Origin of the sequence: Microbulbifer harenosus, from assembly GCF_005771435.1 — a bacterium.
GTDB classification, from domain to species: Bacteria; Pseudomonadota; Gammaproteobacteria; order Pseudomonadales; family Cellvibrionaceae; genus Microbulbifer; species Microbulbifer harenosus.
Map to the genome: position 1 here is coordinate 1 of NZ_VANI01000021.1, position 110,468 is coordinate 110,468.

Here is a 110,468-nt window from a genome sequence, read left to right on the forward strand (position 1 = left end):
GCCGCCGGTTACTGCCGCCAGGAGTATGGTGAACAGGACTTCAAACGCCGCGGCACCGGAGAATTCAGTGATTTCAATGGCGTGTTGGGCTTTGACGTAGTCTTTGACGAAGCGCCGGAGGTCGGCCTGCAGGGCTGGGTCTTCCCAGATGAGATCGGCGAGTTCCGTGGCGCGCTGGAACTGTTCCCTGGTAATCGTCGTGGGGTCGAAGCCGAGTACCTGTACGATTTCACGCTTTTCCGCGGTTAGAATTTCATCCTGATAGGCAGCCATCAGGTTTTCGCCGTTATCGCTGCGCTGCGATGCCCGGTAGGCGGCTTGTACGCCCCGCAGGCTGCGTTGCAGTGGGCTCACTACATCGTTGACGTCTTTCAGCCACTGCGCAAGGCCCGAACCCGCCTGCCACAGGCCGGTGAGGAAGGCGCCAGTATAAATCAGCCCGCGATTTACCGACGTTTCCTGCCGCAGTTGTCTGGCGTGTTGCGAGGCTTCGGCTCTTTCGGCCGCAACAATCGCTAGCAGTGCCTGGCGAATCTTCACTCGCAGCAAATTGCGGGTATCGTGCGGCTGTTCTTCCTTGGTTTTTTTCGCGCTGCCGGTATGGATAAACCGGAGGTTTCCCTGATGTATGGCATCGAGAATCCTCGGCCAGCGGCCGGGTAAAAACCCGATGCCAATGTGCGGATGGTGCGCTTGGGTACTGAAAATCCCGACGGAATTCATATCCTGCCAGCCGGACCCCGGTTGGCAGAAGAGGCTTCGCTCGAGGTCTCCGCCATAGAAGCGGAACAACTGATCTTCCGCGGCCGCCAACTGATGAACATCAATGCGCCCGAGCGCCTCCAGTGCCGTGAAATAATCGGCAATGGCCAGGGATTCTATTCGATCACCGGAGGTGAGTTGGTACGTATTTCCCAAATTATCCGTAAGGGTGCAGAACGACATATCCGTGTCATATTCCGTGAAACGATAAATTTTGAGCGCGGAAAATTAACACACTTGGATTTAGAGAGCTAGGGTTTAACCATTGTGCATACTTTTAGCGACGTCCAATGAAAAAGGGTTCCCAAGATCAGGAGTAAAAATAACCCCCTTGAGACCTTCCTGTTCGACTTTTCTCATTAAGCTGGCCTGACAGTAGATGCTGCGGAAATTATCGAATCGCGCCCGAAATACAGTAAACGCGGCAACCAAGTCCTCATGAAAAGCAGTATTTTCTATATCACCCCATTCATTCTTAATACTTAGCTTCTCGTTCAGTCCGTTGACGTCCTCTGCTACCTGCAGCGGATTGAAGATAAATGCGCTTTGACCATCAGCAACGACTGGAAGAAACTCGCCATCGTTGCTTAACAATTCTTTCAAAGCTCGATAAGCACGGTCATTCAGTACCAGACGACCGTTGTGTTCAGAAATATCAGGATAGAGGTCACCTGCGGCATGGTCGGAGCTTTTCACATACGCCACATTCAGCGGCGACCATGAGTGACGGTAACTTTTTGCCTCGAAATTCACATCAAACTGATCTGCAATGTTATCGCCAAAGACTGACCGGCTTTGCTCCCTATCGAAACTAGGAATGCGATATTGTTGAGTGTTGGCATACACTGATAGAAGAGGCATATTCACAGCCCCATTTCCGTGACAATGTGCTTTGGGATACACCCACTTTGCAGTCTCAAACGCACCATCTTTAGCGTTCTCACTAAGTCATCCGTACCTTTAATTAGCATCGGATTAATTACATCACCCAGCCAGCGGTAATAACTTTTTCGATGTATGCGACTGTGCGGCACGGCATTTTTTAGCCACTCCGGCATGTGCATTCTCGCTTTCAAGTTACGTGGTAGCCAACATCCATTGCGTGGGTCATCGATACGCATGAAGCACCATGCCAACACCGCACGCACCGTCGCTGATTCTGCATGTGCACCTGAAACCATTGCGTGGCAATGGCAATACTCACCAGACGCAGGGCGAGGATCGTTTGCCGCAGCCATATTTTGCGCTAACCGCACAGAGCAATGGGCCTCAACTTCCAACTCTTTAGCACTCATTTTGAGCGCTTTGAGCCTAAACGTATCAAGCTGACACTGAATATCGGCCTGCACTCGTACTGCATTCAAATCCGCAATTGTTGGGCTTTTTTTCGCGGCAAAAGTATCAATAACGTGATCGATTCTAGTCTTTTCGTATGCTTTGAGCGTGTACTCAGGTATTGGCATCTTCAGAGTTCCCTTCTAAGTAAGAATTTCAGCTGAGTTTACCACCCTTCCACCACCTGAAAAGATGCGGACTTTCAGCGTACTAATTTAAACGTCAACAATCTGCAGAAGTAAATAATTGAGAACCAGTAGGCGACGCTGCTGTGGCTATACCTGAATGGCCTTTCAGCGGGTGAGATGGAAGAGGCTTGTCGATACTGATTGGTCCGGAAGCGAAAGGTCTCTCAGCCGCTCAGTGGCTCGCCTAAACGTGCAGTGGAAGGACGGAGATGATATCTAGCGACAAGCGACCGGATAAAGACCGCTGGGTATACATCTGGGCAGGCGGCATATACAACGGCCTGCGTTAGGAAGAAAGCAAGCTTTGCGCGCTGGTCTTAATCGGCGTGAACGAGCGCGGGGGAAAGCACTTTCTGGCGATTGAAGATGGAGATCGGGAATCTACGCTGAGCTGGGAAGGCGTACTAGGGTGCAATGATCTACTAATCCCGGGTTTTACGCGAGTCCAGATACAAGCCCCGCTCTTGGGCACGGATTCCGGTCCACCAATCTGTGCGCAGGGTTCTCCCTAACGTGACATTTTGTTATTTTTGTCGCGCTAGAAGCTGACTTTGAAGCGATTCCTAATTAAATGTCAATAATGTGATGGAATTCCGTTATTGCCTTGCTTTACCCTAGCTGCGCGGTTTTCGGACGAAGGTCGCGCATATAAATCTTGAAGACCTAACAGTGCCCCCGGGTGGTTTGCAGGGAAGGCATCGGAAAATTACAGGAGTGGAAAATGGATAGCACTGAGCAAAAGTGTGCGGACATGAAAGTCCTAGAGTGGAACTTTCCGGAAGATGGGCGGGAGATCAATCTGATACTCAAACCGAAGCCGGCGAATGAGCAGGGTATTCCCAGCTATTGGCAACTAAATGAGGCCGGTAATCCCGGAGAGGCGGAAGCTTACGGGAACATGAATTTTAAATTCAAATGCGGCAAGGGGTTTCTGACATTGAATGTCACTCTGGACCCTTCCGAGTTTGGTATTGACGATCTGCAGTTCTTTGATTTCCCGGGCCTGTTGCAGGCGGATGGCGTTATACCTCTGACCAGGGGCTTCAGGCACCAGTTCCATTCGCGGGTAGTTTCTGCGGACAAGCGCACACTGAAAATCCGTATCCGGGATGAGGATATGGTGCCCGATGAATTTGCGTTTCTCTGGTTCTGCTACAGCCCTTCGGCGGATGCGCATTTTGTTTCTGGTGACCCGAAGGCGCGGCTTGATCCAGAGTAATCAGTTACAGATCGTCGATTTTACTTCATCGGAGACCTGGGGTTGAGCGCAGAGTTGGTGGAATACCGGCAAATTAAACCACTCTACGCTCATACCCTGGCGAATTAACTGTTCTATCTGGTAGCCTGCGGAATAGAATTCACCGGTGAGAGCAAACACTTGGGCAGCAACATGAATTACATAAGTATCGTCGGGGGCTTGTCTTAGCATCGTGTTTACTAGATTGATGGCTTCGGTTTCCCTATCCAAATTTGCTAAGCCTAGCGCCCTAAACTGGCGAGCCTCAAGATCGTCACTCCCTTCAGTTAATGCTATAAGACGTTGGTAATATTGCCTCGCAGATTTTTGATCACCTGCCATCAGATATGTTTCTGCGATTTGGCCTATTGTGCCTGGATCGTCAGGGATTAATTGCAATACGCCAAGAAATTCCTGTAACGCTGGTTTATGCTTTAACTGTAAAAAATAAACTACTCCGAGATTTGATCTGGTACGCCAGCTGCGCAAGTTTTCTGGAATAGTAGTGATAGCCTTCTCTGCCTCGAAAAAATTGCCGCTCTCCAGCTCAATAACGCCAAGTGCAGAATAGGATGACCAGTGCTCTGGAAAAATGCTGATAATTTTCCCCAGTGTTAGACGTGCATCGGAATAGTTCCCGCTTGAAATTTGATTTAACGCAATCAGATAAAGGTTGTCAGCTGATGGGTTTAGTGCGGTGGCTGCTTGTGCATACTTTAGCCCGGCCTTGTAGTCGCCTCGCGTAAACAGGTATCTTGAAAATTTTGCTATCAAGGCTGCGGAAGGAAACTTTTGTTGGTCTGCTTTATTAAGCAGTTCGTCGAATTTTTCGCTATCGACATTGTAAGTGTGAAGCCGAATTTCCTGTTCCAGTAATTGTTGACTATCAATTTTATGGGTGCGCGCTTTTTCAAGCATTGCAAGGCCACGCTCAATAAATGCGTCCCGGTCAGTTTGTACAAACAGCTTTGCCGAAACGCTCGTATAAGCCTGGTAAAGGCTGGAGTTTAGAGGGTATTGATTAATTAGTGCTTCCAAAGTGCTTAGGTCTTCTGAGTTAAGATCTTTTCGATCCAGTCTGCTGAGGATATCCAGATATTGATTGTAAGCTTGGTCAGACATCGAAATTTGTTTTGTAGCCTGGGTGAAATAGTCGGCTGGAAATAATGCTGAAGCACTGTTGGTTACGCGATATTCCGCTTCTTGTTCTTTATTTGTCAAAAAAGCAAAATTTGATTGCTGGCCGATCTGACTGTCTTTAGTGCTTATTCGTTGGAGCTCAATCTCACACCGCACCTCCGCACACTCCAACCTCGCAAACAGCGCATCCGTAACCCCCTTATCCCGCAACGCCTGCAATTGCTCTTCAAAATCCATCCCCTCTTTAGGCTCAAAACTCACCAGCGCACTCGCCTTCAACTGAGAAACCGAATTCATCAACGCCTGCCGCACCATGGTGCGGGTCAGCGCTTTGGCGTTCTCCTCGCCGCGAATCTCGCCGTTAATCTCCACCGGCATCACCGCGATATACTGAGGCTCCAGCCGGGTGATTTCCTTCCAGCCCCAGTAACCGCCGGCGCTTACAACAAGTGCAGCGACAATGCCGGCGGCAACCCGCTGCCAGCGGCGGCGGCTTTTTACCTGCTGGCGGGTGAACAGGTCGGTGAGGGTTGCGGTGTAATCTTCGGCCTCGGTGTCGAGTCCCTGTTTGTGCAATAGCGCGAATCCCTGGTGCACGATTAGTGCGCTTTCGGGGCGTTGAGCGGGATCTTTGGCGAGCAGTTTGTCCAGCAGTATGGCCAGTGGTTCGGGGATGCTCGGCCACGCCTGCTGTGGTGGCTGATGCGGTTCGTTGGTGATGCGGTTGGCCATGGCCAGTGCGCCGGCTTCGTGTTTTTCGAAGGGCCGACTGCCGCACAGCAGTTCATAGGCGATGGTGCCGAGGCTGAACAGGTCGCTGCGGGCATCTAATGCTTTGCCGAGAATTTGTTCCGGCGACATGGCGGTGACGGTGCCGGCCAGCTGGTTTTCCGCTGTTAAGGTTTTCTCATCCAGTTGCTGGGATTTGGCGATGCCGAAATCGGTGATCTTGGCGGTGGGCTGGCCCTTGGCGTTTTCGGTGATGAGGATGTTGTCGGGCTTCAGGTCCCGGTGAATGATGCCGAGGTCATGGGCCTGCTGCAGTCCGAGGCTGATCTGCATCAGCAGGCTGAGTTTCTGCTGCAGGCTGGGTGTGCGCTCGCGCATCCAGGCGCGTAGGGAGGCGCCTTCGATGTATTCCATCACCAGCGCGACGCTGCCGTTTTCTTCGAGCACGTCGTACAGGGCGACGATATTGGGGTGGTTGAGCTGGGCGAGGAGGCGGGCTTCCTGCTGGATGCGGTCGCGGGCGTTCTGGCTGGCGACGTCGTCTTTCAGTTTTTTGATGGCTACCTGGCGGTGCAGTTTCAGGTCTTCTGCCAGGTAGACGATGCCCATGCCGCCGGCACCAAGGGTGCTGTGGATAACGTAGCGGTCGCTGTCGACGACCAATTTATTGGGCGCGCTGGCGTGCCGTCCAACCTCGGAATCTGCAATGTCCATCTGCTTATATTCTTGTTCTGGTTGAGCCCGGACCCGCCACCCCTGGGTCCCGTTGCAACGAATCGCGCTTGAAGCTGCTTATTTACAGCTTCTCACTGGATTCGCTGTTGCGGGCAATCTGGGAATTGCCCGTATTGTTTGTATCGCCGCTGCCGCAGAGACCGGGATATTGCTGTCGCAGGTCGTCAAAGGCGGGGATGCCGCAGATTTTGACAAAGCGCGCGGTGCAATACCAGATCGGGGAGATCCCCTGTTCCAATGTTTTGCGTATATGCACCTTGGCGGAGAGCAGGTCGCCGGTGCTGATGTACACCTGGGCGCGGGCGTAGTTGGTGTAGAGGTCGTCCGGGGCGTCGCGGCGGATCCTGAGCAGGTTTTCCACGGCTTTTTCCGCCTCGCCCAGTTCTGCGTAGGCGCGGGCCTGCATCAACAGGCCTTCCCAGTCGGTGCGCTCGGAGGTGAGCTCCAGGGCGCGGCGCGCCATGTCCAGTGCGACATCGGGCTGCTCCAGCTCGCGGGCGATTTCCGCGCGGTACAGCAGCGGGTCGGCGTCTTTGGGTGCGAGGCTGGATACGCGCTCAAAGCAGGAGCGGGACTCCACGTACTTTTTCTCGATGTAATAAGCGAGGCACAGATTGTAGGTATCCATGGGGCCGATGCGGTCGAGGCCTGCGTCACTGAGGATGCGGATGGTCTCCCCGACATTGCCGCTGTCGAGCATATTGGCGGCGAGCAGGGAGATGGCGTCGATGGACTCGGCATTGAGTGCAATGGCCTGCCGCAGCACGTCGTTGGCGGCGTCCATGTCGCCTCTCAATGTCAGGGTGAGGGCCTTCTGCGACAGATAGGCATAGCTGGTACGCAGGGCCAGTGCGCTGTCGATATGCTCCAGCGCCAGCGCGTAGTCGCCGCGCAGATGGTGGTAGAAGGCGCGCAGCTGGTGGTAGCTGGCCTGGTCCGGCAGGGTCAGCTCCAGTCGCGCCAGCAGTGCTTCTGCCTGGCCCGGTTCGTTGCGTAGCACGGCGAGGCGCAGTTCATTGATCAGGATTTCCGGCGTGTCCGCCAGGCTGGCCGGCGCCCGCTCCAGCAGTTTGGCCAGGCGCGCGTCTGCCTCGGCGGCGCGGGTGTTGAACTCCTGGTCCATCACCATTTCACCGTAGAGATCGTACAGTGGCGCGAAGTGGCTGGCGCGCTCTTGCAGGGCGTCCAGCCGATCCAGCAGCTCGCCGAGATGCAGGTAGTCATGCCGGCGCTCGTAAATCTCCAGGTAGGTGAGGTAATCCTCGGCGCTGATTTGTGCGCTGTGTTCTGTGTTCCGGGCCGGGAAATCCGCGAGCAGGCCATCCAGCTGGTGCAGTGTGCGGGCGCGGCTTTCAAGTCCTTCCTCCATCGCCAGGCGGGTGCTGCGGCTGTTAATGACGGCGAGGGTGCTGCTGTCGAGCAGCTCCAGTGACAGTTCGCAGCTGCGAGTGTCGCAGTCGATGGAGGGGATCAGCAGCAAGTCGGCGTTCAACGATGCGGCCTGGGCGCGCAGCGGCTGTCCCTGCAACCGGCGGGATTCAGAAAATGACACCAGATGCAGTCCCCGCCGCCCCGAGAGGCCCTGCTTCAGGGCACTTTGCACATTGTTGCCGAGCAGGCGCTGGGCGCGAGCGGTCGAGGCATCTTGCGAGTAGCCCACTTCCTGCGGTTCCAGCACGGCGATGTATTTGCTCTCAGCCGGTGATGGTGGCGCGGTAACTTCGCGGATTGCTATAAATGCCGCCGCACCCGCGGTACACAGGGCGAGGGCGGCAACCGCGGTGCGCCGCAACCACTTGCGGCTGCCGGAACTCTGGTGATAGTAGCTCTCGGCCGTGACGGTTTCGGTCGCGCTATGGGTGCGGGTAAAGCTGGAGCCGCTACCCTGAATCTGCAGCAGCAGGGTTTCCAGCTCGTCGGCGACGGCGGCGGCGGTCAGGGGGCGCTGTTGCGGATTTTTTGCCAACAGGCGGTCGAGCAGCGCGCACAGTGCTTGAGGCAGTTCTGGTGCCAGCCGCGCCGCTGGCGGGTGCGGGCTTTTCACGATGCGGTCGACGATTACGTAAGGACTGCTGTTGTCGCCGAAGGGGTTCTGTCCGCACAGTAGGCGATAGGCGAGTACCCCGAGAGCGAACAGGTCGCTGCGGTTGTCGAGTGGCTTGCCCTGGGCCTGTTCCGGTGACATGGCGCCCCAGCTGCCGGCAATATGCTGCTCGCGGGTGAGGTCGCTGTCTTCCTGCCAGTTCTTGGCGATACCGAAATCGGTAATCTTGATATTGCCACCGCTGTCCACCAGGATGTTTTCGGCCTTGAGGTCGCGGTGAATGATGCCGGCGCTGTGGGCGCGGGTGAGGCCGGCACAGATCTGCTTCAGCAGATGCAATTTCTGCGGCAGGCCGGGGCTGCGCTCTTTCTGCCAGCGGTCCAGGCTGCAGCCGTCTACGTATTCCATCACCAGCGCGATGCCGTCGTTACCCTCCACAACGTCGTACAGCTGCACGATATTGTTGTGGTTGAGTTGCGCGAGCAACAGGGCTTCGCGGCGGATACGCTCGCCGGCGTTACTGCTGTTGGGATTGCGCAGCAGCTTCTTGATGGCAACCAGGCGGTTTAGGCGTTCATCGGTGGCCAGGTACACCACGCCCATACCGCCGGAGCCCAGACGGGCGGTGGCGCGATAGCGGCCGATGTAAAAAGGTAACTGCTCTGGTTGCATGCTGGTGACTGCGGTAACTGATTTTTACGGATAAACCGCCGTCCGTGGATGAAGTTCCGTTCCCTGCAGAGTCGGCTTTTTGGTCGAAACGGTTTCTGGTTAAACCGTCTCGACGTCTGCTATCTGGTATTCCCCGGTGCTGGCTTCCAGCTCTTCTTTCTGTGAACCCTTGAAAATGTCCAGCAGGTAACAGCCCAGGCGCATCTCGTAAGAGCGGCGTTCCACCAGACGCGAGGTGTCGATAGCGTCCGGCAGGCTGTCGGCAATCTGTTTGCGCGCTCGGAAAATCTGCGTGTTCAGATGATTGACGGTAATACCCAGCTCGCGGGTGGCGAGGTCGGCAGGTATCCAGCCCTGATCCGCGTGGTCGATGCCGCGCTGGATATCGCGAATGCGCGCACGCGCGAGGTATAGCAGCAGGTAATTGTGGGTGCGCGCCGGCAAGTCGAGGCGCATGTCGTCCCGGGTGAGCTGCAGCAGGATGTGCTCTTCGTGGTGACTGACGGAAAAGCGCAGGCGGAAATCCGATACACAAAGGTTCTTGAATGAGAGCTCGGTGGTGGTGCTCTGGCTGTTGCCGAGAAAAAGCTCCCAGCTGTGGCGCGCGCAGTCGATGCGATCGCCGTGTCTCACAACCCTGGCGGTGCTGCTGTTTTCGGAGCCGTCGAGCAACTCGTAAATCCACACCCCATTCACCGGATTGAAGTGCAGGCTGGCAATCGGGTCGTGTTCGTCCGGCAACAGATGGTAGGACTCGAGTGAAGTGGCCTCACCGCTGTGTATGTCGATGAGCAGGTTTTCCGGCGCGTCGAGATTCTCCACCTTCCACACCGGATTAGTGGCGCGGCCGAAGGTGATTCTGTCGCCGATCTGTAATTGCTGGTTCTTGGCAGGGATCAGTTGCTGGCCATTTACCCAGGTGCCATTGCGGCTGATATCGCGAATGATCCAGTGGCTTCCGGTCCATTGGATAGCAGCGTGAATGCCGGAAATCTCCGGCAGAGTGATACGTGTGTCGGCCACCCCCTGGCGACGCCCAACGGTGTGGTGCGCCATCAGATAGACGGGTTGATCCCGGTCGGGATGTTGCAAGCAGGCCATGTTCAGTCCCTTCCCCAAAATGCTCCATCCGGAAAGGCCGCTGATGCTACAGGATCGGCGTGCGACATCGGATGCAGAAGTTATCAAGACAGGGCGGCCGGATTGGCGCTCGCCAGGCACAGCCGTGTGCGCGGCAAGCTGTCAGGGATCGTGCCTTATTGCATGACGGGAACCCGTTCTGATGCGGGCTCTCACTGACGCATTCAATTTTCGCCGGGGCGCGGTCGCGGTGTGGAATAGCTACATCATTTACCGCGAACGATAATGTGCGCCACTTCTCATTTTTGTTGCCGCGACAGAGCTTTGCGCCGCTGTCTTGAGTCAGTAGGCGCTAACCAATAGGCGAGCGTCCACTATAGTGTTGCCGCTCCATTTATACCGGACTCAGGGCCGAATGCAATGATCAGATGCGAATAGTTGGCAAATGTCTGAGTGTGCTTTCTTGGCCGTCCGGTGGCGCGTAAGTCTACCTCATGTGTGGTAAACGGCGTCAGTGGTCGCTGCCGCTTCCGTGGTCGTCCGCGGCGTTGTCATCGGGCAGGTTGCGTTCGTCCTTGCGGTCCAGGTCGCCCACATCCAGCACCGGTGAGGCGTCGATATGCTCGGCGTCCATCATCAGCGCCACCCGCTGCAGGGAGGAGATGATCATGGATTGCTCCCACTCGCGCAGGTCGCGGAATTGTTTGACGAAGTGGTCCTGCAGTGGTGTGGGTGCATCGCGGATGATTTCCATTCCTTTCTCTGTCAGGTAGGCGTGCACCTTGCGCTTGTCTTCTGCGGAGCGCTCGCGGAACACCAGGCCGCGTTTCTCCAGGCGATCGAGGATGGTGGTGACGGTGGCCTGGCTGAGGCTGATCTCCTTCGCCAGCGCGCCGATGGTGACTTCCCCGTGCTCGCGGATGGCCTGCAACAGCAGCAGCTGCGGCGCGGTGAGCCCGGCGGTTTTGACCAGTTGGCGGGAGTGCAGGTCGGTGGCGCGGATCAGACGGCGCAGGGTCGTTAGTACTTCTTCGATTTTGTCCATCAGCAGCAGGGTCTCAATTTCTTCGCGGTGGCAGATATGCCCGCGCCCGACTTTAGGTGCTGCACCATTTTTGTCAAATCCTGTGCCACCCGCGGCGTTGCCTGGCGCGGCGGCCGGATCCTGGCTGTCCCCTCGGGTGGATTCCCGCGTCTCTTTTTTCTCCTTGCCGGGACTTGGCGTTCGCAGACCTTCGGTGGTGCGTGAACCCCCGTGGCTGCTGGATTCGCGGTGGGATCGGGCGCCGATGGGGACGTCGCGATTGATCGCATTCTGGTCATGTTGCATGAGTCTTGGTCTTGAACCCTCCGCAATGTTTAGAGTACTATGGATTTAAATATTTAGAGCAGTAAATAATTTTTTGCGGGTCAGGTCAAATTTTCAACGCCAACTGAGTGCTAATCGGCGCCTTGATTGGGTTGTCTGGTATCAATCCACTTGTTACTGAAATCTGACACTGATTTAACATTTTGATGACTAAAGGTATTGGTTTGAGTGCCAACAGCGAACTGAAAGAAGATTCTATTGACGACAAGGTAAACGAGGCGCAGCAGGGAAAGATCCGGGTGATCAAGCGCGAAGCTTCCCAGGTTCTGCTGCGCCGCCCGGTCAGTGAAGATGGTGCCGCCGTGCATCGGCTGATCGGCAACTGTCCTCCCCTGGACACCAACTCCCTCTATTGCAACCTGCTGCAGGCCAGCCACTTCTCCGCGACCAGCGTGGCGGCGGAACTGGATGGCAGACTGGTGGGTTTTATCTCCGGCTACCTGATCCCTGAACGCCCCGACACCCTGTTCATCTGGCAGGTTGCAGTGGCGGAGCAGGGCCGCGGCATGGGGCTTGCCGGCCGCATGCTGCGCGAGATTCTCGACCGCCCCGCGTGCAAGCAGGTGCGTCACCTGGAAACCACCATCACCCCGGACAACGACGCCTCCTGGGCGCTGTTTCGCAGCCTCGCGCGCAAACTCGACGCGAACTGTTGCGACTCGGTGCTGTTCGACCGCGAGCGCCATTTCAACGGCCAGCACGATAGCGAAATGCTGCTGCGCATCGGGCCGTTTGCCGCCAGCTGATACGCATTCCGTTGTCCTGTGTTTCACCGCTTTACCTGAACACCAGGCACTCAATCAATCACCACATAGGGATTGTCGACATGAAAGTATTTGACGAGATTGAATCAGAAGTAATGAGCTACGCCCGCGCTTTTCCGCGGGTGTTCAACAAGGCGCAGGGCGAGTACCTGTACGATGAGGAAGGCAACCAGTACCTGGATTTCCTCGCCGGTGCCGGCACCCTGAATTACGGCCACAACAATCCGCTATTTAAAGAGGCGCTGCTGGAATACATCCAGCAGGATGGCATTACCCACGGCCTCGATCTGCACACCAAGGCCAAGCGGGAATTCCTGGAGACTTTTTACGAGAAAATTCTCAAGCCGCGCGACATGAGCTATGTCATGCAGTTTACCGGCCCCACCGGTACCAACGCGGTGGAAGCAGCGCTGAAAATCGCGCGCAAGTACAAGGGCCGCGAAAACATCATCTCCTTCACCAACGGCTTCCACGGCTGCAGCCTGGGTGCGCTCGCCGCCACCGGTAACTCCCACCACCGCGGCGCATCCGGTGTGAGCATGAGCGGTGTTACCCGCATGCCCTACGAAAACTATCTCGGTGATGACATCGACACCACTGCTTACCTCGACAAAGTATTGAGCGATTCATCCAGTGGTGTCGATCACCCCGCCGCCGTACTGGTGGAAACCGTACAAGGCGAGGGCGGTATCAACGCTGCCAGCGTGGAATGGTTGCGTAACCTGCAGGACGTATGCCGCAAGCACGATGTGCTGTTGATCGTCGACGATATTCAGGCGGGCTGTGGCCGTACCGGCAGCTACTTCAGTTTTGAGGAAGCCGGCATTGAGCCGGACATCGTCACCCTGTCCAAATCCCTGAGCGGTTACGGCCTGCCGTTCGCGGTGGTGCTGATGAAACCGGAGCTGGACCAGTGGAAGCCCGGCGAGCACAACGGCACCTTCCGCGGCAACAACCTGGCCTTCGTCACCGCCACTGCGGCGATCAATCACTACTGGAGCGACGACGCCTTCGGTAAGGAAGTGCTGCGCAAGGGCGAATACATCGGCCAGCGCCTGGATCGCATTGTCGAGAAATACGGCGACGGCAATATGACCACCCGCGGGCGCGGCATGTTCCGCGGCCTCAACTGCGTGAGCGGCGAGCTGGCCGACAAGATCACCAGTGAAGCGTTCCGCAACGGGCTGGTGATTGAAACCAGTGGTGCCGACGACCATGTGGTGAAAACCCTGTGCCCGCTGACCATCAGCGACGACAACCTTAAAAAGGCGCTGGATATCGTCGAGGCGGCCGTGGCGAAGGTATTGAAGGGTGAAGATGTGCCGGAAGAGCACGATTTCTTCGCCAGCAGCGAGGAAGAGCTAGCGGTAAAAAGTCTCGCGGGTGCCGCCTGATCCCTCTGCTGCGTCCCCTGAATGAACCCGAAGAATTGACGAAAAGAGTGAACCGATGATCGTAAGAAAATTGCAAGAGGCCGAAAAAGGCAACCGTCGTATTGTATCCGAGGGCTGGGAGAGCACCCGCCTGGCGCTGAAGAACGACAATATGGGCTTCTCCTTCCATATCACCACCATATATGAAGGGGCCGAGCTGCATTTGCATTACCAGAACCACCTGGAAGCCGTGTACTGCATTTCCGGTGAGGGTTCGGTGATGGCCGAGGCGGATGGCGTGGTACATGAAATCACACCGGGCACCATCTACCTGCTGGATCAGCACGACAAGCACGTACTGAAAGGCAAAACAGAAATGAAAATGGCCTGTGTATTCAACCCGCCGCTGCACGGCAAGGAAGTGCACAACGCCGAAGGCGCCTACGAGCTGGAAGCCGAAGAGGTGCAGGACGAAAAATAAGGTGGCCATGTTCAACGCAGCGGCGGATTTCTGGGGTACAAGCCGTGCCTATTTCGCCGCAACCGCGCAATCGACATCCGCAGATGGTCAACGCAGGGATTCCATGAAGACACATACGGTAGAAAAAATCGGCGGTACGTCCATGAGCGACTACCGCGCAGTTCGCGACAATATTGTTTTCAAAAATGGCAGGGCGAAAGGTGAGGGGCTGTACCAGCGCGTGTTTGTGGTCTCCGCCTATGGCGGCATGACCGACATGCTGCTGGAGCACAAGAAATCCGGCCGCCCGGGTGTATTCGCGTTGTTCGCCGGCGCCGATGACGAGCGCGAGTGGTCTGATGCCATGGGCGGTGTGCGCCAGCGCATGCAAGAAATCAACGCATCGCTGTTCCAGGATGACGTAACTCTCGCCAAGGCTAACGCTTTTATCGGCGAACGCCTGGACGATGCGGCGCGCTGTCTCGCGGATCTCGAGCGGGTATGCCAGCACGGCCACTTTGCGCTGGAAGGACATCTCGACGTAGTGAGTGAAATGCTCGCCAGTCTCGGCGAGGCGCACAGCGCATGGAATACCGTGCAACTGTTGAAGCAGGAAGGCGTGAATGCGCGCTTTGTGGACCTCACCGGCTGGCGCGATGGCGAACACAAGTCACTGGACGAGCGCATTGAACAGGCGTTTGCGGACGTGGATTTCGCCCGCGAGCTGCCTATCGCCACCGGCTACGCCCACACCGCCGATGGCCTGATGAAAACCTTCGCGCGCGGTTACAGTGAAATGACGTTCAGCCGCATTGCGGTGATGACCGGCGCCAGCGAGGCAATCATCCACAAGGAATATCACCTGAGCAGTGCCGATCCGCGTCTCGTTGGCGAGGAGCAGGCGGTGCCCATTGGCCGCACCAATTACGATGTGGCGGACCAGCTCGCCAATCTCGGCATGGAAGCCATTCATCCACGCGCGGCAAAAGGCCTGCGCCAGAATGCCATTCCGCTGCGGGTGATGAACACCTTCGAGCCCGAGCATCGCGGCACGCTGGTTACAGGCGACTATGTAAGCGACACACCGCGGGTGGAGATCATTGCGGGGCGTAAAAACATCTATGCTGTTGAATGTTTCGATCAGGACATGATGGGCAGCATGACCAGTTACGACCGGGCGATCAACGAAATCATCGCGCGCTTCAAGGGCGCCGTGGTGACGAAGGACATCAACGCCAATACGATCACGCACTACCTCGCGATCACCCTGAAAACCGTCAAACGGATCAAGAGCGCGATCAACGAGCGCTTTCCCGATTGCGATATTCAGGTACGCAAGGTGGCGGTGGTTTCCGCCATCGGCAGTGACATGAAAGTCTCCGGCATGCTGTCGCGTGCGGTCAGCGCCCTGGCCAGCTCCGGCATCAGCATTCTTGCGGTGCACCAGTCCATGCGGCAGGTGGACATGCAGTTCATCATCGACGAGAGCGACTACGAGAGCGCCGTCAAAAGTCTGCACGCGGCGCTGGTGGAAGTGCACGAGCACGGCGACGCCATATGCGCCGCCTGATTCCGTTTAGGCGCTCCCTGCTGCCGCCGGCTTTGCTGGCGGCAGTTTGCGTTGTGGCCTGGGTACTGCTTTTTTTCACTCGCCCCACTGCCGCTCAATCCCAGGTTCAGGATCAAACCGAAGTGCCATCTCCGCCGGAAGTCACCAGTGAAGAGAAGGCGCAAAACCAGCAAAAACAGCAGGAGCTGGAGAAGGTTGCCGAAGCGGTGGAAAACCTCGACAAACCGCTCTACTCGGCGTTTATCGAGCGCTATGTGCTCGACGAGCTGAAGCAGCTGCGCATCGATATGGCCGCGCAGAAAGTCTCGCTGACGGAGAACATCGTCGACCGCCAGCTGAGCGCCGCGGACAAGGCCATCACCTACGCCACCGATACCATTACTTATTTCTTTTATCTGATTGCCGGCTTCAGTTCCCTGTTGGTGATTATGGGCTGGACTTCCATTCGCGATGTGAAAGAAAAAGTGCACACCCTTGCCAATCAGGAAATTTCCAAACTGGTGGAGCAGTACGAGGCGCGCCTGCGCAGTATCGAGGAGCAGTTGTCGGAAAAGACCCAGCATATCGAGAGCAACCGGGATGAAATTGAACTCACCCGGGAGATTCACTCCCTGTGGCTGCGCGCCGGCCGCGAGCAGACACCGACGGGGAAAATCGCGGTATACGACCAGATCCTGAATTTGCGCCAAGACGACGGCGAAGCGCTTACCTACAAGGCCGATGCGGTACTGGAACTGGACGAGCCCCAGTGGGCCATCAACCTGTGTTTGCAGGCGCTGCAGATCGACGGCGAAAACGGCAACGCCTACTACCAGCTCGCTTGCGCCTATGCCTATTTGGAGCAGTGGGAAGAGGCCATCAATTATCTGAAAAAAGCACTGGCGATTTCTCCCACCTATCGCGATGAAGCGCTGGAAGATCCCGCGTTTAATGCGCTGTACGAGCGCAAGGAGTTCGCCCAGCTGATGGGCATCCAGTCGGATAAGCCGAAGCCGAAAGATAACGAATAACAGGTTGGCGGATAGCGGCTCATTGAGTCCTTTTCGTTACCGCACCTATAAAAAATCCGTTCTCGTCACCCCCGCGAAGGCGGGGGTCCAGATGCCACTGGATTTCTGGATTCCCGCATTCGCGGGAATGACGACCGTAAAAATCTATAAAAATACGGGGGCCAGCCATGCTGCTCAGCTTTCTTTTTTTCCTCAGCTTATTTGCCGCCGTCGGCATCAGTTCCTATCGCAAGAGCCGCGGAACCAAAAAAGACTACTACCTCGCCAGCCAGGATGTTTCCCCCATGCTGGTGGGTTTGTCTGCGGTGGCCACGAATAACAGCGGCTACATGTTCATCGGTGTTATTGGTTACACCTACGCCACCGGCCTCGCGTCCATCTGGCTGATGCTGGGCTGGATTCTGGGGGATTTTCTTGGCTCTCTGTGGATACACAAAAACCTGCGGGAGGCGGCCAAACGCAGTGGTGAATCCAGCTACGCCGGCGTACTCGCCTGCTGGCAGGGTACCCGCTTCGGCGCCTGGCAGAAACTCGCGGGCCTGCTTTCACTATTGTTCCTGCTGGCTTACGCCAGCGCGCAGCTGGTGGCGGGCAGTAAGGCGTTGCATGTGGTGCTGGATCTTCCGTTGTGGAGCGGTGCGGTGATTGGCGGTGTGATTGTTGCGGCCTACTGCCTTGCCGGCGGCATCCGCGCGTCCATCTGGACCGATGCGGCGCAGTCGCTGGTGATGGTGGTGGCGATGGGCTCGCTGTTGTTTGTGGCCACACAATCCGTTGGTGGGCTGGCAGCGGCATGGCAGGCGATGGGACAGGTGGAAGGTTTCCTGAACTGGTATCCGCAGGATCTGTTACTGCCGGGCGTGGCCGGTGGCATTCTGTTTGCGCTGAGCTGGCTGTTTGCCGGTATTTCTGTGGTGGGCCAGCCCCATGTGATGGTGCGCTTTATGGCGTTGAACGATTCGAAGCGCATGGTGCAGGCGCGCTGCTGGTATTACCTGTGGTTTACGATTTTCTATTTTATGGCGACGGCGGTGGGTATGTTGTCGCGCATTCTGTTGAATGATCCCGGCTCGTTTGATGCGGAGCTGGCGCTGCCGATGATGGCGATGGAGCTGCTGTCGCCGATAATGGTGGGCTTGGTCCTCGCCGGTATTTTTGCCGCAACCATGTCCACGGCGGATTCTCTGGTGCTCAGCTGTTCCGCCGCACTCACTCACGATCTGTTGCCACAGCGCACGGAAAATACCCGTTTACTGAAACTCGCCACGCTGGGGATTACGGCAGCGGCGGTGTCTTGGGCGCTGTTGAATAAGCAGAGTGTGTTCAGTCTGGTAGTAATGAGCTGGTCGGCGCTGGCTTCGGCCTTTGCTCCTTTGTTGATGGTGCTGGCTGCGGGAGGGAAGCCATCGCAGAAGCTGGCCATTACGATGAGTGTATTGGGCCTTTCGACCGCGCTGGTTTGGCGTTGGGCCGGGTGGCACGCACATGTGTACGAGGGTATGCCCGGAATTTTGGGTGGGCTGCTCGTGTTTGTCATTGGGCGATTGGTGGTTCGGGACTCTGTAGGCCGCGCTGTAAATGCGTGATGGTGTAGTGGTCCGCTTTGTTTAGGTTTAGTGGCGGCAGATCGGTGGGGATTCGTTTTTGAAACCGCCATGAATACGTCCCTGTAGGCTGCGTCGGAAACATCCCTGTTTCCGACGCTTTCAAAAACGAATCCCCACCGCTCTGCCTTCGCATCGGTTCCTGTACTTCGTTAGTAAAAAAGAAAAACTCCTTAGCGTGAATAATTACGAAGTGACAACTTTCCAGTTATCCACTGTTCGAAAAAGCTGACGAAGTGCAGTACCCGAATTGAAGGTAAAGCACCGGGTAGCCCCTTTCGGAAGCGTCGGCGACAGGGACGTCGCCGACGCAGCGTACATGGATGTATTCACAGCGGTTCCGAAAGGGGCTACCCGGTGATTTTCCGCCACAGGAGCGAGAACAGGGCTCGAACCACCAGCACCGTACCCCAAACCCCAAACCCCAAACCCCAAACCCCAAAAACAAGAAACCCGGCACTGAGGCCGGGTTTCCTGTCCATCCTGTGAGACGGAAGTCGTTTCAACGAAGGCTTACTGGCGGACACCTTCCACATCCAGAATCAGCTCAACGGTCTGGGACGCCGGGCCCAGGTCGTAGTCAATGCCGAAGTCTTTCAGTTTGAACTCAGTCTTGCCGGTGAAGCCCTGACGGTAGCCACCCCAGGGGTCCTTGCCACCACCGATCTCGGTCACATCAATCGCGATCGGCTTGGTCACACCGTGCAGGGTCAGGTCGCCCTTCAGGACCGCCTTGCCATCGCCCTTCGGCTCAAAACTGGTGCTCTTGAAGGTGGCAGAGGGGAACTTGTCTACGTTCAGGAAATCCTTGCCGCGCAGGTGCTTATCGCGCTCCGCATGGTTGCTGTTCAGGCTGGTGGTGTCCACCGTCATCTCAATGGAAGAAGCTTCCGGCTTGGCTTCGTCATAGGAAAAGCTGCCGTCAAACTTGTCAAAGCGGCCATACAGCCAGCTGTAACCGAGATGCTTGATGCGGAACTGCACAAATGCGTGTGCACCCTGGGTGTCGACTTTATAAATGGCCGCCTGGGCAGAAGTGCCGACCAGCGCAGCGAACAACAGAACAGCAAGTTTCTTCATGGTTCAGTTTCCTGTGGTTGGGTCCAAATCATTGGATTCGAGAAAAATCGAAAGTGAGTGATCACTCTCAAGGTCAAAACTTATCTCAGGCGGCATTATTGCGCGGCGCCAGCCCGAACATCTTTCTGAGTGTGCCATCTTTATTGACGAAATGATGCTTGAAGGCCGCAAGTCCGTGCAGCAGTACCAGCCCCATCAGCGTCCACGCCAGATACTTGTGGATCACCCCCGCGATATCCTCCTGATTCTCCAGCCCCTGCAGAGTGGCCGGTACTTGAAACCAGCTGAAAACCTCAATCGCGCGGCCATCTGCCGTACTGATCAGATACCCGGAAACGGAAATCGCCAGCAACAGGCCATAAATTACCCAATGCGCGAAACCCGCCGCACGCTGCTGCCAGCGCGGCGCGGGCTCCGGTGCAGGGCTCACATTGGCCCAGCGCCACAGCAGGCGCGCCGTCAGCAGAATCAGCAGCAGAATACCGACGGACTTATGGATATCCGGGCCCTGGCGATACCAGGGGTCGTAGTAAGACAATCCGCGCATCCACCAGCCCAGTGCAAACATACCGATGATCGCCGGCGCCATCAGCCAGTGGAAGGCGACGGCCACCCAGCCATAGTGCGTCGGACTGTTGCGGGTCTGCATTGGTAATTCCACTCCTTTTCTGAGAAGGCTCGCATTATAAAAATTCTCGAGCGCTGGAATAGCGCAAAAAGCCGGAACTATTTTTCGAAAAATTCGCACGTGTGCCAATTGCGGTTGGCTATGGCCTGCCATTGGCTCAGCCTATGGCAGATCAGGACGGGTAGCGGAGCGGGAGATTGGGTCAGTGGTGAGCGCTGTGCTGGCGTTCTGCGGCGTTCAGTACTCTGCCCAACAGAACCGGATCCAAATGGGAGCGGTCGCAGAGTTCATGGGTGAGCCAGTCGAGGTCATGCGCGGGTGCGCCTCCTTCCTGGCCATTTTGCATCGCCATCTGTTCCAGCTGCCAGATCACGTCGAGCAGCAGGTCGGGTGCTAATGGTTGCTCATCGTCGCTGGAGAACAGTTCGCGCTCCAGCCGATCCAGATCCCGGCGCTTTACCACCAGCTCACTGTAGTTGGGATACCAGTGGCTACTAAAGGGCTCGGGGCGGTTGCTGAAATCGAAGGCGATCCGCAGGCGGTTGCCGTCGGTATCCTGGAGCGTCGGGGTGTCGTTTTCTTCCGCTGGCAGTGCGGGGCGCTGGCGCAGGACACCGACGATGGCACGCCAATCGCTGCTGTGCTCGGGGCTGAGGCGCAGGGGGTGTTTAAGGGTGGTGCGGGGCTTTTCCGGCAGGTCGATATAGCTGAGCATCTGGCCGGGGCGGTACCAGTAAAGATCCAGCAGGTGGTCTTCAGCGAGACGGGCGAGGTCGTCGCTGGTCAACGGTTCTTCCGACAGGGCGCTCAGATGATCGACGGCCTGCTGGATACTGAGCCAGCGCCGCATGTGGAATGGCCTGTCGTTTGAATTTCCCGCCGCCATGCTCGCCCCGTTTCCCTGCGATTTTTTACCCATTTAAGGTTAGCAGTTGGCGGTGGATTTGGTGGGGCATCGCTGCCTTCGCATCGGAGTTTTGATGCTACAACCACCCCTTCTTCTTGAAGTAGAGATACGGCGCCATGCCCGCCATCAACATCAACAACAGCGCCCAGGGGTAGCCCAGCAGCCACTGTAGCTCCGGCATGTGCTCGAAGTTCATGCCGTAGATGCTCGCCACCATGGTGGGCGGCAGGAAGACCACCGCGGCGATGGAGAAGATCTTGATGATCTTGTTCTGTTCGATATTGATGAAACCCTGGGTGGAGTCCATCAGGAAGTTGATCTTCTCGAACAGGAAGGTGGTGTGTGACATCAGGGTGTCGATATCGCGCAGGATGCCCCAGCAGTCTTCGCGCAGTTCCGGGTCGTCTTTCAGGTGGCGCTGCAGGAAAGCGATGGAGCGCTGGGTGTCCATCAGGCACAGGCGGATTTTTCCGTTGGAGTCCTCAAGCTTGGCGAGGTGGTCGATGGCGTCTTCCAGGTCCGCCTCCTCCTCTTCGAGCACCAGGTGGCTGACTTCACCGAGTTTCAGGTAGTTGTCTTCCAGCGCGTCGGCGAGGTTTTCCACCTTCTGTTCAAATAGCAGGATTAACAGCTCCTGCGCATTGTGCGCCTCCACCTGGTTGCGGCGGGCGCGCATGCGCAGCAGGCGGAAGTCCGCGAGTTCGCTCTCGCGCACGGTGATCAGACGCTGCGGCTGCAGGATGAAGGCGACGGTGGCGGTATCGTGGCGGCCTTCGCTCTGGGTCAGGTACAGGGAGTGTACGTGAATGCCAGCGGTATCCACGAAGTAGCGCGCGGACGATTCGATCTCGTCCACGTCCTCAGACTCCGGCAGTTCAGTGCGCAGCAACTGCTCCAGCAGGTCGCGCTCGTCGTCCTCCGGATCTTGTAAGTCGATCCAGGCGGCGTCGGACAACGGCTGGGTGTGGTAGTCGCTGCCGGCGTAGGTTTCTTTGATCTTGCCGCGGAGGATTTGAAACAGTCTCAGCATTACCGCTTCCTTGGTGGTCAGGGTTGTGCCGCGGCACGGGGCCCCGGGTAGTGTGGGGCATGGTGTCAGCCTGTCGACCACAAATCAATTGCCGCCACCCGCGGCGGTGTGCGGGTGGCGTGCGGTAGCGCCTTACGGCTGTTAGAGCCACATGGGCAGTTGCGCGCGGATTTCGTCGCTGTCGCAGGTGGTGAGATTCTTGCGTGATTCGCCGGCGATGGTGGCCAGGCAGGGCGTGCTCATGGACATACGCAGGCTGCCGGCCATAGAGGGGTCGGCAACGATGTAGAGACGGTCAAAGCGCCCCTGTTGGCGGCCGCGCTCCAGAGCATGGGCGATATCGCGTGCGAATTTGCGCGCGCCCTGTTTGCGCAGGCTGGTGGGTTCCTCCATGGCGTGGCGGCCCTGGCCTTTGCTGTCGAAGGCGCGCCCCGGGGCGTCGCTGAGTAGCTCCCGGCCTTTCATGCGTCCTTCCGGATAAACCAGAGATTCTATTTCTGTCAGGGAGCCCGCACGTTTTTCCGCTTCAAATACGCGGGCATGAGTATGGTTGGCTACCAGAACCCAGGCTTTTGACATGGCCGTATACCTCTGTTTATTGCTGAGTCTTACTGCCCAATGGTAGGCCGGTGGGGGTGGGCTTCCTAATGGAGATACGGTCGGGACACGCTGGTGCCGGGGAGGAGGTGGGAGGATTCCGGTCAAAAAAAGTGCGTCCCTGCACTCATAACGCCAGCCGGCGGGCGTATAACGCCGGCTCGCCCCGAAATTGCAAGATGCGGAGAAATCCCGGGACAGTGCATCCGTGCACTGCGTGCTTGAAGCGCGCCTTGGGTCCCGCCTGTGAACAGGCCCCTGCGCATCAGAACTCCTTGGTATTCGCCGCGAGCACCGTGATGTGCAAAAAAATAAATGCGAATACTTATCATTTATAGTAAAGTTTTTTCGCTCCACTTTCCTGGTTTTCCGGTGTGCGCAATCGGCAAATTGCTATGCGGAATCGCCAGGCTGGTCAGTTATCGGAGATGGAACGGATGGGGATATGGAAAACGCGAGAAAATCGGCGCTGAAGGAGCGGCCAAAAATGGATAAAGATGGGGCCGCTGAACGGTCGCCGCTTCGGCAGCAGACACTGGAAGACATGCTGGAAGTCACGGGTGTGCGCCACCGTATTTTTCCCTCGGGAAGTGTGGAGAACTCCCGCAATGTGGTGATGCGCGGGCGCTTCTCATTTCACAACCACGGCGGGCTCAGTGTGCACTGCGGTCACGGTGTCGAAACCCGCAGCCTCAGTAGCGTGGCGGAGCTGCCTCCCGGTCTGAGTTTCAATCTGCTGTTTCGTGGCAGTGTGGATTTTTCGCTTGGTGGCCGCAGGCATCGCCTCGGTGCTCGCGATCTGTCGCCCATAGAGTGTTCCGGTTTCGCGCTCTCGCGCCCGGAAATGATGACCCGATTTACCCGCAGCGGTGCCTATGTCGACAAGCTGAATATTTTTGTACAGCAGAGCTGGTTGCAGCAGCGCTGCCAGTCGGAAGCGGGTAGGGTGCAGGTGCAACGCCTGTTTGCCCGCCATGCCATCCCCCACTTCTGGGCTGCCGACGCCGAAACCGAGTCCCTCGCCCGGCGACTGATGGCGCTTGACGCCGCGCAGAGTTTCAGTGAACAACTGCAGCAGGAACAGCTCGCGATCGAACTTCTGTCCCGCTGTGTTGATGCGTTTGACGCGCAGCTGCTCGCTGGCGATGTTCGCCCGGCGGCGTTGCCGGGAGCCAGTGATTTTTTGCTGAAACAACGGGTGGATGAAAAACTGCGCGATTGCCGTGGTCTGAATGAGATTGCCACCGCGCTCGGGGTCAGCGTCAGTACGCTGCAGCGCAAGTTCAAAGCGGTTTACGGCACCACGGTGATCGACTACGTGCGCCGTCGCCGTCTGGAAATCGCCCGCGCTGCGCTCATTATGGACGGGCTCAGCATCGGCGAGGCCGCCTATCTGGCCGGTTACAATCACGCGTCCAATTTTGTTGCGGCGTTTAAAAAAGCCTTTCAGGTGACGCCTGCGCAACTGGTGCGCAGTCACCGGCGGTCGAGGAGATTCGAACCGGGCTGAGGCTGCGCCAGCGCCGCGAGGTCATCGGTTTGTCATGAAACGTACATAGACTGGCCAGCAAGACCGACAGACCATCACGGCCCATGACCACCCCGCTATTTCTCGCACGCCGCAGGATATATTTCACCGCGCTCGGACTGCTACTGGCTGCGGGCGTGGCGCTGTGTATATGGAGTGCCGGGCAGCGGGTAACGCCACCGGTACTCGGCGACTACCACCTCTATCAGTGCGATACCGGCGGAGCGGCGGGCTCCCCGGTATTCAAGCTCCAACTGGTAACTTCTGTGCGCGCACGTGAAATCGCCGAGCGCCTGTGCGCGGCGCCCTCGGTGCAGCGGATCTATCGCGGGGTACAGGTATCGTGGAAGCCTCGCGCGCTCCTCACCGCGGAGGAGATCCTCAGCGAGGAGTACGACCTGATCTGGAGCCGCTCCCACAGTATGGCGGGATTGGTCCCGGAATACGGCGACTACTACGAGCCCCTGTTGCACTACGACCACTACCGGGTCTACTGGTACAGCCGTGGCGGTGCGCCGCAGCTCACGGCAGATTACTTTCACGGCAAGCGCGTCGGCCTGCTGAATGACAAACTCAGCCACACGCTTTACCTACTGCCACTCGCCTCATTGAAAGAGGCCGGAGTCAATTTCAGCGAGGAGAACCTGCGCTACTTTGACGATGCCGTGAGCCTGTACCAGGCCTTTGCCCGCGACGAACTGGATCTGGTCAGTGGGGGGGATTACGTGCGCACCGATCTGGATATTCCCCTCAGCCGCACGTTGATTTCCGGCGACGCCAATGCGGCGACCCTGTTTGTGCGCAAAACGCGCGCGGGTGCAACCGATTGCGCAGTGGCGGAGGCCTTTGACGGGCTGGCCGATGCCTACCTGCGGGGGCGGCGTGTTTTTGCCGGGGCTGAACACTGTGTTCCCTGATGGTATGCGGAGCGCGCCGAATCCGCGTGTTCTGCTGCTGGCCTGGGGGACGTTGAGCCTGTTGCTCTGTTCCCTCGCCGGTTGGCAGGTGCAGCGCAGTCTGTCGCTCGATCTGACACGGCAACTGAACCAGCAATTGCCGGACAAACTCGCGCTGGCCCTGCAGACACGTCTCAGTGACGAGCCGCTGCGGCAGTGGCTGGTGAACCGGCTGGAGCAGGATCTCCAAACATTAAATGCCGAGGGTGGCCTGCCGTTGGTGCACAGCTGTTCGGCTCGGGTAACGCAGCTGATGGAAGATGGTCACGCGCCGATGGCCGGGGCCGCTGCTCGAAGCATCAATATCGCCTGGAACATTGGCAGTGAACCGCGCGCGACGTCGCTGATGCTTGAATGTCACTACAACTGGCCGGTGCTCCTGTTGAGCCAATCGCTGCTGGCGCTACTGCTGGTCATTATCGCGTCGCGCTTGCCATATCCCCTGTCAAAACCGCAGCGGGCGCGCATTGCCAGGCTGATTGCCATGGGGCTGCCCGCATCCCGGGCACGTCGCCTCGCCTCGCAGTTGTGTGACGCGCAGATCGCGTGGTTCGTTCGCGCACTGAGTCTCAACGGCGGGGATTGCGACGCGGCTCTGGTTGCCGCGCATGCGCAGCAGCAGCTGGTGTTGGATACCGCTTCACAGCAGGTACAGATTCACGGTGTGGCAATCAAGCTGGCGAAGACCCCGTTCTTTTACTACCTCTGGTACGCGCAGTTGCGGCAGCAGGGCGAGGGCTGGCTGCTGAATCCGCCGGTTAACCGCCCGGACCGCGCCGGCGCGGAATCCCTGATTGCGCTGATGGAAACTCACGGCGGTCACGCCAAGTCGATCAATGACCTGCGGGAGCACGGTCTGCGGGCAAAAAAACTGGACCAGAACCGCAACAAGATCCGCGATGAACTGGTTTCCGCCCTCGGTGAAGAGCTTGCCAGCGCCTATCTGTTTGAGTCTGAAAGAGATCTCAAAAGTGGCCGCTATCGCTATCGGCTGTCACTTGCCGCCGGGCAGATAAACGTTCTCTGAAACCTGCCACCCGCCGCGAGGCGGCCCGCTAGCGGCACCGCCTCCAAATCTGCAAGTCTGCAACTATCTGATTTGCGGACATTTTCTTTTTTGGAGATATCTCCTTTCCGCACACAAGTCTCTTTTTAACCCCGTTGTCACACGCAATTTTGATCATCTGCGCCAAGCGGTCAGGACACAGGCCTGGCCATCTCTAACAAACCTAACCCCGTCAAAAAACGGCGTTAATTGGAGCAGAACTATGATCGCAATCCCCCGCAACCGACTGTCACTGCTGGTGGCACTCAGTGTGACCGGTGGTGCCGGCCCGGCGGTGGCGCAGCAGGCCGTCGACGCCCGTGCCCTGGAAGAGGTCACGGTAATGGCGTCGCCAATCCGCGACAGCCAAAAGGCCGCCATCGACGCCAAGCGCGATGCCGACAATAACGTAGACGTCATCTCCGCTGACACCATTGGCCGCTTCCCCGACCAGAACCTGGCCGACTCCCTGGGCCGGGTACCGGGGCTGGCCATCGAACGCGACCAGGGCCAGGCGCGCTACATCAACTTCCGCGGTGCCCCCTTCCGCTATACCTCCCTTGCCATCGACGGTCTCAGTATTCCCGGTGCCGAGAACGGTCGCGTGCCGCGCTTCGACAGCTTCCCGTCCGTGATCACCAGCCGCATCGATGCCAACAAGGCGATCATGCCTGGCGATGCTGTTTCCGGTTACATCAATATCTCCACCTTCGATCCTTTTGCGAAAGAAGGCTGGGCTTTCTCCAGCGATCTGGGCATGGGGAACCAGCAACTGGGCGATGGCGATATCGAAAAGCTTGCCCTGCGTACCTCCTGGTCCAACGAGACCGTCGGCTTCACCCTTTTTGCTTCTGAAAACAGCCGCGAACAGATCACCGACAACCGCGAGTACGACCTGGAACTGGTGGATGGCGAAGTGCTGGTGAACGAACTGGATTTCCGCAGCTACAAGGTGACTCGCGAAGATCGCGCCTACGGTGGCCGTTTCGAACTTCGTCCGCAAAACAGCGCCATCGAGCGTCTGTTCGTCAGCACCCTGTACAACGAATTCCAGGATTTCGAAGAGCGCAACCAATACATTCTTGACTTCGCCGGCGGTGCGGCAGCAAGCGGCGCGCCTCACAAGGCCGGGGTTCACGGGACGCAACCCCTGGTAATGGCCAACCGCATGCTGCAAGACGGCGTGTATGAAAACTCCACCTTCACCAATACCCTGGGCGGCGATTTCGCATTGGGTGAGTGGTTTGTGGAGGCGCGCCTGAACCTGACGGAAACCGAAAACAGCATGTTCCTGCCGATAGCCATGAGCCGCGCGGGTGTGGTGTCTGGCAGCTACGATCTCAGCGATCTGGAAAATCCGCTGGTGGAAGTTACCCGGTTGGGAACAGAAGAAACCGCTGACCTCAGCCAGGTCGATTACTACATGACTCTCGGCTACCTGATCGGCTCGGAACTCACCATCGACGCGACCAAATTCAAGCTCGACGGTGAGCGTGACCTTACGCTGGCTGGCAAACCGGCCACCCTGAAACTCGGTGTGGAATTGGATGATCGCGAAGCCGACGGCTTTGGTGTCGCCCAGGGCTACGGTGCCTTTCCCGGCAGCATTGACATCGGCAGCTTCGCCACCGACAAGGTCTGGGATACCGACTTCACCAACAGTATCAACGGTACCTACTACGACAACCAAAGCCTGCGTGCGGCCTGGGAGCAGGCCGCGGGCGGACTCAGCGTGGAGCCGACACCGGACCAGCTGATCAAGCTGGACGAGCAGGTAATGGCGGGTTACGCCATGGTCACCACCGAATTCAGCTGGGGCAACCTGGTACTGGGCTCCCGCTTTGAAAATACCGACTACAGCAGCGCCGGTCCGGAAGGTGACTATTCCGATTCCTTCACCAATGTACTACCCAGCGCGCACCTGAACGTCAATCTCACCGACGACGTGAAACTGCGAGTGTCCACTTCCACCGGTGTCAGCCGCCCGACCTACAACGAGTGGCGCGCGTCCGCCGCCGTCAATATAACCGACAAGATCGTAGTGGGTGGCAACCCAACCCTGGAAGCGGAAGAAGCCTGGGGTGGCGATGTGGCACTGGAGTGGTACCTGGGAGAGGCGAGCCTGATGTCAGTCGGCGCCTTTGCCCGCAACATCGACAACGTGATCTATGCGGACAGCGCTACCATCGACGGCGGCGTCTATCTGCCTTCCGCCGACGGCGAAGAGTGGACCTACACCGGTTACGTCAACGGCGATAACGGCAAGCTGAGCGGTGTGGAGCTGAACGTGATTGCCCAGGCCGATGACCTGCTGCCGGCGCTTTCCGGTTTCGGTGTCGGCGCCAACCTGACGGCACTGGACAGTGAATTTGAAACCCGCAACGGTACCAGGTTCGGCCTGCCAGGCACGTCTGATCTGATTTTCAACACCTCCGTTTTCTATGAAATGGACAGCTTCTCCATCCGTCTGAACCATCAGTACCGTGACGACTGGCTCTCCACCACCGAGAACGACAGCATGGCGGAATACTGGGCGGCACAGAAGCGCATGGATCTACAGGTGAGCTACACCCTGCCCACACCGGTCTTCGGTGCCGACGTATCCGTTTATGCCAATGCCAACAACCTGACCGATGAACGCGACGTGCGCTATGTGGGGGACGAGCGCACACCGAACCAGGTAGAAGGCTACGGTCGTCGCTACCTGGCGGGCTTCCGGGTGAACTTCTGATATCCAGTTAAATAACGAGGTGAATTATGTATAAATTTGTATCCAACACATTGATGGCTGCGATCGCGGCCCTCGCTCTGGGCGGCTGCACTTCTTCCGACTCCACGGGTGGCAATGCACTCAGTGCGAATATGGCACCGGTACCGGCGAAGGTGGCCGCCGAAACTGAAGTTTCCCACACCCGTTTGTTGCCACTGCAAGGCGGCCGCAATTTTCGCGATCTGGGTGGCTATAAAACCACTGATGGCAGGGAAGTGAAGTGGGGCAAGTTGTACCGTTCCGGTGTTCTGACCAATCTGACCAGCGGCGACTACGATTACCTGCGCGAGCGCGAAATTGCCACCATCGTGGATTTCCGCTCGTCAAATGAGCGTGAAACCGAACCGACCCGCTGGGCTGCAGGTAATGTCATCGCGATGAACTGGGATTACGAGATGGGCAACTGGGAGCAGGAATTTGCCAGAGTGTTGTCCAAGCCCGGTTTTGGCAAGGAAGACCTGGTGAAACTAATGGACCAGGGTTATGTGGGGCTGGTTCAGCAGCAGACGCCCCACTACCGGGCCATGTTCCAGCAGATGATCAATCAAGATGAGCCTCTCTTGTTCCACTGCACCGCGGGCAAGGACCGCACCGGCATCGGCGCAGCACTGATTCTGACGGCGCTGGGAGTGGATCGCGAGACCGTGAAAAAGGATTATCTGCTGTCCAATGACTATCTGAAGAATTCCGATATGTTCAAATTGCCGGTGGATGCGAGTGAGAAAGAAAAACGCATGTTCGCGTTCTTTTCCCAGCTGCCGGAAGATGTGCGCGGTGTGCTGGCCGGAGTCGAAGCATCCTGGCTGGACTCCGCCTTCGCCGAAATGGAGCGCGAGCACGGCTCCGTTGACGGGTATATCCAGCATGCGCTGGATGTGGATGCCCGGGAGCTGGCGCTGTTGAGAAGCCGCTACCTGCAGTAGCGCCGTCCGCGGTAACCCGGCCATGCTGACGGCCGGGTTGTCCATGTGCGGAATTCGCGATCTGTCGAGATGTGGCCCGTTGGTTGCAAGGGTGAGGGTTCCGGCTTAACTGGCCAGTTCATCTTATCTGAAGCGCTCGGGAGCGAAGCCATGCCACTGAAACGACGTTTTTCCTCCAATTTCCCCGCGGTAACACCGCTTCTGATTCTCGCGGCGTCCGTGTGCCTGTTTTCTGTAACAAGCGCCAGCGCCTCATCCGGCTGGTCCGGATATACCGGCAGTGATCCGGTGCTCTCTCTGGCGGCTACGCCGGTGGAAATTCGTATAGACGCGCCAACGCCGCTGACAGGTAACAATCTGCAGTTGCTGCTCGCGCTCTCAGGCGGCGATGGCGGCCTGGGGGACATGCGGAAAAAGGCCAGCCAGGAATTCAGTGACTACCTGAATCAACAGGTGCAGCGGCGCTTTGGCGAATTTTTTGACGATGAACGGGTGCGCCTAGTCGATGCAGGTGCGGCGCTCACGTTGCACACCAACTTCAGCGTGACCATTCGCCAGAAAATTATCGACATTGTCAGTGGCAAAGACTACGACCTCGAAAAAGGCATCATGACGGCCTACGGCGAGTTTCGCTACCGCGTACAGGGCACTGCGCTGGGGGCCCATGCGCTGCGCGAGGGCTCGGTGGATATTGCGCGGCTGAATCTGGAGGCTCGCTACCTCACGCGGGCGCCGACGGATGGCGGTGTGGTTGAAGATACCACCCGGCAGGCCACCGAGCGGTTGCTGGAGGACATTGCCGAGGAAGTTCTCGATCAGATCGAGGATGTGCTGGATGCCGATGCCCTGCTGGAGCTGACCCGGCGGTGACGACTTCCTACCGGGCGCACTGGGGGTGCCGCTAATTAATTCAGCACCGGCAAACCGCGGTACATTTTGTGCGGAAGCGCAGGCCAACCTCTACCATCGTGTAATGCCAGCTCCTCGCCGTAAATCATTTCGTAGATATCTTTCCGCCTGGTTTCTTCGAGAACCTTATGTCCGCGATATAAGCGCTCGGGTGCTTCTTCACCGGTCAGGAAGGGACTGCCGCGCAGTACTTCCAGGTTGGCGATGAGCTTGCGGGTGTCGCTGTCCTTGGTGCGGTGTTTGAGCTCGGCGAGCTGGGATTCAAAGTCGAAGTCGGAAAAACGCAGATTGATGCCGAATTCGGCCTGGATACGTTTGCGGAGTTTGCGCAGGGTGTTGAGCGCCTGGGAGGTCATCAGCCATTGGTGGTCGGTCATCGTCGTTGAGCCCGCTGTTGTCTTTTACGTTTTAGTGGAGCAAAGAACGGGCCAAGTTATGTAAAGCACCTGGGATTGGCTCGCGGGCACTGTCGCACCAAGTGGGGGCGCGCCGGGTGTATAAGGGTGCGACAGTTGCCCAGCGAAGGTGCAATTGAGACAGGCAGCGGTAGTCTGATCTGTTAAGCTTTGTGCCATCTGTGGCATTTGCCAAGCGAGACCAGACAGGAGATTTTTATGGCAGCGGAACCCATCAAGTGTAAAGCGGCGGTGGCCTGGAAGGCGGGTGCGCCGTTATCAATCGAGGAAGTGGAGGTCGCACCGCCGAAGGCGGGCGAGGTCCGGATAAAGCTGATGGCGACCGGCGTTTGCCATACGGACGCATTCACCCTGTCTGGTGATGACCCGGAGGGTGTGTTCCCGGCGATTCTCGGTCACGAGGGCGGCGGTATTGTGGAATCGGTAGGGGAGGGCGTCACCAGCGTGGCGGTGGGGGACCATGTGATTCCGCTGTATACACCCGAGTGCGGCGAGTGCAAATTCTGCACCTCCGGCAAGACCAATCTGTGCCAGAAGATCCGAGCCACCCAGGGCAAGGGCCTGATGCCCGATGGCACCACGCGGTTTTCCATCAATGGTGAGCCCATCTATCACTATATGGGCACTTCCACCTTCTCCGAATACACCGTGCTTCCGGAAATTTCTGTGGCCAAGGTAAATAAAGACGCACCGCTGGAAGAAATCTGTCTGCTTGGCTGCGGAGTAACCACCGGCCTGGGCGCGGTGGCGAATACGGCAAAGGTGGAAGAGGGCGCGACCGTCGCCGTGTTCGGCCTCGGCGGTATCGGCCTTGCCACCATTATCGGTGCGCGTCTGGCGAAGGCCGGGCGCATCATTGGCATTGACATCAATGAAGGCAAATTTGCGCTGGCGAAGAAGCTAGGCGCGACCGATTGCATCAACCCGAAGGATTACGACAAGCCAATCCAGGAAGTCATCGTCGAACTGACCGATGGCGGTGTGGATTATTCCTTCGAGTGTATCGGTAATGTGAATGTGATGCGCTCGGCGCTGGAGTGCTGCCACAAGGGGTGGGGTGAATCCGTTATCATCGGCGTGGCCGGCGCCGGCCAGGAAATTTCCACCCGTCCCTTCCAGCTGGTGACCGGTCGCGTATGGCGGGGTTCCGCGTTTGGCGGTGTGAAAGGCCGCTCGCAGCTCCCGGGTTATGTGGACCGTTACATGGCGGGGGAATTCCAGCTGGACGATTTTATTACCCATACCATGCCGCTGGAGAAAATCAACGAAGCCTTTGATCTGATGCACGAAGGCAAGAGTATCCGCAGCGTAATTCACTACCAGTAAGAGGGGCGGGAATGACTTTACAACTTGTCAGCAGAACCCAGTGTTTTGACGGTGCTCAGTGCCAGTACAGCCACCGCTCCAGCGCGCTCGACTGCGAGATGCGCTTTTCCATTTTCCTGCCCTCCCAGGCGGAGAAGGACCAGCGTTTTCCCGTACTCTACTGGCTCTCCGGGCTGACCTGCACGGATGAAAATTTCTCGCAGAAAGCCGGCGCACAACGCATGGCGGCGGAGCTTGGAATTGTACTGGTGATTCCGGATACCAGCCCGCGCGGTGAGGCGGTGGCGGACGCGGACGGTTACGACCTGGGCAAGGGGGCGGGATTCTATGTCAATGCGACGCAATCGCCGTGGAAGCCGCACTACCGCATGTACGATTACATCGTGGAGGAATTGCCTGCACTGATTGAGGCGAACTTTCCGGTGAGCGAGCGCCGTGCCATCTCCGGTCACTCTATGGGGGGGCACGGTGCACTGACCATTGCGCTCAAGAATCCCGCGCGTTACCTGTCGGTGTCTGCGTTCAGCCCTATCTGCAATCCCATTGCCTGTCCCTGGGGGGAGAAAGCGTTTGCCGCCTATCTCGGTGAAAACCGCGCGGCCTGGGAGGAGCACGACGCGACCGTGCTGTTGAGTCGAGCGACCGAACAATTACCGATGCTGATTTCCCAGGGCGAGGAAGACCAGTTCCTGGAGCAGCAGCTGAAACCAAATGCGCTGGAGGCCGCAGCCAAGGCGGCGGGCTATCCGGTAAAGATCGAATACCACGCGGGCTACGATCACAGTTACTTTTTCATTGCCACATTTATCGAACAACACCTGCGCTTCCATGCGGATTATTTACTGCATGCGGGATAAAGGATAATTGCGTAACTGAACGTTATACGAAGCCGCTACCGGGAACTGTATTGTGACGGTCCCGGTAGCGACGTCACATCGGGATTTACACGTCGGGCGATTCGCGATTTGGAGCTCAACTTAATCATTTTCAGGTGTGTTATTCATTTTCTACGCCTTGTACTTTGGTTTCCGTTATTCGATGGTTTCCGTTATTCCATGCGTTGGTCAGCCCGCGCGGCACTCGCCACGGATTTCCACTGATCCCTGCAAGTTACTTTTCTCAATCACAAACCAGCCGTGGGGGCAGTAGCTGGTTTTGGCGAGGACTTCCTGCAGGCGTTCCTGCGCGGCTTTTTCCGAGTTTTCCCGCATCTTGCTGCTCATGCCGCCACCACCGGGGCCACCGCCCACGCCTCCAGGACCGCCGCCCATACCGCCGCCCGGTCCGCCCCCCATACCTCCGCCACCGGGACCGCCGCCCATACCGCCGCCCGGTCCGCCCCCCATACCTCCGCCACCGGGACCGCCGCCTTTCCCTCCGCTGGGACCGCGTCCGCCGCCGCCCATGCCGCCATCCGGGCCGCCGCGTTCACCACCGCTGTTGATCGTGGCGGTGTAGGTGAACATACGGTTGCCCTGTTCGGTGATATTGGCGATGAAGGATTCAGAAAATACCGGCGGTGCCTTGGGGGCGCTGGCACACCCGGCGACGGTAGCGATGGCGGCAGCGACCGCGGCAGAACATAGCGCTTTCATGGTGACTCCTGTGTGTGGTGAACATCATGAGACCACAGCGGTGTAGTGGTGTTGAGCGCTGGCGGGTAAAGATTGGTTAACGAGTGTTAAGGCGACTTGGTTATCCGGAGGCGGGTGACGTAACAACAATTTTGTCGGCGATTCAGTCACCGGCTCCGTTGACGGTGCTAAACAGAGTCAGGAAAAACTGATTCTAAACAGATCCGGCTCTTCATAAGAGTAATCGCGCACGGGTCCGTCTCTTCTGGAAATTCGCTGCATGTGCAGTGCGTCAGAGAGCGGAGAGCACCGGTATGGCTGGATGCCATTGGTGCAACCGTGCGCGCAGGGAGCAGCGGATTTCTCGGCGTGTGGCGGGGCGAGGTTGCGCAATTCAAGGAAGAATTATCCGGCAGTCGGCGGCGGTTGGGCGAGAGTGCTTGGTCTCGTACTTGTCATCGTTGTTGCTGTGGCTGCCGGCACGGCTGGGGCGCAAACCACGCAGACCAGCAATAGCGCGACCATCGCCCTTGATCCATCGTCCGATCTGATCGACAGCAACCCCAGCAACAACGAAGACACGGCGGTGATCAATGTCGAACCGCCGCCGGATATCTCCTTCCACAAGAGCGCAGATCTGGATGTCGCCTCCGTGGGCGACACCATTACCTACACCGTTACCGTCACCGTGGCCGATGCGCCACTGACACAGGATTTTGTGGCGACGGACACTCTGGGACCGGGACTTGCCTTTGGCGCTGTCACCAGTTCCGGGAGTTTTTCATGCAACGGTGCCAATCCCCTGCGTTGTACCTTGCCCGCTGGAACCGCACCCGGCAGCTACAGCTTCAGCTACACCGCGATCGTTACCGACAGCGCGGACACCCAGGTGGAAAACGCGGTGACCGGCGAGGGTGGCGGCGATCCCACACCCAGCTGCGATGGGGATTGCGACATCGTGATTCCGATCAACCCGGCGGTTACCTATCACAAGGTGGCGGATGTTACCTCAGCGCCGGTTGGCGATATCGTCACCTATACGGTAACGGTGGAGATATCCAATGCGCCGTTGCCGCAGGACCTGTTGCTGCAGGACAACTTCGGCACGGGTCTCGCCTTCGTTGATTTTATTGATCCTGTGGCGCCGTTCGTGTGCAGCGGCGGGGCCTCACCGCAATGTACGCTGCCCGCGGGCACTGGGCCCGGCAGCTTCACGGTGAGTTATACCGCGCAGATTACTCCGGACGCGGGCGCCACGGTGACCAACAACGTGAGTGCCAGCGGTGGCGGCGAACCTCCGGTATGCGATGCCGAGTGCAGCGTGGTAGTGGATGTCGTCTTTCCGTCAATTGTTTACAACAAAGTGGCGGATACCGCGGGGCCTGTCAGCAGCGGCGAAAACATTACCTACACCATTACCGTTGAAATTGCGGATGCGCCGCTGAACGCGGATCTGATATTGAGTGACACCCTGGGGCCGGGGCTGGATTTTGTGGCTGTCACCAACGCAAATCCCGCGTTCAGTTGCGGCAGTGGCATCTCGTTTGATTGCACCCTGCCGGCAGGCACGGTGCCCGGTGTGTACAGTTTTGACCTCACCGCAACCGTCAACGCCACGGCCACCGGCTCGGTGATCAACTCGGTTACCGCCGATGGCGGCGGCGGTAACCAACCGCCGGTGTGTAACCCCGATTGTGATCCGCACGTTCCGATTACCGATACCTATATCACCTACAGCAAAACCGGTGCGCCCGCGCTGGCACAGATCGGCGATACGGTGACTTATCAGGTGTCCACGACGGTAAGCAACTCAAGCACCACCGCGGAAATACTCGTCGCGGATACCCTTGGCGCCGGCCTCGTGTTTAACCAGCTTGTCAGTGCAGACAGTGCCTATACCTGCCCCGGCAATACGCTGCCCTGCACCATCCCGGCCAACACGGCACCGGGCACCTATGTACTGACTTACACTGCCACCATTACCGCGGATGCCGGTGACAGCGTCAGCAACGCGCTGGTGGAAACCGGTGGCGGCGGTGCCGGCCCGGACTGTGTGGGCAGTTGCACTGTGACCACAGATATTCTGCGCCCCGTGGTGACCTACGAAAAAACCGCGAGTCCGGCAGGGCCGGTGCAGGTGGGTGATCTCATCACCTACACCATCGCGGTGGATGTGGCGGATGCAAGGCTGACCGCGGATCTGCAGCTCACTGACACTCTTGGCACCGGCCTGGACTTTGTGGGCTTTGACGGTGCCACCGCCCCCTTTACCTGCTCCAGCGGCAACAGTTTCGATTGCACACTGCCCGCCGGCGCGGGCCCCGGTAGCTTCGCCCTTACCTTTACGGCGCGGGTGAATGACCAGGCGCTGGCTCAGGTGCAGAACACGGTGACTGCAGCCGGTGCCGACAACCCCACCTGCAGTGGTGACTGCGCGCCGGTAACACCGCTGGCGGACGCGGGTATCACCGTCAGCAAGGCGGCCTCACCGTCACCAGTGGCGGTGGGCGATACCATCACATTCACCGTGACCACCACCATTGCCAGTGCCCCGCTCACCTCGGACCTGCAGCTCACCGACACCCTCGGTACCGGGCTGACCTTTGCCGGGCTCGACAGTGCCAATACTGATCCCGCCTACCAGTGTGCCCTGGGTGATCCGCTTTACTGCGCCCTGCCGGTGGGCACAGCTCCAGGCACTTATGTCGTTACCTATATGGCGACGGTCAATGCCTCCGCTGGGGAATCGGTGGAAAACAGTGTGGAAGCCACTGGCGGCAGCGAGACTCCCCCCGATTGTGTGGACTGCGCAACGGTGACGCCGGTCATCCGCCCGGCGGTTACCTACCGCAAAGTCCCCGATGTGACTCAGGTGGAAATCGGCGATGTGGTGACCTATACCGTGTCGGTAACCGTGGCCGATACCGCGCTCGACGGTGACGTGGTGTTGCAGGATGCGCTCGGCAGTGGTCTGCAGTTCCAGGCGTTCGACCAGCCCACCGATCCGTTCAGTTGTACTGGTTCAGGCCCTCTTATCTGCACGCTGCCCGCGGGCACCGCACCGGGTACCTACACATTCAGCTACACCGCGCTGGTAACGCCGGAGGCGGGTACCAGTGTCAGCAACCGGGTAACGGCATCGAACGAAGGTGGCGGCAATCCACCGGAATGCGATGGCGACTGCGCACCGGTGATTCCCGTGGTGGGGCCGCAGATTACCTACAGTAAAACGGCAGACAAAGACCGCACGGCGGTGGGCGACACCATCACCTACACCGTCGAGGTGGAGATTACCGATGCTGCGTTGTCCAGCGATCTGAACCTGGAGGACAGTCTCGACATCGGTCTGATCTTCGGCACCCTGATACAACCGGTCGATCCATTCAGCTGTAGCCCGGGCAAACCACTCCAGTGCGTGTTGCCGAACGGCACCCAGCCCGGTACTTACGCATTCAGCTATACCGCAACGGTGACCGAGGACGCGGGTCAGAGCGTGCGCAACCAGGTGACCGCAAGTGGCGGCGGCGGCGATCCGGTGTGCAGTGCGGAATGCGCCATCATCATCCCCCTGGCACCGCAGGTGACCTATCACAAAACTGCAGTGCCGGCCGAAGCCCAGGTGGGCGACACCATCACCTACACCGTCGACGTCATGGTGCGCGATGCGGATCTCAGTGAAGACCTGACACTGACCGACACCACCGCAACGGGGCTTGCCATTGAGCAGGTCACGGATGCCGGTAACTTCCGTTGCAGCGGGCAGAATCCGCTTACCTGCGTGTTGCCCGCGGGCACCGCGCCGGGGGATTACCAGCTGACCTATACCGCGCTGGTTACCGAGGATTCCGGGGATTCTGTCAGCAACTCGGTGGTCGCCAGCGGAGGCGGAACTCAGCCGGAGTGCGACGGTGAATGCGCAGTGACCACGCCGGTTAAACGGCCCGCGGTGACCTATGAGAAAAGCGCCAGCGTCAGCCAGGTGCGCCCGGGTGACGTGGTGACCTACGGCCTGAGTGTGACCGTAACTGCGGCGGCGCTTTCTGAGCCGGTTGTACTCACGGACACACCGGGAGTGGGGCTGTCTTTTATTGCCGTCACCGACAGCGGAGGCTTCAGCTGTAACGATGCCTCGCCGCTGGTGTGCAGCCTGCCGGCGGGCACCGCGCCTGGCACCTACAGCCTGCAGTACACCGCCCGGGTAACTGCCGAGGCCAGTGGCACCGTGGATAACGCGGTGGTGGCCAGCGGTGGTGGCGGCAGCACACCGGCCTGTGCGGAGCAGTGCGACATCCACATCCCGCTGGTCGACCCGCAGATTACCGTGAGCAAATCGGCCAACCCCGTTTCCGGCACGGAAGTGGTTGTGGGGCAGACCATTGTTTACACCTTGCTGGTGGGCATCGAAAACTCCGCGCTGCCGGAAGACCTGCTGTTGACCGACATCGCCGACACCGGGTTGACCATCACCTCAATACCACCGGACTGTGTACAGAACGGCAATGAATTCCAGTGCACCCTGCCCGCGGGCTCACCGGTTGGCGAATATGAATTGATGTATACCGCCGTGGTCAACAACGGTGCCGGCGCAGAGGTGACCAATCTGGTGGTGCCGGCGGGCGGCGGTGATGCAAATCCCGAGTGCGCGGTGTGCGAAACCCGACACCCGGTGGAACCGGTGAGCATCCGCCTGCAAAAAACCGCGAGCGTGCGGGAAGCGCAGGTGGGCGACATCGTGTTCTACACCCTCACCGCAGAGAACATCAGCAGTCGCGACCTGATCAATGGCATCGTTGTGGACACCCCGCCGGCCGGGTTCACCTATGTGGAGGGATCCCTGGTGGTGGACGATGTGGACCAGAGCGGAATCCTGCTCAACACCTATCCGCTGACCGTGGGTGATATCGACATTCCCGCCGGTGACACCGCCATCATTTCTTACGCCCTGCGTGTCGGCGCCGGCGTGCGCCCGGGCAGCTACGTCAACGAAGCGGAGGTGCAGGACGCAGACGGCGATAGCGTGTCCAACCGCGCCACCGCGGAAGTGGTGCTCGCCGTGGACCCGCTCACCCAGGAATCCCTGATCATCGGCACCGTCTTCCACGACCGCAACGGCAACAGCATTCAGGACAGTGCGAACCTTACCGGGGTACGTGTGCGCGGTGGATTCGACCCCGCGTTTTACGTGCCCGGTACTACCTCGATCAACGGTGTAGCCGTCGCCGATGCCAGCGCGCCGCTGCTGCGCGGGCTCGAACTGGGAGAACTGCCCGGCGTATCGGGCGAGGGTAGCGGGCAGGCGCGCATTGTTATTCGCCAGAAGCTTACACGGGCCGCGTTTACCGACGACTTCAAACTCAGCAGCCATCAGGGATACACCCTGCGCCTCGATGCCGCCGGTGTGGCGCGCGTGCGCCAGGGCAATTCCGCGGCGGCGGTCCAGATCAAGCGCCGCCTGGAAATCACCGGCGATGGGGTATTTGTGGACTACATCATCGTCAATCGCGGCCTGGATGAACGCGGTATTCCCGGGGTGCGTATCGCGTCGGTGGACGGACTGCTGGTGGAAACCGATCGCTACGGGCGCTACCACCTGGTGGGTATCGACGGCGGCCACTGGGAGCGCGGGCGCAACTTCATTCTCAAGGTGGATACCGCGACCCTGCCGGAAGGAACCCGCTTTACCACCAGCAACCCGTTGATCCGGCGTGTTACCCCCGGGGTGCCGGTGCGTTTTGATTTCGGCGTGCTGTTGCCGCCGCTGTACCCTGACCAGCCCGCGAGTGCTGCCCGGCCGTTACATGGGGGTGCCGAATGAACCCGACGTTGTCTGTCCGTGCGGTATTGTTCGCGCTTGCACTTGCGCAGGTGCTGACCGGAGTGTCCTGGTGCCGCGCGCAGTCCGCCACGGCAATGGACGGCATCGCGGGCGAACGCATACCCGGGCGCCTGGAACTGCCCCGCGGCGGCGTGATCTGGGCCACCGAAGATCCCACGCTGGGGGTACCGCAATTGGCGATTACCAGCCCTGGCATGGTGGCCTTCGATGGTCGCGCCATCGCCGAACCGGTGCGTTTTATGGTGCGGTCCAATTACACCGCGTTTATGTCGCGTATGGAGGTGCGGATCTACCGCGCGAGCGACGGCGATCGCGTGTTGCCGCTGGTGGTGTTGCCGGTGCCTGTGGTGCCGGTGAGCGAGGTGACATGGGATGGCGACCTGCCCTCGGAAGTACCGTTGCGCTACGGCGATGAACTGATCTATGTGTTGCGCGCCTACGCCGCTCCCGAGGCCTACGCGGCCCAGTATGGCGGGACCTTGTCGCAGCACTACGCGCAACTGCAGAGCATTTACGATGAAACCGTGCCAGAAAGTATCCAGCTGGTGCGCAGCAACGAAGCCGAACGCCAGCGCCAGCGCGTGCGCCGCCAGGGAGAATTTGATCTCGCCCGCCAGTTGAGCGGGCAACAGGCACAGACCCAGAGCATGCTGAATGAGGTGTTCCGGGGCAGTGGCCTGCGCCAGCAGAATATTCCTGTGTACGGTTCACGTGTGCGTATTCTCGGCAGTGATATTCCGCCCGACAGAAGTCTGCTAATCAACCACCAGCCCTACCCAGTGGACATGAACAATCAGTTTGCCGCGGAATTTTTATTGCCCATCGGCCATCACCAGTTTGATATTGGCCTGCAGGGCCCGGGCGGTTACGAGCAATACACTCTGGATATACCGGTGAGTGGACGCTATTTCTTTGGTGTTGCCATGGCCGATATCACCATCGCGAAATCGGATATCGACGGCAGCCGCGCAACCTTTGAAGGCGATGATCGTTTCGATGATGACGACGACATTCTGCAGGAGGGGCGGCTCGCTTTTTATCTCAAGGGCAAGGCGCAGGGAAAATATCTGCTCACCGCGCAGATGGACACGACGGAAAAAGCGCTCGACAACCTGTTCAGTGATTTCAGCGAGGCCTACCCATCGGATATTTTCCGTCGTCTCGATCCGGATTATTACTACCCCACCTATGGCGACGACTCCACCACTTTCCGCGACGTGGATACCCAGGGGCGTTTCTATCTGCGCGCGGACTGGGATAAAAACCAGGTGCTGTGGGGCAATTACACCACCGGATTGACGGGCACCGATCTGGCGATGTTTGTGCGCTCGCTGTATGGCGCCGCGGGCAGTTGGTATTCGCGCAGTATCAATCTGTGGGGCGACCCATTGAGCGAGGTGCGGATTTTCGGCTCCCAGGCGGAGACCGCGCCCGGGCACAACGAATTTCTCGGCACTGGTGGCAGTCTCTACTATCTGCGTGAGACCGATATCCTGCCCGGCTCCGACCGAGTGGCGCTGGAAATCCGCGATATCACCACCGGTCGGGTGGAAGCGCGCATCGACCTGCAGCGCGGGGTGGACTATGAGATCGACGAGTTACAGGGGCGGATCATTCTCACCCGCCCGCTGACGCAGATCACCCGCGCCAATGTGCCCACCCTGTCCCGCGATGTACCGCTGGATGGCTACGAGCAGCGCCTGATCGTCGATTACGAGTGGGTGCCCACAGACTGGGACGACGACAACCTCACCTCCGGTGCTCGCGTAAAACAGTGGATGGGCGATTACGTCGGCCTGGGGGGCACCTATGCGGACGAGTCCCGCTCCGGAGACGATTACCGGCTCGCCGCTGGCGACCTCACGCTGCAGGGTGGCGAGGGCACTTATCTCAAGCTGGAGTACGCCAGCAGCGATTCCTACAGCGCGCCCTCATATTTTTCCGACAACGGCGGTTTCAATTTTGCGCTGACCAACGCCGATCTGGTCGACGACGACTATACCTCCGGCGATGCGCGACTGGTGGAGGGGCGCATCAATCTACAGGAACTGGGCTGGAGCCAAAGCCCTTGGACCGCCGCCGCCTGGTGGCGCGACATGGATCCTGGTTATTCCGCCAATCGCTACAACAGTGGTCGCGCCATGACCGAATACGGCGGCGAACTGTTGGGGGATATCTATACCAACCTGAATCTCTACCTCCGTTACAGCGAGGCCGAGAGCGGGGAGGAGAGTTTCGAGCAGGCACAGGCGACCGTCAGCTGGGGAGTCGACGACACCAACAGTCTCAGCAGTGAGCTGCGCTACGTCGACGAACAGAGTATGTACAGCGATGGCAGCGCCATTTTGGCCGCGCTGCAGTACACCCACCGGATGAATACTTTCCTCGACGTGTACGGGTTGGTGCAGGGTTCGTTTGATGAAAGCGAAGGTTACGACAGCAACAACCTGATGGGTATCGGTGGACGCTGGCTGTATGGCAACAGTGCCTCGGTGGGTGCGGAATACACCCACGGCGATCGCGGTGAGGGGCTCACTGTGGACGGTGATTACCGGGTCAATGCGGATTACAGCATATACGCCGGTTACAACTATTCCACCGACAGCACCGAACGCAACACCATCTTCAATCCCAGGGTGAATGGCGGCTGGACCGTCGGCCAGCGCTGGCGGTTGTCGAACCAGGTCAATCTGTTCAACGAAAATACTTTTTTGAAAGAGCCCAACCGCTCCGGCATTGCCCACACCGTGGGGCTCGATTTCTTCCCCTCCGCCGGCTGGAATCTCGGCGTCACCGTGCAGTCCGGGACCCTGGTGGATATTTTCAGCGGGGATGTGGAGCGGCGTGCGGTGAGTATCGCCGGCGGCCGTCGCAGCCCGGCAAGCGATTGGCAGAGCAAGATTGAATGGCGACAAGACCGCGGCTTTGAACGGCGCGAGCAGTGGGTCAGCACCAACAGCATCAGTCACAAGATCAACGAAAGCTGGCGCATCGCCGGGAGGGTGAATGTCTCGGATACCGACGACCTGACCCTCGGCGTTGGCGGCGCGCGTTTTGTGGAGGGCAACATGGGGTTCGCCTGGCGCCCGTGGGACAACACCCGCTGGGCGGCGTTCGGTCGTCTCACGTATCTGTACGACCTGGCAACCCTGGGCCAACGCGGTGGTGCGGATTATGACCAACGCACCAGAGTGATGTCGTTCGAGGGAATCCGCCAGCTCGGTTCGGACTGGGAGCTGTCGCTCAAACTGGCGCGGCGGGAAGGCGATGTGCGCCTTGGACGGGGCAGCGGCCCATGGGTAGACAGTGCCTCCAGTTTCAGTGCCTCGCAACTGCGCTACGACTTTGGTCTGTTTCACGCGCTGGTGGAGTACCGCTGGCTGGATGTGGAATCCGGCGGCAGTCGCGACGGCTTTCTGGTCGGCTACGACTGGGACATCGCGGAGTATTTTCGCATGGGGGTCGGCTACAACTTCACAGACTTCAGCGACGACCTTACCGATTTTGATTACGACCACAATGGCTGGTACGTGAACTTTGTCGGCGCATATTGAATACAGACAGAACCAAATCTGAACCAATGAGTGATTGCAGGCAACGATGAGCGCGCAACAGATAACAGCAGACATTTTCCGGCACAGCCGGTGCATCGCGCTCTGGCTCGTGCGGGTGTTGCTGCTGTCGGTAATATCGCTCGGGTTCGCCGGCCATGCCGCGGCACAGGAAGATTTTGGCCAGTGCGACAGCCGCCTGTGGTTTTATGCCGAGAATGCGAATGGCCAACCTGTGCTGTATTCCGGCGATAGCAACACCCCTCCACAGTCAATCCGCCGTGCCGGCACCGGAGTTGCGCCCGGCCGCCTGACTGCGGTGGCCTATAACGCCGGTGATCAGTTCGTCTACGCGATATCCCCCGCAGGCGATGGCGCGCGCGGCGAGGTATTGCGTATCGACCGTCGCGGCGTGGCGCAGAGCGTTTCGGAAATACCTTTTACCCGTGAGGGCGGAGAGCGGCATCACGTCGCCGTCGCACGAGGCGCTTTCGATCATCGGGGTTTTTATTACGTAGTACCGGTCGCAGAGAAGGGTGTGGCGGAGATCCATCGGGTCGATCCTCAGAGCGGGACGGTTCAGGTCCTCACCCTGTCCGAGCCAGTCGCCATCACCGGACTCAGCTGGTTCGACGGCTATCTGTACGCGGTAGACCGCACCGCGGGTCTGCTGCGCATTGACGTGCAGTCCTATCTCTCGGGCAGCGCCGCACAGGTGCCGGTTGAGCGCTGGCGCGCGACGGACAACCCGCCCGCGGTGCGCGGTATGGCCGCCGCCGCCAACGGGGTGTTTGCGTATGACGACAGCGGCCGGGTTTACCGCTACGACCTGAATTCCGGGGCCCCCGACGCTTTCGGATATTGGGATACCGTGCGCGGCGAGGTGCTGCGCTGCGCAGAGGCGCCGTTGGAGCTGCCGGATTTTGCCGCCGCCCGCTACCGTATGGGGCTGCCACATCTGACCGGCAGCGGCGTCGGTGACGAATTGCGGGGCGTCACGGTACAGGTAGAAATCTACACGCGCATAGAGTTGCGCAGCCGCAGTTTTGTACCCGGCGAGCCGGTGAGTTTCCGCCTGGTGGTGGGAACAGAAAGTGACATTCTGCTGGACGGCGTGCGCGTGCAGTTCCAGTTGCCTGCGGCGCTGGCAAGTGCGCGTTGGATCTGCCGCGCCGACGGCGACTCCCGGTGCGGCGAGCCTCGGGGATTCGGCCCCATAGACACGCTGGTAAGCCTGGATGGCGGCGAGATTTTTTTCGACGTGGTGGCTGACACCGCGACGACGGCGCGGGGGCCGCAAACGGTGAGGCTGTCTGCTGCACCGCCGGCGAACATACTTGAGGCAAGGCTCGACAATAACAGCGACAGTGTGACCCTGCGCCCGGTGGTGCGCGAAGATTTTGGCAGTTGCGACAGCCGCATGTACCTGCATCAGGGGGCGGGCACCACGGATCTGATACTGATGGACACCGGCACCAGTCCATTCAGTTACACCACCCTCGGCAACACGCCCAATGTGCAGTACAACGCCGCGGCCTATAATCCGGCGGACAATTTTATCTATGCGATTTCCAGCGACCTGTCCCTGATCCGGATCAGTGCAGACGGTTCCTCCGAGGTGGTCGCCATCAATATTCTGCCCGCGGCGGAGTGGGTCGCCGGGACGTTCGCCAGCGACGGTTTCATGTATGTGACCACCGGTGGCGCCCAGCAGAATATCTTCCGCATTGATGTGACTCTGCAGGATCCTTTCCCGACCCAGGCGTTATTGTTTGATACCTCTCAGGTCACCAGCCCCGGCGATCTCGCGTTCTACAACGGGCGTATGTACACCGTAGATACCGCGACCCGTCAATTGCGCACCTTTAATGTGGTGGGCCAGCCTCAGGGTGCGGTGCTGCCAGTCACCGTCGTCGGCGATACCAACACCTTCTCGCCGATTACCGCCATGTGGGGCGCAAGCAACGGTGTGTTTGGTGCCGATGACTTCGGCAACGTGTACCAGTTCGACATCAACAGCGGTCGCGCATCGAACATCGGCAATGCGCCGACGTCCTCGGTCAGTGATGGCTCCCACTGTTTCACGGCGCCGTTTGAACTGAGCACGGATCTCGCCATTACCAAGGACGATTTCCAAACCCTCTACACACCGGGGCAATCGGTTACCTACTTCATCACCGTGACCAACAATGGCCCCGCGGCGGTCGAGAAGGCGGTGGTGAGCGATCCACTGCCGGCGGGAATCACCGAAGCGAGCTGGACCTGCAGCGGCAATAACGGCGGCACCTGTGGCGCGGCAAACGGCAACGGCGCGCTGAACGACACCCCGGATATCCCGGTGTTCGGCAGCGTAACGTACAACTTCACGTTGAATGTCCCGCGGGACTTTCCCGGCGATCTGGTTAACACAGCCACGGTCACGCCACCTGCGGGCGTGACGGATTCAAACCCCGACAACAACACCGCCACCGACACCAACCAGCGCCAGCCATTGCTGACGATTGAAAAGATTTCATTCGGTGGTGTGGGCACCTTTTTCTTCAGTGTGCAGAATGCCGGCGGCTCGCCGAATATCACCACCGTGGAGGAGGGCGTTGCGGTACAGGCGCCGGCGCAGAGTATCGTCAATGCGGGGCAGCAGGTGGTGGTCAGGGAACCCACGCTTGCGCCGGGCTTTACCCTCACCGATATCACCTGTACCGGTCTTTCCGAGGGCGGCAATTACACGGTGGACCTCAATGAGCGTCAGGTCTCCATCGACGGCAGCGGCACCCTGCCGGGCGCAGACATCGTCTGCACCTTTACCAATAATGCGGAACCACAGGCCAGTATCAGCTTGCAAAAATCCCTGCCGGATGGGCGGTTCGCCGAGGGGGATCAGTTCCAGTTGAGTATCAACGGTGCCGGCGGCACCAGCGCCACTACCACGGGCTCCGGCACCGCGGTGTCGCCGACCATTACCGCATCACAGCCGGTGGTGGGTAGCAGCTACACGCTTTCGGAAGCCGGCAGCGGGTCCACCAATCTAGCCAACTACACCACGACCTACTCCTGCACCAACGGGTTGGCGGGTGGCCAGACACCCAGCGGCAGCGGTACGAACTTTTCTTTTACCCTGAACCAGGGCGATCAACTCGCCTGTACCTTCGTGAATACACTGCGGGAATTGCAGGCGGATCTGGCGGTTACCAAAACCGACAATAGCGACCTGTATGTGCCGGGCTCCGATCTAACCTACACCATTGTCGTGAACAACAATGGCCCGGATGATGTGACGGGGGCAACGGTCAGTGACGCGCTGCCCGCGGGTGTGAGCAGCGCCAGCTGGACCTGCTCCGCCAATGGCGGTGCCAGTTGTGGCGCACTTTCCGGCACCGGCGCTATCAACGAGACGGTAGACCTGCCGGCAGGCGGCAGCATTACCTATCTGTTTACAATTACGGTGCCGGAGGACTACACCGGAGATCTCATCAATACCGCCCGCGCGGATGTACCGGATGGCGTGATCGATCCCGATCCCGGTAATAACTCCGCAACCGACACGAATAGGCGCGCGCCGGAAGTGACGATTGAAAAAGTATCCGAGGGGGATGTAGGGACCTTTTCTTTCAGCGGCGGCAACGGTGTGCCGGAGCAGAGTATTACCACCACCAGCCCCGGACAGGTGCAGCGGGGCAACAGCTTTTATCTGTCCAGTGCCAATACCGCGACCCCCATTACCGAGTCCGGTATTCCCGCAACGTTTGAACTTACGGACATCACCTGCCGAGGTCTGCAAGCGGGTAGTGCGGTTGTCGATATCAACACCGCGACCGTCACGCTGGATGCGGCTGCCACCGCAGCGGGCAGTGAGATCACCTGTCGTTTTACCAACGAGCGACTGTCGACGGACCTGGCCGTTACCAAGAGTGCACAGCCCACTACCGTCGTCGCCGGTGATAACGTGACTTACACCATCACCGTCGACAACCTGGGACCGCGGGACACCACCAATGCCATACTGACTGACACCCCAGACGCGAACCAGGATTGCATTACTCCGGCGACGATCTCCTGCAGCGCCACGGGCGGCGCCCAGTGTCCGGTGGCGCCGATCGATCCCGCGCAGCTGGTGGGTGGCGGTCTGGTAATCCCCGTCCTGCCCGCCAACAGCGAGGTGGTGTTTACCCTGGTGTGTCAAGTGAGTGCGGGCGCAGCGCCGTGAGGCCGCAGGGCCTCCGGGGAGAGGATGAGTTGGTGTGTGTTCAGGGGGCGGTGATCACGCGGTCGTCTTACTCAGAATGATCTCGAGCTGATGTTCAAACGCTGCCACTTCTTCCGCGCCGCTGATGGCGTAGTCGTGATTGAACATGAACAGCGGCACCCCCTGAATTCCCTGAAGCACTAACTGCTCCTCCCGCGCCAGAGTCTGGCGGGCGATGGCGGTATCCTCTAGCGCCTTAGAGGCTTCCGCGCGATCCAACCCTACCGATTCAGCGGCATCCAGCAGAACGCTCTCGTGATTGAGATTTTTTCCGTGGGTGAAGTAATCACTGAAAAGCTGGAGCTGCAGGTCCGTTTGCCGGTCGCTGTTCTCTGACCAGTGCAGGAGCTTGTGGGCTTGGCGCGTATTGTAGATACGCAGGTCGTCGGTGAAATTGATCTCGAATCCTACCGCTGCTGCCAGCGTCTGCAGGCGTTGACGATTCTCTCTGCTCTGCTGCTCCGAGATCCGGTATTTACGCGCCAGGTGATCGCGCAGGTTCTCGCCGGCTTCCGGCATGTCGGGGTTCAGCTCGAAGGGGTGCCACACCGTATTTACGGTAAACCGATCGCCGAATTTCTCCAGCGCGCGCGCGAGCCGGTAGTAGCCGATGGCGCACCAGGGGCAGACAACGTCGGAAACTATATCGATTCTCAGATAGGTATTTGGCATCGGATTCCCACCAGACTTTCCGCTCTTTTACGCATAATGGCGCCATCCGAATGGCGTGTAAATGTTCTTTGGGAGACTCTCGTCACTATATCGACTGGTTGGCGTGTTTTGTGCACCGGTGGCGCAGTCCCGAACCCGCTCCCTCAGTCTAAGCGCTGAGGGTGCATATGCCTCATCGTCCGCGAGCTTTTGCGTCAGATTGCGAACCTTTCGCGGTAGATACCAGGCGGTAGGTGCCCTCGCACCAGGTTGTGAAAATATCTAACATTTAAAGTTATATTTGTTGAAAGTTATTTTCTCGGTTGGTATGTTTCCTCCATGCGCTGGCATCACCAGTCCATATTTGATGTTCACCTTGTATCGCTCGCAGTCGGGACTCCCGTTGGAATTGCCGGTTATGGGAGATCCCGGAGCTTTTTTTGCATTCCTCCGGATGTGGATAAGCAAATGTGGAACAGAACTGGAGGCCGCGCGGGGCTTTTGAGGACGCAACAATAAAAGAGGGTACTGGGCAAGGAGTGCCAGGGGTAGTGCCATCGTACGAATAAAAAGATAAACACCACCGAGGGTTAGCCATGCCAAGGAAATTCAACCAGAAACTGCTCAGCATCGCCGTATGTGGTGCAGTCTGCGGCCTGCTGCCGGGGCAACTCGCCGCGCAGGCATCACACACGGACGACGCGCTCGTCGAGGAAGTCGTGGTCTACGGGGATATGCGCGCAACACTGCAGTCCGCCCAAGACCTCAAGCGCGATGCCGACACCGTCAAGGACGTGATCACCGCGTCGGATATCGGCGCGCTACCGGACAAATCTGTTACCGAGGCCCTGCAGCGGGTACCCGGCGTGAGTATCGAGCGCTTTGCCGCCTCCGACGACCCCAACCACTACGCCGACGAGGGCACCGGTGTGCTGGTGCGCGGCCTTGATCGTGTGCGCAGTGAGATCAACGGTCGCGACTCTTTCAGTGCTACCCCCAGCGGCGGCCTCAATTTCGAAGATATTTCCCCGGAATTATTGGGTGCGGTAGAGGTAGTGAAGAACCAGACCGCGGATATGATCGCCGGCGGCATCGCCGGTACCGTCAATCTGGTTACCCGCAAGCCGTTTGACACCAATGAACAGTTGATCGCCGGCACCGTAAAAACCAACTACGGCGACTTCCGCGAAGAGAGCACGCCTACGGCCTCCGGCCTGTTCAGTGACGTGTGGGAAACCGACGCCGGTGATTTCGGCTTCCTGGTCTCTGCCTCACACTCCGAACTCGCCACCCGCGGCGATGGGATCGGCGTGGCCAACTTTTATTCCCGCGGTGATGCGCATATCAATGTGCCACCTGGCTGGGACTCTACCGGCACTGTGATCGGAGGTACTGCACCAGACTCCCCGCTGGAAGGTCCGGTCGCCTTCCCGGATCAGCCCGCGGGCTCGGTCTATTACACCCCTGGTCAGTATTCCCTGCGCAGCGCCGAGAACGATCGCGAGCGCACCGGTTTCGCAACCTCCCTCCAATGGCGGAGCCCGAATGACAGCGTTATCACCACGCTGGAATACCTGCGTTCCGAGGCGTCGCTGGTGTGGCGTGAAAACGTGATCGGCCCGCAGGCGCAGGGCTTTGCGCAGGGGCAGTGGTGGGATTCCCGTGTGCGCACCGATGTGTCGGAAGACATGATGCCAACCTGGGATGAGAACAACATGTTCACCAGCGGTGTGATCAGCTTCGGCCCGGAAATGCCGATGCACCTGTCCTCCCGCTACAACGAAACCGAAACCTCTGTTGAAGATCTCTCCTTCAATATCGAATGGCAGGCCACCGAGCGACTCAATGTAGGTCTGGATATCCAGCGTGTGGACGCCACCGAAGAAATGATCAACAACGGCATCAATGCCCGCGCGCAGCACTCTGTGTCCGACGTGTATCTGGATCTGCGCGGCAGCCGCCCGAGCATCGAGTTCCTGAGCGATCGCCTGTTCGAGCCCGACTACACACCCAACTGGGATGGTCCACGCCCGGATGTGTTGCTGGCGACCGCCCTGGACACCGCGGTGGATTCCGATGCGAGTATGAACGCGCTGAAGCTGGATCTGGAATACGAACTGGGCGACGGCTGGGCGCGTACTCTGAGCGGCGGCGTGTACCGTTCCGACAAGGATCTCACCGTGCGCGATAGCGAGTACTCCAACTGGGGGGCGGTAAATACCCCATGGAATACCGCCATCTCCATGAACGGTGATTACAACGCGATCAGCGATGAATTCGAGCGCCAGAACTGGAGCGACTTTTACCAGGGTGGCATTCTCGACGGTCGCGACGACTTTCTGTTTATCAAGATGGCGTCCGCGCAGGATTTCGCCAGTTTCATGCGCCGCGCCTGCGAGGAAGGTTTCAACACTGCTCCCTACGGCGAGACCAACCCGGGCGGCGCTTCGCCGGTGGGGCAGAGCAACCCGAACTGCTACCAGGCCATGGTCGACATGGCTGGTCGCGTAGCACCGGGCAGCCCCTTTGCGCCGCACGATATCACCTCCACCAACGAGAAGCGCCAGGAAGCTTATGTGCGCTTCGACTTCGCAGACGACACCCTGGAAATGCCATACCGCGGTAACTTTGGCCTGCGCTATGTAAGCTACCAGTTGGAGTCCAGCGGCTACGTGGTAATGCCGCTGGCCGGTGGTGAAGGTGCCGACTTCCTGAGTGAAAACCTGCAGGCGTTTGCCGACGGACAGGGTGCGGTGAGCACCGTCGATGGCACCGACTACAGCACCGTGCTGCCAAGCTTCAACCTGGCGGTGAATGTAAAGGAAGATGTGATTGTGCGCGTCGGGGCGTCGCAGAGTCTGTACTTCCCGAACCTGCAGGACACTCGCAACTCGCGCATCGTGACCTTGGAGTACGAAGTACAGCGCGACGGCGAGAACGGCCCGATCACCGGCATCACTCCCGGCAGTGTGCAGATCAACGGTACCGCGCGCAACCCGTTCCTGGAGCCGGAAGAAGCCCTCAACCTCGACCTGACCACAGAGTGGTATTTTTCAGATACCGGTTCTCTGGCACTGGCGCTGTTCCGCAAGGATATCGATAACCTGTTCCGCGAGCGTCCCTTCCTGGCGGATGTGACCAACCCGCGCACCGGCGTGACCGAGTCGGTTTCCTTCAACGGCCCGGCGAACGACGGCGAGGGCTCGATACAGGGCTTTGAGATTTCCTATAGCCAGTTCTTCGACAACCTGCCGGGCGCTTGGAGCGGCCTCGGTGTACAGCTGAACTACACCTATATTGATCAGAAGGATCTGAATGATCCGATGAGTGACGAGCAAATGGGTGCGGTGCGCTTTGATACCAACGGCAATCCAATCTACGACGGCCGCAACAGCTTCCGCGCTTTCACAGATCTGCCGCTGCCGGGCTACTCGGATGAGAGCTACAACATCGTGGGGATGTACGAGTATGCGGATCTGTCGGTGCGCCTGGCGTACAACTGGCGCTCCGATTATCTGGTAACCCGCCGCGATTCCAACGAGTTTGCGCCGGTGTATGCGAAGGCGGCGGGCTTCCTCGATGGTTCCGCGTACTACAACATCACCGACAATATTCAGATTGGTCTGGAGGCGAGCAATATCCTGAATACTGAGACTCGCACTGAGTTGCAGCTGGATCAGGAAGGGACACGTACGGACTCTCTGAATTTCATCACCGACCGTCGGTACGCGTTGGGACTTCGTGCGAAGTTCTGATACGGCGTGCGCTGTTTGTTAAAAAAAGCCCGGCCGCCAACAGGCGGCCGGGCTTTTGTTTTTTGGGGTATGGTCATGGCCGGTCGAACAACCGCCGCGATCAGTGTCGGCTATCAAATATCCTCAGGCTGCAATAATGCCTGCACCGCATTGGCCAGGAAAATATAACTGGCACCAACGGTGATCACATACTCGTTCTGGCCCCAGAAAAATGGCCAGTTTTCCTTGTTTTCCGGAAAATCCGGCGGAAGTATCAGCACACCGGGCACGACGCCGCCGGGAATAAACGAGAAGTCCGCGCGGTTGGAGCCGTAGGCCACCAGTTTGGATTCCGCACCCACGCCCGATACCAGAGAAAGGTTCGAACCGGGGTGGCGGCCAAGAATATAGTCGAGGCTGCGGAACACCAGATCATTTTCAACGATGTGCGGAAAGTGCTTGTGCAGCCAGTAATTGGTGTTGCCGAAATTGACAACACCGCCGGCACCGGCCCAGCCGCCGCGGGTAACGGGAACACCGTAGGGGGTTTCGCGCTCGAAGGCGCGGATCTGCTCGCGGTAGTCGCGCGCAAGCTGCTGCATGTTATCCCGGAAGTCCTCATCCATCAGCGGAATCGCCTGCGCCAGCGTGACGGCGTTGAAAGCAAACCGCTCGCGTACCTGGGGCAGCAATGTGTGTACGGACGCGGCGTACTGGGCGTCTTCCGTGCTGATCAGCAGTTCCACGGCCGCGGCCAGTTGCTCCTCCTCCAAGCGTCCGCCGGTGGTGTTGCCGTAGTGGTACAGATTGGGCTCGCGCTGCTGTTCGTACTGCCACACACGCACTGCGGTGGCGAGGCACTCATCGGCGAGTTTTTCATTGTAATTGCGTAGTGCGCGGCTGGCGGCGGCGAGCGCTGCGGCGGAGCCGTAGTTAAGCGCAGAAGTGTTGCTGGTAAACGCCCAGCGGTCGTCGAACTCGCCACTTTTCTCGCCATCGGTATTCATTACCCGGCGCTCTGGCGGCGGTGCAACGGTAGAAGGCAGGTACATTTTCCCGACCCGTCGCTCTTCGGCGAATGGGTCCAGCGCCCGGGCGTAAACGCGGTTGTCGGTTTTGGTGGAACCGTCGCCCAGATGCGGATATTGGTAGAGATGCGCGGCCACGATACCGGGGATGGCGTGGCCGAGAGCGCGGTGCTGCGCGATCAGAGCCAGGGTGCCGTGCTCTATCTGCTGGATGATATCCGGCACACCGTCCGGCCGGTGCATCTGCACACTGCGTTTCTGCTGGCTGATGGTGGTGTTGTCCCGGTCTATACCGAACTCTTCCCAGGCGTGCACCAGGTTGCGCACCGTATGGTATTGAGACTGGGTGCGAATATCGTAGTCACCTGCGTCATACCAGCCGCCGACATCCAGCCCGGGAATATGCTCAAAGGGTTTGAACTTTGTATCGGTCTGCGCATTGTGTGCGTAGAGATCGAAATGCTCATAGTCGGCTGGTGCCTGCAGCGCATCGTCCAGGTGTGAGCGGCCGTGCCACACCCGGTAGGCCTCGCGTACTTCCATATGGTCCATCTGTACCGGCAGGAAAACATCCAGCGTCGGCTGCCAGATGTCGGCATGTGCTGCGGCGTCGATGGGGAAGGGCGCACTCAGCTGATCGCCGTATTCGATCTGGTACAGCCCCGGCTGCGCCACCGCGGAAAAATCGAAGGTAACGTACCGGTAGCGCAGGTATTCCCCCCACGAATCCACTGCCGCATCCAGCGCTGTGGATTTTTTGCCATCCGGTTCGATTTTCAACAGCCGCGCGTGGTCATGCGGCTTGTCATTGCTGTCGAGTTCGATCACCGCCCGTTTCGGCTGTGCCGGGTGGTAGCCCGCCTGGGAAAAACCGATCACTGGCTTGCGTATCCAGTCGGGGTCCGCCTGCACATCCAGCTCCCAGCGGACCACCTCGCCCGAGCGCCCCGCGGGGATCAGGCTGCGCACTACAAACCAGCCGTTCTGCGCCTTGTTGCGGCCGTCGAACAGCATCAGCGGGTTGTCGCCGCCGAGATTGCGGATGGCAACGCGGTTGATGGGATCTTCCGGAGACAGTACCAGCTTGTGACCCGTGGCGAGTGGCAGTGGTTCGGTGCGCCCAGTCTCGTCGAACTGCATACCACCGCCGGGGTGCCGCGGAAACAGGCCGCCGCGGCCGTCCATCAGGTACGCCTTGCCGAAATAGCTGGCCGGCAGGAATTCCATATTGAAGCCGGCTTTGCCTGCAAGCTTTTGCGGCAGGGGCTCGTCCAGCTGCACACTGATTTCCATTTTCCCGCCCTCGGCCTGCGCGACTACGCGATAGGAGAAACCGAGTTCGGGATATTCCAGCCGCGCTTCGATGCGACTTGCCTCGCGCTCAACGCTGCGCTCAATTAACTGACCCATCCCATCCCACTGTTCCGGGGTGTGCAACAGGCGCAGGTCGCCGTTGGTGGCGATCCGCTCGCCGCGCTGGATGATTTCGATACCGCTGGTCTTGGCATCGTAGAAGAGGCCGCCCGGTGGGTTGCTGAAGGCGAGAATGTTGACCCCCGGGGCCTGGAAATACTCGCGATCATTGAGGCGCAGGTCCGGTGTTATCGCGCTGGCTGTTCCAGCTTCGGTGAAAACCTGTGAATTGGAATCGACAACGGGGGATTCACCGTCGCAGGCAGAGAGTCCCAGCGCGATCAACGGCAGGGACAGCAACACGAGATTCTTACTTTTCACGGTACGTATTCCGTATTTATTATCGAAATGGTACCGCTACCATAAATGCTTGAAATCGATCTTGTCAAAGTGTTTCCCGAGATTCGGGTCGGCCAATTTTTAATCAAAAATCTCGGCAGCTATCGGCCTCCCTCAGCGCCCCGTAGAAAACCGTTCAATCGCCCCGCGCTTCTGCATGGTTACATAGCCGGTTTTTTCATCATCGCTCAGAGCAACGTTGGTTGGGTGTTGGCCCGTCAGGCGAACAGTGGAAAGTACTTCACCAGTGGGGGAAACCTTGAGAACCACACCCGCGCCGTAGCGGGTGATGTAGAGATTGCCTTCGACGTCTGTCTGCATTCCATCCAGTCCGAAGTCATCGAATTCCAACAGCAGTTTTTTGTTGGCCACATCGCCGTTGTCCAACACGTCATACACCCACACCCGACGCTGCACGCTTTCATTGAGATACAGTTTCCTGCCGTCGGGGCTCAGCTCAATGCCATTGGTGGTGCCCATATTTCTTTCCAGCAGAGTGAATGCACCCTCGGGAGAAATACGCCACAGCTGGCCACTGTTGTTGGCCCAGTCCGGATCGCTGGCATAAATGGTGCCGTCTTGGGCGATGGCGATATCGTTGGGTTGGTGCATTTCCGGATTGTGGAATTTGCGCAGGATTTTTCTGGTGGCGGGGTCGATCTGCAACACATTGTGGCCGGTGTAGTCGGCGACGTACATCAGTCCATTGTGGAAGCGCAGACTGTTGCCGGTGCTGCCTTCCGGCAGTTGCAGCCAGACTTCTCCGCGGCCCTTTTCAGTAACACGGCCAATGGTGCCCTGATGGGAAAAATTCACCGCGTACAGGCTGCCATCCGGCCCCACCACCGGGCCCTCCACACCGCTGGTAAAGCTGCCCTCCGGCATCCAGTCTGTGGTTTGCGTATCCGCCGCGCTGCCAGCGATTGCCAGTGCCAGAATTGAAGCGCCGAAAAAATTAATCATGTTGCTTGTCCGTATTGTTGTTCACGCCGGGTCCGGAATACTGCAGCCGATCCATAAAACGTTCCAGCACATAAACAGCCGGAAGCACAACTTCGCCGTGCATACCCTTGAGCGAGGCAATCTGTGCGCGGACAGCCACCTCTTCATTGGGGGTGAACGGTTGCCGTTCGACAAACCGCGCGGTAATCAGAAAGCCGAGTTCCATTTGCTGATCTACCAGGTCCGCCAGTTTCCGAATATCCGCGGGAAGCGCCTCCGCGTGCTGCCGAAGGGATTGTGCGGCTACGCCTGCGCGCCACAGATGCAGCAGGCCGGGCTGCAGCGATTCTACGTCTATGGCTGAAGTGGGATCTCGCGGCAGGCTTTCCGCGAGTGCGCGCAGCTCCCGCAGCGCGATACTCTCTACCGGCAGACTGTCGGCGAAGCGGTTCAGCGGGTCGCGCCTGGAATAGGTTTCGTGCACGGATTTTTCGTGGTGGCGGTGATAGTAGTGGGCGGGCTCCAGCACCGCGGAAAATGCCAGGGCCTGCGACTGCAGGCTTTTCGGAAATAGGTGATGCAGCGCGGCGGCCTGCTGTGAACGATGCTGCAGGCCGAGGGCGGCTTCCGCCCACCGGTCGATTACTGGCAAGCGCCGGTACAGAAAGGCCTCATCCTGCAGGTCTTCGCCTGACCACAAGCGCTCCGCCACGGCGAAGGTGCGCGGCCACAGGCGCAGATCGATGGTGTGCTCGTCCACCATTTCCGCCCAGAGTGCGGCTTCTCCGCCGAGGATATTTTCTACCTGCACATCCGTAAGCCCGTGTTGAGCGCCGGAAAATACCGGTGCCTCGTGTTCCGCCTGCGTGCCGCCGATCTGTTCACCAACGGGGTGATAGGGTGCATTCCCCACAACAAACTCACCGCTGAGTGTTTTGTTGTTTAAACGCAGCCGCGCCCGCAGCGGGCCCATCCAGGTATCCAGGCTGAAATGGGTGTATGGGCCCGCACGCTTAACCCCGCGGAGCCGCTGCGGGGTTTTGCCGGAAAATTTCATCACACCGCGCAACTCGCCGTCGCGGGATTCAATCAGGGTAAACGTGCCGCTGACCGGACTGCCCCGTTTGCGTGGGGCGCTGAATTGCCAGGTCTGCCACTGCTCGCCGGGCTGAACATCCGTAAACTCCAGCGATTCGGGAATGATGGCGTTGCGATAGTGATAGCCGGTGTACTGGGGTTGGTCCAGATAGAAACCGGTGGAGAGAATCGCGTTGTGTCCCGCGCGCGCAATATCACCGAGCGCGTCGGGGCCGCGCCAGGACTGCACCGCGGCATCGGGCGCGAGTCCCGGATGTAGTATTTCGTCCCAACCGATCATCTTGCGGTCGAGCCCTGCGAGGATCTCCGACAGCCGACGGTTGAAAAAATTGTGCAGCGCGCGGCTGTCTGGCAGTTGCCGCGTCTGCATGAACCGCTGGATCTCCGCGTTGGCCTCCCAGTGCTCGGGGTTTACCTCGTCGCCGCCGATATGCACGTATTCGAATGGAAACAGTTCAGCGACTTCTGCGAAGACTTTTTCCGCGAAGGTATAGACTGCCGGGTTGGCCGGGTTCAGTAGTGGCTTGTGCACTCCCCAGTGGTCTTCGGGTGTATAAGGGCCGGGTGCAGACATGAGTTCCGGGTAGGCGACACCGATGGCGCTGGCGTGGCCGGGCATGTCGATTTCCGGCACCACCACAATGCCGCGGTCGAACGCGTAGGCGACGATGTCTGCCACCTGCTCGCGGGTATAGAAGTTTCCGCCGGGCGCGGTTTCATGCAACCGCGGATAGGCGTGGCTTTGCAGTCGCCAGCTCTGGTCATCGGTGAGGTGCCAATGCAAGACATTCAGTTTGGCGGCGGCCATACCGTCCAGCTGGCGCTTGATCGTGTCCACGGAAAAAAAGTGGCGCGCGGAATCCAGCATCAGGCCGCGCCAGCGGAAGCGTGGCCGGTCGTTGATGGTCATGGGCTGCAGTGAAGCCGCGTTGGCCCTTTGTATGCCGAGCAGCTGCGACAGTGTTTGCAGTCCGCGGAGTATGCCTACTTCAAAGTCCGCGCTCAGGGTGATTCTCTGCGGATTGATTTCGAGCTGGTAGGCGTCCCCGGCGCGGCTCAACTCGCCCAGCGTGCTCGGTGCGTCTTCGCTGGTGACGGCGAGTTCGACAACAGAAATATTGCCGGCAACGCAGGGCGTATCGCAGCGAGTAGCCGCATTCAGGGAAATCCCGGTCTGGCGCTCGGTGCGCCGTCGAAAACGGGCTTCCGCTGCGCGCAATCGGTTGCTCGGTGAGTTGCGGAAACAGAGTGCGCTGTTCCCGCTCAGGATAAACTCAGGGGCGGCGGAATGCGGGGTGAGCTGCTGCGGGTAGGGCATGAGCGCCGGCAGGGAATCCATATCGGATTCGCCATCAGCCGCGAACACCACCAGAGGCAGCAGTGCGCACCAACTGCTGAAAAATATATTCTTTATTGTTTTCATGCTCGCATTTTCGTTGGATTTTCCGCGTTTAAAAACTCAGGCCTAAAAGTCTTGGCCTAAAAACAGGTATCGACGGTTTCCAGCACATTGAAGTCGTCGTCGATCACCAGCAGCTGTCGCCACTTGTCGAAGGTCAGGCACGGATGCGAGGTGGAAAGCGCGAGCATATCGCCCACTTGAAGATCCGCGTCCTCGGGGATTTTCATCATCGCGTGCTGGTCCATGATGCCGGTGAGTTGCCAGCTTTCGTCCGCCGCGCGCGGTGCGCCATCCCGGCCCGGGCGAAAATGCCGTTCCGGGCGCGGCAGTCCCGCATCATAGGCCGCGTCCCGTTTGCCGAAATTCAGGATAGCCATACCGGGTTCTGGCAGCGACTGCACATAGGCCCAGACCTCCAGTGCCGAGTGCAGATCTCCCGGTGGGCAGCAGCGCCCCTCCATCCTTTGCATTACTCCTGCCTGCGCCTTTTGGTAGATGCCGCGGTCGTGGGTGAGATAGCAGCCGGGGCGCAACACCGGCAGGAGGCGCGGTTCGCGGTGATCGGTAAAAACCTGTGCAACCAGGTCGTACCAGGCGGAGCCGGCGCCGCTCAGTATCGCCGTTTCGATGCCGATTTTCTCTTGCGCCAGCAGTTCCAGGCACAGGTCGCGCACCTCCTGCAGGTGCTCGATCACCCGCGTCTCGGCGCGCTCGCCCTGAATCAGGCCCTCATAGGTTTCCACCCCGGCCAGCTGTAGCTGTGGCCAGCGTTGGATTTCGTCGCACAGGGTGTGGGCCTGTGCAGAATCGCGGCAACCGGTGCGGCCGCCGCGTACGCCGACTTCGAGCAGCAGTTTCAGCGTCTGTTGCCTTTCCGCGAAAAAAGTCCCCAGCTGCCGCGCGTTTTCCACAGAGTCGATCAGGCAGTAAAACTCCAGCTGCGGGTAATCCGCCAGCAATGCGCTGGCCAGCTGCATATTGCCGCGGCCGACAAGCTGATTGGCCATCAGCACCCGTGTCGCGCCGGCCTCCGCGGCCACCCGCGCCTGTTGCGGGTTGGCGACGGTCATGCCCCAGGCGCCTGCGGCCAGCTGGAGGCGGAAGAACGCCGGGGTCATGGTGGTCTTGCCGTGGGGCGCTAGCTTCACGTCATGTTGATCGGCAAAGGCCTGCATCCACTGCAGGTTGTGTTGCAGGCGCGTGCGGTACACCACCGCTGCCGGCAGTGGGATGTCCTCGCGCAGCAGGTTGGGTGTAGGGCGTGGGTTTTCCGTCTTGTGAGAAAGGTTCATCGGGCCGGCTCCATCCCAGTTGTCAGAATAAAGTTTGGTAGAAAGTATCACATAAATAATTATGGTGTTGAAAGTAACAAACACGATACCTATACTGCACCGACTTGAGTAACATCCATATCCGCTTCTGAAGCCCGCCCTCTGGCCGTCCGCCGACGGCGTGCGGGATTCGAAACTCCAGCAAAACAGGAAAGCTGCCGTGAGTCACGAACCGGATATTGTCTCGAAGATTAACGCCCATTACGGCCAGTTGCGCGATGCAGAACAGAAGATTGCCCGGCTGGTGACGGACGATATCAGCTTCGCCGCTCACGCCAGTATCAGTGAGCTGGCGAGCAAAGCCGGCGTCAGTGAGGCCACGATTACCCGCTTTGCCAAGGCGGTGGGTTGCAAGAATGTGCGCGATCTCAAACTGCGGCTGGCGCAGGCGGTGGCCATCGGGCAGCGGTTCTACACCGAAGTCAAAGTGGAGCCGGGAGCCAATTACGGGGTTTACGACGAGATCAAAGCGGCGCTGGATCACAATGCGCGGCTGATTACCGAAGCCGTGATTGAGCCCGCGGTGGAAGCGCTGGCGCGCGCGCGACAGATTTTGATTTTCGGAGTGGGCGGCGGTTCCACGGTATTTGCGCAGGAGTGCCAGCATCGGTTTTTCCGGCTCGGCTTTCCGGCCACCTCCTATTCGGATCCCATGCTGATGCGCATGGCCGCCTCCACCATCGACAGCAACGATGTGGTGCTGTGCCTGTCCATGGGCGGTTACAGCCCGGATGTGCAGGAAGCGGCGGAGATTGCGCGGGAATATGGCGCAACGACGTTGGGTGTGACGGTGGCGGATTCGCCATTGGCGCGGGTGCTGCACCACCTGGTGCCGATGGAGCCGCTGGAGACGGACTACATCTTCAAACCCACCGCCGCCCGCTACGTCATGCTCGCCGCCATCGACGTGCTGGCCACGGAGCTGGCGGTAAAACAGAAACGCAAAAGCCGGGAGGCGCTCAGGCGCCTCAAGCACACTCTGGACAGCCACAAGCACGGTGAAGACCGTTTGCCATTGGGAGACTGAACGGAGGGAACAAAAGGGACGGGAATGAAATACGATACGGTGATTCGCAAAGGCTCGGTTGTCGACGGCAGCGGTGCCGCCATCTTTACTGCCGACATCGCCCTCGCCGAAGGCCGTATTCAGCGCATCGCCGAGCCCGGTAGCATTTCTGAGCCTGCCCGGGAAATCATCGAGGCGGAAGGCCTGCATCTCGCCCCCGGATTTATCGACGTCCACACCCACGACGATCTGGAAGTCATCCACAAACCGCAGGTGCCCGCCAAAATCAGCCAGGGTGTGACCACCGTCATCGTCGGCAACTGCGGCATCAGCGCCAGCCCCGTTACGCTCAACAGCGATCCACCCGACCCGCTGAATCTGCTCGGCGACCGCGCGCGTTTCACCTATCCGCAATTTTCCGACTACGCCCGCGCGGTGCAGGAATCCCGTCCCAACGTCAACGTGGCCGCACTGGTAGGGCACACGTCACTGCGCAACAACCACATGGACGACCTGCAGCGTACCGCCAGCAAATCCGAACTCGCCGCCATGCGTGCGCAATTGCGTGAGGCGCTGCAACAGGGCGCGATTGGCCTCAGCTCCGGCCTTGCCTACGGCAGCGCGAAATGTGCGGATACCGCAGAAGTGTTGGAAATGGTCGCGGAACTGGCGGCGCAGGGCGGGGTGTACACCACGCATCTACGCACCGAGTTCGACCGCATTCTAGATGCCATCGACGAAGCCCTGCTGACCGCGCGCGAACACCGCGTGCCGCTGATTGTCTCCCACCTGAAATGCGCCGGGCGCGGCAATTGGGGGCGCAGTGGGGAAGTGCTCGGGGCATTGGAAAATGCTGTTCAGCATCAAAAAGTCGCTTGTGACTGTTACCCCTATACTGCGAGTTCGAGCACGCTGGACTTGTCGCAGGTGGCGGACGATATCGACATTTTCATCACCTGGTCCGAGCCGTTTCCGGAGCAGGGCGGTCGGCCCTTGGCGGAGATTGCACGGGAGTGGAATCTCTCCTGCTATGAGGCGGCGAAAAAGTTGCAGCCGGCGGGTGCGGTGTACCACTGTATGAGTGATGAGGATGTAAAAAATATCCTCAGGCACCCGCTGACCATGGTCGGTTCCGATGGCCTGCCCAACGATCCGCATCCGCACCCGAGATTGTGGGGGGCCTTTCCTCGTGTGCTCGCCCAGTACGGGCGGGAGCTTGGTCTGTTTGATCTGCCGCAGGCGGTGCACAAGATGACCGGGCTTTCGGCGACCAATTTCGGGTTGGCGAATCGCGGGTTTATTCGCGAGGGTTATTCTGCGGATCTGGTGTTGTTTGATTACGCTGGGCTGGAATCGCTGGCGAGTTATTCCGAACCGCAAAGAGCGGCGCGGGGGATTTCACGGGTCTGGGTGAATGGGGTTTGTGCTTATTCCGACGGTGTTGTGTTGGATAGCCGGAGTGGAGCGTTTTTGTTTCGCGGCTAGGTTCTGTGGTTCTTTTCGGGCTCCGTGGTGCTCTGTTCGGGGTTCGGGGCGGCAAATCACTGGGCGGGTACTTTCAGAACCGCTGTGAACCCATCCCTGGGAGCTGCGGCGCAAACATCCTGTTTGCGACGCTTCTGAAAGTGCCCGCCCAGTGCTTTACCTTAGCTTCGAATTTCTGTACTTCGTAAGCTCGATCGCTCATGCCACTTACGGAGTAAGAAAATTCAATGCGAAGGCGGAGCGCCGGGTAAAGCCTTTCGGGAGCGTCGGCAACAGGGATGTTGCCGACGCAGCGTACAGGGACGTATTCACAGCGGTCCCGAAAGGCTTTACCCGGTGCTCCGCCGCCACAGGACCGAGAACAAAGCAGTACCACTAAACTTGCAACAAGAGTAGTAATCATGATTCAGAGATTCGGTGCCGAAGGTGGCACAGGTACAGGTGGTCAACACCTGCCATTTTCCAGTGCAGTAGAGGCCGGTGGTTTTCTCTATGTGTCGGGCCAGACTCCGATGCGCGATGGCGAAGTGGTGGAAGGGGGGATTGTGGAGCAGTCCCAGCTCGCCATCGACAACTGTTTCGCCATCATGGATAAAGCCGGCTACAGTGTGGAAGACGTGGTGCATGTCACCGTCATTCTGACCGATGCAAGATACTTTCAGTCTTTCAACAAAGTCTTCAAACAAAATTTCGGAGACCACCCTCCAGCCAGAATCTGCTCCGTGTGCGACCTGGTGGTGGACTGCAAAGTAGAAGTTGGCGTAGTGTGTTACAAGCAACCAAAAGGACATCTCTAAAAATCTACTGCGCGTGCGCCTGGCGGCGTCCGGCGGCCACCACCAGCCACCCGCTCGCTACGATTTTTAGAGAAGTCCAGAAACCTGAGGTCTATACAGGTCGCCGCTGAAATAAAAAAATAATCCAATAACACGCGTTCAATAAAAATAAATTTCCATATGAATGCCAGTATTTTTCTCGGGGCCTTCGGCCTCTACATCGTATTCCTGATCGCCATCGGCTGGTTCGCATCCCGTCGTACCCGCAGCGAAGACGACTTCCTGCTCGCCGGCCGCAGCCTGCCCATTTTCCTCACCATCGGTACCACCGTCGCCACCATGGTGGGCACCGGCTCATCCATGGGGGCGGTCGGATTTGGTTACGCCAACGGCTGGGCCGGGGCCCTGTACGGGATTGGCGGCGCAGTGGGGATACTGCTGTTGGGGTTGCTGTTTGCCCCCGCGCGCGCGCAGGGCTTTGCCACCATGAGTGAAGAGCTTGCGTCCTACGTGGGCGATCACCCGCTGGTGAAAAAAATCGTCGCGGTGCTGATCCTGATTGCGAGCCTCGGGTGGCTCGGCGCGCATATTCTCGGCGGCAGTCTGTATCTCGCGTGGATTGCCGGAATAGATTTGCAGCTGGCAAAACTGCTGGTGGCAACCGGCTTCGGTATTTTTGTAATTGTAGGTGGTTATCACGCCGTGGTGTGGACAGATACCCTGCAGGCACTGGTGCTGTTTGTCGGATTTTTATTGATGGCAGTGTTCGCCGTCCACACCGTCGGTGGTTGGGAAGTGGTTGTCGACGTTTCGCAATCCGCCGAGCGTGCGCAGTCCATAGGCGTGCTGCCGGCCATTTCCCTGGCTGCCGTGATTGCGGTGGGGGTACTCGCTACCCCGTCTTTCCGTCAGCGTATTTATTCGACACGCAGTGTCCGTTCTGCGCGCAGGTCGTTTTATATTTCCGGCGGTCTCTACCTGTTTTTCTCGCTAGTGCCGGCGGTTATTGGCATTTGTGCGTTTGTGCTAAACCCGCAACTGGAAAACCGCAATTACGCATTCCCCTATCTCGCGATCGAAGTACTGCCGCTCGGTATCGGCGTGCTGGTGCTGCTGGCCGGCCTCTCCGCCACCATGTCCAGCGCCAGCTCCGATGCCATTGCCGGTGTCTCCGTGCTGGTGCGGGATCTCAGTAAACCGACTAAACGCGAAAGCCTTGCCCTGTCGCGTATCGGTCTGCTGCTGGTGATCAGTGTGGCGCTGGGTATGGCGCTGCTGTCCGATGACCTGATCGGCTATATCAGCAAAATGATTTCCACCGTGATGGCGGGGCTGTTTGCCTGCGGATTGCTCGGGCGGTTCTGGCCGCGCTACCGCTGGCAGGGTGCGCTGGCGTCGCTGCTGGCCGGGTCAGTCACCTCGCTACTGGTCATGGCGACGGTGGAAGAATTTTGGGGGAATCCCATTATCCCGGCGGTATCCATGGCACTGCTGGCGGGAATACTGGGCAGTCTTGTTTCACCGCAACCGGCCGCGCAATCCGACACGGATTCCGCCTCGGTATTCGACGCCGGATAAGGTCATATCGCCGCAAATTCTGGCGCTCAATTGACCATCCCCCTATTATCTCCCGATCATTTCGGGGAGCTGTGCTGCAGTTTCCGCACCATAAAATTTCTAAATGCGAGTGACTGCATGAAACGCAAACTGTTTTTCCTGCTGGGCTGTGCTTTTGCCGGCCATTCTTCTGCCGAACAGCTGACCATCGACAGAATATTCTCCGATCCCGCCCTTACCGGCACCAGCCCGCGCGCGCTGCAGTACTCCCCGGACGGCAGCCGGGTCACCTTCCTGAAGGGCCGCGAGGAAGACTACAACCGCTACGACCTGTGGGAATACCGCCTGCAAGACGGCGAGACCCGCATGCTGGTGAATTCCGACAAACTCCATTCCGGTGAGGAAAATCTCTCCGACGAAGAGAAGGCCCGCCGAGAGCGCCAGCGCATTTTCGGTAGCGGCATCATGGAGTACAGCTGGTCCAAAGACGGCAAGTCCCTGCTGTTCCCGCTCGCCGGGGATGTTTTTTACTACGAGCTGAAAAACGGCAAGTCCAAACGCCTCACCGAAACCGAAGCCTTCGAAACCGATGTGCGGGTTTCCCCGAAGGGAAATTGGGTTTCCTTTATCCGCGACCAGAATATTTTCGTCGTGGACCTGGCCACCGGCAAAGAGCGCCAGCTCACTACCGACGGCAAAGGCCCCATCAAAAATGGCATGGCCGAGTTTGTGGCCCAGGAAGAAATGGACCGCATGACCGGCTACTGGTGGTCGCCTGACGAAAAGCGCATCGCCTTCCTGCAGGTGGACGAGACCCCGGTAGACGAAGTGACCCGCAGCGAGATCTATGCGGATCGCATCGACCTGATCCAGCAGCGCTATCCCGCTGCCGGTCGCCCCAACGTGAAGATCAAACTCGGTGTGCTGGATCTGGCCAGTGGCAAAACCCAGTGGCTGGATCTGGGCAAGGAGCAGGACATCTACATTCCCCGGGTGCAGTGGGCGCGCGACAACCTGCTCTCCTATCAATGGCAGAACCGCAGCCAGCAAAAGCTGGAGCTGCGTTTTGTGGAAATCCCCAGCGGCAAAACCCGCAATGCAGTGGTGGAAACCAGTGATACCTGGGTCAACCTGTTCCACGACCTGCGTTTCCTGAACGACAGCGACCGTTTTATCTGGGCATCGGAGAAGGACGGCTTCAAGCACCTGTACCTGTATGATTTCAACGGCAAGCAACTGGCACAGCTGACTCGTGGCGACTGGGCCATAGATGAGTTGGAAGCGCTGAATGAGAAGGCCGGCAAGGTCTATTTCTCCGGCCGCAAGGACACGCCGCTAGAGCGTCACCTGTATGTCACCGACCTGAATGGCAGCGGCAAGATCGGCAAGATCTCCTCCCGCGCCGGCATGCACAGTATCGAGTTCGCCGACGACGCTTCCGGTTATATCGACACTTATTCCAATCCCACGACTCCGGCCCAGGTGAGCCTGCACGGTGTGGATGGCAAGCGCGTGACCTGGCTGCAGGAGAACAAGGTGGAGAAAGGCCACCCGCTGTACCCCTATATGAGCGATTGGATCAAACCTGAATTCGGCCAGATCAAGGCGCCGGAAGGTCACACCCTCTACTACCGCATGTACAAACCGGCCGGTTTCGACCCGAAGAAAACCTATCCGGTGATGGTATTCCTGTACGGTGGCCCCCACGCGCAGCTGGTGACCAACAGCTGGGACCGCCCCTTCAACCAGTTCATGGCCCAGCAGGGCTATGTGGTGTTCACCCTGGATAACCGCGGTTCCGCCAATCGCGGCAAAAAATTTGAGGACCCGATCTTCAAGAAAATGGGCAGTGTGGAAGTAGACGATCAGGTGACCGGGGTGAAATTCCTGCGCAGCCTGCCGTTTGTCGACCCCGAGCGCATTGGCGTTTACGGTCACAGCTACGGCGGCTATATGGCGCTGATGACCATGTTTAAGGCTGGCGATTATTTCAAGGCGGGTATTTCCGGTGCGCCGGTAACCGACTGGGGCCTGTATGATACCCACTACACCGAGCGCTACATGGGCAACCCCAATGAAGTACCGGAGGCCTACGAGGCGTCCTCGGTATTCCCCTATGCCAAGGATCTTAAAGGCGAGCTGCTGATCTACCACGGTATGGCGGACGACAATGTGCTGTTTACCAACACCACCAAACTCATCAAGCAACTGCAGGACAACGACCAGCAGTTCGAACTGATGACCTACCCGGGCAAGAAGCACAGCCTGCGCGGCAAGGAAACCGGCAAGCACTGGCATCAGATGATGAAGAACTTTTTTGACCGCACGCTAAAAAGCGGTGAGTAATCACGTCGAATAAGTAAGCGGGAAAATAAAATGGGGCTTCGTAATGAAGCCCCATTTTTTTGCCTGAAGTTCCGTGAAACTTCAGTTCGCGCAGGCCGCCTCTAGTTTCAGCAGCGGGCCCTGCCCGGTTTCCTTGGATGTCATGTCAACGCCGTTGCTGCCACTCTGCGGTGCGATGACCAGTCCGGTGTTGCCGCCGGATATCCAGGATTCCACCATGCCCGACGCGAGCAGGTCGATTTGCCGGGTACCGGTAGAGGAGGGCACAAACGTTGCGGCGAGGCTGCCCAGAACATTGTTACCGCCGACCGCGTTCCAGCTCGCCGTGTTTTCCTGCCAGTTGCCATTGGCCTGGTAAACACCATAAGTATTGCTGGAGCGATCGGTAATGTTCAGCTCCAAGATTGCGCTGGTGAAATTACCGCAATTTTCCAGGCCGGAGAGATCGAAACGGATCAGCGTATACAGCTTGCCAAAGTAGCTGTCGCTGCCATCCGCCAGCAGTCCGTCGTTGTGCCCGTCATAATTGCTGCCGGCGCGAGCAGAGGCGATAAACACATCGTCACTGGCTGCCTGGGTAAACTGCTGCACACTACCGCCACCGGATGAGCCTGAGCCGGAAGAGCCGCCGGACGAACTGCTCGACGAGCCTCCGGACGAACTGGCGATCACACTGCGGTTGGCGCCGTTGCGGTTTAGTGTCAGGGTTTCGCCAATGCCGTTCGCGGACCACCAGTTGACGTTTGCCGGCAGCAACAGCGAGTCGGCTTCCCGTTGTGCGAGTGAAAGTGTGGCGGCGCTGCTGTCAAACTCTGCAGTGCGCACTGCTAGCTCGTTGGCACTGACCTGGATCACCTTGAATTGCTGGATACTGGCGAGGTCGATGGTCCAGGATTTCGGGTCATTGGCGGAACGCGCCGGCGCGCCCCAGCTGCCTTCTCCCACATACACGGTGCCGCCGTTGCCGGTTGCGGAAAAATTATTGCCGCTGGGAACCAGTGCCTGGGTCAGTTTGGTGAGGTGCGTGTCGGACTCCACCACCAGGTTCATGCTGTAGTCGTAAAACGCCTGCGCCCACCAGTTGAACAGGGTGGGGTTGTCCGACTTGCCAGTGTAGTGAGGGAATATCGGCTTGTGATACTGCGCGAAGCGCCAGTCGCTGTTGTTGCCATAGGCGGAGAGATCGCTCTGCAGCCAGGTGTTCATGCTGGCGGCGTAAGAAGACCAGCCGCTGTTCTGGAACTGGCTGTTTAGCGTGTACACCCGCAGCAGCGGAGAAATCTGCACCGCGCCGTAGGTATCGTTCGGGTTGCAGTTGCCGTCTTCATCGAAGTCCACACCGAACACCTGGCACAGGGTGGAGTAGTTGTTGTCTTCGTGATTGCCGTGGGTTGGGATCAACGGATAAATGCGCTTGTAACTGATGCCGTCGATCTGGTCGCTGGAATAGGTGAGGGTCCAGTCGTCGAGAAACGCGCTCATCTGCGTTGCGCTGTTGGCATCGGTGAAATCACCGCCGTGCATGACGGCAAGCGGGCGGATTTTTGCCAGCAGCTGATTGCCCTGACGGCGGGTGGTATGACCGGTGCGGGTGTCGCCGCCGGCAACGAGTACGAAGGGTTCGGCGGTGTCCGGCGCTGTTTTGAACCAGAAGCGCTCGCCGCAACCGTTCTGATCGCACACGCGGAAATAGATCGCTGAATCCGGGGTGAGATTTTCCAGTCGTACAAAGTGGCTGGTGATGCTGCCGCCGAAACTGCGGGTGGCATTGACTGCGACATTGCTCCAACTGCTTTCGTTGGTGGAATAACCGTAGCTGACGTAGGGGTTGCTACTGCTGCCGTCGGGAGAAAAGCCGATGACCGCGCTGTTGCTGCCGTCCTTGTCCCACACCAGCCGGTAGTGTTTGGTGGCTGCATGTACGTCGGTTGCCGCGAGGACGGAGATCAGTCCCGCCGCGCCCGTTGCCAGTGCCAGGCTGCCCAGAGAGGATTTCATTGGGAATTCCTTGTGCGTGTTTATTGTTAACGGAAAATAACCAGGAGAATCGTTACAGCGGGGGCAGTGTGAGAGGGGTTAATGACAGCTTTTTGAATCGGCACTGACCAGGCGCACAAAAGCGGCATTTCGATGCGGAATTGTGAACTTTTCCCCTTCGATAAAACTGATGGCCTCGGCTCCGGTTTGCAGATGACGGTAAACATTTTGCAATGTATCGCCCTCATCGGCGGTCCAGTAATCACCGTGCTTGGTATGCGGGAAATAGTCCGTATCAATTTTTGCCTGGCCGGCCTTGGCCAGGGGGTAGATCAGGGAGGCGAGCTCGACGCTCGTCGGCAGCCGCCAGTTGTTTTCACCGCACAGGGTTTGGCGGTTGGTGCGGCGGATCAGGTCCTCGGTATCGCAGCGTGTCTTTTCAAAATAACAGTCACCGTTATCTGGAACACCAGCTTCCGGCAAAGGTTCTGCCAGATTTGTTCTCGCCGCGGTGTGAAACCCTGCGGCTCCCGCACGGTACCAGGAGTAAGTCCACAGGCCATCGTGAATGCCCTCATCGTCGGTTTTGACTTCCCACAGCAGGCCAGTGGTGCGGTCGCACACGCAGGACCAGGGCCCCGCCCACGGCGGTAGGGTTTTACCATCGGCAGCGATCTTGGTGAGGTGATAGGGCGCAGGCTCCGGTTTGGCCGGCTGGTGTAGCACGGCCGCGGTGATGGCCGCGAGCGGCACGCCGACGATTAACAGGGTGCGTTGCCAGAGGTTCATTGTTGCAGCTCCAGCCTGATCGCGCGGGTGTGGCGCGTGTGAGCGATCTGCGCGCGATCAAACGCCGATACCCACAGGCAGATCCCGTCGTGAATGGGGACGTCCAGTGAAGAACCAGTGACCAGCTTGCGCGCCATTTCCAATGTCCAGTAACCGTCGCGCCACTGCGCGCGCGCGCGCACGTCGGCGCGGTCGCCCTCGAAGCGGTTGGAGTTGTAGATGACCGAGGGCATTGCGGTCCCTTCGGCATAATTGTTGTCTGCTTCCGCAGAGTAGGGCTGGTAGTCAAACCAGGAGGCAACCCACTGCGGGCGGCTTTCCCGGTCTGTTTGCGCTTGTTGGTATACGGCGAGTTGCGCCGGATCCAACGGCAGGCGTTTGGGCGTGATTGCGCCCGGACGATACCACTGCCAGTTCATCACATAGGCACCGGACTCCTTGCCGTCCTGCTGGTAACCGGCGGTGTAGCGCCGCGCACCGGGGCGCGGAATATCCGGGCTGGAGATGTAGTTGTCATCGGCCAGATACATGTCGTTGGTGCGCACCGCCTTCCAGTGCCAGAGGTCGTGCAGTTGGCCGTCGTCGCTGTAGTGATAGCCCTTGCCGTGCCAGTTGGCTGGTGCGTTTTTCAAGGGCTTCCTGCCAAGGTGCGCGGTGCCGGCGGCGGCAAAGTCGCAATCGGGAGAGAGCAGCACCGCGAACTTGTCCTCGTAATGACGGGTTTCGTTGAACTGATGGAAGCCGTGTTGTTGAACCTCCCAGCCGTGGGCGCTTTTCACAAGGGGCAGGTGTGCCAGGCTCTCATCGGCATCGCGCCAGCGTGCCTGCAGGTAAAACTCCTCGCGGTTATGCAGCGCGCGCAGTTCCACCTCGGTCGCGCCGTTGTCGAAGTTGGCACCGCCATCCGTGAAAATATATAGGGTGCGGGCGCTCTGCCATGGTGGTTCGCTGCCTTCGCCATCGATATGTATAGGAATACGCAAAGGTATGGCGTTGACGGTCAGGGTGAAATGGCTCTGCTGGCGGAGGTTTACCCAGCCCAGGGACACCAACAACGGGCCGAGTCCGATCACGACAACGCCTGCTACTAAAGAGGTGCGCGAGAGTTGCGGCACGAGTGTAGCGACGAGTGCCTGCCTACCCCAGCGGATACCGTAAAGGCCGCCGTGAAGAAACAGATACAGCAGCACGCCGAAGGCACAGGCCAGATGCACCTGCCGCAGGTTGGCACCGCTGAACAGCAGCCAGCCACTGATGATGGCGACGGCGAGCAGCGGGTAGCCGGCACGAATAATCGCTCGATGCCAGCCTGGCCAACGGCGGAAGGGGGTGCCAGTTGGGGATGGTATGCGCAGACGATGCACAACAAAGCCGAGAGCAATAAAGGAAAGCATCAGCGCGCTGAAAAAATGGAACTGATGTACCTCGCCTTGGGGAAGCAGTTCTTCGATTTGCATCAACGCGGGTTGCGAGAGAGTGGCGATGCGCAATCCGGTAAGCAGGCTAATCAAGACAGCGAATACAGCAGCGCTGTGGGTAAGTACCCAGAGGGGGCTCTTCTGCCGGCTGGAATGACTAGGGGGCAAGGTGATGGCCTCAAAAATAGGGCAGGGTAAATGGCGCAAGTGGCAGTTTAATGACCGGATAAATGGGCCAACCTTAACAAAATCTAAATGATAATCTGTTGCATTTGGATGTTTGCTAAACTAAACTCCCGTCCCAAATTCAAGGGGTAGTCACTGGGGACACATCCATGCAACCGAATCACCGTCTGTTTGCCAGCACTGTTCTGGCGGTCGCTCTCGCCGCAGCCAATGGGGCTGTCGCCGCGGAAGTGAAAAATTCCGAGAGGCTCGAGAATGTGGAAGTCGTCGGCGAGCAGGTGGACTCCTACCTGGTCAGCGACCTGGACACTGCGACGGGCCTCGGTCTATCGATCATGGAAACACCGCAATCGGTATCCGCGATCGGCCAGGTGCAGATGGACGACTTCAATATGTACAACCTGAACGACGCACTGCTGGCCGTGCCGGGCATTCAGGTGGAGAGTGTGGAAACCGACCGCACCTACTATTCCTCCCGCGGCTTTGACGTCACCAATTTCCAGGTCGATGGCGTGGGCCTGCCATCTACCTACGGCAACCGCAGCGGTGAGACCGATACTTCCATCTACGAGCGCATCGAAGTGGTGCGCGGTGCCAATGGCCTGATGAGTGGCGCCGGCAATCCGTCAGCCACCGTCAATATGGTGCGCAAACGCCCCACCGATGATCTGCAAATGTCCTTCAGCGCCATCGCGGGTTCCTGGGACAGGCTGCGCCTGGAGAGCGATGTTTCCGGCACCCTGACCGATGGCCTGCGCGGTCGCGTGGTAATGACCAAGGAAGACAGGGAGTCGTATCTCGATTTTTACGCCATGGACAAATCCGTGGTCTACGGAGCACTGGAAAAGGACCTGGGTGAATCCACCCTGCTGACACTGGGCGCCAGCTACCAGAGCAGCCTCGCCGACAGCCCACTGTGGGGCGCGCTGCCGCTGGTGTACTCCGACGGGACACCCACCGATTACGACGTGTCCGCCTCCACCTCTGCCGAGTGGGCCTACTGGGACAACATTGAGAAAGAAGTCTTCGCCGAACTGAAGCACGAGTTTGCCAACGGCTGGGAACTCAAGGGCTACTACAGCACTGCGGACATCGAAGGCGACAGCGAGCTGTTTTATATGTACAGCCTGCCGGATCGCGACACCGACATAGGCCTGATAGGCTACGCCAGCGGCTATACCCTGGACGGCAAGCAGGACGTGTTCGACCTGCGCGCATCCGGTACTTACCAGTTGCTGGGCCGCGAGCACGACCTGCTGTTCGGCTACAACTGGTCCGAAGGCTCAACCAGAGAAGTTTCGCTGTACGACTACACCAACGGCTTCCCGCCGATCGGCGACTTCACCCAGTGGAACGGCCAGACCCCGGTCAAACCGGTATATACCGACGGGCTGACCGGCAGTAATTTCGATGAAGAGCAGAGTGCGTTTTACGCTGCGACCCGCTTCCGCCTAACCGACAGCCTGAGCTTGGTGGGCGGCGCCCGCGTGGTGAACTGGGAGGCCGAAGGTGAAGGCTACGGTACCAGCAAAGTCACCAAGGTGGATGGCAAGGTTCTGCCCTACGCGGGTGTGGTGTACAGCCTGACCGACAATTACTCCCTTTACGCGAGCCACACAGAAACCTTCCGTGCGCAGGATGATGTTGCCGAAGACCTGTCTTTTATTGACCCAACCGAGGGCGTCAATGACGAGGTGGGAGTAAAAGGGCAATTTCTCGGCGGCAAGCTCATTGCAACCCTGGCTTACTACCAGACCCAGCAGAACAACGTGGCGGAGTTTGCCGGCCAGATTGAAGACCCGAACAACGATCAGGTGATGATCGACTACTACGAAGGCCGCGATTACGACAGCAACGGCTACGACCTGACCGTCAGTGGTGAACTTGTCGAAGGCCTGCACATGGAGTTCAGCTACGCCAAGGTGGATATCGAGAATAAGGCCGGCAATGGCCTCAACCGAGACTTTATCCCCGAGCAGACTGTGCGCCTCTACGCCAGCTACCGTCCGCCGATGCTCGACCAGCTCAAGGTGGGTGGCGGCCTCAACTGGCAGGACGATATTTCCCGCGTTCACGCTTCGGGGCATACCATCGAGCAGGACGCCTATGCGACCCTGCAGTTGTTTGCCAATTACAAGGTGAGCGAACAGCTGAGTTTCTCCATTAATGGTGAAAACCTTACCGACGAGAAATACATCAGCAGCCTGTACTGGGATCAGGGCTTCTACGCCGCGCCACGCAACTTCAGCGCATCGGTGAACTGGCGTTACTGATTCACCTGTGTAAATCAGAGGCACTCTTGGGGGTGAAGGCCATTTATGGCCTTCACCCCGTTTGTGTTTAGCGATTTGAGATTCTTTGCCGGCGTAACCCAAGCGAGAACAACATGAATAAAACCCTGTTCAAATTGCACAGCTGGATGGCATTGGCCGCCTTTGTCCCGCTGCTGGTCATCTGCATCACCGGCAGTATTCTGGTGTTCAAGCACGAGATTGATTCGCTGCTGCTCGCCGACAAGGTGCGGGTGGATTCGAATGGTCGTGAGCGCTTGAGCCTGGATGCGCTGGAAGCTTCCATGCACAGTAATTTCCCCGGCTATGAGGTCACCGGCTGGGCGCTGTTCCAGGACAAAGACCGCGCGGATCTGGTGTACACCATACAGCACGGCACCGATGAGTGGACCTATGCGCTGATGGACCAGTACACCGGTGAGCCGCTGCGCCCGCCCATGGGACTGACCCATCACTTAACCGATTGGTTACTGGACCTGCACTACACCCTGTTGCTGGGCGACTGGGGCATGCTTATTACCAGTGTCTTCTCCATCCTGCTGTGCCTGTTGGGTATTACCGGCTTTATCCTGTACCGCAAGTTCTGGAAGAACTTTTTCACCCTGCGCTGGAACGCGCGTATGATCGTGTACTTCTCCGATTTGCACAAAATGACCGGTATCATCGGCGCACCGGTCCTGCTGATCCTCGGCTTCACCGGTGCCTGGTGGAATATCACCCACTTCGCCCATGAGCTGGAAGAGCACGCCGGCGGAGCCGAACACTACAAAATGGCCGAGCGCCTGTACAACGACGACCTCTCGCTGCAGGCTCTAATGGATGACGCCGGCAAGCGCATCCAGAACTTCGAGACCACCTACATTTCTTTCCCCTGGGAGCCGGGTACCAACTTCACCTTCTGGGGCGATGTGCACAGCGGCAATCCGCTGATCAGCGAGTACGCCAGCAACGTCACCTACAACGCCCAGAGCGGCGAACACATGCTGAGCTACGACATCCGCGACGCGACTCTGGGTGCGGTGATCGTCGACAGCTACCGCCGCCTGCACTTCGGTAATTTCGCCGGTCTGGTGAGCAAGATTCTATGGTGTGTGATCGGCCTGTCGCCGCTGCTGCTGTCCATCACCGGCATCTACATCTGGTACCAGCGCCGTGAGAAGCGCCGCAATGCGCGGGACAAGCGTCGGGCCAAGGCGGCGGCGCTGGCAGGTGCTGCCGCCTGACGGTTTCTTCATTGAAGGGCTTTTGCTACCATCGTTTGGCCTTACCAAATAACGATGTTCTGCCTGACAGAAACAGTAGCGAGCCCTTGTATGACCCTCTCCCGTGTAAACGCAGCCCGCGGCCTGACGCTCGCTGCTCTACTGCTGGCAGCCACCGGCTGCGGTGCCAAAAACACACCCGCTGACGCCTCCCGGGCCGGGCCCGATCCGCTGGCGAAGCTGCAACCGGCGCAGGACATGGCCGCCTACCGGGCCATGTCCGATCTGCTCTACAAGCTGGACCAGGACGCGATCAAGCGAGAATTGGCCGAGACCAGGCAGGAAAAAAGCACCAAACCTACGAAAGACAAACTGTTCGGGTTCGATGTTAAGCAGGCCCTCTACGACCGCGACTTTATAGCCAGTGCCGAGGGTAAAGCCCTGGCCGACAGCCTGCTCACCTACCAGACACCCTCCGGTGGCTGGTCCAAGCGCACCGACATGAGCACACCGCGTCAACCCGGCCAGCAGTTCGGCACCGAAAAAGATTACGTTCCCACCTTCGATAACTACGCCACCACCACCCAGTTCTGGGTCATGGTGAATGCCTGCAATGCCCACCAGGACCGCCGCTACTGCGATTCCGCGAGCCGGGCACTCAACCTTATCCTGCTCGCACAGTACCCCAACGGCGGCTGGCCTCAGTCCTTCCCACTGCGCGGCAAGTACCACGACGATATCACCTTCAACGACGATGCCATCGCCAACCTGCTGAAAGTGGTCGGCGCCGCGGCCGAAGGCGACGAGCGCCTGGCCTTTCTCGCCGCCGACTTGAAAGCGCAGGCAAAACACAGCCTTGTGCGCGCACTGGATATGCTGGTGGCCACCCAGGTCGAGGTAAATGGCGAGCCCACCATCTGGGGCGCGCAGCACGATGACGAAACCCTGGAGCCCACGTCCGCGCGTGCGTTCGAGCCGGTGGCACTCGCCACCAGCGAGAGTGCCGACCTGGTATTGTTCCTGATGACCCTGAAAAATCCGCCGGAAAACGTCCGCAAGGCGATCGACAGTGCCAACCGCTGGTTTGAGCAACACCAGATGCACGGCCTGCGCTACCGCCGCGGCGACGAACTGCCGGCGCTGATCCCGGACGACGATGCCGACCCGCTGTGGGCGCGCTTCTACGATATCGAGAGCGACCGCCCGGTGTTCGGCGATCGCGATGGCCAGGTGTATTTCGAGTTGGACAAGGTTTCCGCCGAGCGCCGCGCCGGCTACGGCTGGTACACCGAGCGCCCCTACAAGGCCCTCAAGGAATACCGCAAGTGGCAACAGTGATGCATCGCCACCACTCCCCGTAGGAGCCTGCCTGCAGGCGAACAAAAAAGCCCTGGAAATCCAGGGCTTTTTCTTTCCATCTCATCCAATCCACTTCAGTGGTAATGCAACTCCGTCGCCTTGCCGTGAAATACCCGATAGGAAAACGCGGTGTACATCAGGATCACCGGAATCACCACCACCGCGCCCGCGAGAATAAACTGCAGCGATTCGCGCGCACTGGCCGCTTCCCAGATATTCAGTTTCCCCGGCACGATGTCCGGGAAAAAGCTGAAGCCGAGTCCGCTGAAACACAGTACAAATATGCCCACCACAATAAAAAAGGGGACACTGCTGTGGCGGTCGTGGGCTTTCGGCAGCCGGCGCAACAGGATGTCGTTGCCCACAAAGCCGAGAAAGCACAGCACCGGGATCAGCAGTACAAACATCACCAGCGGGAAGGTAAACCAGCGGTCAAATACCCCCGGGTTCACCAGCGGGTTGATCGCGCAGACCGCGACCACACCCACCAGCGAGGCGCGACCGGCCAACTGTGTCCAGCGCACCGCCCTCGTCTGCAACTGGTCTTCTGCTTTCAATACCAGCCAGGCAGCACCGATATAACTGTAAGCCGCGGTAACACCGAGGGCGGACACCGCGCAGAACAGTTGCGACGACAGGCTCTGGTCAAACCCCATCACATACTGCCCGAGCATATAACCCTGGGTGAGGGTAGTGAGCAGTGAGCCGATCTTGAAGGTGCGATCCCAGGCGAGCTTGTGATCCACCGCCGCCTTGGCGCGGAAGTCGAAGGCGACACCGCGCATGATCAAGCCGATCAACATGACCGCCACCGGGATATACAGATTCATCAGGATCAGGCTGTGGGCCGAAGGAAAGGCGATCAGCAACAGGCCGATGGCGAGCACCAGCCAGGTTTCGTTGGCATCCCAGAAGGGGCCAATGGACGCGATCATGGTGTCCCGCTGCAGTTCGTCCTCTGCACCCATAGGCAGCAGGATGCCGACGCCGAGGTCGTAGCCATCGAGAATCGCGTAGGCCAGTACCGCGAGCCCCATCAGGGCAATGAAAACAACAGGCAGCCAGTCGCCGCTGTGGTTCAGTACTTCGTTCACGCGTTACCTCCGGCAGTACCTGGTTTGGAGTTGGGCTTGATGTGGGATTCAGGCAGATTGGTGAGACTGCCATCGGCGGCGGGTTCCGCGGTTTCGAATTCCTCAACGTAAACAGACTTGATCGCCATGCGTTTCAGGGTGTGGATATAGGCCCACATCAACACCACATAGACCAGCAGGTACATGGCGAGTGACAGCCCCACATTGGCCGGCGCCACCGGCGTTACCGCGTCTGCGGTTTTCAGAATACCGGTGACGAGCCAGGGCTGGCGACCGACCTCGGTCACATACCAGCCGGCCAGCGTGGCGATCCAGCCGGAAAATGTCATCGCCACCAGAAACTTCAGAAATGCCCGCGGCATCGCCGGGCGGCGCAACAGGTAACAGCCGAGCCAGGCCGTGGCGAGCATCAGCAAGCCCATGCCGACCATGATACGGAAGCCGAAAAACAGCGGTTTCACCGGCGGGTGATCGCCGTCAAAGCTGTTCAGCCCGCGAATTTCCCCATCGGTCTCGTGGGTGAGAATCAGGCTCGCCATATTGGGAATGCCAACGGCAAAGTGGTTGCTGCGTGTTTCCTCATCGGGGATGGCAAACAACAGCAGCGGCGCGCCCTGTTCCGTTTCCCACACGCCCTCCATCGCGGCAATTTTCTGCGGCTGGTGCTCAAAGGTATTGAGCCCGTGCAGATCGCCGACGAAGGCCTGTAGCGGTGCGAGTATCGCCGCCAGTATCAGCCCGGTTTTCAGCGCCAGTCGCGGCGCCTGCTTTTCATCGCCTTTCAATATGCGGTAGGCGGAGAGGCCGGCGACGAAGAACGCGGCGGTCAATCCCGAGGCCAGCAGCATATGCATCAACCGATACGGGAAGGACGGGTTGAAAATGACCTCTAGCCAGTTGGTTGCGTGCACCACACCGTCGCGGATTTCATAGCCCGCCGGTGTCTGCATCCAGGAATTGAGGGCGAGGATCCAGAAGGCAGAGAGCGTGGTGCCGATGGCCACCATCAGTGCGGAAAATGTGTGCACCTTGCTGGGCACCCGTTTGATGCCGAACAGCATGATGCCGAGAAAGGTCGCCTCGAGAAAAAACGCGGTCAGCACCTCGTATCCCAGCAGTGGCCCGGCGATATTCCCGACTTTTTCCATATAGCCCGGCCAGTTGGTGCCGAACTGGAACGACATGGTAATGCCGCTCACCACGCCGAGGGCAAAGGTGAGGGCAAAGATTTTTACCCAGAATCGGTACGCGCGCATCCACACCGGGTTGCCGGTGAGGTCGAAGCGCAGTTTGAAGAAGAAAAGAATCCAGCAGAGGGCAATGGTGATGGTGGGGAAGAGAATGTGAAAACTGATGTTGGCGGCGAACTGGATTCGCGACAGCATCAGGGTGTCCAGCGCAGTGTCCACAGGGTGTACCTCTTAGGTGACCGCGGCCCAGGACCGCGGGTTACGGCTTTTACTTCGCTTTTTTTCCGGTCGTGCTTTTGGTGGTTGTTGTATTGGTTGTTTTAGTGGTTGCTTTGGCTTTGACGCCCGCTTTCAGGTCCAGCAGTTTGTTGAGACCGGAGCCCAGTTTCATCAGCTTGTGCAGATCCTTGTGATCCAGCTTGCTCAGGGTGTTGGCGAACTGGTCGAGCATTTCCAGCAGGCTGTATACCTCCTGGATTTTTTCCTGGGCCTGAGCCTCCTGCTCGTCGCGGGGATCGGTGAGCAGTAATTGCCGCAGCAGGGTGAGCGTGGGGTCCAGCTCGCGTTTGCGGCGCTCTTCGAATACGGTGCGCGCCAGATCCCAGATGGAACCGGCAGCAGTGAAGTAGTCTTTGCGGTCACCGGGCTGGTGGTGCAGCTCGATCAGCCGCCACGCCTGCAATTCCTTGAGCCCCATGCTCACGTTGCCGCGGCTGATCTTCAGCGCCTCCGCCAGCTGGTCCGCGTTCAGCGGCTCGGAATGTATGGTCAGCAGGGCAAACATCTGCCCCACGGTGCGGTTGAATCCCCAGCGGCTGCCCATCTCGCCGAAGTGCAGCACGAACGCCTGGGCCTGATTGGAAAGTTTCATTTTGTTTTTAACTTTCAGAAGTTTCTGAAAATTGTAAATGTTAATTGATCGCTGTCAAGAGCATCGTTGACATGGCATGTATGCGCTCAGGAGGGCTTGGGATCATTAGAGGGGAAGGTCGGCTGAAAAATGATCGCCGGTTGACCACCTTGGTGCCAGATTCCTACAATTCCACTTTTCGGAAAATAATATGCCGAATATCTCACTTTCCGCACTATTGGTGTCGATTCTACTGGTGCTCTGCTCTCCTTTCAGCGTTGAGGCCGAGGAATTCTCGCTTCTGCCCGTGTCTGATGCGCCAGAGCTTGGTGGTTCGGAAGGCTATATGCTGCTCTATGTTGATGCCGGGGGAACCGCACCCTCATTCGAGTTTGCCCGAATTGCAAGGGCAGATAGCGAGCCCCTGCCGGAGGGCGAGCGTTTCCGCTTCGTTACCAAGCCGCACAAAATCACTCTGAAAGGCCTTGCTAATGGCTTTTACCTGCTGCCGATGACAAAGGGGCAATATCAGATCATCCGGGTCAACGCGCCCCATTACAGCCTTCCATTTCGCATGAGTACGGACAACCGGCCCGAGTGGCGCTTTGTCATCGAACCGGGCAGGACCAACTATATTGGCGCATTGCACATTAATACCGAGCGTAGTGCATCACACGTGGAAATAGATCTGTTGAACAGGATTGCCATGCAGGAAGCAACGATTCGAGAGCTGATGGGGGAGACCCTGAATATGTATCCGCTCGCGTTTCACACCGGGTATAGAGATGATTTTTATCGCGATACTCAGAGTAGAAAGAACATCGAGGGCGCGCAGTGAACAGTCAATCTCTGGTAATGCTGAAGAACCTCAGTCGATGTCTGCTGTTGTTTTTTTTCTACTCGCAGGTCGCGGTGGCAAATGTGCCTGCCCGTGAATTTTTTACGGAACCGGATTTCGCTTCTATCTCGATGAGCCCTGATGGGAAACGTATTGCCGGTGTGCGCAGGGAAAATGGAGAGGCTTTTCTGGAAGTATCGGAAGCTTCGGGGCGGGGGGGCGTGTACCGGCTTGCAGCAACTGACTTGAGTAAAGGCAAGACGAGTATTGATCAGTGGGCCTGGATTGATCCTGTGCGTTTGGTAGTACAAAGCACTTCCGAGCGGCGGGGTATTGAAGATTTGCTTGATACCAGGAAAAAAAGTGAATGGTCTGTGTGGGATCTGTCGAATTCAAAACCTGAACGGGCCAGTCTTAAACGTATCACAACACCCGGTTGGGTGGTGGAGGCGCTACCCGATCAGGAGCAGGAATTTCTGTATGCCAAAAGTGGGGCTTATTCCAAAATTTACCGCATCCGCGCCGATCAACTCAGTGCGCCGGGCAAGTTGAGTAAATTGAGTGCGGTAGACGGTGGTCAGTTTACTGCCTCCAATGAAGTGCGCTCGGTTTCGGGGTATGCCGTCAGGTGGTTTCTGGATGCCGATAGCAAGCCGCGCGCGGTGTTGCACTTCGATAGTGAAGGTGATCTGACACTGAGTGCATTCAATGATGAGGGAGAAACAGAAGTTCTGGAGCAGTGGCGGGATGCGGACAAGGAACCCTCAAAGGGGAAGGTTGTTCCAATAGCCCTGGCTCCGGGAAAGGGAAAGTTCTACGGACTTGATTTTAATGAGGACATAGAACGCAGTATTTTCCTGCTGGACTATGAATCTGGTGAAAAGACACTGATTCATGAGATCAGTGCCTACAAGATTGTCGACCTCATTCTGTCTCCGCTGGATGGTTCACTCATTGGTGTGCGTACTGTTCGCAACGGTAATCGCGTGGATGAGTACTTCGACAAGGCGGTATCCGGCAGCAAGTCACAATCGGGGGCCGACATCGAGAGTGAACTTGGTCGCAGCCCGGATGGAGAGAAGCGGCTCGTTTATCGGGAGTCGCACAATCAGCCGGGTGTTTTCCTGCTCTACTCGTCCACTTCATCCAAGGTAGTTGGTGAGCGGTTTCCCGGCCTTAGAGGAAAGCTGGGTGGACGTCTGATCGAAGAGACGTTCAAAGTGGGCGATCTGGATATTCCCTACCTGCTCAGCCTGCCGGATAACGGCACTGGTCCCTCACCGCTGGTATTACTGCCCCACGGTGGTCCCATCGGGGTATTCGATGATCGCAGTTACGATCCGCTGACCCAGTATCTTGTGGCGTCAGGCTATGCGGTTTTGCGGGTGAATTTCCGCGGTTCAGGTGGATACACTGCCGAGTTGAAAGAAGCGGGTAAACAGCAGTGGGGCGCCCTGATGCTGGAGGACATTTATCGCGTTACCGACTCGGTGGTCCAGCGAGCGGATATCGATCGCAAGCGAGTGTGTGCGTTAGGTATCAGCTATGGTGGCTATGCTTCCGCGATGATGGCCACCCGCCATCCTGAGCTGTTTCGCTGTGCCGCCAGTATCGCCGGTGTCAGCGATATAAACCTCATGCTCAACTCAACACGCTTGAATCCCCGGCAGCGAGCGTGGAGTCGCGATTATATCGGCGACCCCAGAAAGGATTACGATACCCTGAAAGCGGTATCTCCTGCCTATCTGACGTCCGAACTTCAGGTTCCGATCTTTGTCGCCCACGGCGGTAAGGACGAGGTGGTGGATCCGGAGCATGGATTCCGCCTTAAGACCGCGCTGGAAGCAAGTGGCAAGCCGTTTGAATGGTATTTTGATCCCGAAGTCGGACACAGCCTGGGAGGACCGGAAAGCCGGGCGCGGATATTTGAGCGCGCTAAAGTTTTTCTCGATTCGGTGCTGATGTAAGGAGGCGGAAGGGTAATAGGTAGGAGATGCTCCGGCCTCAGCCGGAGCATTTGTCAGATCTGTGAAGGCGGCGATCAGAAATTTTCGTGTTCTCGCACATGCTTCCAGCTTGCGCCCTCATCCAAGGACTCATAAAAGTCCATTGAACTGCCTTTGCACGTCAGCAACAGGCGGTCTTTCACGTCTGGAATCAGGGTGCCGCAAAATTCGCTTGGCAGCGGGTCTTCGCTTTTGGTCCAGACTTTTCCGCCGTCCACACTGTGAATCAGGCGCACCTTATTTTCCGTCTCGCCGGATTCCGCCGATTTTTCCCGGAAAAGGGCAATCGCGAGCACTTCGTCATTGTTTTTGAACCAGGGTGTACTGGCAAACGAAAAACGGTCCACCTTCTGCTGGTAGCGGCCTTTGGAGCCTTTCGCCCTGCAGCTATCGCCCACGATTTTTGTCCCCGGCGGACAGCCAGAGATGGATGTGGAAATTTCCTCCCATTGCCCGTTGTTTTTATTCAGCTTCAGGTAATCGGGTTTTCCGTCCCAGCTCCAGAAACCCGCTTCCTTGATAGCGAGTTGGGTTGCGCCGGCGTTGACGACGGTAGAGTACTGCTGCTCGTTGCCTTCGCCGAGTATTTGCCAGTCTGATGTATCAACCACGAAAGACTCAAGCTTGCCGTTTTCGAACATCGGCTCGCTGTATCGTGCGATGGTGCGTACAAAGATCTCGTTGCGATCCTCGATCCGCTTAAGATCTACACTGGAGATATTGCGCGGGGACACCGCCTGCTGGCTGCCGTTTTTCGGTTTCGGATTTGTGTCGTAAGTGAGTACGCCGTTCGGATCCAACCAACCGCGGTCGGAACGGAAGGTAACCAGGTGTTGCCAATCCACGTTGGCAAGGTCAGTGCTACGCCAGACTTTGAGCAGGTGGTTTTCACTGGTTATCAAGTCGATCGTATTGTCACCTGCGAACGTCGCCTGATGGACGCGCAGCTGATGGGCGATGGAAACATCCTGCCAGTCGCCGTTAACGCGCTTGATGAACACCTTGCCTTCATCGCCGGCTACGACAAGGTCACCGCGCTGGTTGGCGACGATGGTGTACAGGTCGATATTGGTATCGACCGCATCCATACTCCATTCTCCCTGTGGGGAGCGTTTGATAATGATCCCCAGTTTGCCGACAAAATAGAGGCTGCCATCCGGGCCGGCATACTGTTCGTTGTAGGTAACCGGGTTGCGCGCTGCGGATACGTAATTGGAGTTGCGCTCCTGTTCGTATTCATCTTCCATCCAGCCGTGTACGGAATCCAGAGTGAAATCGTAGAACGGGAAGCTTTCATGGAGAGTGCTTCCAGCTGCTTCACTTGGTTGTCTCAGCAGCATGTTGATGTACTTGTCGCCCTGGGACTTCGGGTAGTAAATGATGGTGCCGAGGTCAGTGACTTGCCCGGGATTGACTCGGAATGTCCCGAATTTTGCGTCGGTGGTGACAAACCGCGAATACCAGAAATCGCCGTGGGAGTGGAATGCACGGATACTGCTCAGTGCGTAATCACCGGCGTTCACCGGTGCGGCAAACACGGTGCTGCCGCGATAGTTATTCGCCAGTGCCGTAAGGCGCGGGGACTTGACCTCGCTGGATTCGTTCAGGTTTTTGGGGTTGATGGTGAGCTGGTTGAAGGGCAGGGGATAGCTACTGGCATTTATCACCTTGGCTACCACCACGCCCTGTTGTGGCTGTAGTACCGTTTTCTCACTGAGCGTGGGCAACATATTCACCTGGCTGGCACAGCCCCCGAGAAACAGCAGCACTGCGCCAAGGGCGACCCTGCTCAGGTATCGCACCCCCGCCCTCATGCCAATCGAACAATCTGCAAACATGAATTCTGACCCCCTGTTTTTATTGGTCTACGAAAATTAAGGCGATGATTCTAAATGAATGGGTGCCACATCGCCCAATCGACGGGTGGATAGCGCACTTTTTGCTCGAAAATTGAGCAGGTTTTAAAGGGGACGTTTATTCTGGCCAGGAGCAAGTCTGATTAGACGGCGCGATGAGCGAGTGCGCGTTGGTACCAGTCATCAGGAACGATAAATCCACGGCACAAATACTCTGGTTCGCCGGTATTCTCGGTCGTCGCGGCTATGCAGACGGGGCCTCGCGCAAGCAGGGCAGGAAGTACGGTATTCTCAAGCCTCACTGTGGAGTATCCATCGTCCGCATCGGTGCCAACTGGCGCTAGCCATGAGGTTTTCTGCAGTGGCAGCCAGTGCTGGGATTCGCTTAAGAAACTTTGCAGGAACAGCTCCGATGTCGCCCACCAGTACCGCGAGGCCTGCGCGCCGTGTGCTGAGGCCCCTAGCGGCGTAAACAGCCGTCCCGGCATTAGCGTCCACTGCCGGTCGAGACGTAGCTCCCGGTGCCGGAGTGCCTCTACTGCGGGCTGTGATTGGGCAATCGGCAGCTGGTGATCACGCATACGCGCGAGCTTGATGTCCAGGCGGTCCCGGAGCCCGGGGCCGACCCAATGGCCGTCTACCTGAAGATAGAACTTCACTGCGACTTCCCAGTGCTCGACGGCGTTGTCGGGCAAATACCTGACAACGAAGTCCAGTTCCCCCAGTGTTTGCCCCTGGCTGCGAACGGCCAGGTTGCGCGCAAGCAGTATGTAGTCTGGGTGGTGGGTAAACGCGAAGTCCCACAGCTGCTCAAAATAGACCCCGAGGCGGCGGCTGTTGAGCGTTTGCAGGTTCGCTTCCAGCTTCGGCTGCAGGCGGGTGATTGTTTCTGATGCAGAAAAAAACTGATGCAGTTGCCGGCGCCTCTGCTCCGGCAGCCACGGCAGCGCGAACTCGGGTGCAATATCCGGTGTGGTCAGCGCCCACAACAGATTGCGCCAGTGATCGGGCTTGGCGGATTCGAAACCGGTGGGCGGTGAGGTATTCATTGGTGCGAGTATAGAGAGACGGCCCCAGCGGCGTCACCTGTTACCACTTGAAGCGAAAGCCGAAGGTCAGGCTCGCTTCGTAACTATCGCCGGCATTGTCGAAACTGGTGGCGTAGTCCACTTCGCCGTATACGGAGCAGCGGTCTCCGCACTGGTCGTAGGTGAAGCCCAGTCCCAGCTGTCCCCACCAGTCGTCGCGGGCCTGATACAGGGAAGTCCCGGAAACCTTGATTTCCGTCTCGTCTTCAAAATAGTAAAAGACGTTGGCGATGGCGTAGAGGCCAATGCGTTCCAGCAACAGGTTGCCGTACATGTTGCGCTTCAGCCGCTGGCTGACGCGCTGCTCAAACGCGAGCCCGAAACGCGCCGAGCCGCCGTTGTTCTCTGTATCTTTGAAGCGAACGTTGTACTGGTCTTGGTGGTCGTCGATCTGCTCCGCGTTGAAGATCAGCTGCACCTGGGGCGTGAGGGAATAAAAGTCACAGAGTTTGAAGCTGTGCCCGGCTTCCGCTGAAAAGGCGAAGCCGATGGCATCGTTGTCGTTGCCGAGATAATAGAGTTCGTAGGAATAGAAGTCGGAGTCGAACCAGTTGAACTGTGCCTGCAGGTCCGCGTAACTGCCCTGGCTGCCGTACCAGGTGAACGTGGTGCCGACACCGAACTGATCGGTTTCGATGCGGCCGTGGCCGAAGTAACTGTCCAGATCTGTTCTGCCGTAGCCGTACTGGGCAAAAATACCGAGCATCAGGCGTCCGTAGTACACCGCCGGGTCAAAAGAAAAGTCGGAGCCGATCTGCACCAGCCCGTAATCCTGCTGCCATTCGGCGTGGCTGGTGGAGTTGTCCGGTATGTTGTCGTTGTACCTGGATGCAAGGCGCAGCCAAAGGCCTCCGCCGTCGATGGTCTGTTCCACCGCGTCGGCGTAACAGCAGAGACCGCGGTCTCGGAAACTGGTGCCGGCCCAGAAACGGTTGCCCACCCGCTTGCGCAAGGTGGTGGGCTGGTTCATCTGGCGGATGGACTGGGCGTAGGTTTCGTAGAGCACGGCGCCGGGCTGCCAGCGCGGAATCAACTGCCCGCTGCCGTCAAATGGATCTTCCAGGGTGGAGCGCAAATACCAGTTGCCGTCATCGGGATCACTCAACCCGCCGTGGTGCAGGGTGTAACCATAGGCGCCGCCAACGGTTACGGGTTGGCCGTCCAGCGCAATGTACTCGCCATCCAGGACAAAAGCGTCGGCGGCGGATTGCCCGGAGATATCGATGATCTTGATCCCGTCGCCGCTAGTGGTTGCGCCGTCACCGCCGCGATTGTAAATCTGCACAAAGGTACGCCCGCCGGTGTCACCGGCAATGGTGAGAAGATCCGTAGGGGCATTGTCGGCGGCGAGTTCGGTTTCCAGCCACAGGCGTCCATCGCGTCCGGTGTAGTTGCCGAAGCGCCCGCTGTCGTGGGCGGCAATATTCAACCGATTGTAACGTTCGTCCACCAGCCACAGGGTACCCGCGTTTACGACATCGCCGCGAATGGTGTAGTCGGCGGGAATGAAATCGACAATGCCACCGAAGCGGATATCGAGCCCGAGCAGGTCGCCCTCGTAACTGCCCCCGCCAACCGTCAGGGAACCGCTCAGGGTAATCCTGGAACTGCCATTGACGATGATGCGCTCCCAGTTCTGTAGCAGCTGCCCGTCGATCTGATGGTCGAGAATAAAGCGCAGCGAATCCACATAGCCATCGTCTGCGGTGTAGTCATCGCCACCGTCGAGTATTGTTTCAGTGTCGTAGGCGAAGGCGTCGATGCGCACGGTATCCGACCCATTCCCGCCGCGAAATAAATCCAGCACACCTTCATCCCAGTGGAAAACATCATCTCCATCACCCATGTCGAGGTAATTGAAAATGTATCCGCCGTCCAGTAACACCTCGTCGTTGCCACTGCCCATCGTCAGATCAAATACCACGCCGTCGTAGACTTCTACCCGGTCGTTACCCGCGCCGGTGTCGATTCCGCCACCGTAGTAGTCGCCCACGGAAGTGCGGCGCTCGCGCATGGTGACGATGTCGTCGCCATCACCGGTGGTCAGGTGTACCTGAATGTCAGACTCAGTGATGTCCACGCGATCATTGCCGCTGCCCGTATCCACCGTACCCAGCGTGACACCGTTCAGGGTCAGGGTGTCGTCGCCGCCCAGGGAGCTGACATTGGCGCCGGCCGGGTCGTTGTCGACGTCGCAGAGGATCTGGTCCGGCCCCTCGGTTCCGGTATTGGATGGGGCGCAATCCGCATGTGCGCCGAAAGGTACCAACAGCAGGCAGGCCGCCAGCCCGTTTCTGAGATACGGGAAAACCGCCGAATCAGAATTCATAGGTAACGCCCAGATTCAGCGTCCATGGGTTGGTTTCGAAATCGGAGTACAGACGCTCATAGCCTGGGTTGGTGGGGTAGGTCACCACCGCGTCGGTATTGGCATCGGTGTAAATAACCGCGGCATTGATCAGCCAGGAACTCAGTGCCCCGACGCGCCCCAGACGCCAGTCCAGCCCTAATTGCGCGCTGGCGCCCCAGGAATGGCCGATACCGAATTTGCCCGGGCCGGTAGCCATGCCGCTGTTTACCAGATATTGCTGAAAATCCGGGTTCAGTTTGTCGTCGTAAAAATCCGAGTAGTTTACGCCGATGCCAATGTAGGGTTGGCCAAGGCAGTTGAGGTCATTCAGGTACCAGTTGACGAACAAATTTGCTGATGAGGTGGTAAACCGGCCGAAGTTGATACCGTCGCGGCCCGGGTTTCCGCGAAAATTTTCCAGCGCAAGTGAGTGCGTTGCACCGCCAATATAGAGTAGTTCCAGCCCGAGATAGGGTAGCGGGCGCCACACACCAGACACATTCCAGGTGGTGTCTTCTTCAATGTCCCATCCGGTCCGGTACAACTCCCAATCCTGCAACACGTAGTACTTGAGCGAAGTGTTGTGGTCATCGGGGTAAACAAAGCTGGCTCCCAGTCGCACATAGAAACGGGTCAGGTCCAGATCCGAAACAGGAATCTGCGCATGCGCTAGAAACGGGAATAAAAGTACAAAAGTAGCGGCCAGCCTGAGCTTTTTCATTGTTGACTCCGTTGAACACCGGTTGACCTCCGCGACCCTTGTTATGCCTGGGTGGTCATCGGTCTGGTCAAAAGCTTTGTCTTGGCGCGGCAATTATTGAATTGGCACTGCCGGGGAAACGCTGAAAACACCAATAAAAGTAGCATGAGGTGGAAAAATTGCCGGGCGATTCCCGAATGGGCGATACGGGGAAGTCACACCAAAAAATGGCGACTTCAATATTGCAGGCGTGTAAAATGCCGCATCCTTACCCGGCTCGTTGTTCGTCCAATACAAGCCAATTTCGCGCCCTTTTTTACCTGGCCATGCAGCATCGCACGCGTTTTTTAACCCTCACTGACCAGCTACAGTGCCTGAGTGCCTTCTGGCGGCAGTCCGCCTTTTGCGACACGGACCTGGCGTGGCGCCATCAGTTTCCAATGCTCGGTGACGCCTGCCTGCAGCTGGAGGACGCAGCGGTAGACGCGCTGGAACGACAGCCCGAAGCGCTGCACCATTTCCTCGCAGAATTCATACCGGGCTACCGGGATTTATTGGCACTGCTGCCGCTGCGAGAGCGAATGCAGCCGGCAACACTTTGCGGGCGACTGGCCACTGGGGTTCCCGGACGCAAGTGGACTCAGATGGCGGCCTTTATCGGGGCGTTACCAAAAGCCATTCCCGGCCAGGACCGCACCGTAGTGGATTGGTGCTCCGGCAAGGCGCACCTGGGGCGAGCCCTGGCTCACCATTGGCAGTGTTCTTTGCACGCGGTTGAGCGCCAGTCGGCACTGTGTGATGAAGGCGCCGCCCTGGCTGCGCCCTGGGTGAAAGAGGTGAAGTTCTCCTGCAAGGATGTGCTTGAGCAGCCCCACGAATTTGCGGCGAAGGACTTCGTGATTGCCTTGCATGCCTGTGGTGATTTACACCGCGCGCTGTTGCGGCAGTGGCGCGACAGCGAATCGCCACACTTGTGTCTGGTACCCTGCTGTTATCAGCTGTGGCTGGATGACCTCTATATTCCACTTTCGCAGGCAGCAACAATCAATAACCTGGCCCTGAACAAAAACCAGGTGCGCCTTGCGGTACAGGAGATGGTCACTTCCGCCGAACGCGAGCGCAGGCAATCGCAGACCATGGCGCAGTGGCGCATGGCCTTTGACCTGATCCAGCGGGAATTGCGTGGCGTGGATGAGTATCTGCCGACGCCGTCGCTCGGTTATCACCTGCTGGCGCAGGGACCGGAGCGGGTGATCCGCACTCTGGCCGATAGAAAATCGCTTTCTATTCCGGATGGGTTCGACATTCAGCCCTATGTTGCGCGCGCCGAGGAGCGCCACGCGGCGTTTCGTCGGTTGCAGCTGGTCTCCCACGGTTTCCGGCGTGCCTTGGAGCTGTGGCTGGTGCTGGATCTCGCCCTGTATCTGGAAGAGGGCGATTGCGAGGTCGAACTGACAAGTTTTTGCCCGCGCGACATCACCCCGCGCAATATCCGGATTCTAGCCACGCGCAATTCAGTCAGCGTTTAACCTCGCCACAGGTCGTACATGCACTCCACCAATTTCACCCGCCTGCGGGACCAGGAACTCGCCAAGTCCACCAAGCCGTTTCAGGCCAAGGGCAAAAGTGTTATCCGCTGTGCCGATTGCCAGATGGCCGAGTACGCCTGCATCTGCCCGTGGCGGCCGACGGTACAGAGCCAGGTCGACTTCGCTCTGCTGGTGCACCGCAAGGAGCTGTTCAAGCCCACCAATACCGGCCGATTGATTGCGGACGTTTTCCCGCGCACACCGGTATTTCTGTGGAACCGGTTGGAGGCACCGGCGGGGCTGGAGGACCTGCTGAAAGACCCGGCGCGCGATTGCTATATCGTTTTTCCGGCCAGCGAAACCGACGCAACCGACAGAAAGATTGTGCAGTCACTGCCCGCCAGCGCACCCGGCGCGAAAAAAATCACGCTGATTCTGCTCGACGGTTCGTGGAAGCAGTGCAGTCGCATAATTGCCCTGAGCCGCTGGCTGGATGGCGTGCCCTGTCTGAAACTGCCGGATGCCTTCGTGAAATCCTATCTGGTGCGGGATTCGGGAAGAGACGATCGTTTTTCTACCGCCGAGGCGGCCATCAGTTGCCTGTTGCTGGCGGGGGAGAATCACCCGGCACAGATTCTTCAACATTATTTCTCGCTATTTAACCAGCACTACGTCGCGACCCGCGGCTGCTATCTGCCGGAGCGGGGGGAGAGCCATGAAATTCTGGAATCGGTCACGGGCAAATAATCGACGGCAAAAAAATCGGGGCGGGCCGAAGCCCTCCCCGATTTAACGATACTGACTAACCATTGTTTCCGATTGCCGAAAACGTCAGATCAGAAGTTGTAGGTCACCTTGCCATAGACAAAGCGGCCGCGGGGATCATGCTGGCTCGACACATAGCCATACAGATCCGAGTCGCCATCGCCGATGGCAAACGGCGGCTCTTGATCCAGCGCATTGTCGGCACCAAGGCTCAGCACCAGATTGTCGAAGCCTGTATAACGGGCCTGCAGGTTTACGGTCATGAACGAATCCACCATGCGGGATTTATTGGTGTCGTAATCGAGAGTACCGTCAAAGTCGATATCCGGGGTATCTTCAAACTCGCCGATATAGTTCAGTCCCACGGTGAAGGCAACGGTATCCCGGGCCCAGTCGGCGGAGGCCGCCCAGCGGTGCTGCGGATATTCATACTCACCCGCCAGGTCGCGATTTAAGAAAGCATCGCCCGCGGAGTTCAGTTCCACCCGCTCAAACTCCGACAGATAGGAATAATCCAGCCGCAGGCCGAGATCGCCACCGGCGACGGTCAGCGCCGAGTACACGACACTCAGGTCAATCCCGGAAACCGTCTGCTCGCCGATATTGATAAAGCCGCTGTTGATCGACTGTAGCGAACCGAGGGACTCGCCAGGCAAGGGAGTGGAGCGCACGCAAACGTTGCTGTTCTGATCACTACAGAACTGAGTGTATAGATAGCCGAAAGGCACCTCATCTATCTTGCCTTCCTGGGTGATACGCCAGAAATCCAAGGACAGTTGCAGACCGTCCATCGGCTTGACCACCGCACCCAGGTTGTAGGACTCCGACTCTTCCGCATCGAGGTCCGGGTTGCCGGAAAACACGATGTTGTAGTCGGTGCTGACACAGTAATCATCGTTGATCGCGCAGCCATACGTATCGATAAAAAACAGGGATCCCTGCGACGGTCCCAGGCCAATCTGCGCGAGCGACGGCGCGCGGAAACCGGTGCCCCAGGATGCGCGCAGTGAAAGCTGCTCACTGGCGGTCCACAACAGGTTGACCATCGGGTTGGTGGTGCTGCCGAAATCGCTGTAGTCGTCGTAACGGCCCGCCAGAGTCAGGTCCAGGTTGGCGGGCAGTGGGACCGCAAACTCGACGAATGCGGAATTAATATCGCGACTGGCCGCGGCGTAAACCGACTCGGTACCGAAAATCAGACCGCGCTGAAACTGGTCATCGGGAATGTCGGACGCGCGTTCTTCGCGCCGCTCCAGGCCCGCTGCCATGGCAATGGCACCGTTGGCGGTATCAAACAGATCCCCGCTGATGGTGAAGTCCATGCCGCGCAGTTCGGACTTGCCCTGGCGCACCAGACTGGTGGTGATGGCGTCGATCACCGACTGCGGGTTTTGCACGCCGCCGAACGGGTTGTAGCGGCCCGCGTCGATTTCCTGCTGCAGCAGGTCGGTGCGCACCCAGCCCTGGGAGCGGTTGCCAGTCTGCGTGGATTCGCTGCGCGAGCGCTGTACCGAGGCCTCCCAGTCCCACTCGGCGATACTGCCGCGCAGTCCGAATACCGCGCGCAGATTGTCGGTTTCGATATCCCACTGACGCGCGCCGGCATCCACGGTGCGGTAGCGGCCGATATCGATACTGCTGGCACCGGCAAAGGGATTGTTCGGGTGGTCGATGGGCACGGTGAGCCCGGCGTCTTCATCGAGCGGAGTCGGTGCACCCTGGGCAATGGAGGTGTTGTGCTGCACCGCGAGCTCGCTGAAAAACTCTACGTTATCGGTCAGCTGCGCGTGACCCAGCATCAGCACACCGGTGCGTTCCGCTTCGGGTGTTAGCAGAGTCCAGGGACCGTAATCGTACACGCAGGTCTGGCCGAAGGCGCTGCCTGCTGGGCAATTAGGGTCAATGGTGGTTTCGCCGTCGACAATAAAACGACCTGGATAACCGCGCGAAGAGCGGAAGTCCATACCGCCGCGGAAAGACTGGTCGGCGGTATCGAGCCCCCTGCGCTCAACGCTGGCGAGGGTGGAATTGCTGCGGTGGTCAAAAATGAGGGTCAGGTTTGAGTCTTCGCCGTTCACACCCCACACCGCAGAGACGGATTGCTCGTCGTAGCCGTCCGCACCGCCGAAATCTGCAGTTACTTCCGCACCTTCAAAATCTTTGCGCAGGACCAGGTTGACCACACCGGCGACGGCGTCTGAGCCGTAAATCGCGGATGCACCGTCTTTCAATATTTCCACGCGTTCAACGGCGGCAATCGGGATGCTGTTGATGTCCACAAAATTGGTGGTGATGCTCTCGGCAAACGCGCTGATGGCGACGCGCTTGCCGTTCACGAGTACCAGGGTTGCATCGGCCCCCATGCCCCGCAGGCTGACGGCCGCCGCGCCGTTGGCGGTGGAATCCTGGTTGTTGCCGCGGGTTGAAAAGGTGCCATTGCCCGCTGCCGGGTTCTTTTCGAACATCTGCTGGAGGTTGGTATAACCGGACTTTTCAATGGCTTCGCGATCCATCACCTGGATTGGCGTGGCCGTCTCAAATTCCGCGTTGCGTTGAATGCGGGAGCCGACTACGGCAATTTCCTCCATCGCATTTTCGTCGGCGGCAAAAAGCACCTGCGGTGCTGTTGCTGTTACTGAAATTGCCGAGAAAATGGCGCTGGATAAAACATTTCGGCGTGAAAAAATTTGTTTCATGATTTGCTCGTCCATTTGTTGTCATTATTTTTGAATGACCGAAACAGCATGGCCGTTCAGTTTGCTTGGAAACATTATCAACGGCGTAATGGCGAAGCAATGAATATGAAACGTTTACGAGGGTGCAGATATTTTATGTGAATAGATTTGTCGTTTTCGTCGTGCGCTTATTCACACAGAGAAAATTTTTTGCGCGTCAATACGAGTACGGCAGTGCCAAATAAGTTCGCCAGGATTATTAATTTTTTATCAGTTTCTAGGGGTTAAATAGCGCTGGGGCAAAGAGCCGGTGTTGTCGGCAGCTAATCCCCTCCGACGATAGGACCGGCGTCGAGTTTTCTGCCAGGTTCAGTGCATCCATCGTCTTTTTTCGTCAGAAAGCTGTACCGGATGTGGTTGCGAGTTTGAGCTGACCGCAGGGATTTCCCTCTTTCGGTTTTCCTCTGTCTATCCTCTGTGAATGTATTTCATCCCATCGTTAATAATCCGTTCTCTTGCGGAGAAAACCACATGCGCAAGGTGAAACGACCAAATCGGGGAATAAAATCGCGCCGACACCGCGGCTGGGTATCCACTGCAGCTCGGTTTCTTCTGTGCGCGGCGACATTGGCCTGGGCGCAGGAATATCGCGTCACATCGCCGCTGACGTTTGAGCAGGCCGTGCTGAAAAGCCTGCACAGCCATCCTGAGCTGGCCGGGTACCAGCATCAACTGGATGCGGCCAATGCGCGTGCCGCTCAAGCGGGAATCGGGCCGCGTCCACAGCTTGGGCTGGAGGTTGAAGATGTTGCCGGCACCGGGGATTTCAGCGGTGTCGAAAGCGCGCAGACGACACTGGGTATCAGCTGGCTGTTGCAGGGCGAGCTTCTCAATCAGCGGGTTGCGACGGCGCGCAGCAAAACGGCGGTGATTGAGCGCCAGCGACAAATCCTGGAGCTTGACGTCGCCGCGGATACCGCGCGCTATTTTCTGCAGGCGATGGCACAACAGGAGCGCCTGGTGCTGGCGCTCAGCGCCGCGGAACAGGCGCGCAACGCGCTGGTGGATATCCGCCGGCAGGTAAATGCGGGCAAGGTGCCGCAGGCCGACGCCTCTCGCGCCGAGGCGGAACTGGAGCGATATGCACTGGCAGCGGAAGACATCGAACACGAACTGGAAATATCCCGGCATCGCCTCGCCGCCCAGTGGGGTGAGCGCAGTCCCGGATTTGGCGAGATCGCCGGCTCGCTCTCATCTCCCATCCCATTTATTGATGTTGCGCAGCTGCGCGCACAGGTTGCAGACAATCCCAACGTCGCGATTTTTCTCAGCCGTGAGCGGGTGGTAGACGCGGAGATTGCCCTCGCGCGTGCAGAGGCCGGTGTGCAGTGGCGCATTGATGTTGGAATCCGGCGCCTTGAGGCGACCGACGACTACGGACTGGTGGCCGGCGTAGGTATCCCCATCGGCCGTCGCGGTCGCAATCGCAGCGAGCTGGCGGCATTGGTTGCTGAGCAGAACCGTTACCGAGCGGAGATGGACGCGAAGGAACTTGAACTCGAAACCCGCGTGTACACCATGGCGCAGCAGCTTTTGCACAGTCGTCATGTGGCGGAGGCACTGTCCGCGCGAATTATTCCCAGCCTTGAGCGCGCCGAGGCCGACACGCGCGCGGCCTATCGCCTCGGTAAATACAGCTACTACGAACTGGTCGCGGCACAACAGCAACTGATCGACGCGAGGTTGTCTTTTCTGGAGACGCAATACCGGGCGCACCTGTATCTGATTGAACTCGAAAAACTCACCGGCCTGTCGCTGACGCAGATAAGTGAGCGCGGAAAATGAAACCCGTTGTGATGGCCATTGTGACGCTCGTTATTGCCGCGCTCGGTGGCTTGGGGTTTTCCACCGGTATCGATGCATCTGTGGAGCAAACCGAGCAGCGCGAACCCGAACCGGAAATGGGGCCGCATCGCGGTCGAATATTGCGAGAGGGTGATGTTGCCGTAGAACTCGCCATCTTCGAAACCGGAGTCGAGCCGGAGTTCCGGGTGTGGGTCACCGATGGCGGCAAGCCTGTGGCTCCGGAAAAAGTCTATGTCGGCGTGGTGCTGACCCGGCTCGGCGGTGAGGAGGAGCGGGTTGGCTTTGCGCCGAAGGACGATTTCCTTCGCGGTGACAAAGTGGTTCGCGAGCCGCACTCTTTTGTGGTGTCTGTGAACGCCCGATACAACGGCAGACAATTCCAGTGGCAATACGACAGCTTCGAGGGGCGCACCCATATCGAACCGGATATTGCCAAAGCGTTGAACATCGCTACCGGCGTTGCCGGGCCCGCCGTATTGCGGGAAACCGGCGAGGCTTATGGCCGCCTGGTAATGGACCCCGAGCGCGTGCGGGTGGTCAGTGCCCGCTTTGATGGCACGGTCGAGTCGGTCAGCGTTGGCCTGGGCGAACGGGTGGACAAGGGGCAGACGCTGGCGGCAATCAACAGCAATGAAAATCTCAAAACCTACACCATTAATTCCCCCATTGCGGGCGTGGTGGTGCAGCGGCTGGCGAATCCGGGAGAGCAGACCGCAGGCCGCGCGCTACTGACGATCGCCGACAGCCGTGCTCTATTCGCGGAGCTGGATGTGTTCCCGTCACTGCGGGCGCGGATCCAGCCGGGGGCGCCGGTTGCGCTGAGTGTTCGCGGGCTGGATATACCGTTGCGGGGAACCGTGCGGCAGGTCGATACGGTGATTCGCCCCAACCAGTCCAGTGTGGTGCGGGTCACTCTGAAAAATCCCCCGGCGCACCTCGCCCCGGGCGGATTCATTTCCGGAGACATCGAAGTTGCGAGGTATGAAGTGCCGCTGGCCGTAAAGCGTTCCGCGCTGCAGACGTTTCGCGAGTTCAATGTGGTCTACGCCAAAGTGGGCGACGAGTACGAGGTGCGAGTACTGGAATTGGGGCGGGAGGCAGGTGAGTGGGTTGAGGTGCTCGGCGGGTTGAAGCCGGGCACCGAGTACGTGACCGAGAACAGCTATATCATCAAGGCCGACATCGAAAAATCCGGGGCAGCTCATGATCACTAAGAGCGCGGCATGCTTGAGTATCTGATCCGGGCGTCGATCCACAACAGGGCGTTGGTGCTGGCTGTGGTGACATTGCTGTGCGGTATCGGCATCTGGAATTTTAACCGCCTGCCGATCGATGCGGTGCCGGACATCACCAATGTCCAGGTGATGATCAACACCGAGGCGCCGGGCTACACGCCGCTGGAAGTGGAACAACGGGTGAGTTACCCGGTGGAAAATGCCATGGCCGGGTTGCCCAACCTGGCGTACACGCGCTCTCTTTCCCGCTACGGCCTGTCCCAGGTCACCGTGATTTTTGAAGACGGCACGGATGTGTACTTCGCGCGCCAGCTGGTCAGCGAGCGGCTCGCCGGTGCGCGCAGCGCACTGCCTTCTGGCGCGGAGCCGGAGCTGGGGCCGATCTCCACCGGCCTCGGCGAGATTTTTATGTTCACGGTGGATGCGGAGCCGGGCGCCACCCACATGGATGGCTCGCCGGTAACCCCCACCGACCTGCGCACGGTGCACGACTGGATTATCCGCCCGCAACTGCTGCGGGTGCCGGGGGTTGTCGAGGTCAATCCCATCGGCGGATTCAAACGGGAAATCCTCGTCGCCATCCAGCCGGAAAATCTGTTGGCATTCGGCCTGACCCAGCAGGATCTGATCCGGGCGGTGGAGAACAACAACCAGAATCGCGGCATCGGTTTTATTGAGCATCGCGGCGCGCAGTGGATGTTGCGGGTGCCCGCGCAGGCGGCAAGCGTGGATACGCTGAACGAGTTCCTGGTGGCGGAAGTGGACGGTGTACCGGTGCGCCTGGGCGATGTGGCTCACATCGGCGAGGGGCGGGAGATGCGCACCGGGGCGGCCACCCAGAACGGCCGTGAAGTGGTGATGAGCACCGTATTTATGCTGGTGGGTGAAAACAGCCGCACCGTAGCCCGTGCCGTGGGCCGGAAACTTGAAGACATCAAGGCGAGCCTGCCGCCGGGCATTACCGTCACCGCGGTGTACGACCGCACCTCACTGGTGGACAAGACGCTGCACACCGTGCGTACCAATCTGCTGGAAGGCGCGCTGCTGGTCATCGTCATCCTGTTCCTGCTGCTGGGCAATGTGCGCGCGGCCTTGCTGACGGCCATGGTGATTCCCATCGCCATGTTGATGACGGTCACCGGCATGGTACAGACGCGGGTCAGCGCTAACCTGATGAGCCTCGGCGCCCTCGACTTCGGCCTGCTGGTGGACGGCGCCATCATCATCGTGGAGAACTGCCTGCGCCGCCTGAGCCAGGCGACTCCCGCGCGCGGTGAACTCGATGTCGACGAGCGCCTGGAAGTGGTGTTCCAGGCAACCCGCGAGGTGATCCGCCCGGCCATGTTCGGGGTGTTCATTATCACCGCGGTGTATCTGCCGATCTTTGCGCTCTCGGGCGTGGAGGGAAAAATGTTTCACCCCATGGCGACCACCGTGGTCATTGCGCTGCTTTCGGCGATGCTGTTGTCGGTAACGTTTGTGCCCGCGTGTATTGCGCTGTTTTTCCGCAAGCCAGTCGTGGAGAGAGAAAACCCGGTACTCAGGCAATTGAGCCGCGGCTATCGCCCGCTGTTGCACACCGTGATCCGCTTGCGCTATCTCGTGGTGGTCGCCGCCGCAGCCCTTGTGCTGGTGTCCGGCTTCATGGCGACGCGTCTCGGCAGCGAGTTTGTGCCGAACCTGAACGAGGGGGATATCGCGATGCACGCGCTGCGCATCCCGGGGACTTCTCTTGAACAGGCGATTGCCCTGCAGGAATCCCTTGAGGCCCGCATCAAGGAATTGCCCGAAGTGGAGCGGGTGTTTGCCAAGATCGGTACCGCCGAGGTAGCCACCGATGCCGTGCCGCCAAGCGTTGCAGACAACTTTATTATCATGAAGCCGCGCGCGCAGTGGCCGGACCCGGACAAATCCAGCGAGGATCTGGTCGATGAACTGGCGGCGTTGGTGGCGCCGATTCCCGGCAACCGCTATGAATTCCTGCAGCCGATCCAGATGCGCTTTAACGAGTTACTGGCCGGCGTGCGCGCGGAGTTGGCGATCAAGGTCTTCGGTGACGATTTCGCGCAGCTTGAGCAACTGGGCAATGCGATCGTGGCGGCGATAGGCGATGTTGAGGGCGTTGCCGATATCCAGCTGGAGCAGACCACAGGCCTGCCGATGCTGACGATTCTGCCGGACCGCGCGGCGCTGGCGCAGTATGGTCTGGATGTTGATGCCGTGCAGGGGCAGCTGGCTACCGCCATGGGCGGCGCAGTGGCGGGGCGTTTTTACGAAGGTGATCGCAGGGTCGATATTGTGGTGCGCCTGCCGGAGGAGCTGCGTCAGGATCCGGAAACCCTGGCCAATCTGCCGGTGCACCGCGCCAACGGCGACTATGTGCCACTGCAGGAGCTTGCCAGCCTGGAACTGGTCACCGGCATCAATCAGGTGTTCCGCGAAAACGGCAAGCGCCGCGTGGTGGTGACGGCCAATGTGCGTGGCCGAGACCTCGGCAGTTTTGTGGCCGACGTGCAGCGGGCAATTTCCGACCGTGTGCAGATGCCCGCGGGTTACTGGCTGGAGTACGGAGGCACTTACCAGACACTGCAGTCGGCGACAAAGAGGCTGGCGGTGGTAGTACCCGTGACCTTGATCCTGATCATGGGGCTGTTGTTATTCGCTCTTGGCTCAGTGCGCGATGCACTGGCCATTTTTACCGGTGTGCCACTGGCCCTCACCGGCGGTGTCCTGTCGCTGATGTTGAGGGATATACCGTTTTCGATATCCGCTGCGGTAGGTTTTATCGCGCTGTCGGGCATTGCCATCCTCAACGGGCTAGTGATGGTTTCTTTTTTTCGCGATCTGCGCCACCAGGGCTACGGAATAGACGCGGCGATCATTGAAGGGGCGCTTATCCGTTTGCGCCCGGTTATTACCACCGCGCTGGTAGCGTCGCTGGGATTTGTGCCCATGGCGTTCAACACCGGCATTGGCGCGGAAGTACAGCGGCCGCTCGCCACGGTAGTGATCGGCGGCATTATTTCTTCGACCTTACTGACGCTTCTGGTGTTGCCGGCACTTTACCGGATACTGCACGGGTTAAGTGCGCGGGACAGCTAGTGCTGCCCGGGGCGCGCCACGCTCATTGCCACTCGGGACTTAGCCGGCCTGCGCCAACTCAATTTTGCGTCGTTCCATGTCGACGCGCACAACACGTACCCGAATCGCATCGCCAATGGCAAAGCTGCCGTTGCCGCGCTCGCCCACCAGGCGTTGCCTGGCGGCATCAAACTGGTAATAGTCCTTTGTCAGTGCCGAGATATGTATCAGGCCTTCCACCTGAACGGTATCGAGTTCGATAAACAGACCGAAGTTGGTGACACTGCTGACGTGTCCGTCGAAGGTATCGCCGACAAAACCCTGCATGTACTCGCACTTCAGCCAGGCCTCCACATCCCAGCTCGCCTTGTCGGCGCGGCGCGACGCATTGGAGCAATGCTCCGCGAGCGTCTGCATGGCGGACTTGTCATAGGGGTAACTTTTTTCCGGCGCGATGGGCGCGGCATTCCCGAAACGCTGCACCGATGCACCGCCCGTACCGAAGATGCGTTGCAGTGCACGGCGCACAGGATTGTGCGGCATCTTCTGACGGATCACGGAGCGAATGGCCCTGTGCACCAGTAGATCCGGGTAGCGGCGAATGGGCGAGGTAAAGTGTGCATAGGCCGGATACGCCAGGCCGAAGTGGCCGCGATTCTCCGGGCTGTATTCCGCCTGGCTGAGGGACCGCAGCATCATGGTGCGGATGGTTTGCGCATCAGCGCGCTGGCCAATGCTGCCCAGCAGCTGGTCGTAGTGCGCCGGCGAGGGTTTGTTGCCGCCGGCCAGTTTGAGTCCTTTCTCGCCGAGGAATGCGCGCAGCGCGGTGAGTTTTTTATCCCTGGGGCCGTCGTGCACCCGGTAGAGTGCGGGCATTTTCTGTTGCTTGAGGAAGTCCGCCGTGGCCACATTGGCGCTCAGCATAAACTCCTCGATCATCTTGTGCGCGTCGTTGCGGATGACCGGGAGTATCTTTTCGATCTTGCGATCTTCGTTGAATTTGAATTGCACTTCCGGCTTTTCAAAATCCATCGCGCCGCGCTTTGCGCGAGACATTTTCAATGCCGAATACAGCTGGTGCAGCGCGTGAATATACGGTGCCAGGTCTTTCAGCTGGCGCGCAGTCTGCCGGCCTAAATTGGACTCCGGTGAATTCAGGAACGCGTTTACCTGGCTGTAGGTCAAGCGCGCATGGGAGTGGATTACACCTTCCGAGAAGGTATAGCCGGTCATTTTTCCCGCTCTGCTGATGGTCATTTCGCACACCATCACCAGGCGGTCTACCCGAGGATTGAGCGAGCACAGGCCATTGGACAGGGATTCCGGCAACATCGGCACAACACGGCCGGGAAAATACACGGAGGTCGCGCGCGTTTGTGCTTCCTGGTCAAGCGCACTGTCCGGCGCAACATAGTGGGAAACATCCGCAATCGCCACCAGCAGGCGCCAGTTTCCGGACGCCGTTTGTTCACAGAAGACGGCATCGTCGAAATCCTTGGCGTCCTCGCCGTCGATGGTCACAAACGGCAGCTTGCGCAAGTCGGCGCGATGCCGCTTGTCGGCCTCCGGGACCTCGCTGCCCAGCTGGCGCGCCGCGCGCAGGGCATCCTGTGGCCAGCGATGGGGAATTTCGTGGCTGCGGATCGCCACATCGATCTCCATGCCAGCGCCCATGGCATCCCCCAGCAGCTCGGTCACGCGGCCGAAGGCATTGTAGCGGTGGCTGGGGTAGTCGATGATTTCCACGTAAACATATTGGCCGGGTTTGGCACCCAGTAAATGCTCGCGATCGACATCGATCTCATGGGCGATGCGGGCATTTTCCGGCTGCAGAAAATAATCGCCATCCTCGCACTGCAGGCGTCCCACCAGATGAGTGGTCTTGCGTTCCAGCACACGGAGGATAACGCCGGTCTTGCGGCCGCGGCGGTCCTCACCGCTGATGCGCGCCTGAACCACGTCACCGTCGAAGACGGTCAGCATTTCGTTGTCGGAAAGAAACAGATCTTCCGCTGCGTCATCACTGCTCAGGAAGCCGAAACCATCCGGGTGACCGATAACACGGCCAGTGACCAGATCTTCCGGCTTGATCAGGCTGTATCCGCGGCGGCGATCAAACTGGATTTGTCCATCGCGCTCCATGGCGCGCAGGCGGCGACGCAATGCTTCTTTTTGCTCATCACCGGAGAGATGCAGGACTTTCGCCAGCTGCTCGCGATCGAGCATTTTCCGGTTTTTTTCAAGCAAGCTCATAATGAACTCGCGCGCGGGAATAGGGTTGCTGTACTTTTCGGAATCCAGCGGATTAAAGGTAGCGATTGGGGATTTACTCATGATTTTCTCGTGGAGAAACCGCCAATAAAATTGCGCTGGGTAAGAACTGGAGTGATGTGACAGGGCAGATCAGGTGTTACTCGGCAAGGTATGCAGGCGGATAACGCATAACGGCGTTGGGGGTAAAACTAGAAAATATTCAATGGGCGTTCAATAAGAAGCCGATCCTGTAAACAAACAAAGACACACCTCAGTGAGGCATGAACGGCAAAGAAGACTGGAATTTAGATGCTACAGGACGAAGAAAAACAGATGCGACGAAACTGAGGATTTAAACAAGAGACTTACTTTTGACTAAATGCACTGTAGGCCCCCCCGTGAGCTAAGTCAAAGACTATTTTCCAGGCTCAGCGACTCGGGATGTATTCTGGTACCTCGACCACCCGGTACCCCGGGGTACCGGGTGGTCTGGGCTGCAGACTCAGGAGTCAGTCAACCGGCACCCACACAATGTCGCCGCCCTTGCGCTGGAAGCGCCCGAGGCCGGGGAAGGGAAAGTGTGGCGAGTAGATCTGCAGCGCAGCATCGTCCGCCGCGCGCGCCAGCAACGCTTCGCGGCTGGCTTCCGCCACCGGTGCGTCGCCGTCGAAGGCAATCGTCCAGCGCGGGCGCTGTACCGAGACCACAAAGTGGTGCGCACTGTCACCGATGTACAGCAGTCGCGACTTGCCATCGGCAATCTCGTATGCGCTGTGCCCGGGCGTATGCCCGTCCACCTTTACTGCGGTAACCCCCGGTACCAGTGCACTGCCCGGCGCAAACGGCTTTACCGCGGGTTTGATGGCTGCCGCCAGCGCGGCGTTATTGGTATCGCCCTGCAGCGCCTGCCACTCGGGGGCGGCCATGTGTACCGCGGCGTTGGTGAAACGCAGCGATCCGTTTTCCTCCAATAGCCCACCAACGTGGTCCGGGTGTGCGTGGCTGATGAAAATATCGGTGACCTGCGCCGGTGTTACACCTGCTTCGGCCAGCGCCGCCGGCAGTCGGCCGGCATCGGCGAAATCCACATCTCCCGCACCGGTATCAAACAGATACACGCGGTCTCCGGCACGCACCAGCAGTGCCTGAATACTGAGCTGCAGTTTATCGGTCGGAAGATCATTGCGTTTCAGCAGCGCTGCGATTTTGCCCGGAGGCTGGTTGATGCCAATTACGGTGGCGTCATTCGGCAGCTGGATGTCACCGTCGTGCAGTGCGGTGGCCTTGAAATTTCCGATGGAAAAATTGTGGATGCTTGATGGGGAATCCGCGGCCGGTCGCTTGTCTTCGGCGAACACCGGCAGGGACAGTGTCACCAGTAAAACACACCGGGCGAAATTCCAGCCCTGCTGTTTTACGTGGTTGAAAAAACTTCCGGAAAGTGGGAATGAGTGAGACATGGGCGACTCCTTCTGGGTGGGGCGCCATTATTGCCGGCGAAGGTATCGTGGCACCAGTGGCGCGCGCCAATGAGTCGTCTTTTTCATTGTCTTGTACAAGGGTTTTAAGACCAGTAACAGGGCCCCGCGGGAGGCCCTGATCTTATGCACGATAAATCATTTTCCAGTGGTATTCCTGCGCGACCTGATGCGTATCCCTATCAGGATCATCAACAGAAGAATTACAACCGGCCCGGTAGATCCACCGCTGCTTCTAGGGTAGGCGCGGTTGCCGGTAAAGGCGGGCTGCGCGCTGTCCTGACGGTTGTCCTGAACCGGAGCGACGGCACGGTTTTCGCGGGCGGCTCTCTCCCGTTCGACACGGGCCTTGTTGTTGCGCGCAATACCCTGCTGTTCGAACACCTGTTCCTCTACCACCACCATGGAGGTGTAAGGGGTTACCAGTCCATGCTCCACCGCGAGATCGACGATTGCATCTTCACTGTCGCTGTCGTGGCCCAGGTAATCCATGCGACTCTGCAGATCCTCGATGGTCGCATAGGCCCACAGCCGCTCCAGCTCCGGGTTGCGGGTATCGGTGGCCGGGAACTTGAGATCCGAGCGGTAGTGCACGTCGCGGCCGGAAACCTTGCCCTTGATGTCGAGTTTCGCGGAGCCATCGCCCCAGTAGTGACCGAACACAATCAGCTGTTGGCCGCGGTACAGGGAACCGATCTGTGCGGGGCTCATGTCGCGCACCTTGATGCTGGACTTGTTGCCGGAAATGCTCAGGGAGATATCCCGGTAGGCTTCGTGACGCAACTGGTCAGCTGCCTGCACCAGGCGCCCGGAAATGTCATCGCTGTTGGAAATATTCATCGCGAAGCCGTTGGATACCTTGGCCATACCTTCGAGCAGCGGGCGGTTGGCGCTGTTGCCCATCACGAAGGTGAACAGGCGGATGTCGTGTTGTTCGAGCAGTTCCAGGAAAGCTTTTTTGGCCACCACACCCACATTGGCGACGCCATCGGTCACTAGGATCACCGCACTCGGGCGGTCGGCATCGAGCCCTGTGTACGCCGCTTTGAGGCCGGCAAACAGGTTGGTGCCCCCGTCGGGCTGCGCGGCTTCCAGCAACTGCAGATAGTGCGTCACATTGGCGTCGTTGACGACGACATAGCCATTGGTCAGGTCGCGGGCCTGGTCATTGAACAGCACCATGCGGAAGCGGTCCCCCGGCTGCAGCTTGCCCAGTCCCTTGCGCACGCCTTCCGCAAGGCTGTGATATTTCCCCGCCATGGAGCCGGAGAGGTCCAGCACAAAGGTCCAGTCGCGGCCGTGGGTAATCGCGCCCAGGTCATCCCCCGGTGTCAGTGTCAGCATAAAGGTACCGCGCTCGCTGCCCTCGGGGCGGTAGGTAACCATATCCACGGCACCGGGCAGACCGGGCTGGTGTCGCCAGTAGGCGACGATGTCCTTGTCCAGGGTAAAGGCGCTGGCGGTCGCCGTCGCCGTTGTGAGCGACGCTGGTGTCTGCTCCGGTGTCTGACCCAGCTCGTCGGCAAGCGCAGCGGCGCCGGCGGAGTTCGCAAAGGAGACCTGCCATTCCTGGTCGGACGAGCGCTGTACCTGCGCCTGCGGGTGCGCCGGCATCAGGAACTGATCGATGGGGTAGGAGGAGCGCATGGTCAGCTTGAAACTGAAGGCCTCCTGCACGTGCTGTTGATAAGTGAAAAACGCCATACGCTCTTCATCCACACCGCCTTCCTCCAGCGGATACACATAGCGGCCGATGCCCAGTTCCGCGTGTACCGGCTGGATGTATACCAGGCGGATACGCACCGTGTCGTTTGGCAGTACCGGGTACACGCGGCTGTCGAAACTGCGGTACTCATCCTGTTCAGTAAGCGCAGTTCGCCGGCCCTGGGATTTTTCCTGTTCATACAGCTCGCGCGCCTGCTGCTTGCGCATCACTTCGCCAGTCACCGGCTTGCCGTCGATCCAGTAGGTAAATTCACCCACCGAGGCCTTTTCCGGAACCGGGAAGGAATAAATGGCTTCCAGTTCCCGGTCGTGGGGGTTGGCGAAGGTCTGGTCCACTTCGGTAATGGCGTAGCCATCCTCGATCACCACATTCACGTGGTGCTCCTTGATCTCCAGCTGGGGCAGGTTGCTGTTGGCCAGGGTCAGCAGGCCGGCGGCCATCGCCAATCCGGGTACCAGTGCCCCCAGTAACAAACACACACACCAGCCGATGGGGTTGCTCCGCAAACGTTGCATAGTCGGTTCCTCTGTAAGCCGCCTGGGGCTGAATCGAACAGCGTGCCGCGAGTGGCACGCGCCGTTGCGGAATCTATCGGCAAAGGCTCGCAGGGATCACCCGGATCCGATAAAGTCGCGTGAACCGAATTGAAAAGTATCAAATGGCGATACCTTGGTGGTTCTGCAGGACAGGAATTTGAGGAGGCGAGGAATGAGCCAGGTGCAGGCGCTGATGAAGACGCTAAAGCGCGAGCTGAAGGCGCGGGGAGTGACTTACGCGGAAATCGCCCGGCAGCTGGACCTGTCGGAGAGCAGTATCAAACGGATATTCACCGGCGGCCCCCTGTCTGTCGACCGCCTCGAATCGCTGTGCGGCATTGCCGGCTTGGATTTCTCCGAGCTGGTGCGCAAGGCCGCGGAGGCGCGGCGGGGTATCGCCACCCTGAGCGAGGAGCAGGAGCGGGAAATTGCCGCAGATCCGCATCTGCTGCTGATGGCGGTGTGTGTGCTCAACCGCTGGACCATTGAGCAGATTCTCGAGACCTACGAGTTGAGTGAGACCGAGAGCATCCAGTTACTGGCGCGTCTCGATCGACTGAAGCTGATCGAACTGTTACCGCTGAACCGCTACCGGCTGATCGTGGCAAAGGAATTCCACTGGCTCCCCAATGGACCCATCCAGCAGCTATTCCAGAAAGAAGTGCAGCCGGAGTTTCTCGCCTCCAGTTTCTCCGGCCCCGGGGAAAAACTCGTGTTCCGCACCGGCATGCTGTCGCGCACCGCGAATGCAGAGCTGATGAAGAAAATGGATCGACTGCTACAGCAGTTCGATGAACTGCACGATGCTGACAGCGAACTGGCGCTGGACGAACGCTACGGCTCCAGCCTGCTGGTGGCATTGCGCCCCTGGGAACTGCAGTATTTCAGTCGCCTGCGGCGCGGCAACCGGGAAAAGGTATTTCCGGAGTGATGCCGGAAAAATTTTTCTGGCGCTACTCCACTAGCTCCACCTCACTCGGTCGCCACTGCTTGTTAAAGAAGGGTTCCAGCGGGCTGTACAGACGCAGAATGGGAAAGAAGCTCTTGCCCGGAATGGTCTGGATCCAGTTACCCCGCGGCACGCCGTCCGGCTGCTCGGGTGAGAAGTAAACCGTGATGGACCCATCGCGCGCCGTCTCGGCGGCCGGTGATGGGTAGCTCTGGCTTCCGGCGCGGGGATAGCGCTGCGGCGTGTCGAGCATGGAGCGGGTCATGGTGTCGTACAGAGTCCAGGACCAGAATTTCTCCGCAGGGACATTTTTTGGCAGTGTGACCTTGTAGGTTTTGGAGCCATCGAAGTAATTGTTATCGGAATCCATCATGGTCCACAGATAAGTGGAGCCGATTCCGGTCAGCCGCATGGCCATCGCCGGCGTAATACCGGTAACCCCGTAAAAAAACGCCTGGCGCGCATCCAACTGTCGGTAGCCTGTGTCCGGGAATGGCTTGACGCCTTCCTTGGTGATCATCGGAATAGGTGTCTGGAATTCGTAGCCGGTGACAAACAACATGTTCTGCCAGTTGGCGTCGTCATAGTAAAACCAGGAGCGATCGCGCGGGTTCATGATGAGTGTTCTGGATGTGGCGTTGGCGATTTTCATCGCTTCTTCGAGAATTTTCTTCATGCGCGCATCCGGCGCAAATGGTTTGCCTTTCACAATGCCGATGGCGGCGACAGGCCCCATGAGTTCCGGGTCGAGCGACGTCGCCGGTTCCTGTTGCACCACTTCATTCAGCATTTCGTAAAACGACATATCGTTTGGCGGAATGGTATTCATCACCTTGCCGCTGCCTTCGTGAAATACAGTGGGCGCGGGTTGGGTTATTTTTCCGAGTTTCGCTTTCCCTGCGAGAAATTCAGCGACCGATGTGCCGACGCCACCGGCGTTGTAGGGGTAGACCTTGGTGAACTTGCGGATCCGCTCAGCCACCGGCTTCGGATCGTTGTTGTTTTCCAGGAATGCCCGCGCAAACCAGACGGCGTTATTAGTGCGGGCGCGCGCTACATTGAACCCGCCCTGCGGCAAAGGCCCGTCATAATCCGGTGGCACGATCAAGTATTTGCCGCCTTCTCCCCGATCTGGTCCGGGTAGACCCACGTCAATCACCCAGCGGAACCACGCGTCCTGAACCGTGCCGAGTACTTGTGGCGGTACCTCAAGCACCATGGGACCTTTGGTGAGATCCAGGCTGCCCATGACGTAAACCGTATCCGCATTGGCCGTCAGGAACAGTGACTTGGCGTCCATCAACTCGGAAAAAACAATAACCTCGTTGTCCTTCACGCCGATATCGCGCATGCCTTTGCGCAGCATGTAAATACTGACTCCGCGCAGGTTGTCGGCAAAGGCACGCACCGCGTGCGTCAGGTCCAGGTTCTCGTAGACTTTATCCAGCGTTTCCTTGCTGGGCATACCATCTTCAAACTCGAGTGTGCCAATGCGCGACTCCACTTTGTCGGGCGTTACGATGGAAGGCGGGACGGAGGCACTGGATTGGGCCTGTGCCAATCCGGGGGCGTTTAGCGTGATACAAACCGAAAGGAAAGCCAGGGGTTTTATTGCGTCCTGCATTGTTTTCTCACCAAGTCAAAACCATTGCGCTGGAATAATTAAGCCGATTACAAAGGCAACTCTAGCCCCGCCAGCGCAACCCACAATATTTTGGCGGAAAAGGGTAATAGCAGGTGTTTGATAGTTTCCCGGCTCGCCTCTGTGAGGATGGCGTGGACTTCTCAGTCAGTCATTGTCTGGTCGGAGGAGATTGAGTAATGGGATGGGGGGCGTGAAATAATGTGTCAGAAACCGCTTGCTCCTGTGCTTTCTGTTAGTTATTGTCCCGCCATCTGAAGGAGGACGACCTCCCCCACTATGGGTAGAAACTCCCAGGACGACCTGGCCCTGTTTAACAACGGAGCAGACAATGTCCTGGTTTTACCTTCTTATCGCCGGCGCTCTTGAAGTCATTTGGGCGTTCTCCATGAAGCAATCCCACGGCTTCACCCGGCTCACCCCTTCCATTATCACCATCGTTACAATGATCGGCAGTTTCTGGCTGTTGGCCGTGGCCATGCGCACTATTCCACTCGGTACCGCATACACCATCTGGACGGGTATTGGCGCTATTGGTGCGTTCCTTGTCGGGATTATGGTTTTTGCGGAACCGGTCAATGCGATGAGGATTGGTGCGGCGATCCTGATTGTTTCGGGGCTGGTGTTGATGAAGTTTTCCAGTGGCTGAGTTCAGTTGCTTTTTCATCTGCCTGGTTCTCTATAATCTGCAGGTATTAGATTTAAAGTTCTGATAGCTTAAAACTATTCTTGGTCTTGTCTCAGTTTCTTTGAAAATGAGACAAGGCTGCGTTGGTTGTGTATATTTATCTCAAATATTGGAAATTTGAGATATGAAGATAGTTGTCCCTCCACCTTTGGAGCCTAATCCTTTCCAAAAGGTCGCATCAGATAGCCCAGACCAATTACTGGGCTATTTAGACTTCCATACCCCGCTAGACAAAAAGGGAAGGTACCAGCCATTTGATGAACTACGGCATAGAGTCCCGCAAGGATTAGATGCAGCTGTGGCATGGTCTTTCGTTAGAAACGCACGTAATCGACAGCAGTCTTATCTAATTTCTCTAGGTGAGCCCGAGAATCATTGTAGTTTCATGCTTACACCGTCGATTCAGAAGGCTATTTCGGAAACAGACAGAAATACTACGAGCGCTTACTTGGAGTGGATAGGCAGCAAAATAGATGAGAAAGCTCAGCTCAAGTATCTATTAAGTGATCTTATCGAAGATGAATCAATTAGTAGTAGTCAGCTAGAAGGCGCTGCAACCACGACTCGGGTTGCAAAGGAGATGCTAAAGAGAAACAGGAAACCGAGGGATGCCAGTGAAAAAATGATCTTAGGCAACTATAGAATGATGCAGTTTGCCTGGGAAAAAAGGCATGAGCCTTTATCTATTGATCTCATTCTAGACTTGCACAAGATTGGTGTGGAAGGGATAGATGATGATGAATATAAGCCTGGCGTATTTAGGCGGGCCGCTGACAATGTTCACGTAGTGGACCCGGAGGGTGAGATTGTCCATACACCCCCTCCTGCTAATAATTTAAAAAATAGAATGAGGGATATTGTTAGCTGGGCCAACTATGATCACGAAAACGCAGATGAAAAATCATATTTGCATCCGCTTATCAAGGCAATAGTCTTGCATTTTTGTATTGGATATGAGCACCCATTCAGAGATGGAAATGGTCGGGTGGCTAGAGCTTTATTTTATTGGTATTTGTTTAGAAGTGATTTTTCAGCATTTAGATTTATCGCGATAAGTGTTCTTCTGAAGAAGGCGCCGATTCAGTATGGGAAAAGCTATCTGTATTCAGAAACAGATCAAATGGATTTGACATATTTTATTGAATATCAGAGCAAGATAGTCGTTAGAGCAATTGAAAAATTTAAGAAGGCATATAAAGATGCGGCTCTGGAAATTGAGCGATTCAATAGATGGCTTTGGGATTCTGGTTTATATAAGAAGTTGAATGACAAGCAGAGAACTGTCTTCCAGGTCGCAAAAAGTGGCGACGTTCAAGAATTTACGATCCGGAATGTGGAGCATAATTTGGGCTGTTCATACAATACGGCTGCGGCTGTTCTAAATGGATTGGTTAAGCAGAAGCTTTTTTATAGAGAGAAAAACGGACGCGAGTGGGTTTATTTTATGAAGGGTAAAGACAAGATTATTGAATCTTGGCGGAAATAGGGTTGCTTTTATAAGCCACTAACCTTCTAAGTCTGCAAAATCTTGAAAATTTAAATAGAGAGCATGATCTTCACTTGTGATCAACTCAACGGCGTGTTGCCGAGCAATAATCTAGCGATCTGCTGTATTGGAGTATGCGTACGGCAAACCCGTCTTCCCAACCAAAATCTGCGCTGTAATTTAGGTGTCCACCTATCAACAAGTGGACACCTAATATGAGTGACATCATCCCTGTTAAGACACCCGTTAAGCGTCGCCGGCATTCCCCGGAGCTTAAAGCCAAGATTCTCAGGGCTTGCCAAGCGCCCGGCACGTCCGTTACGAGCGTTGCCCTCCAGCACGGGATCAATGCTAATCTGATCCATAAGTGGCGGCGCGAAGCTGAGGGTAATCAGAAGCCTGCCGATCAGAAGTTTGTTCCGGTTTCAATACCTGCGCCGCGTGGGTCGACAGACGACGTGGTTTTTGAACTGCCCGACATCAAGGTGCGCTGGCCGCTTGCTCAAATCGACCGCGCCATTCCCTGGCTCCGAGCACTGCAAGCGTGATCCAGATCGATAAGATCTGGATGGCCACCGAACCACTGGATATGCGCGCCGGACCGGATACGGCTCTGGCCCGTGTCGTGCAGGTGTTCGGTGAGGCCAGACCTCACTGCGCCTACCTGTTTGCGAACAAGCGCGGTAATCGCATGAAGGTTCTGGTGCATGATGGCTTCGGCCTGTGGCTCGCTGCCCGCCGACTCCACCAAGGCAGCTTTGTCTGGGGAAAGCCGGTGTTTGTCAAAGAAGATGTCGCGATCACTCGATTACGCTGCCTCTAATTTCACCTCCTGAGAGGCCTGATCTTCAGGCGAAGGATTCAGC

General features: G+C 58.4%; 72 protein-coding genes and 1 pseudogene. 39 read left to right on the forward strand and 34 right to left on the reverse strand.

From position 1 onward, the window contains the following. The 3 genes and pseudogenes from FDY93_RS17290 to FDY93_RS17300 form a co-directional block, all read right to left on the reverse strand. Nucleotides 1-945: pseudogene (locus FDY93_RS17290) on the reverse strand (hypothetical protein); the annotation flags it as partial. Between the two features lie 75 nt (nt 946-1,020). After that, nucleotides 1,021-1,629, reverse strand: a complete 609-nt coding sequence (locus FDY93_RS17295; RefSeq protein ID WP_138237006.1) for a phage major capsid protein — start codon at nt 1,627-1,629, stop codon at nt 1,021-1,023. Continuing rightward, nucleotides 1,626-2,225: an AHH domain-containing protein gene (locus tag FDY93_RS17300; protein WP_138237007.1), complete on the reverse strand. Its 600-nt coding sequence runs from the start codon at nt 2,223-2,225 to the stop codon at nt 1,626-1,628. The genes FDY93_RS17295 and FDY93_RS17300 overlap by 4 nt, the downstream gene beginning before the upstream one ends. A gap of 781 nt (nt 2,226-3,006) precedes the next feature. Between FDY93_RS17300 and FDY93_RS17305 the strand changes: the two genes are divergently transcribed. Next, entirely contained in the window at nt 3,007-3,504 is a 498-nt protein-coding gene (locus FDY93_RS17305) for a hypothetical protein (RefSeq protein WP_138237008.1), read from the forward strand. Here FDY93_RS17305 and FDY93_RS17310 read toward each other — a convergent pair whose 3' ends face one another. The 4 genes from FDY93_RS17310 to FDY93_RS17325 form a co-directional block, all read right to left on the reverse strand. Then, complete coding sequence (locus tag FDY93_RS17310; RefSeq protein ID WP_138237009.1) at nt 3,505-6,105, reverse strand: serine/threonine-protein kinase; 2,601 nt, start codon at nt 6,103-6,105, stop codon at nt 3,505-3,507. A gap of 82 nt (nt 6,106-6,187) precedes the next feature. Next, nucleotides 6,188-8,842, reverse strand: a complete 2,655-nt coding sequence (locus FDY93_RS17315) for a serine/threonine-protein kinase (RefSeq protein ID WP_138237010.1) — start codon at nt 8,840-8,842, stop codon at nt 6,188-6,190. Nucleotides 8,843-8,941: 99 nt separating this feature from the next. Continuing rightward, nucleotides 8,942-9,943: an FHA domain-containing protein gene (locus FDY93_RS17320; RefSeq protein ID WP_138237011.1), complete on the reverse strand. Its 1,002-nt coding sequence runs from the start codon at nt 9,941-9,943 to the stop codon at nt 8,942-8,944. A gap of 490 nt (nt 9,944-10,433) precedes the next feature. Further along, nucleotides 10,434-10,967, reverse strand: a complete 534-nt coding sequence (locus FDY93_RS17325; RefSeq protein WP_138237070.1) for a MarR family winged helix-turn-helix transcriptional regulator — start codon at nt 10,965-10,967, stop codon at nt 10,434-10,436. A gap of 470 nt (nt 10,968-11,437) precedes the next feature. On the opposite strand from FDY93_RS17325, the gene ectA reads away from it, so the two are divergent. The 6 genes from ectA to FDY93_RS17355 all read left to right on the forward strand — a co-directional run bounded on the left by ectA (nt 11,438) and on the right by FDY93_RS17355 (nt 18,054). Then, nucleotides 11,438-12,037, forward strand: coding sequence for a diaminobutyrate acetyltransferase (gene ectA / locus FDY93_RS17330; RefSeq protein ID WP_138237012.1), 600 nt, complete (start codon nt 11,438-11,440; stop codon nt 12,035-12,037). Between the two features lie 80 nt (nt 12,038-12,117). Next, entirely contained in the window at nt 12,118-13,449 is a 1,332-nt protein-coding gene (gene ectB, locus FDY93_RS17335) for a diaminobutyrate--2-oxoglutarate transaminase (protein ID WP_138237013.1), read from the forward strand. A gap of 55 nt (nt 13,450-13,504) precedes the next feature. Then, entirely contained in the window at nt 13,505-13,909 is a 405-nt protein-coding gene (locus FDY93_RS17340) for an ectoine synthase (protein WP_138237014.1), read from the forward strand. 103 nt (nt 13,910-14,012) lie between these two features. Continuing rightward, nucleotides 14,013-15,458: an aspartate kinase gene (locus FDY93_RS17345; protein WP_138237015.1), complete on the forward strand. Its 1,446-nt coding sequence runs from the start codon at nt 14,013-14,015 to the stop codon at nt 15,456-15,458. Between the two features lie 53 nt (nt 15,459-15,511). Further along, the gene (locus FDY93_RS17350) at nt 15,512-16,468 is read left to right on the forward strand and encodes a TPR end-of-group domain-containing protein (protein ID WP_240913963.1); all 957 of its coding nucleotides are present in this window, start codon (nt 15,512-15,514) and stop codon (nt 16,466-16,468) included. A gap of 167 nt (nt 16,469-16,635) precedes the next feature. Further along, nucleotides 16,636-18,054 carry a sodium/proline symporter gene (locus tag FDY93_RS17355; protein WP_138237017.1) on the forward strand — a complete coding sequence of 473 codons (1,419 nt, stop codon included), beginning with the start codon at nt 16,636-16,638 and terminating at the stop codon, nt 18,052-18,054. A 531-nt stretch (nt 18,055-18,585) separates the two neighbouring features. Here FDY93_RS17355 and FDY93_RS17360 read toward each other — a convergent pair. From FDY93_RS17360 to FDY93_RS17380, 5 genes are all read right to left on the reverse strand, one after another. Further along, nucleotides 18,586-19,152, reverse strand: a complete 567-nt coding sequence (locus FDY93_RS17360) for a YceI family protein (protein WP_138237018.1) — start codon at nt 19,150-19,152, stop codon at nt 18,586-18,588. A gap of 85 nt (nt 19,153-19,237) precedes the next feature. Then, nucleotides 19,238-19,801 (reverse strand): cytochrome b, encoded by a 564-nt coding sequence (locus tag FDY93_RS17365; RefSeq protein WP_138237019.1) that lies wholly within the window; start codon nt 19,799-19,801, stop codon nt 19,238-19,240. Nucleotides 19,802-19,982: 181 nt separating this feature from the next. Beyond that, nucleotides 19,983-20,666 (reverse strand): hypothetical protein, encoded by a 684-nt coding sequence (locus FDY93_RS17370; RefSeq protein WP_138237020.1) that lies wholly within the window; start codon nt 20,664-20,666, stop codon nt 19,983-19,985. Nucleotides 20,667-20,763: 97 nt separating this feature from the next. Further along, complete coding sequence (gene corA, locus FDY93_RS17375) at nt 20,764-21,717, reverse strand: magnesium/cobalt transporter CorA (RefSeq protein ID WP_138237021.1); 954 nt, start codon at nt 21,715-21,717, stop codon at nt 20,764-20,766. 141 nt (nt 21,718-21,858) lie between these two features. Then, nucleotides 21,859-22,296 (reverse strand): host attachment protein, encoded by a 438-nt coding sequence (locus FDY93_RS17380; protein ID WP_138237022.1) that lies wholly within the window; start codon nt 22,294-22,296, stop codon nt 21,859-21,861. Nucleotides 22,297-22,759: 463 nt separating this feature from the next. Between FDY93_RS17380 and FDY93_RS17385 the strand changes: the two genes are divergently transcribed. The 6 genes from FDY93_RS17385 to FDY93_RS17410 all read left to right on the forward strand — a co-directional run bounded on the left by FDY93_RS17385 (nt 22,760) and on the right by FDY93_RS17410 (nt 30,406). Then, a complete protein-coding gene (locus tag FDY93_RS17385) occupies nt 22,760-23,824 on the forward strand; it encodes a helix-turn-helix transcriptional regulator (protein ID WP_138237023.1) in 1,065 nt (354 codons plus the stop codon). Between the two features lie 83 nt (nt 23,825-23,907). Further along, nucleotides 23,908-24,759 carry a hypothetical protein gene (locus FDY93_RS17390; protein ID WP_138237024.1) on the forward strand — a complete coding sequence of 284 codons (852 nt, stop codon included), beginning with the start codon at nt 23,908-23,910 and terminating at the stop codon, nt 24,757-24,759. A gap of 4 nt (nt 24,760-24,763) precedes the next feature. Then, nucleotides 24,764-25,825 carry a hypothetical protein gene (locus FDY93_RS17395; protein ID WP_220446236.1) on the forward strand — a complete coding sequence of 354 codons (1,062 nt, stop codon included), beginning with the start codon at nt 24,764-24,766 and terminating at the stop codon, nt 25,823-25,825. 241 nt (nt 25,826-26,066) lie between these two features. After that, nucleotides 26,067-28,574: a TonB-dependent receptor gene (locus tag FDY93_RS17400; protein WP_138237026.1), complete on the forward strand. Its 2,508-nt coding sequence runs from the start codon at nt 26,067-26,069 to the stop codon at nt 28,572-28,574. Nucleotides 28,575-28,600: 26 nt separating this feature from the next. Next, nucleotides 28,601-29,536 (forward strand): tyrosine-protein phosphatase, encoded by a 936-nt coding sequence (locus FDY93_RS17405; protein WP_138237027.1) that lies wholly within the window; start codon nt 28,601-28,603, stop codon nt 29,534-29,536. Nucleotides 29,537-29,686: 150 nt separating this feature from the next. Then, on the forward strand, nt 29,687-30,406 hold the full coding sequence (locus FDY93_RS17410) for a hypothetical protein (protein WP_138237028.1): 720 nt from the start codon (nt 29,687-29,689) through the stop codon (nt 30,404-30,406). A 35-nt stretch (nt 30,407-30,441) separates the two neighbouring features. On the opposite strand, the gene FDY93_RS17415 is transcribed toward FDY93_RS17410, so the two are convergent. Beyond that, nucleotides 30,442-30,822: a hypothetical protein gene (locus tag FDY93_RS17415; RefSeq protein ID WP_138237029.1), complete on the reverse strand. Its 381-nt coding sequence runs from the start codon at nt 30,820-30,822 to the stop codon at nt 30,442-30,444. Nucleotides 30,823-31,059: 237 nt separating this feature from the next. Here FDY93_RS17415 and FDY93_RS17420 point away from each other — a divergent pair, with 237 nt between their 5' ends. Together FDY93_RS17420 and fghA are read left to right on the forward strand one after the other, a co-directional pair. Next, complete coding sequence (locus FDY93_RS17420) at nt 31,060-32,187, forward strand: S-(hydroxymethyl)glutathione dehydrogenase/class III alcohol dehydrogenase (RefSeq protein ID WP_138237030.1); 1,128 nt, start codon at nt 31,060-31,062, stop codon at nt 32,185-32,187. A gap of 11 nt (nt 32,188-32,198) precedes the next feature. Further along, nucleotides 32,199-33,044, forward strand: a complete 846-nt coding sequence (fghA, locus tag FDY93_RS17425; protein WP_138237031.1) for an S-formylglutathione hydrolase — start codon at nt 32,199-32,201, stop codon at nt 33,042-33,044. A 207-nt stretch (nt 33,045-33,251) separates the two neighbouring features. Here the strand turns inward: fghA and FDY93_RS19525 are convergent, their stop codons facing one another. After that, nucleotides 33,252-33,782 (reverse strand): hypothetical protein, encoded by a 531-nt coding sequence (locus FDY93_RS19525; protein ID WP_171019029.1) that lies wholly within the window; start codon nt 33,780-33,782, stop codon nt 33,252-33,254. A 415-nt stretch (nt 33,783-34,197) separates the two neighbouring features. On the opposite strand from FDY93_RS19525, the gene FDY93_RS17435 reads away from it, so the two are divergent. The 3 genes from FDY93_RS17435 to FDY93_RS17445 are packed head-to-tail and all read left to right on the forward strand — an operon-like array spanning nt 34,198 to nt 47,352. After that, nucleotides 34,198-39,576, forward strand: coding sequence for an isopeptide-forming domain-containing fimbrial protein (locus FDY93_RS17435; RefSeq protein ID WP_171019030.1), 5,379 nt, complete (start codon nt 34,198-34,200; stop codon nt 39,574-39,576). Beyond that, entirely contained in the window at nt 39,573-43,151 is a 3,579-nt protein-coding gene (locus FDY93_RS17440; RefSeq protein ID WP_138237033.1) for a hypothetical protein, read from the forward strand. Before FDY93_RS17435 ends, FDY93_RS17440 begins: the two co-directional genes overlap by 4 nt. A 46-nt stretch (nt 43,152-43,197) precedes the next feature. Continuing rightward, the gene (locus tag FDY93_RS17445; protein ID WP_138237034.1) at nt 43,198-47,352 is read left to right on the forward strand and encodes a DUF11 domain-containing protein; all 4,155 of its coding nucleotides are present in this window, start codon (nt 43,198-43,200) and stop codon (nt 47,350-47,352) included. Between the two features lie 54 nt (nt 47,353-47,406). Here FDY93_RS17445 and FDY93_RS17450 read toward each other — a convergent pair whose 3' ends face one another. After that, nucleotides 47,407-48,063, reverse strand: a complete 657-nt coding sequence (locus FDY93_RS17450) for a DsbA family oxidoreductase (protein WP_138237035.1) — start codon at nt 48,061-48,063, stop codon at nt 47,407-47,409. A 575-nt stretch (nt 48,064-48,638) separates the two neighbouring features. Between FDY93_RS17450 and FDY93_RS17455 the strand changes: the two genes are divergently transcribed. Beyond that, nucleotides 48,639-51,797: a TonB-dependent receptor gene (locus FDY93_RS17455; protein ID WP_138237036.1), complete on the forward strand. Its 3,159-nt coding sequence runs from the start codon at nt 48,639-48,641 to the stop codon at nt 51,795-51,797. Nucleotides 51,798-51,910: 113 nt separating this feature from the next. Here FDY93_RS17455 and FDY93_RS17460 read toward each other — a convergent pair whose 3' ends face one another. From FDY93_RS17460 to FDY93_RS17475, 4 genes are all read right to left on the reverse strand, one after another. After that, nucleotides 51,911-54,538, reverse strand: coding sequence for a glycoside hydrolase family 9 protein (locus FDY93_RS17460; RefSeq protein WP_246068632.1), 2,628 nt, complete (start codon nt 54,536-54,538; stop codon nt 51,911-51,913). Between the two features lie 132 nt (nt 54,539-54,670). Next, on the reverse strand, nt 54,671-55,519 hold the full coding sequence (locus tag FDY93_RS17465; RefSeq protein WP_138237037.1) for an SMP-30/gluconolactonase/LRE family protein: 849 nt from the start codon (nt 55,517-55,519) through the stop codon (nt 54,671-54,673). Next, complete coding sequence (locus FDY93_RS17470) at nt 55,512-58,019, reverse strand: beta-N-acetylhexosaminidase (RefSeq protein WP_138237038.1); 2,508 nt, start codon at nt 58,017-58,019, stop codon at nt 55,512-55,514. Before FDY93_RS17470 ends, FDY93_RS17465 begins: the two co-directional genes overlap by 8 nt. Nucleotides 58,020-58,075: 56 nt before the next feature. Beyond that, the gene (locus tag FDY93_RS17475) at nt 58,076-59,290 is read right to left on the reverse strand and encodes an amino acid deaminase (RefSeq protein ID WP_138237039.1); all 1,215 of its coding nucleotides are present in this window, start codon (nt 59,288-59,290) and stop codon (nt 58,076-58,078) included. 199 nt (nt 59,291-59,489) lie between these two features. Here FDY93_RS17475 and FDY93_RS17480 point away from each other — a divergent pair, with 199 nt between their 5' ends. From FDY93_RS17480 to FDY93_RS17500, 5 genes are all read left to right on the forward strand, one after another. Continuing rightward, nucleotides 59,490-60,356, forward strand: a complete 867-nt coding sequence (locus FDY93_RS17480) for a MurR/RpiR family transcriptional regulator (protein ID WP_138237040.1) — start codon at nt 59,490-59,492, stop codon at nt 60,354-60,356. Between the two features lie 24 nt (nt 60,357-60,380). Next, nucleotides 60,381-61,820 (forward strand): N-acyl-D-amino-acid deacylase family protein, encoded by a 1,440-nt coding sequence (locus FDY93_RS17485; protein WP_138237041.1) that lies wholly within the window; start codon nt 60,381-60,383, stop codon nt 61,818-61,820. A gap of 401 nt (nt 61,821-62,221) precedes the next feature. Then, on the forward strand, nt 62,222-62,617 hold the full coding sequence (locus FDY93_RS17490) for a RidA family protein (protein WP_246068633.1): 396 nt from the start codon (nt 62,222-62,224) through the stop codon (nt 62,615-62,617). A gap of 159 nt (nt 62,618-62,776) precedes the next feature. Further along, nucleotides 62,777-64,174 carry a sodium:solute symporter family protein gene (locus tag FDY93_RS17495; RefSeq protein WP_138237042.1) on the forward strand — a complete coding sequence of 466 codons (1,398 nt, stop codon included), beginning with the start codon at nt 62,777-62,779 and terminating at the stop codon, nt 64,172-64,174. Between the two features lie 117 nt (nt 64,175-64,291). Next, nucleotides 64,292-66,499, forward strand: a complete 2,208-nt coding sequence (locus tag FDY93_RS17500; RefSeq protein ID WP_138237043.1) for a S9 family peptidase — start codon at nt 64,292-64,294, stop codon at nt 66,497-66,499. A gap of 81 nt (nt 66,500-66,580) precedes the next feature. Here FDY93_RS17500 and FDY93_RS17505 read toward each other — a convergent pair whose 3' ends face one another. The 3 genes from FDY93_RS17505 to FDY93_RS17515 form a co-directional block, all read right to left on the reverse strand. Then, nucleotides 66,581-68,497, reverse strand: coding sequence for a DNRLRE domain-containing protein (locus tag FDY93_RS17505; RefSeq protein WP_138237044.1), 1,917 nt, complete (start codon nt 68,495-68,497; stop codon nt 66,581-66,583). A gap of 78 nt (nt 68,498-68,575) precedes the next feature. Continuing rightward, a complete protein-coding gene (locus FDY93_RS17510) occupies nt 68,576-69,265 on the reverse strand; it encodes an Lcl C-terminal domain-containing protein (RefSeq protein ID WP_138237045.1) in 690 nt (229 codons plus the stop codon). Next, complete coding sequence (locus tag FDY93_RS17515) at nt 69,262-70,722, reverse strand: ethylbenzene dehydrogenase-related protein (RefSeq protein WP_138237074.1); 1,461 nt, start codon at nt 70,720-70,722, stop codon at nt 69,262-69,264. Before FDY93_RS17515 ends, FDY93_RS17510 begins: the two co-directional genes overlap by 4 nt. A 296-nt stretch (nt 70,723-71,018) precedes the next feature. Between FDY93_RS17515 and FDY93_RS17520 the strand changes: the two genes are divergently transcribed. The 3 genes from FDY93_RS17520 (at nt 71,019) to pelA (ending at nt 75,700) form a co-directional block, all read left to right on the forward strand. Further along, nucleotides 71,019-73,142 (forward strand): TonB-dependent siderophore receptor, encoded by a 2,124-nt coding sequence (locus tag FDY93_RS17520; protein WP_220446237.1) that lies wholly within the window; start codon nt 71,019-71,021, stop codon nt 73,140-73,142. Nucleotides 73,143-73,255: 113 nt separating this feature from the next. Continuing rightward, nucleotides 73,256-74,383, forward strand: a complete 1,128-nt coding sequence (locus tag FDY93_RS17525) for a PepSY-associated TM helix domain-containing protein (RefSeq protein WP_138237046.1) — start codon at nt 73,256-73,258, stop codon at nt 74,381-74,383. Nucleotides 74,384-74,473: 90 nt separating this feature from the next. Continuing rightward, nucleotides 74,474-75,700 carry a pectate lyase gene (gene pelA / locus FDY93_RS17530; protein WP_171019031.1) on the forward strand — a complete coding sequence of 409 codons (1,227 nt, stop codon included), beginning with the start codon at nt 74,474-74,476 and terminating at the stop codon, nt 75,698-75,700. 95 nt (nt 75,701-75,795) lie between these two features. Here the strand turns inward: pelA and FDY93_RS17535 are convergent, their stop codons facing one another. The 3 genes from FDY93_RS17535 to FDY93_RS17545 form a co-directional block, all read right to left on the reverse strand. Beyond that, the gene (locus tag FDY93_RS17535; protein WP_138237048.1) at nt 75,796-76,815 is read right to left on the reverse strand and encodes a cytochrome d ubiquinol oxidase subunit II; all 1,020 of its coding nucleotides are present in this window, start codon (nt 76,813-76,815) and stop codon (nt 75,796-75,798) included. Next, on the reverse strand, nt 76,812-78,200 hold the full coding sequence (locus tag FDY93_RS17540; RefSeq protein ID WP_138237076.1) for a cytochrome ubiquinol oxidase subunit I: 1,389 nt from the start codon (nt 78,198-78,200) through the stop codon (nt 76,812-76,814). Before FDY93_RS17540 ends, FDY93_RS17535 begins: the two co-directional genes overlap by 4 nt. A 73-nt stretch (nt 78,201-78,273) precedes the next feature. Further along, the gene (locus FDY93_RS17545; protein WP_138237049.1) at nt 78,274-78,876 is read right to left on the reverse strand and encodes a GbsR/MarR family transcriptional regulator; all 603 of its coding nucleotides are present in this window, start codon (nt 78,874-78,876) and stop codon (nt 78,274-78,276) included. A 190-nt stretch (nt 78,877-79,066) separates the two neighbouring features. On the opposite strand from FDY93_RS17545, the gene FDY93_RS17550 reads away from it, so the two are divergent. Both FDY93_RS17550 and FDY93_RS17555 read left to right on the forward strand, forming a co-directional pair. After that, on the forward strand, nt 79,067-79,693 hold the full coding sequence (locus FDY93_RS17550; RefSeq protein WP_138237050.1) for a hypothetical protein: 627 nt from the start codon (nt 79,067-79,069) through the stop codon (nt 79,691-79,693). Further along, a complete protein-coding gene (locus FDY93_RS17555; RefSeq protein ID WP_138237051.1) occupies nt 79,690-81,660 on the forward strand; it encodes an alpha/beta hydrolase family protein in 1,971 nt (656 codons plus the stop codon). Before FDY93_RS17550 ends, FDY93_RS17555 begins: the two co-directional genes overlap by 4 nt. Nucleotides 81,661-81,734: 74 nt before the next feature. Here the strand turns inward: FDY93_RS17555 and FDY93_RS17560 are convergent, their stop codons facing one another. The 4 genes from FDY93_RS17560 to FDY93_RS17575 form a co-directional block, all read right to left on the reverse strand. Beyond that, nucleotides 81,735-83,501, reverse strand: coding sequence for a hypothetical protein (locus tag FDY93_RS17560; RefSeq protein ID WP_138237052.1), 1,767 nt, complete (start codon nt 83,499-83,501; stop codon nt 81,735-81,737). A 197-nt stretch (nt 83,502-83,698) separates the two neighbouring features. Then, the gene (locus tag FDY93_RS17565) at nt 83,699-84,604 is read right to left on the reverse strand and encodes a DUF1853 family protein (RefSeq protein WP_138237053.1); all 906 of its coding nucleotides are present in this window, start codon (nt 84,602-84,604) and stop codon (nt 83,699-83,701) included. A gap of 40 nt (nt 84,605-84,644) precedes the next feature. Beyond that, nucleotides 84,645-86,972: an autotransporter family protein gene (locus FDY93_RS17570; RefSeq protein WP_138237054.1), complete on the reverse strand. Its 2,328-nt coding sequence runs from the start codon at nt 86,970-86,972 to the stop codon at nt 84,645-84,647. Continuing rightward, nucleotides 86,962-87,714: an OmpW/AlkL family protein gene (locus tag FDY93_RS17575; protein ID WP_138237055.1), complete on the reverse strand. Its 753-nt coding sequence runs from the start codon at nt 87,712-87,714 to the stop codon at nt 86,962-86,964. The genes FDY93_RS17570 and FDY93_RS17575 overlap by 11 nt, the downstream gene beginning before the upstream one ends. 419 nt (nt 87,715-88,133) lie before the next feature. Here FDY93_RS17575 and FDY93_RS17580 point away from each other — a divergent pair, with 419 nt between their 5' ends. Together FDY93_RS17580 and FDY93_RS17585 are read left to right on the forward strand one after the other, a co-directional pair. Continuing rightward, the gene (locus tag FDY93_RS17580; RefSeq protein WP_171019032.1) at nt 88,134-89,222 is read left to right on the forward strand and encodes a methyltransferase; all 1,089 of its coding nucleotides are present in this window, start codon (nt 88,134-88,136) and stop codon (nt 89,220-89,222) included. An 18-nt stretch (nt 89,223-89,240) separates the two neighbouring features. Continuing rightward, a complete protein-coding gene (locus FDY93_RS17585; RefSeq protein WP_138237057.1) occupies nt 89,241-89,969 on the forward strand; it encodes a tRNA-uridine aminocarboxypropyltransferase in 729 nt (242 codons plus the stop codon). Between the two features lie 89 nt (nt 89,970-90,058). Here FDY93_RS17585 and FDY93_RS17590 read toward each other — a convergent pair whose 3' ends face one another. Continuing rightward, a complete protein-coding gene (locus FDY93_RS17590; RefSeq protein WP_246068634.1) occupies nt 90,059-92,575 on the reverse strand; it encodes a TonB-dependent receptor in 2,517 nt (838 codons plus the stop codon). Nucleotides 92,576-93,289: 714 nt separating this feature from the next. On the opposite strand from FDY93_RS17590, the gene FDY93_RS17595 reads away from it, so the two are divergent. From FDY93_RS17595 to FDY93_RS17605, 3 genes are read left to right on the forward strand one after another with little or no spacing between them, the layout of a single operon-like run. Then, nucleotides 93,290-94,507 (forward strand): TolC family protein, encoded by a 1,218-nt coding sequence (locus FDY93_RS17595; RefSeq protein WP_171019033.1) that lies wholly within the window; start codon nt 93,290-93,292, stop codon nt 94,505-94,507. Then, on the forward strand, nt 94,504-95,742 hold the full coding sequence (locus FDY93_RS17600) for an efflux RND transporter periplasmic adaptor subunit (RefSeq protein WP_246068635.1): 1,239 nt from the start codon (nt 94,504-94,506) through the stop codon (nt 95,740-95,742). The genes FDY93_RS17595 and FDY93_RS17600 overlap by 4 nt, the downstream gene beginning before the upstream one ends. 9 nt (nt 95,743-95,751) lie before the next feature. Beyond that, nucleotides 95,752-98,865 carry an efflux RND transporter permease subunit gene (locus FDY93_RS17605; RefSeq protein ID WP_138237060.1) on the forward strand — a complete coding sequence of 1,038 codons (3,114 nt, stop codon included), beginning with the start codon at nt 95,752-95,754 and terminating at the stop codon, nt 98,863-98,865. A gap of 39 nt (nt 98,866-98,904) precedes the next feature. Here FDY93_RS17605 and rnr read toward each other — a convergent pair whose 3' ends face one another. The 3 genes from rnr to FDY93_RS17620 all read right to left on the reverse strand — a co-directional run bounded on the left by rnr (nt 98,905) and on the right by FDY93_RS17620 (nt 104,816). Beyond that, entirely contained in the window at nt 98,905-101,178 is a 2,274-nt protein-coding gene (gene rnr, locus FDY93_RS17610) for a ribonuclease R (RefSeq protein WP_138237061.1), read from the reverse strand. Nucleotides 101,179-101,606: 428 nt separating this feature from the next. Then, nucleotides 101,607-102,557, reverse strand: a complete 951-nt coding sequence (locus FDY93_RS17615; protein ID WP_138237062.1) for an MBL fold metallo-hydrolase — start codon at nt 102,555-102,557, stop codon at nt 101,607-101,609. Between the two features lie 156 nt (nt 102,558-102,713). After that, nucleotides 102,714-104,816 carry a VIT and vWA domain-containing protein gene (locus FDY93_RS17620; protein ID WP_138237063.1) on the reverse strand — a complete coding sequence of 701 codons (2,103 nt, stop codon included), beginning with the start codon at nt 104,814-104,816 and terminating at the stop codon, nt 102,714-102,716. A gap of 193 nt (nt 104,817-105,009) precedes the next feature. On the opposite strand from FDY93_RS17620, the gene FDY93_RS17625 reads away from it, so the two are divergent. Further along, a complete protein-coding gene (locus FDY93_RS17625) occupies nt 105,010-105,768 on the forward strand; it encodes a helix-turn-helix domain-containing protein (protein ID WP_138237064.1) in 759 nt (252 codons plus the stop codon). A 22-nt stretch (nt 105,769-105,790) separates the two neighbouring features. Here the strand turns inward: FDY93_RS17625 and FDY93_RS17630 are convergent, their stop codons facing one another. Beyond that, entirely contained in the window at nt 105,791-107,410 is a 1,620-nt protein-coding gene (locus FDY93_RS17630) for a DUF1254 domain-containing protein (RefSeq protein WP_138237065.1), read from the reverse strand. A gap of 349 nt (nt 107,411-107,759) precedes the next feature. On the opposite strand from FDY93_RS17630, the gene FDY93_RS17635 reads away from it, so the two are divergent. The 4 genes from FDY93_RS17635 to tnpB all read left to right on the forward strand — a co-directional run bounded on the left by FDY93_RS17635 (nt 107,760) and on the right by tnpB (nt 110,425). Beyond that, entirely contained in the window at nt 107,760-108,077 is a 318-nt protein-coding gene (locus FDY93_RS17635; RefSeq protein WP_138237066.1) for a DMT family transporter, read from the forward strand. A 163-nt stretch (nt 108,078-108,240) separates the two neighbouring features. Further along, the gene (locus tag FDY93_RS17640; RefSeq protein ID WP_138237067.1) at nt 108,241-109,602 is read left to right on the forward strand and encodes a Fic family protein; all 1,362 of its coding nucleotides are present in this window, start codon (nt 108,241-108,243) and stop codon (nt 109,600-109,602) included. Nucleotides 109,603-109,817: 215 nt separating this feature from the next. Next, nucleotides 109,818-110,150 carry an IS66-like element accessory protein TnpA gene (tnpA, locus tag FDY93_RS17645; RefSeq protein ID WP_138237068.1) on the forward strand — a complete coding sequence of 111 codons (333 nt, stop codon included), beginning with the start codon at nt 109,818-109,820 and terminating at the stop codon, nt 110,148-110,150. Continuing rightward, complete coding sequence (gene tnpB, locus FDY93_RS17650; protein WP_138237069.1) at nt 110,147-110,425, forward strand: IS66 family insertion sequence element accessory protein TnpB; 279 nt, start codon at nt 110,147-110,149, stop codon at nt 110,423-110,425. The genes tnpA and tnpB overlap by 4 nt, the downstream gene beginning before the upstream one ends. Nucleotides 110,426-110,468: the final 43 nt, after the last annotated feature.

Excerpts from the sequence above, each read along its gene's own strand:
- FDY93_RS17370 (WP_138237020.1), bottom strand. The coding sequence starts at position 20,666 with ATGGCGGCGGGAAATTCAAACGACAGGCCATTCCACATGCGGCGCTGG.
- FDY93_RS17305 (WP_138237008.1), top strand. The coding sequence starts at position 3,007 with ATGGATAGCACTGAGCAAAAGTGTGCGGACATGAAAGTCCTAGAGTGG.
- FDY93_RS17395 (WP_220446236.1), top strand. The coding sequence starts at position 24,764 with ATGCGGAGCGCGCCGAATCCGCGTGTTCTGCTGCTGGCCTGGGGGACG.
- FDY93_RS17615 (WP_138237062.1), bottom strand. The coding sequence starts at position 102,557 with ATGTCTCACTCATTCCCACTTTCCGGAAGTTTTTTCAACCACGTAAAA.
- FDY93_RS19525 (WP_171019029.1), bottom strand. The coding sequence starts at position 33,782 with ATGAAAGCGCTATGTTCTGCCGCGGTCGCTGCCGCCATCGCTACCGTC.
- FDY93_RS17630 (WP_138237065.1), bottom strand. The coding sequence starts at position 107,410 with ATGCAGGACGCAATAAAACCCCTGGCTTTCCTTTCGGTTTGTATCACG.
- FDY93_RS17580 (WP_171019032.1), top strand. The coding sequence starts at position 88,134 with ATGCTCGGTGACGCCTGCCTGCAGCTGGAGGACGCAGCGGTAGACGCG.
- FDY93_RS17525 (WP_138237046.1), top strand. The coding sequence starts at position 73,256 with ATGAATAAAACCCTGTTCAAATTGCACAGCTGGATGGCATTGGCCGCC.
- FDY93_RS17565 (WP_138237053.1), bottom strand. The coding sequence starts at position 84,604 with ATGAATACCTCACCGCCCACCGGTTTCGAATCCGCCAAGCCCGATCAC.
- FDY93_RS17505 (WP_138237044.1), bottom strand. The coding sequence starts at position 68,497 with ATGAAATCCTCTCTGGGCAGCCTGGCACTGGCAACGGGCGCGGCGGGA.
- FDY93_RS17420 (WP_138237030.1), top strand. The coding sequence starts at position 31,060 with ATGGCAGCGGAACCCATCAAGTGTAAAGCGGCGGTGGCCTGGAAGGCG.
- FDY93_RS17585 (WP_138237057.1), top strand. The coding sequence starts at position 89,241 with ATGCACTCCACCAATTTCACCCGCCTGCGGGACCAGGAACTCGCCAAG.
- FDY93_RS17320 (WP_138237011.1), bottom strand. The coding sequence starts at position 9,943 with ATGGCCTGCTTGCAACATCCCGACCGGGATCAACCCGTCTATCTGATG.
- tnpA (WP_138237068.1), top strand. The coding sequence starts at position 109,818 with ATGAGTGACATCATCCCTGTTAAGACACCCGTTAAGCGTCGCCGGCAT.
- FDY93_RS17590 (WP_246068634.1), bottom strand. The coding sequence starts at position 92,575 with ATGGAGGAAATTGCCGTAGTCGGCTCCCGCATTCAACGCAACGCGGAA.
- FDY93_RS17405 (WP_138237027.1), top strand. The coding sequence starts at position 28,601 with ATGTATAAATTTGTATCCAACACATTGATGGCTGCGATCGCGGCCCTC.
- FDY93_RS17475 (WP_138237039.1), bottom strand. The coding sequence starts at position 59,290 with ATGAACCTTTCTCACAAGACGGAAAACCCACGCCCTACACCCAACCTG.
- FDY93_RS17345 (WP_138237015.1), top strand. The coding sequence starts at position 14,013 with ATGAAGACACATACGGTAGAAAAAATCGGCGGTACGTCCATGAGCGAC.
- FDY93_RS17550 (WP_138237050.1), top strand. The coding sequence starts at position 79,067 with ATGCCGAATATCTCACTTTCCGCACTATTGGTGTCGATTCTACTGGTG.
- FDY93_RS17510 (WP_138237045.1), bottom strand. The coding sequence starts at position 69,265 with ATGAACCTCTGGCAACGCACCCTGTTAATCGTCGGCGTGCCGCTCGCG.
- FDY93_RS17365 (WP_138237019.1), bottom strand. The coding sequence starts at position 19,801 with ATGCAGACCCGCAACAGTCCGACGCACTATGGCTGGGTGGCCGTCGCC.
- FDY93_RS17625 (WP_138237064.1), top strand. The coding sequence starts at position 105,010 with ATGAGCCAGGTGCAGGCGCTGATGAAGACGCTAAAGCGCGAGCTGAAG.
- ectB (WP_138237013.1), top strand. The coding sequence starts at position 12,118 with ATGAAAGTATTTGACGAGATTGAATCAGAAGTAATGAGCTACGCCCGC.
- FDY93_RS17635 (WP_138237066.1), top strand. The coding sequence starts at position 107,760 with ATGTCCTGGTTTTACCTTCTTATCGCCGGCGCTCTTGAAGTCATTTGG.
- rnr (WP_138237061.1), bottom strand. The coding sequence starts at position 101,178 with ATGAGTAAATCCCCAATCGCTACCTTTAATCCGCTGGATTCCGAAAAG.
- FDY93_RS17485 (WP_138237041.1), top strand. The coding sequence starts at position 60,381 with ATGAAATACGATACGGTGATTCGCAAAGGCTCGGTTGTCGACGGCAGC.
- FDY93_RS17300 (WP_138237007.1), bottom strand. The coding sequence starts at position 2,225 with ATGCCAATACCTGAGTACACGCTCAAAGCATACGAAAAGACTAGAATC.
- FDY93_RS17470 (WP_138237038.1), bottom strand. The coding sequence starts at position 58,019 with ATGAAAACAATAAAGAATATATTTTTCAGCAGTTGGTGCGCACTGCTG.
- FDY93_RS17495 (WP_138237042.1), top strand. The coding sequence starts at position 62,777 with ATGAATGCCAGTATTTTTCTCGGGGCCTTCGGCCTCTACATCGTATTC.
- FDY93_RS17315 (WP_138237010.1), bottom strand. The coding sequence starts at position 8,842 with ATGCAACCAGAGCAGTTACCTTTTTACATCGGCCGCTATCGCGCCACC.
- FDY93_RS17640 (WP_138237067.1), top strand. The coding sequence starts at position 108,241 with ATGAAGATAGTTGTCCCTCCACCTTTGGAGCCTAATCCTTTCCAAAAG.
- FDY93_RS17620 (WP_138237063.1), bottom strand. The coding sequence starts at position 104,816 with ATGCAACGTTTGCGGAGCAACCCCATCGGCTGGTGTGTGTGTTTGTTA.
- FDY93_RS17310 (WP_138237009.1), bottom strand. The coding sequence starts at position 6,105 with ATGGACATTGCAGATTCCGAGGTTGGACGGCACGCCAGCGCGCCCAAT.
- FDY93_RS17390 (WP_138237024.1), top strand. The coding sequence starts at position 23,908 with ATGACCACCCCGCTATTTCTCGCACGCCGCAGGATATATTTCACCGCG.
- pelA (WP_171019031.1), top strand. The coding sequence starts at position 74,474 with ATGACCCTCTCCCGTGTAAACGCAGCCCGCGGCCTGACGCTCGCTGCT.
- FDY93_RS17490 (WP_246068633.1), top strand. The coding sequence starts at position 62,222 with ATGATTCAGAGATTCGGTGCCGAAGGTGGCACAGGTACAGGTGGTCAA.
- FDY93_RS17600 (WP_246068635.1), top strand. The coding sequence starts at position 94,504 with ATGAAACCCGTTGTGATGGCCATTGTGACGCTCGTTATTGCCGCGCTC.
- FDY93_RS17455 (WP_138237036.1), top strand. The coding sequence starts at position 48,639 with ATGCCAAGGAAATTCAACCAGAAACTGCTCAGCATCGCCGTATGTGGT.
- FDY93_RS17450 (WP_138237035.1), bottom strand. The coding sequence starts at position 48,063 with ATGCCAAATACCTATCTGAGAATCGATATAGTTTCCGACGTTGTCTGC.
- FDY93_RS17385 (WP_138237023.1), top strand. The coding sequence starts at position 22,760 with ATGGAAAACGCGAGAAAATCGGCGCTGAAGGAGCGGCCAAAAATGGAT.
- FDY93_RS17340 (WP_138237014.1), top strand. The coding sequence starts at position 13,505 with ATGATCGTAAGAAAATTGCAAGAGGCCGAAAAAGGCAACCGTCGTATT.
- FDY93_RS17465 (WP_138237037.1), bottom strand. The coding sequence starts at position 55,519 with ATGATTAATTTTTTCGGCGCTTCAATTCTGGCACTGGCAATCGCTGGC.
- FDY93_RS17545 (WP_138237049.1), bottom strand. The coding sequence starts at position 78,876 with ATGAAACTTTCCAATCAGGCCCAGGCGTTCGTGCTGCACTTCGGCGAG.
- FDY93_RS17575 (WP_138237055.1), bottom strand. The coding sequence starts at position 87,714 with ATGAAAAAGCTCAGGCTGGCCGCTACTTTTGTACTTTTATTCCCGTTT.
- FDY93_RS17400 (WP_138237026.1), top strand. The coding sequence starts at position 26,067 with ATGATCGCAATCCCCCGCAACCGACTGTCACTGCTGGTGGCACTCAGT.
- FDY93_RS17515 (WP_138237074.1), bottom strand. The coding sequence starts at position 70,722 with ATGCAAATCGAAGAACTGCTTCCCCAAGGCGAGGTACATCAGTTCCAT.
- ectA (WP_138237012.1), top strand. The coding sequence starts at position 11,438 with ATGACTAAAGGTATTGGTTTGAGTGCCAACAGCGAACTGAAAGAAGAT.
- fghA (WP_138237031.1), top strand. The coding sequence starts at position 32,199 with ATGACTTTACAACTTGTCAGCAGAACCCAGTGTTTTGACGGTGCTCAG.
- FDY93_RS17415 (WP_138237029.1), bottom strand. The coding sequence starts at position 30,822 with ATGACCGACCACCAATGGCTGATGACCTCCCAGGCGCTCAACACCCTG.
- FDY93_RS17355 (WP_138237017.1), top strand. The coding sequence starts at position 16,636 with ATGCTGCTCAGCTTTCTTTTTTTCCTCAGCTTATTTGCCGCCGTCGGC.
- FDY93_RS17570 (WP_138237054.1), bottom strand. The coding sequence starts at position 86,972 with ATGAATTCTGATTCGGCGGTTTTCCCGTATCTCAGAAACGGGCTGGCG.
- FDY93_RS17520 (WP_220446237.1), top strand. The coding sequence starts at position 71,019 with ATGCAACCGAATCACCGTCTGTTTGCCAGCACTGTTCTGGCGGTCGCT.
- FDY93_RS17445 (WP_138237034.1), top strand. The coding sequence starts at position 43,198 with ATGAGCGCGCAACAGATAACAGCAGACATTTTCCGGCACAGCCGGTGC.
- FDY93_RS17540 (WP_138237076.1), bottom strand. The coding sequence starts at position 78,200 with ATGCTGTCGCGAATCCAGTTCGCCGCCAACATCAGTTTTCACATTCTC.
- FDY93_RS17500 (WP_138237043.1), top strand. The coding sequence starts at position 64,292 with ATGAAACGCAAACTGTTTTTCCTGCTGGGCTGTGCTTTTGCCGGCCAT.
- FDY93_RS17440 (WP_138237033.1), top strand. The coding sequence starts at position 39,573 with ATGAACCCGACGTTGTCTGTCCGTGCGGTATTGTTCGCGCTTGCACTT.
- corA (WP_138237021.1), bottom strand. The coding sequence starts at position 21,717 with ATGCTGAGACTGTTTCAAATCCTCCGCGGCAAGATCAAAGAAACCTAC.
- FDY93_RS17410 (WP_138237028.1), top strand. The coding sequence starts at position 29,687 with ATGCCACTGAAACGACGTTTTTCCTCCAATTTCCCCGCGGTAACACCG.
- FDY93_RS17605 (WP_138237060.1), top strand. The coding sequence starts at position 95,752 with ATGCTTGAGTATCTGATCCGGGCGTCGATCCACAACAGGGCGTTGGTG.
- FDY93_RS17360 (WP_138237018.1), bottom strand. The coding sequence starts at position 19,152 with ATGAAGAAACTTGCTGTTCTGTTGTTCGCTGCGCTGGTCGGCACTTCT.
- FDY93_RS17325 (WP_138237070.1), bottom strand. The coding sequence starts at position 10,967 with ATGGACAAAATCGAAGAAGTACTAACGACCCTGCGCCGTCTGATCCGC.
- FDY93_RS17380 (WP_138237022.1), bottom strand. The coding sequence starts at position 22,296 with ATGTCAAAAGCCTGGGTTCTGGTAGCCAACCATACTCATGCCCGCGTA.